General features: G+C 69.4%; 106 protein-coding genes, 1 tRNA gene and 3 pseudogenes (2 of these 110 running past the window's edge). 73 read left to right on the top strand and 37 right to left on the bottom strand.

What is annotated here, in order from left to right; all coding sequences use genetic code 11:
- Positions 1–45: the beginning of a protein-L-isoaspartate O-methyltransferase family protein gene (locus RSP45_RS08795; RefSeq protein WP_415391626.1), read on the bottom strand. Its footprint begins 609 nt before the window's first position; 45 of the gene's 654 nt are visible here — the first part of the coding sequence; it begins with the start codon at positions 43–45; the stop codon falls past the left edge of the window.
- 181 nt (positions 46–226) lie between these two features.
- Between RSP45_RS08795 and mog the strand changes: the two genes are divergently transcribed.
- Entirely contained in the window at positions 227–769 is a 543-nt protein-coding gene (gene mog, locus RSP45_RS08790; protein WP_415391625.1) for a molybdopterin adenylyltransferase, read from the top strand.
- A 76-nt stretch (positions 770–845) separates the two neighbouring features.
- Here mog and rsmD read toward each other — a convergent pair whose 3' ends face one another.
- Positions 846–1403 (bottom strand): 16S rRNA (guanine(966)-N(2))-methyltransferase RsmD, encoded by a 558-nt coding sequence (rsmD, locus tag RSP45_RS08785; protein WP_415394028.1) that lies wholly within the window; start codon positions 1401–1403, stop codon positions 846–848.
- Between the two features lie 88 nt (positions 1404–1491).
- Between rsmD and rfbC the strand changes: the two genes are divergently transcribed.
- The 5 genes from rfbC (at position 1492) to rfbA (ending at position 5784) form a co-directional block, all read left to right on the top strand.
- Positions 1492–2046 (top strand): dTDP-4-dehydrorhamnose 3,5-epimerase, encoded by a 555-nt coding sequence (gene rfbC, locus RSP45_RS08780; protein ID WP_415391624.1) that lies wholly within the window; start codon positions 1492–1494, stop codon positions 2044–2046.
- On the top strand, positions 2043–3080 hold the full coding sequence (gene rfbB, locus RSP45_RS08775; protein ID WP_415391623.1) for a dTDP-glucose 4,6-dehydratase: 1038 nt from the start codon (positions 2043–2045) through the stop codon (positions 3078–3080). Before rfbC ends, rfbB begins: the two co-directional genes overlap by 4 nt.
- A 63-nt stretch (positions 3081–3143) precedes the next feature.
- Positions 3144–4058 (top strand): hypothetical protein, encoded by a 915-nt coding sequence (locus tag RSP45_RS08770; RefSeq protein ID WP_415391622.1) that lies wholly within the window; start codon positions 3144–3146, stop codon positions 4056–4058.
- The gene (gene rfbD / locus RSP45_RS08765) at positions 4055–4906 is read left to right on the top strand and encodes a dTDP-4-dehydrorhamnose reductase (RefSeq protein ID WP_415391621.1); all 852 of its coding nucleotides are present in this window, start codon (positions 4055–4057) and stop codon (positions 4904–4906) included. The genes RSP45_RS08770 and rfbD overlap by 4 nt, the downstream gene beginning before the upstream one ends.
- A complete protein-coding gene (gene rfbA / locus RSP45_RS08760) occupies positions 4903–5784 on the top strand; it encodes a glucose-1-phosphate thymidylyltransferase RfbA (protein ID WP_415391620.1) in 882 nt (293 codons plus the stop codon). The genes rfbD and rfbA overlap by 4 nt, the downstream gene beginning before the upstream one ends.
- 203 nt (positions 5785–5987) lie before the next feature.
- Here rfbA and RSP45_RS08755 read toward each other — a convergent pair whose 3' ends face one another.
- Both RSP45_RS08755 and RSP45_RS08750 read right to left on the bottom strand, forming a co-directional pair.
- Positions 5988–6728 carry a response regulator gene (locus tag RSP45_RS08755; RefSeq protein ID WP_415391619.1) on the bottom strand — a complete coding sequence of 247 codons (741 nt, stop codon included), beginning with the start codon at positions 6726–6728 and terminating at the stop codon, positions 5988–5990.
- Positions 6725–7327: a MarR family winged helix-turn-helix transcriptional regulator gene (locus tag RSP45_RS08750; protein WP_415391618.1), complete on the bottom strand. Its 603-nt coding sequence runs from the start codon at positions 7325–7327 to the stop codon at positions 6725–6727. Before RSP45_RS08750 ends, RSP45_RS08755 begins: the two co-directional genes overlap by 4 nt.
- 147 nt (positions 7328–7474) lie before the next feature.
- Between RSP45_RS08750 and RSP45_RS08745 the strand changes: the two genes are divergently transcribed.
- Both RSP45_RS08745 and RSP45_RS08740 read left to right on the top strand, forming a co-directional pair.
- Positions 7475–8353 carry a branched-chain amino acid aminotransferase gene (locus RSP45_RS08745; RefSeq protein WP_415391617.1) on the top strand — a complete coding sequence of 293 codons (879 nt, stop codon included), beginning with the start codon at positions 7475–7477 and terminating at the stop codon, positions 8351–8353.
- Positions 8354–8472: 119 nt separating this feature from the next.
- Positions 8473–10071, top strand: coding sequence for a peptide chain release factor 3 (locus RSP45_RS08740; RefSeq protein WP_415391616.1), 1599 nt, complete (start codon positions 8473–8475; stop codon positions 10069–10071).
- Between the two features lie 102 nt (positions 10072–10173).
- Here RSP45_RS08740 and RSP45_RS08735 read toward each other — a convergent pair whose 3' ends face one another.
- From RSP45_RS08735 to RSP45_RS08725, 3 genes are all read right to left on the bottom strand, one after another.
- Positions 10174–10632 carry a YbaK/EbsC family protein gene (locus RSP45_RS08735; protein WP_415391615.1) on the bottom strand — a complete coding sequence of 153 codons (459 nt, stop codon included), beginning with the start codon at positions 10630–10632 and terminating at the stop codon, positions 10174–10176.
- 164 nt (positions 10633–10796) lie between these two features.
- On the bottom strand, positions 10797–11222 hold the full coding sequence (locus RSP45_RS08730; protein ID WP_415391614.1) for an OsmC family protein: 426 nt from the start codon (positions 11220–11222) through the stop codon (positions 10797–10799).
- A 580-nt stretch (positions 11223–11802) separates the two neighbouring features.
- Positions 11803–12972: a deoxyguanosinetriphosphate triphosphohydrolase gene (locus RSP45_RS08725; protein ID WP_415391613.1), complete on the bottom strand. Its 1170-nt coding sequence runs from the start codon at positions 12970–12972 to the stop codon at positions 11803–11805.
- A 72-nt stretch (positions 12973–13044) separates the two neighbouring features.
- On the opposite strand from RSP45_RS08725, the gene RSP45_RS08720 reads away from it, so the two are divergent.
- Together RSP45_RS08720 and RSP45_RS08715 are read left to right on the top strand one after the other, a co-directional pair.
- Positions 13045–13368, top strand: coding sequence for a HesB/IscA family protein (locus RSP45_RS08720; RefSeq protein ID WP_415394027.1), 324 nt, complete (start codon positions 13045–13047; stop codon positions 13366–13368).
- 7 nt (positions 13369–13375) lie between these two features.
- Complete coding sequence (locus RSP45_RS08715) at positions 13376–14644, top strand: hemolysin family protein (protein WP_415391612.1); 1269 nt, start codon at positions 13376–13378, stop codon at positions 14642–14644.
- Between the two features lie 67 nt (positions 14645–14711).
- Here RSP45_RS08715 and RSP45_RS08710 read toward each other — a convergent pair whose 3' ends face one another.
- Positions 14712–15218 (bottom strand): DUF421 domain-containing protein, encoded by a 507-nt coding sequence (locus tag RSP45_RS08710; protein ID WP_415391611.1) that lies wholly within the window; start codon positions 15216–15218, stop codon positions 14712–14714.
- Positions 15219–15328: 110 nt separating this feature from the next.
- On the opposite strand from RSP45_RS08710, the gene xth reads away from it, so the two are divergent.
- The 6 genes from xth to glmM all read left to right on the top strand — a co-directional run bounded on the left by xth (position 15329) and on the right by glmM (position 23008).
- Positions 15329–16117: an exodeoxyribonuclease III gene (gene xth / locus RSP45_RS08705; protein ID WP_415391610.1), complete on the top strand. Its 789-nt coding sequence runs from the start codon at positions 15329–15331 to the stop codon at positions 16115–16117.
- Positions 16118–16381: 264 nt separating this feature from the next.
- Positions 16382–18988 (top strand): putative PEP-binding protein, encoded by a 2607-nt coding sequence (locus tag RSP45_RS08700; protein ID WP_415391609.1) that lies wholly within the window; start codon positions 16382–16384, stop codon positions 18986–18988.
- 267 nt (positions 18989–19255) lie between these two features.
- Positions 19256–19720 (top strand): cell wall hydrolase, encoded by a 465-nt coding sequence (locus RSP45_RS08695; RefSeq protein ID WP_327082968.1) that lies wholly within the window; start codon positions 19256–19258, stop codon positions 19718–19720.
- Positions 19721–19795: 75 nt separating this feature from the next.
- Complete coding sequence (locus tag RSP45_RS08690) at positions 19796–20584, top strand: dihydroneopterin aldolase (RefSeq protein WP_415391608.1); 789 nt, start codon at positions 19796–19798, stop codon at positions 20582–20584.
- 79 nt (positions 20585–20663) lie between these two features.
- Positions 20664–21665 carry a dihydropteroate synthase gene (gene folP / locus RSP45_RS08685; protein WP_415391607.1) on the top strand — a complete coding sequence of 334 codons (1002 nt, stop codon included), beginning with the start codon at positions 20664–20666 and terminating at the stop codon, positions 21663–21665.
- The gene (gene glmM, locus RSP45_RS08680) at positions 21662–23008 is read left to right on the top strand and encodes a phosphoglucosamine mutase (RefSeq protein WP_415391606.1); all 1347 of its coding nucleotides are present in this window, start codon (positions 21662–21664) and stop codon (positions 23006–23008) included. Before folP ends, glmM begins: the two co-directional genes overlap by 4 nt.
- Positions 23009–23074: 66 nt before the next feature.
- Here the strand turns inward: glmM and RSP45_RS08675 are convergent, their stop codons facing one another.
- From RSP45_RS08675 to dksA, 3 genes are read right to left on the bottom strand one after another with little or no spacing between them, the layout of a single operon-like run.
- A complete protein-coding gene (locus RSP45_RS08675) occupies positions 23075–24193 on the bottom strand; it encodes an FAD-dependent monooxygenase (RefSeq protein ID WP_415391605.1) in 1119 nt (372 codons plus the stop codon).
- On the bottom strand, positions 24190–24765 hold the full coding sequence (locus RSP45_RS08670) for a DJ-1/PfpI family protein (protein ID WP_415391604.1): 576 nt from the start codon (positions 24763–24765) through the stop codon (positions 24190–24192). The genes RSP45_RS08675 and RSP45_RS08670 overlap by 4 nt, the downstream gene beginning before the upstream one ends.
- 38 nt (positions 24766–24803) lie before the next feature.
- Entirely contained in the window at positions 24804–25226 is a 423-nt protein-coding gene (dksA, locus tag RSP45_RS08665) for an RNA polymerase-binding protein DksA (RefSeq protein ID WP_073067865.1), read from the bottom strand.
- Between the two features lie 184 nt (positions 25227–25410).
- On the opposite strand from dksA, the gene RSP45_RS08660 reads away from it, so the two are divergent.
- From RSP45_RS08660 to RSP45_RS08635, 6 genes are all read left to right on the top strand, one after another.
- Positions 25411–26250: an AAA family ATPase gene (locus RSP45_RS08660; RefSeq protein WP_415391603.1), complete on the top strand. Its 840-nt coding sequence runs from the start codon at positions 25411–25413 to the stop codon at positions 26248–26250.
- Positions 26251–26289: 39 nt separating this feature from the next.
- Positions 26290–27420: a GNAT family N-acetyltransferase gene (locus RSP45_RS08655; RefSeq protein ID WP_415391602.1), complete on the top strand. Its 1131-nt coding sequence runs from the start codon at positions 26290–26292 to the stop codon at positions 27418–27420.
- Between the two features lie 92 nt (positions 27421–27512).
- The gene (locus tag RSP45_RS08650; RefSeq protein WP_415391601.1) at positions 27513–30404 is read left to right on the top strand and encodes a M10 family metallopeptidase C-terminal domain-containing protein; all 2892 of its coding nucleotides are present in this window, start codon (positions 27513–27515) and stop codon (positions 30402–30404) included.
- Positions 30405–30562: 158 nt separating this feature from the next.
- Positions 30563–31462, top strand: coding sequence for an acetylglutamate kinase (gene argB, locus RSP45_RS08645; protein ID WP_073061908.1), 900 nt, complete (start codon positions 30563–30565; stop codon positions 31460–31462).
- An 89-nt stretch (positions 31463–31551) separates the two neighbouring features.
- On the top strand, positions 31552–32067 hold the full coding sequence (locus RSP45_RS08640; protein WP_324329185.1) for a SixA phosphatase family protein: 516 nt from the start codon (positions 31552–31554) through the stop codon (positions 32065–32067).
- Positions 32068–32253: 186 nt separating this feature from the next.
- Positions 32254–32919 (top strand): L,D-transpeptidase family protein, encoded by a 666-nt coding sequence (locus RSP45_RS08635; RefSeq protein ID WP_415391600.1) that lies wholly within the window; start codon positions 32254–32256, stop codon positions 32917–32919.
- On the opposite strand, the gene RSP45_RS08630 is transcribed toward RSP45_RS08635, so the two are convergent.
- Both RSP45_RS08630 and ilvA read right to left on the bottom strand, forming a co-directional pair.
- On the bottom strand, positions 32912–34198 hold the full coding sequence (locus RSP45_RS08630) for a PP2C family protein-serine/threonine phosphatase (RefSeq protein ID WP_415391599.1): 1287 nt from the start codon (positions 34196–34198) through the stop codon (positions 32912–32914). The genes RSP45_RS08635 and RSP45_RS08630 overlap by 8 nt on opposite strands.
- Positions 34199–34318: 120 nt before the next feature.
- Positions 34319–35566 carry a threonine ammonia-lyase IlvA gene (ilvA, locus tag RSP45_RS08625; protein ID WP_415391598.1) on the bottom strand — a complete coding sequence of 416 codons (1248 nt, stop codon included), beginning with the start codon at positions 35564–35566 and terminating at the stop codon, positions 34319–34321.
- 120 nt (positions 35567–35686) lie between these two features.
- Here ilvA and RSP45_RS08620 point away from each other — a divergent pair, with 120 nt between their 5' ends.
- The 9 genes from RSP45_RS08620 to RSP45_RS08580 all read left to right on the top strand — a co-directional run bounded on the left by RSP45_RS08620 (position 35687) and on the right by RSP45_RS08580 (position 43629).
- Positions 35687–36913, top strand: coding sequence for an argininosuccinate synthase (locus tag RSP45_RS08620; protein ID WP_415391597.1), 1227 nt, complete (start codon positions 35687–35689; stop codon positions 36911–36913).
- A gap of 141 nt (positions 36914–37054) precedes the next feature.
- Positions 37055–37618, top strand: coding sequence for a hypothetical protein (locus RSP45_RS08615; RefSeq protein WP_415391596.1), 564 nt, complete (start codon positions 37055–37057; stop codon positions 37616–37618).
- Entirely contained in the window at positions 37615–38148 is a 534-nt protein-coding gene (locus tag RSP45_RS08610; protein ID WP_415391595.1) for a head-tail connector protein, read from the top strand. The genes RSP45_RS08615 and RSP45_RS08610 overlap by 4 nt, the downstream gene beginning before the upstream one ends.
- Positions 38145–38381, top strand: a complete 237-nt coding sequence (locus RSP45_RS08605; protein WP_415391594.1) for a hypothetical protein — start codon at positions 38145–38147, stop codon at positions 38379–38381. Before RSP45_RS08610 ends, RSP45_RS08605 begins: the two co-directional genes overlap by 4 nt.
- A gap of 389 nt (positions 38382–38770) precedes the next feature.
- Entirely contained in the window at positions 38771–40420 is a 1650-nt protein-coding gene (locus RSP45_RS08600) for a terminase large subunit domain-containing protein (protein WP_415394026.1), read from the top strand.
- Positions 40411–40755, top strand: coding sequence for an HNH endonuclease (locus RSP45_RS08595; protein ID WP_415391593.1), 345 nt, complete (start codon positions 40411–40413; stop codon positions 40753–40755). Before RSP45_RS08600 ends, RSP45_RS08595 begins: the two co-directional genes overlap by 10 nt.
- Positions 40756–40763: 8 nt before the next feature.
- Complete coding sequence (locus tag RSP45_RS08590) at positions 40764–41999, top strand: phage major capsid protein (RefSeq protein WP_415391592.1); 1236 nt, start codon at positions 40764–40766, stop codon at positions 41997–41999.
- Positions 41999–42550: an HK97 family phage prohead protease gene (locus RSP45_RS08585; protein ID WP_415391591.1), complete on the top strand. Its 552-nt coding sequence runs from the start codon at positions 41999–42001 to the stop codon at positions 42548–42550. Before RSP45_RS08590 ends, RSP45_RS08585 begins: the two co-directional genes overlap by 1 nt.
- The gene (locus tag RSP45_RS08580) at positions 42550–43629 is read left to right on the top strand and encodes a hypothetical protein (RefSeq protein ID WP_415391590.1); all 1080 of its coding nucleotides are present in this window, start codon (positions 42550–42552) and stop codon (positions 43627–43629) included. Before RSP45_RS08585 ends, RSP45_RS08580 begins: the two co-directional genes overlap by 1 nt.
- Positions 43630–43786: 157 nt before the next feature.
- Here RSP45_RS08580 and RSP45_RS08575 read toward each other — a convergent pair whose 3' ends face one another.
- A complete protein-coding gene (locus RSP45_RS08575; protein WP_415391589.1) occupies positions 43787–44425 on the bottom strand; it encodes a hypothetical protein in 639 nt (212 codons plus the stop codon).
- Between the two features lie 4 nt (positions 44426–44429).
- Complete coding sequence (locus RSP45_RS08570) at positions 44430–44603, bottom strand: transcriptional regulator (protein WP_415394025.1); 174 nt, start codon at positions 44601–44603, stop codon at positions 44430–44432.
- 133 nt (positions 44604–44736) lie between these two features.
- Here RSP45_RS08570 and RSP45_RS08565 point away from each other — a divergent pair, with 133 nt between their 5' ends.
- The 7 genes from RSP45_RS08565 to RSP45_RS08535 all read left to right on the top strand — a co-directional run bounded on the left by RSP45_RS08565 (position 44737) and on the right by RSP45_RS08535 (position 47401).
- Positions 44737–44931: a hypothetical protein gene (locus RSP45_RS08565; RefSeq protein ID WP_415391588.1), complete on the top strand. Its 195-nt coding sequence runs from the start codon at positions 44737–44739 to the stop codon at positions 44929–44931.
- Positions 44928–45113 carry a hypothetical protein gene (locus RSP45_RS08560; protein ID WP_415391587.1) on the top strand — a complete coding sequence of 62 codons (186 nt, stop codon included), beginning with the start codon at positions 44928–44930 and terminating at the stop codon, positions 45111–45113. The genes RSP45_RS08565 and RSP45_RS08560 overlap by 4 nt, the downstream gene beginning before the upstream one ends.
- Complete coding sequence (locus tag RSP45_RS08555; protein WP_415391586.1) at positions 45110–45310, top strand: hypothetical protein; 201 nt, start codon at positions 45110–45112, stop codon at positions 45308–45310. Before RSP45_RS08560 ends, RSP45_RS08555 begins: the two co-directional genes overlap by 4 nt.
- 80 nt (positions 45311–45390) lie before the next feature.
- Positions 45391–45861, top strand: a complete 471-nt coding sequence (locus RSP45_RS08550; protein ID WP_415391585.1) for a hypothetical protein — start codon at positions 45391–45393, stop codon at positions 45859–45861.
- A gap of 156 nt (positions 45862–46017) precedes the next feature.
- A complete protein-coding gene (locus tag RSP45_RS08545; RefSeq protein WP_415391584.1) occupies positions 46018–46215 on the top strand; it encodes a hypothetical protein in 198 nt (65 codons plus the stop codon).
- The gene (locus RSP45_RS08540; RefSeq protein WP_415391583.1) at positions 46212–47237 is read left to right on the top strand and encodes a tyrosine-type recombinase/integrase; all 1026 of its coding nucleotides are present in this window, start codon (positions 46212–46214) and stop codon (positions 47235–47237) included. Before RSP45_RS08545 ends, RSP45_RS08540 begins: the two co-directional genes overlap by 4 nt.
- A 90-nt stretch (positions 47238–47327) precedes the next feature.
- A tRNA-Cys gene (locus tag RSP45_RS08535) sits at positions 47328–47401 on the top strand.
- Between the two features lie 74 nt (positions 47402–47475).
- Here RSP45_RS08535 and RSP45_RS08530 read toward each other — a convergent pair.
- Positions 47476–47598: a hypothetical protein gene (locus RSP45_RS08530; protein ID WP_415391582.1), complete on the bottom strand. Its 123-nt coding sequence runs from the start codon at positions 47596–47598 to the stop codon at positions 47476–47478.
- 259 nt (positions 47599–47857) lie between these two features.
- Here RSP45_RS08530 and tnpB point away from each other — a divergent pair.
- The 4 genes and pseudogenes from tnpB to RSP45_RS08510 all read left to right on the top strand — a co-directional run.
- Positions 47858–48203: pseudogene (gene tnpB, locus RSP45_RS08525) on the top strand (IS66 family insertion sequence element accessory protein TnpB).
- A gap of 134 nt (positions 48204–48337) precedes the next feature.
- Positions 48338–48655, top strand: a pseudogene (locus tag RSP45_RS08520) (IS66 family transposase); the annotation flags it as partial.
- Positions 48656–48785: 130 nt separating this feature from the next.
- On the top strand, positions 48786–49142 hold the full coding sequence (locus RSP45_RS08515; RefSeq protein ID WP_415391581.1) for an IS66 family transposase: 357 nt from the start codon (positions 48786–48788) through the stop codon (positions 49140–49142).
- Positions 49076–49336, top strand: a pseudogene (locus RSP45_RS08510) (transposase domain-containing protein); the annotation flags it as partial. The gene RSP45_RS08515 and the pseudogene RSP45_RS08510, both read left to right, overlap by 67 nt.
- 564 nt (positions 49337–49900) lie before the next feature.
- Here the strand turns inward: RSP45_RS08510 and RSP45_RS08505 are convergent.
- The 7 genes from RSP45_RS08505 to gpmI all read right to left on the bottom strand — a co-directional run bounded on the left by RSP45_RS08505 (position 49901) and on the right by gpmI (position 57720).
- Positions 49901–51175 (bottom strand): lytic murein transglycosylase, encoded by a 1275-nt coding sequence (locus RSP45_RS08505; RefSeq protein WP_415391580.1) that lies wholly within the window; start codon positions 51173–51175, stop codon positions 49901–49903.
- A gap of 216 nt (positions 51176–51391) precedes the next feature.
- The gene (locus tag RSP45_RS08500) at positions 51392–51706 is read right to left on the bottom strand and encodes a hypothetical protein (RefSeq protein WP_415391579.1); all 315 of its coding nucleotides are present in this window, start codon (positions 51704–51706) and stop codon (positions 51392–51394) included.
- 70 nt (positions 51707–51776) lie between these two features.
- Positions 51777–52502, bottom strand: coding sequence for a DUF421 domain-containing protein (locus tag RSP45_RS08495; protein ID WP_415391578.1), 726 nt, complete (start codon positions 52500–52502; stop codon positions 51777–51779).
- Positions 52503–52885: 383 nt separating this feature from the next.
- Entirely contained in the window at positions 52886–53398 is a 513-nt protein-coding gene (locus tag RSP45_RS08490; protein WP_415391577.1) for an RNA pyrophosphohydrolase, read from the bottom strand.
- Positions 53399–53405: 7 nt separating this feature from the next.
- Positions 53406–54884 carry a S41 family peptidase gene (locus tag RSP45_RS08485; protein ID WP_415391576.1) on the bottom strand — a complete coding sequence of 493 codons (1479 nt, stop codon included), beginning with the start codon at positions 54882–54884 and terminating at the stop codon, positions 53406–53408.
- Positions 54881–56200, bottom strand: a complete 1320-nt coding sequence (locus RSP45_RS08480) for a murein hydrolase activator EnvC family protein (RefSeq protein ID WP_415391575.1) — start codon at positions 56198–56200, stop codon at positions 54881–54883. The genes RSP45_RS08485 and RSP45_RS08480 overlap by 4 nt, the downstream gene beginning before the upstream one ends.
- Positions 56197–57720, bottom strand: a complete 1524-nt coding sequence (gene gpmI, locus RSP45_RS08475) for a 2,3-bisphosphoglycerate-independent phosphoglycerate mutase (protein WP_415391574.1) — start codon at positions 57718–57720, stop codon at positions 56197–56199. The genes RSP45_RS08480 and gpmI overlap by 4 nt, the downstream gene beginning before the upstream one ends.
- 263 nt (positions 57721–57983) lie before the next feature.
- On the opposite strand from gpmI, the gene dut reads away from it, so the two are divergent.
- The 7 genes from dut (at position 57984) to RSP45_RS08440 (ending at position 63948) form a co-directional block, all read left to right on the top strand.
- Positions 57984–58490 carry a dUTP diphosphatase gene (dut, locus tag RSP45_RS08470; protein ID WP_415391573.1) on the top strand — a complete coding sequence of 169 codons (507 nt, stop codon included), beginning with the start codon at positions 57984–57986 and terminating at the stop codon, positions 58488–58490.
- A gap of 3 nt (positions 58491–58493) precedes the next feature.
- Entirely contained in the window at positions 58494–59738 is a 1245-nt protein-coding gene (locus RSP45_RS08465; protein ID WP_415391572.1) for a HesA/MoeB/ThiF family protein, read from the top strand.
- Positions 59739–59864: 126 nt separating this feature from the next.
- A complete protein-coding gene (glnH, locus tag RSP45_RS08460; RefSeq protein WP_073061864.1) occupies positions 59865–60605 on the top strand; it encodes a glutamine ABC transporter substrate-binding protein GlnH in 741 nt (246 codons plus the stop codon).
- An 81-nt stretch (positions 60606–60686) separates the two neighbouring features.
- On the top strand, positions 60687–61343 hold the full coding sequence (glnP, locus tag RSP45_RS08455) for a glutamine ABC transporter permease GlnP (RefSeq protein WP_415391571.1): 657 nt from the start codon (positions 60687–60689) through the stop codon (positions 61341–61343).
- 2 nt (positions 61344–61345) lie between these two features.
- Positions 61346–62068 (top strand): glutamine ABC transporter ATP-binding protein GlnQ, encoded by a 723-nt coding sequence (gene glnQ, locus RSP45_RS08450; RefSeq protein ID WP_415394024.1) that lies wholly within the window; start codon positions 61346–61348, stop codon positions 62066–62068.
- Positions 62058–63071 carry a C45 family autoproteolytic acyltransferase/hydolase gene (locus RSP45_RS08445; protein ID WP_415391570.1) on the top strand — a complete coding sequence of 338 codons (1014 nt, stop codon included), beginning with the start codon at positions 62058–62060 and terminating at the stop codon, positions 63069–63071. Before glnQ ends, RSP45_RS08445 begins: the two co-directional genes overlap by 11 nt.
- Positions 63028–63948 carry a MurR/RpiR family transcriptional regulator gene (locus RSP45_RS08440; protein ID WP_415391569.1) on the top strand — a complete coding sequence of 307 codons (921 nt, stop codon included), beginning with the start codon at positions 63028–63030 and terminating at the stop codon, positions 63946–63948. Before RSP45_RS08445 ends, RSP45_RS08440 begins: the two co-directional genes overlap by 44 nt.
- 16 nt (positions 63949–63964) lie before the next feature.
- On the opposite strand, the gene RSP45_RS08435 is transcribed toward RSP45_RS08440, so the two are convergent.
- Genes RSP45_RS08435 through RSP45_RS08425 form a run of 3 tightly spaced genes read right to left on the bottom strand, consistent with a single transcriptional unit; the run spans position 63965 to position 66199 of the window.
- The gene (locus tag RSP45_RS08435; RefSeq protein ID WP_415391568.1) at positions 63965–64141 is read right to left on the bottom strand and encodes a hypothetical protein; all 177 of its coding nucleotides are present in this window, start codon (positions 64139–64141) and stop codon (positions 63965–63967) included.
- Positions 64138–65268: a YeeE/YedE thiosulfate transporter family protein gene (locus RSP45_RS08430; RefSeq protein ID WP_415391567.1), complete on the bottom strand. Its 1131-nt coding sequence runs from the start codon at positions 65266–65268 to the stop codon at positions 64138–64140. Before RSP45_RS08430 ends, RSP45_RS08435 begins: the two co-directional genes overlap by 4 nt.
- Before the next feature lies 1 nt (position 65269).
- Complete coding sequence (locus RSP45_RS08425; RefSeq protein ID WP_415391566.1) at positions 65270–66199, bottom strand: sulfurtransferase; 930 nt, start codon at positions 66197–66199, stop codon at positions 65270–65272.
- Positions 66200–66557: 358 nt separating this feature from the next.
- Between RSP45_RS08425 and RSP45_RS08420 the strand changes: the two genes are divergently transcribed.
- Positions 66558–68210, top strand: coding sequence for an FMN-binding glutamate synthase family protein (locus RSP45_RS08420; protein ID WP_415391565.1), 1653 nt, complete (start codon positions 66558–66560; stop codon positions 68208–68210).
- On the opposite strand, the gene RSP45_RS08415 is transcribed toward RSP45_RS08420, so the two are convergent.
- The 5 genes from RSP45_RS08415 to RSP45_RS08395 all read right to left on the bottom strand — a co-directional run bounded on the left by RSP45_RS08415 (position 68207) and on the right by RSP45_RS08395 (position 72671).
- The gene (locus RSP45_RS08415) at positions 68207–68938 is read right to left on the bottom strand and encodes an ABC transporter permease (RefSeq protein WP_415391564.1); all 732 of its coding nucleotides are present in this window, start codon (positions 68936–68938) and stop codon (positions 68207–68209) included. The two genes, RSP45_RS08420 and RSP45_RS08415, sit on opposite strands and share 4 nt — an antisense overlap.
- A complete protein-coding gene (locus RSP45_RS08410) occupies positions 68935–69930 on the bottom strand; it encodes an ABC transporter ATP-binding protein (protein ID WP_415391563.1) in 996 nt (331 codons plus the stop codon). Before RSP45_RS08410 ends, RSP45_RS08415 begins: the two co-directional genes overlap by 4 nt.
- Positions 69927–71099, bottom strand: coding sequence for an ABC transporter permease (locus RSP45_RS08405; RefSeq protein WP_415391562.1), 1173 nt, complete (start codon positions 71097–71099; stop codon positions 69927–69929). Before RSP45_RS08405 ends, RSP45_RS08410 begins: the two co-directional genes overlap by 4 nt.
- Positions 71100–71109: 10 nt before the next feature.
- Complete coding sequence (locus RSP45_RS08400) at positions 71110–72015, bottom strand: ABC transporter substrate-binding protein (RefSeq protein WP_415391561.1); 906 nt, start codon at positions 72013–72015, stop codon at positions 71110–71112.
- Positions 72016–72131: 116 nt separating this feature from the next.
- Positions 72132–72671, bottom strand: a complete 540-nt coding sequence (locus tag RSP45_RS08395) for a LuxR C-terminal-related transcriptional regulator (RefSeq protein ID WP_073061829.1) — start codon at positions 72669–72671, stop codon at positions 72132–72134.
- A 96-nt stretch (positions 72672–72767) separates the two neighbouring features.
- Between RSP45_RS08395 and RSP45_RS08390 the strand changes: the two genes are divergently transcribed.
- The 6 genes from RSP45_RS08390 (at position 72768) to RSP45_RS08365 (ending at position 79318) form a co-directional block, all read left to right on the top strand.
- Positions 72768–73940 (top strand): thiolase domain-containing protein, encoded by a 1173-nt coding sequence (locus RSP45_RS08390; protein WP_415391560.1) that lies wholly within the window; start codon positions 72768–72770, stop codon positions 73938–73940.
- On the top strand, positions 73940–75463 hold the full coding sequence (locus tag RSP45_RS08385; RefSeq protein WP_415391559.1) for a class I adenylate-forming enzyme family protein: 1524 nt from the start codon (positions 73940–73942) through the stop codon (positions 75461–75463). The genes RSP45_RS08390 and RSP45_RS08385 overlap by 1 nt, the downstream gene beginning before the upstream one ends.
- Positions 75464–75501: 38 nt before the next feature.
- On the top strand, positions 75502–76587 hold the full coding sequence (locus tag RSP45_RS08380) for a C4-dicarboxylate TRAP transporter substrate-binding protein (RefSeq protein WP_415391558.1): 1086 nt from the start codon (positions 75502–75504) through the stop codon (positions 76585–76587).
- 61 nt (positions 76588–76648) lie between these two features.
- On the top strand, positions 76649–77167 hold the full coding sequence (locus RSP45_RS08375) for a TRAP transporter small permease subunit (protein ID WP_415391557.1): 519 nt from the start codon (positions 76649–76651) through the stop codon (positions 77165–77167).
- A 7-nt stretch (positions 77168–77174) separates the two neighbouring features.
- Positions 77175–78485, top strand: coding sequence for a TRAP transporter large permease (locus RSP45_RS08370; protein WP_415391556.1), 1311 nt, complete (start codon positions 77175–77177; stop codon positions 78483–78485).
- Between the two features lie 26 nt (positions 78486–78511).
- Complete coding sequence (locus RSP45_RS08365; protein WP_415391555.1) at positions 78512–79318, top strand: SDR family NAD(P)-dependent oxidoreductase; 807 nt, start codon at positions 78512–78514, stop codon at positions 79316–79318.
- 183 nt (positions 79319–79501) lie between these two features.
- On the opposite strand, the gene RSP45_RS08360 is transcribed toward RSP45_RS08365, so the two are convergent.
- The 3 genes from RSP45_RS08360 to RSP45_RS08350 form a co-directional block, all read right to left on the bottom strand.
- On the bottom strand, positions 79502–80611 hold the full coding sequence (locus RSP45_RS08360) for a hypothetical protein (protein ID WP_415391554.1): 1110 nt from the start codon (positions 80609–80611) through the stop codon (positions 79502–79504).
- Positions 80612–80753: 142 nt separating this feature from the next.
- Positions 80754–82835, bottom strand: coding sequence for a penicillin-binding protein 1C (gene pbpC, locus RSP45_RS08355; RefSeq protein WP_415391553.1), 2082 nt, complete (start codon positions 82833–82835; stop codon positions 80754–80756).
- Between the two features lie 40 nt (positions 82836–82875).
- Positions 82876–88467 (bottom strand): alpha-2-macroglobulin family protein, encoded by a 5592-nt coding sequence (locus RSP45_RS08350; protein ID WP_415391552.1) that lies wholly within the window; start codon positions 88465–88467, stop codon positions 82876–82878.
- Between the two features lie 285 nt (positions 88468–88752).
- On the opposite strand from RSP45_RS08350, the gene RSP45_RS08345 reads away from it, so the two are divergent.
- A complete protein-coding gene (locus RSP45_RS08345; protein ID WP_415391551.1) occupies positions 88753–90768 on the top strand; it encodes a Hint domain-containing protein in 2016 nt (671 codons plus the stop codon).
- A 34-nt stretch (positions 90769–90802) separates the two neighbouring features.
- Here RSP45_RS08345 and RSP45_RS08340 read toward each other — a convergent pair whose 3' ends face one another.
- Positions 90803–91690: a MurR/RpiR family transcriptional regulator gene (locus RSP45_RS08340; RefSeq protein ID WP_415391550.1), complete on the bottom strand. Its 888-nt coding sequence runs from the start codon at positions 91688–91690 to the stop codon at positions 90803–90805.
- A 128-nt stretch (positions 91691–91818) separates the two neighbouring features.
- Between RSP45_RS08340 and RSP45_RS08335 the strand changes: the two genes are divergently transcribed.
- The 6 genes from RSP45_RS08335 to panB all read left to right on the top strand — a co-directional run bounded on the left by RSP45_RS08335 (position 91819) and on the right by panB (position 98544).
- Positions 91819–93159 carry an aspartate aminotransferase family protein gene (locus RSP45_RS08335; protein WP_415391549.1) on the top strand — a complete coding sequence of 447 codons (1341 nt, stop codon included), beginning with the start codon at positions 91819–91821 and terminating at the stop codon, positions 93157–93159.
- A complete protein-coding gene (locus RSP45_RS08330) occupies positions 93156–93932 on the top strand; it encodes a 3-keto-5-aminohexanoate cleavage protein (protein WP_415391548.1) in 777 nt (258 codons plus the stop codon). The genes RSP45_RS08335 and RSP45_RS08330 overlap by 4 nt, the downstream gene beginning before the upstream one ends.
- A 180-nt stretch (positions 93933–94112) precedes the next feature.
- Positions 94113–95165 (top strand): quinolinate synthase NadA, encoded by a 1053-nt coding sequence (nadA, locus tag RSP45_RS08325; protein WP_415391547.1) that lies wholly within the window; start codon positions 94113–94115, stop codon positions 95163–95165.
- Positions 95166–95245: 80 nt separating this feature from the next.
- Positions 95246–96829: an L-aspartate oxidase gene (locus tag RSP45_RS08320; RefSeq protein ID WP_415391546.1), complete on the top strand. Its 1584-nt coding sequence runs from the start codon at positions 95246–95248 to the stop codon at positions 96827–96829.
- Positions 96829–97695, top strand: a complete 867-nt coding sequence (gene nadC, locus RSP45_RS08315) for a carboxylating nicotinate-nucleotide diphosphorylase (RefSeq protein ID WP_415391545.1) — start codon at positions 96829–96831, stop codon at positions 97693–97695. Before RSP45_RS08320 ends, nadC begins: the two co-directional genes overlap by 1 nt.
- A gap of 18 nt (positions 97696–97713) precedes the next feature.
- On the top strand, positions 97714–98544 hold the full coding sequence (panB, locus tag RSP45_RS08310; protein WP_415391544.1) for a 3-methyl-2-oxobutanoate hydroxymethyltransferase: 831 nt from the start codon (positions 97714–97716) through the stop codon (positions 98542–98544).
- 100 nt (positions 98545–98644) lie between these two features.
- Here the strand turns inward: panB and RSP45_RS08305 are convergent, their stop codons facing one another.
- Positions 98645–99889 (bottom strand): phenylacetate--CoA ligase family protein, encoded by a 1245-nt coding sequence (locus RSP45_RS08305; RefSeq protein ID WP_415391543.1) that lies wholly within the window; start codon positions 99887–99889, stop codon positions 98645–98647.
- Between the two features lie 252 nt (positions 99890–100141).
- Between RSP45_RS08305 and RSP45_RS08300 the strand changes: the two genes are divergently transcribed.
- The 10 genes from RSP45_RS08300 to RSP45_RS08255 all read left to right on the top strand — a co-directional run bounded on the left by RSP45_RS08300 (position 100142) and on the right by RSP45_RS08255 (position 110140).
- Positions 100142–101005, top strand: coding sequence for an ABC transporter ATP-binding protein (locus tag RSP45_RS08300; RefSeq protein ID WP_415391542.1), 864 nt, complete (start codon positions 100142–100144; stop codon positions 101003–101005).
- On the top strand, positions 101002–102939 hold the full coding sequence (locus tag RSP45_RS08295) for an AMP-binding protein (protein WP_415391541.1): 1938 nt from the start codon (positions 101002–101004) through the stop codon (positions 102937–102939). Before RSP45_RS08300 ends, RSP45_RS08295 begins: the two co-directional genes overlap by 4 nt.
- 2 nt (positions 102940–102941) lie before the next feature.
- Positions 102942–103829 (top strand): branched-chain amino acid ABC transporter permease, encoded by an 888-nt coding sequence (locus RSP45_RS08290; RefSeq protein WP_415391540.1) that lies wholly within the window; start codon positions 102942–102944, stop codon positions 103827–103829.
- Between the two features lie 3 nt (positions 103830–103832).
- Positions 103833–104906, top strand: a complete 1074-nt coding sequence (locus RSP45_RS08285; protein ID WP_415391539.1) for a branched-chain amino acid ABC transporter permease — start codon at positions 103833–103835, stop codon at positions 104904–104906.
- Positions 104907–104938: 32 nt separating this feature from the next.
- Positions 104939–106210, top strand: coding sequence for an ABC transporter substrate-binding protein (locus tag RSP45_RS08280; RefSeq protein ID WP_415391538.1), 1272 nt, complete (start codon positions 104939–104941; stop codon positions 106208–106210).
- A 59-nt stretch (positions 106211–106269) separates the two neighbouring features.
- Positions 106270–107064 carry an ABC transporter ATP-binding protein gene (locus tag RSP45_RS08275; protein ID WP_415391537.1) on the top strand — a complete coding sequence of 265 codons (795 nt, stop codon included), beginning with the start codon at positions 106270–106272 and terminating at the stop codon, positions 107062–107064.
- Positions 107061–107855: a DUF169 domain-containing protein gene (locus RSP45_RS08270; protein WP_415391536.1), complete on the top strand. Its 795-nt coding sequence runs from the start codon at positions 107061–107063 to the stop codon at positions 107853–107855. The genes RSP45_RS08275 and RSP45_RS08270 overlap by 4 nt, the downstream gene beginning before the upstream one ends.
- Positions 107856–107884: 29 nt before the next feature.
- A complete protein-coding gene (locus tag RSP45_RS08265; RefSeq protein ID WP_415391535.1) occupies positions 107885–108592 on the top strand; it encodes a TetR/AcrR family transcriptional regulator in 708 nt (235 codons plus the stop codon).
- A 109-nt stretch (positions 108593–108701) separates the two neighbouring features.
- Positions 108702–109484 carry an enoyl-CoA hydratase-related protein gene (locus tag RSP45_RS08260; RefSeq protein WP_415391534.1) on the top strand — a complete coding sequence of 261 codons (783 nt, stop codon included), beginning with the start codon at positions 108702–108704 and terminating at the stop codon, positions 109482–109484.
- Positions 109484–110140 (top strand): transglutaminase domain-containing protein, encoded by a 657-nt coding sequence (locus RSP45_RS08255; RefSeq protein WP_415391533.1) that lies wholly within the window; start codon positions 109484–109486, stop codon positions 110138–110140. The genes RSP45_RS08260 and RSP45_RS08255 overlap by 1 nt, the downstream gene beginning before the upstream one ends.
- Here the strand turns inward: RSP45_RS08255 and RSP45_RS08250 are convergent.
- Positions 110130–110950, bottom strand: partial view of an acyl-CoA carboxylase subunit beta gene (locus tag RSP45_RS08250; protein ID WP_415391532.1) — the 3' portion only. 787 nt of this gene lie beyond the right edge of the window; 821 of the gene's 1608 nt are visible here — the last part of the coding sequence; its start codon lies off the right edge, out of view; it ends in the stop codon at positions 110130–110132. The two genes, RSP45_RS08255 and RSP45_RS08250, sit on opposite strands and share 11 nt — an antisense overlap.

The following is a 110950-nucleotide window of genomic DNA, read 5'->3' as shown; positions in this document are numbered from 1 at the left end:
CTGCGTGTCCACCATCATCGTGCGGCGATCCTGGAAATCGGTCATAGGGGCAAAATCCGGCTGTCGGTTCAGGCGCATCAATGCCACGATCGGCCGCCCGGGGCAACGCCGCAACGCCGGGCGGCTTGCGGCATGGCCGCGCGGGGTGCGGGCGAAGGGGCTGCGGCCGTTCCCATCCGGCGCCATTGCAGGCAGGATACGGCTGCAATCGTTTCAGGAGTCCGTCATGACCCAGCGCCAGACCGCCCGCATCGCCGTCGTCACCGTATCCGACCGCGCCAGCCGCGGCGAATACGAGGACCGCAGCGGCCCCGCCGCCGAGGCCTGGCTGCGCGAGGTGGTGATCTCGGACATGCAGGTCACTCGCCATGTCATCCCCGACGGGCGCGAGGGGGTGGCCGCGACCCTGCGCAAGCTTGCCGATGGCGAAGGCGCGGACCTGATCCTGATCTCGGGCGGCACCGGCCCCGCGCCGCGCGACGAGACCCCCGAGGCGCTGGCCGATGTGATCGAGAAGGAGCTGGCCGGCTTCGGCGAGGAAATGCGCCGCGCCAGCCTGGCCGAGGGCGTGCCGACCGCGATCCTGTCGCGCCAGGCCGCCGGCATCCGCGACGCCTGCCTGATGATCCTGCTGCCCGGCAAGCCCGCCGCCATCGCCACCTGCCTGAACGCGGTATTCGCGGCGGTGCCCTATTGCCTGGACCTGATCGGCGCGGCGCGGATCGAGACGGACCCGGCGAAGATCGCGGCGTTCCGCCCGAAGGCGTGAGACCCGGGCACGGCTCGACCGGGGCTCTGCCCCGGACCCCGGGATATTTGGGTGATGAAGAAGAGGGGCGCCCGGATCAGGGTGCGCGCAGCAGCGTGAGCAGCGTGTCGCCGTAACGGCGCTGGTCGATCTGGGTCAGGCCGGGCGGGGGCAGGGGGGTGGTGTCTTCCTCCCACACCACCAGCGCGCCGGGGGCAAGCCAGTTGCCGGCAAGGGCCGAGGCCAGCGCGGCCTCGCCCAGCCGCTGGCCATAGGGGGGGTCGAGGAAGATCAGGTCGTAGCCCGCGCCGCGGTTCGGGCCCAGCTTCGTCGCGTCGCGGCGCCAGATGTCGGTGGCGCCCATGGCGCGGGCTTTTTCGATGTTCTCGCGCAGCAGGGCGCGGGCGGCGGCGCCTTCGTCCACGAAGGCCACGCGGGCGGCGCCGCGCGACAGCGCCTCGAGCCCCAGCGCCCCGGTTCCGGCGAACAGGTCGAGCACGCGCACGCCCTCGAACCCGAAGCCGTGGCTGTTCTGGATCAGGTTGAACATGGATTCGCGCACCCGGTCCGAGGTCGGGCGCAGATGCGCCTCCGGGTCGCCCGCACCCACGTCCGCCAGCTTGAGCCCGCGCAGGCGGCCAGAGACGATTCGCATGGCGGCGGTCCTTTTCTGCATCAGCGCGCGCATGGCTTTCACTTTGGCGCGAGAAATGGCAAGTCGCCGTTAAGAGCAGAGGTGCGAGATGCGTATCGAGGAAAGCGGTCTGCCGGGGGTGCTGGTGCTGACGCCGGTGCGGTTCGGCGATCACCGTGGATTTTTTTCGGAAAGCTGGAACCGGCGGACGCTGGAACAGGCGGGGGTGCATCTGCCCGAGTTCGTGCAGGACAACCATTCGCTGTCGGCGCGGGCGGGCACGTTGCGGGGGCTGCATTACCAGGCGCCGCCACATGCGCAGGGCAAGCTGGTGCGCTGCGGGCGGGGGCGGCTTTACGACGTGGCGGTGGATGCGCGGCGCGGCTCGGCCCATTACGGGCGTTGGATCGGGGTCGAGCTGAGCTTCGAGAACGGGCGGCAGCTGTGGATTCCGCCGGGGTTCCTGCACGGGTTCGTCACCCGCGAGGACGACACCGAGATCGTCTATAAATGCACCGCGCATTATGACGCGGCCTCGGACGGGGCGGTGCGCTGGGATTCGCTGGGGATCGACTGGGGCGTCGAGGCGCCGGTGCTGTCCGACAAGGACGCGGCGGCGCCGGCGTTTGCGGGTTGGCAGTCGCCGTTCGAGGGGACGCCATGAAGATTCTGGTGACGGGGGGCGCGGGGTTCATCGGCTCGGCGGTGGTGCGGCTGGCGGTGGCGCGCGGGCATCAGGTGGTGAACCTGGACGCGCTGACCTATGCGGCCAACCTGGAGAACGTGGCGAGCGTGGCGGAGAGCCCGCTTTACGCCTTCGAGCACGCCGATATCCGCGACCGCGCGGCGCTGGACCGCATCCTGGCCACCCATCGCCCCGATGCGGTGATGCATCTGGCGGCGGAAAGCCATGTGGACCGTTCCATCGACGGGCCCGGCGCCTTCATCGAGACCAACATCACCGGCACCTACAACCTGCTGGAGGCGGTGCGGGAATACTGGCTGCGCGAGGGCCGGCCCGAGGGGTTCCGCTTCCACCATATCTCGACCGACGAGGTGTTCGGCAGCCTCGGCCCGACCGGGCAGTTCACCGAAACCACGCCCTATGACCCGCGCAGCCCCTATTCGGCCAGCAAGGCCGCCAGCGATCATCTGGTGCGGGCGTGGCACGAGACCTACGGGCTGCCGGTGGTGCTGACCAATTGCTCGAACAACTATGGGCCCTATCATTTCCCGGAAAAGCTGGTGCCGGTGGTGATCCTGAATGCGCTGCACGGGCGCGAGATCCCGGTCTATGGCGACGGCGGCAATGTGCGCGACTGGCTGTATGTCGAAGATCACGCCGATGCGCTGCTGCTGTGCCTGGAACGGGGCGCGGTCGGGCGCAGCTACAATATCGGCGGCGAGAACGAGGCCACCAACATTGATCTGGTGCGGATGATCTGCGCGCATCTGGACGCGCTGCGCCCGCAAGCGGCGCCGCATGAGCGGCTGATCCGCTTCGTCGCCGACCGCCCCGGCCACGACCGCCGCTATGCCATCGACCCGACCCGCATCCGCAACGAGCTGGGCTGGCGCCCCTCGGTCACGGTCGAGGAAGGGCTGCGCCGCACCGTCGCCTGGTATCTGGAAAATGTTTCCTGGTGGCAGCCGCTGCTGGACCGCGAGGGCGTGGGTAAGCGGCTGGGGACGGGCTGAGATGCGGGGTCGCATGGGTATTTGCGCCAGCAAGAAGTCCCCTCGCGCCAAGGGGGCGGCGTGATGGCGGGGCGTCCTTCGCTGTTTTTGCATGTGGGGCTGCCGCATTGCGGGTCCTCGGCGCTGCAGGACTGGGCCGCGACCAACCGCGAGCTGATGGCGGCGCAGGGGCTGGTCTGGCCCGAGGTGGACGACTGCGGGCTGATGGCCGGGCGGCACCGCTGGCTGGTCGAGGCGCTGCTGGGCGGCCCGGACCAACGCCTGCCCGAGGTGCTGGCGGGCGCGGGCGGCGACGTGCTGATCTCGGCCGAGGGGCTGACCCTGCATTTCCACGATTTCCCGCGCGAGCGGCTGGAGTGGTTCCGGCAGGCGACCGCGGGCTGGGACGTGCGGCTGATCCTGATGACCCGCGACCTGTCGGGCTGGCAGCGCTCGATGTGGAAGCAGTGCATGATCAACCGCCCCGAGCCGGGGATGGATTTTGCGCTGAGCATCGACATGGCCGATTTCGCCGCCCGGCCGCGGGTGCAGCAGCTGACCGACCTCAGGGCGCTGCGGCGCGAGCTGGTCGCCGGCTATGGCGCGCGCGACCTGATCGAGCTGTCCTCGCTGGACGACTGGATGCCGAAGCTGGCCCGCGCGCTCGAGGTCGATCCGGCCCGCGCCACCATCCCGGCGCGCCGACATGAATCCATCGCCGATTCGGTGGTGCCGGTGGTGCTGGCGATCAATGCGCTGGGCGAGGCGGGCGGGCCGCGCGACGCGCTGCTGGCCCTGATGCAGCAGACGCTGGATACCAGCAACGACACGCTGCGCGAGCTGGCGCGCCAGCAGGGCGGCGCCATTCCGGGCGCGGCGGACAGGCTGGCCACGGCGCTGGCGCAGTTGCAGGCGGGTTGCGCCGGGCAGCCGACCTCGGGCTGGCTGGTGCACGCGATGGCCGAGGAACTGGACCGCAGGACGGCGGGGGCGGCATGAACGGGCTGCTGATCTTTGGCCGCACCGGGCAGGTGGCGACGGAACTGGCGCGGCTGGCCCCCACCGCCCGGCTGGCCGGCCGCGATGAGGTCGACCTGACCCGCCCCGACGCCTGCGCGGCGCTGATCCGCGACGCAGCCCCCGCCGCCGTCATCAACGCCGCCGCCTATACCGCCGTCGACCGCGCCGAAAGCGACGCCGGCACCGCGCGGCTGGTCAATGCCGGGGCCCCGGCCGCCATGGCCGCAGCCTGCGCCGGGCTGGGGATCCCGTTCCTGCATGTCTCGACCGATTACGTCTTCGACGGCGCGGGCGAGGCGCCGCGCGCCGAGGACGCCCCGACCGCCCCGCTGGGGGTCTACGGGCAGACCAAGCTGGAGGGTGAGCGCGCCATCGCCGCCGCCGGCGGGCAATGGGCGGTGCTGCGCACCAGCTGGGTGTTTTCCGCGCATGGCAATAATTTCGTGCGCACCATGCGGCGGCTGGGGGCCGAGCGCGACCGGCTGACCATCGTCGCCGACCAGATCGGCGGCCCCACCCCGGCCGCTGACATCGCCGCCGCGCTGCTGACCATGGCGCAGGCGATGCGCGCCGACCCCTCGCTTGGGGGCATCTACCATTTCGCCGGCGCCCCCGACGTCAGCTGGGCAGGCTTCGCGCGCGAGATCTTCGCCCGCTCGGGGCTGGCGCCCGAGGTTCAGGACATCCCGACCAGCGCATACCCGACGCCGGCGCGGCGGCCGCTGAACTCGCGTCTGGACTGCACGGCGATCGCGCGCGATTTCGGCATCGCGCGTCCCGACTGGCGCAAGGGCCTCGACCGCGTGATCACGGAGCTGAACGCATGACCACCACCACATCCGGGCGCAAGGGCATCATCCTGGCCGGCGGCTCGGGGACGCGGCTTTATCCGATCACCATGGGGGTGTCGAAACAGCTGCTGCCGATCTACGACAAGCCGATGATCTACTACCCGCTGTCGGTGCTGATGCTGACCGGCATCCGCGAGATCGCGATCATCACTACGCCGGACGACCAGACCCAGTTCCAGCGCCTGCTGGGCGACGGCAGCCAATGGGGGCTGCGGCTGGAGTATCTGGTCCAGCCCCGCCCCGAGGGGCTGGCGCAGGCCTATGTCCTGGCCGAGGAGTTCCTGGCCGGTGCGCCCTCGGCCATGGTGCTGGGCGACAATATCTTCTACGGCCACGGGTTGACGCAACTGCTGGCGGTGGCCGATGCGCGGGCGGATGCGACGGTGTTCGGCTATCACGTCGCTGACCCCGAACGCTACGGCGTGGTCGCCTTTGACGCGCGCGACCGGGCGGTGCAGATCATCGAGAAACCCGCGCAGCCGCCCTCGAACTACGCGGTCACCGGGCTCTATTTCCTCGACGCCGACGCGCCGCGCCGCGCGCGCCAGGTGCAGCCCTCGGCCCGCGGCGAGCTGGAGATCACCACCCTGCTGGAAACCTATCTGCACGAGGGCCGGCTGACCGTGGAAAGGATGGGCCGCGGCTATGCCTGGCTCGACACCGGCACCCACGCCAGCCTGCTGGATGCGGGCAATTTCGTGCGCACGCTGGAACAGCGCCAGGGGATGCAATCCGGCTGCCCCGACGAGATCGCCCATCTGCAAGGCTGGATCAGCGACGACGACCTGCGCGCCCGCGCCAGGATGTTCGGCAAGAACGAATATGGAAGGTATCTGGCCGGGCTGCTGGACTAGGCACCGACGCCCGGCCGCTTTCATCTTGCCGGAAATATCCACCGGGCTTCCGAGCGCCCGGAACAGAAGGCGGATCAGAAAACATCCCCCGAGGCTGTTTTCCCGCCGGATGGTCCAGTGGACTGTTTTCAGCGACGACGGCCACGGCAGTGGCTGCGGGGGTGGAAAACCTCCGCTCGCGGCGGCGACGCGATCGCCCCCGCTCAGTCGGGAACCAGCATGTATCCCGCGCCCCGCACCGTCTGCAGGTAACGCGGCTCGCGCGGGTCGGGCTCGATCTTGCGGCGCAGGCGGGTGATCTGCACGTCGATGGCGCGTTCCGAGTTCTCGCCGGCCTCGTCGGGGTCGCGGCCCAGTTCCTCGATCAGGGTGGGGCGGTCCACGGCCTCGCGCGGGGTCTGGGCCAGCCGGCGCATCAGCGCCTGTTCGGTGCCGGTCAGGCGCACCGGGGCGTCGCCCTGCCACAATTCCCCCTTGGCGCTGTCGTAGCGCAGCGGGCCCAGCGACAGGAACTTGGGCCCCTGGCTGGTAACCGAGGGCATCCGCCGCAGGATCGCCGCGATCCGCAGCAGCAGCTCGCGCGGCTCGAAGGGCTTGGCCAGATAGTCGTCGGCCCCCGATTCCAGCCCGGTGATGCGGTCGTCGGTGTCGCCGCGCGCGGTCAGCAGCAGGATCGGGGTGTCGCCCTGCCGGCGCAGGGCGCGGGTCAGCTCCAGCCCGTCCTCGCCCGGCATCATCACGTCCAGCACGATCAGGTCGAACTCGAGCCCCGCCAGCAGCCGGCGGGCCTGTGCGGCGTCGCGGGCGGCGGTGACGAAATAGCCGTGGCGCACCAGAAACCGGCGCAGAAGCGAGCGGATGCGCTCGTCGTCGTCCACGATCAGCAGATGGGCCTCGGGGTGGGCGGGGGCGGCCCCGGCCGCCGCGTCGGAGGGCTGGTTCATTCGGCGGCCTCGGTGCGGCGTTCCGACGCGGGCAGGGGGTCGGGCCCGGCCGTGCGATGCCGGTCGGGGGCGGGTTCGGACAGGGCGTGGAACCGTGCCAGCATCTCGGCGTCCATCATCGCCTCGAGCACCAGCCGGAACCCCTCGACCGCCTGCGGCCCGGCGGCATGATAGGCGGCGCGGACCCGGGCGCGCTGCGCCTGCGACAGCCGGCGTTCCAGCGCCGCGCCCTTGTCGGTCAGGCACAGCTGGCGTTCGCGCCGGTCGCGGCTGCCGATGCGGCTGTCGACCAGCCCGTCCTCGATCAGCGCCCGCAGCACCCGGTTCAGCGACTGCTTGGTCACCCCCAGCACCGCCAGCAGTGCCGTGACCGTCAGCCCCGGCTCCCGGTTGATGAAATGCAGGGTGCGGTGGTGGGCGCGGCCGTAGCCGATCTGGTCCAGGATCAGGTCGGGGTCCGAGGTGAAGGCGCGATAGGCGAAATACATCGCCTCGATCCCGCGCCGGACCTGCTCGTCGCTGGGGGCGGCGACGGGATGGGCGTCCGGGTCCGCGGTGGCGGCCGGGGCGTGGTCGTCAGGCGAACCCTGGTGGTGCATGGATTTTCCCTCTGCTGTCGCGCCAAGGATAGGACAGTGATGTTGACTTTCCAAGAAACAATCTCTAGCGCTGTCCAAGGCGCAACTTTTTGCCTGTGGGCCGGGGTTGTGCGAAACAATCGGAAAAACGGGGGTCCGAAAACCATCATGGCAGGCAGCTACGAAGACCGCGACGGCCGGATCTGGATGGATGGCGAGCTGATCGAGTGGCGTGACGCGCGCGTCCATATCCTTACCCACGCCCTGCATTATGCCAGCGCCGTGTTCGAGGGCGAACGCTGCTACGGCGGCAAGATCTTCAAGTCGCGCGAGCATTCCGAGCGGCTGCGCAAGTCCGGCGAGCTGCTGGACATGGAGATCCCCTATAGCGTCGACCAGATCGAGGCCGCCAAGCAGGAGTTCCTCGAGGCGAATGGTTTCACCGGCAAGGATGCCTATGTCCGGGTGCTGGCCTTCCGCGGCGCCGGGACGGACATGGGGGTTTCCGCGCGCAACAACCCGGTGCGGATGGCGGTGTCGGGCTGGGAATGGGGCAGCTATTACGGCGACGCCAAATGGCAGGGCGCCAAGATCGACATCGCCAAGTGGAAGCGTCCCAGCCCGGAAACCATCCCCGTGGCGGCCAAGGCGGCCGGGCTTTACATGATCTGCACCATGTCCAAGCACGCGGCTGAGGCCAAGGGCTGCTCGGACGCGCTGTTCATGGACTATCGCGGCTATGTGGCCGAGGCGACCGGCGCCAACGTCTTTTTCATCAAGGACGGCGAGGTCCACACCCCGCTGGCCGACGTGTTCCTGAACGGGCTGACCCGGCAGACGGTGATCCAGCGCTGCCGCGACCGTGGGCTGGTTGTGCACGAGCGCCACATCCTGCCCGAAGAGGTCGAGAGCTTCCAGGAATGTTTCCTGACCGGCTCGGCCGCCGAGGTGACCCCGGTCGCCCAGATCGGCAGCGACTGGCATTTCCAGGTCGGCCAGACCACCCGCGACATCGCCAGGGACTACGAAGAGCTGGTGCGGTCGTAAGCGCTGCCGGAGCGGGGGCCAGCCCCCGCGCCCCCGGGAATATTTCCGGACAGAAGACGAGGCCACGCCGTGCCACGGGCGGCATTGCGGGGACGGGGCGGGCGCGTTAAAGCCCGCCCATGCTGGACAATCGCCCCCCCCTGCCGCCCGAAATCGCCCGCCGCCGGACCTTCGCGATCATCGCGCACCCCGACGCCGGCAAGACCACGCTGACCGAAAAGTTCCTGCTGTTCGGCGGCGCCATCCAGATGGCCGGGCAGGTGCGCGCCAAGGGCGAGGCGCGGCGCACGCGGTCCGACTTCATGAAGATGGAGCAGGACCGGGGGATTTCGGTGTCCGCCTCGGCCATGTCCTTCGACTTTCGCGAATACCGCTTCAATCTGGTCGACACCCCCGGCCACAGCGATTTTTCCGAGGATACCTATCGCACCCTGACCGCCGTGGACGCGGCGATCATGGTGATCGACGGCGCCAAGGGCGTGGAAAGCCAGACCCGCAAGCTGTTCGAGGTCTGTCGGATGCGCGACCTGCCGATCCTGACCTTCTGCAACAAGATGGACCGCGACAGCCGCGATACCTTCGAGATCATCGACGAGATCCAGGAGAATCTGGCCATCGACGTGGCGCCGGCCAGCTGGCCGATCGGGTCGGGGCGCGATTTCATCGGCTGCTACGACCTGCTGCACGACCGACTGGAACTGATGGACCGCGCCGACCGCAACCGGGTGGCGGAATCGCTGCGGCTGAGCGGGCTGGACGACCCCAAGCTGGCCGAGCACATCCCCCCCGCGCAGCTGGAAAAGCTGCGCGAGGACATCGAGATGGCGCGCGAGCTGCTGCCTCGTTTCGACCGCAAGTCGTTCCTGGAAGGGCACATGACCCCGATCTGGTTCGGCAGCGCCATCAACAGCTTCGGCGTGCGCGAGCTGATGGAGGGGATCGGCGAGTTCGGCCCGCAGCCGCAGCCGCAATCCGCCGCCGAGCGCCAGGTTTCCCCCGAGGAGGACAAGGTCGCCGGCTTCGTCTTCAAGGTTCAGGCCAACATGGACCCCAAGCACCGCGACCGAGTGGCTTTCGTGCGGATGGCCTCGGGCCATTTCCAGCGCGGGATGAAGCTTTTGCACGTGCGTTCGAAAAAGCCGATGGCGGTGACGAACCCGGTGCTGTTCCTGGCCGCCGACCGCGAACTGGCCGAGGAAGCCTGGGCCGGCGACATCATCGGCATTCCCAACCACGGGCAATTGCGCATCGGCGACGCGCTGACCGAGGGCGAGTCGCTGCGTTTCACCGGCATCCCGTCATTCGCCCCGGAATTGCTGCAGAACGTCCGCGCGGGCGATCCGATGAAGGCCAAGCATCTGGAAAAGGCGCTGATGCAATTCGCCGAGGAAGGCGCGGCCAAGGTATTCCGCCCGATGATCGGTTCGGGCTTCATCGTCGGCGTGGTGGGGGCGCTGCAATTCGACGTGCTCGCCAGCCGGATCGAGCAGGAATACGGCCTGCCCGTGCGATTTGAGCCCTCGCAGTTCACCAGCGCCCGCTGGCTGTCGGGGCCCAGGGAAAAGGTCGAAGGTTTCGCGCAGACCAACAAGCAGCACATGGCCACCGACAACGATGGCGACCTGGTCTATCTGACCCGGCTGCAATGGGACATCGACCGCGTGGCGCGGGATCATCCCGAGCTGAAGCTGACGGCGACGAAAGAGATGATGGTGTGAGGTCTCCGCAATATGTGGAGGTATGTCGCCTATGACGGGGCCTGAGTGTTGGTCTGCTGTCCGACGGTCGAGGGCGCGCGAAGAGCTTGACCGATCATTCGCTTACTGCGTCACATCGACCCATTTTGCCCGGGTGACTTCGGCAAGTCGCTCGGTGCCGATCCGAACGGCGGCGTTCGGTGCACCGGCTGCAGGGAACACCTCCTCGAAGGCTCGGAGAGAGACGTCGCAATACACTTCCAGCGGCCGCGCCAGACCAAAGGGGCAGACGCCCCCCACCGGATGCCCCGTAATCTCCAGGACCTCCGAAGCAGGCAGCATCTTTGCCTTGGTTCCGAACTGATCCTTGTATTTGCGATTGTCGAGCCGCGCATCACCGCGTGTGACGAGCAGGACGACGCGGTCACCCACCCGCAGCGACAACGTCTTGGCGATCTGTCCATCGGTCACGCCAAGCGCATCCGCAGCCTCGCGTACTGTAGCGGTGCTGGCACTATTCTCCAGCACTTCAAGATCGGAGGCGTGTTCGGCAAAGAATGCCTGGACTGATGCAATGCTCATGGACCGACTGCCCGTTCCTGTTGTTTTGCGGGCATTCTTAACCAAGCCGGGGCTCAAAGTTAAGGTATGCCTCTCTGCACTGGGCAATGCGATGGCGAATATCGGCGCTGTCCCGCAACGCGGTCAATGTTGCAGCGCGGCCTCCAAGCCGCGCCGCGTGCAATTCACCCCACCGTCAGATCCATCGTCACATCGGCGTTCAGCAGCTTGCTGACCGGGCAGCCGGTTTTGGCGGTCTCGGCGGCCTGGCGGATCGCTGCCTCGTCGCCGTCGCCCGAGATGCGGGTGGTCAGATGCGCCTTGGTGATGGTGAAGCCGTCGCCGTCCTTTTCGATGGTCACTGCGGACGAGCTTTCGATGCTCGCGTTGCGCACCCCGGCTTTTTCGAGCTGCCCGGACAGGGCCATGCTGAAACAGGCGGCGTGGGCGGCGCCGATCAGTTCCTCGGGGTTGGTGCCCTTGTCGCCCTCGAATCGCATGGAAAATCCGTAGGGCTGCGCCGACAGCGCGCCCGATTCGGTCGAGACCTCGCCCTTGCCGTCCTTGATCCCGCCCTGCCATTTCGCCGAGCCTGTCCTGGTGATCGCCATGGTTGCCTCCTGATGTTGCGCTGGTGCCGAACGCCCGATCCGTGGCGGGGGTTCAATGCGGGACAGGAGAGCGGGGGTGCGGGGGGATTGCAAGCGCACGTGGGGGGTGGCGAGTGCTGCCTTCCCGCTTCAGACTTGTATGTATCGACTGCTGAGCGCAGTTCTCTACCGAATGGCTCCAGTTTCCATCAGGTCGATCCCTCACGCCGCCGGAATGCTATTCGCTTGCGCGAGGTTTGTTTGCGTCGGAGCGCTTGGCACGCCATCTGCCATCTTGGTTTCGTGAGCGTTCCTGGCCTCTTGTTGGTCCGGTTTTCACCTTTGGGCCTTTGGGGCGGCCAGTTGCTTTGACGGGTGCCTTGCTGGATGTCTTGAGCATGTTGAAGATAAGCTTAATCATTTCAGTTTCCTGCATACTCGAGAGAATTTATCTCAAAATCACTATTTAATCAATCTTCCAGAAATTGCTCTTGCGCCGTATTTTTCTGGAGCAAATCGGCTGAAAAGCTGGGGTGACCAATCTGGTCGAACACCGTTAGGACTGCCTGGATTCGACAGGGTCCACCCTCTCGCCGAGGGCTCAACCCCCCGTGCCGCCCAGCCGCTGCCATTCGGCAATCGCGAAGCGGTCGGTCATGCCGGCGACGTAGTCCAGCACCACGCGGGCGCGGGCGGTTCGGTCGGGGGCGGAGAGCGCCTCGAGCCGCCAGTCCTCGGGCATCAGCGTGGGGTCGTCCAGCATGGCGGGGAAGATCACGTTCAGCATTGCGGTCACTTGGGCGCGTTCCTCCATCACCGGGGGGGCGCGGTACATGCGGGTGAACAGGAACTGCCGGATTTCCTTCAACTCGGCGAACAGCGGCTCGGAAAAGCGGATCACCGGGCGGTCCAATGCGCGGATGTCCTCGGCCGAGCGGGGCGCGGTTTCCGCAAGCCGGGCGCGGGCGACGGCGATCACATCCTCGACCATGGTGCCGAAAATGCGCCGCAGCGCCTCGTGTTCGCGGCGCGAGGGGTCGAGGCCGGGGTGCAGCCGGTCCACCCGCGCAAACGCCGGGCCGATCAGCGGCAGCTCCATCAGGTCGGCGGCGGTGAACAGGCCGGATCGCAGCCCGTCGTGCAGGTCGTGGTGGTTATAGGCCACGTCGTCGGCGACGGCCGCCACCTGCGCCTCGGCGCTGGCGTGGGTGGACAGGCGCAGGTCCCAGTCGGCATTCACCTGCGCCAGCGCCCAGGGCCAGGGCGGCGCCACCGGGCCGTTGTGCTTGGCGATGCCTTCCAGCGTTTCCCACGTCAGGTTCAGCCCGTCGAAGCCGGCATAGTGGCGTTCCAGTTTGGTGACGATCCGCAGCGCCTGCGCGTTGTGGTCGAAGCCGCCATAGGGGGCCATCAGCAAGGCCAGCGCGTCCTCGCCGGTATGGCCGAACGGCGGGTGGCCCAGGTCGTGGGCCAGCGCCACCGCCTCGGCCAGGTCGGTGTTCAGCCCCAGCGCGCCGGCGATGGTGCGGGCGACCTGCGCCACCTCGATCGTGTGGGTCAGGCGGGTGCGGAAATAATCGCCGCGATAGGCGTCGCCCTCTTGCTCCACGAACACCTGCGTCTTGTGCTTGAGCCGGCGGAACGCGGAGGAGTGGATGATGCGGTCGCGGTCGCGCTGCCACGGGCTGCGAAAGGTGGACAGTTCCTCGGCATGCAGCCGGCCGAGGCTTTCGGCGGGCTGGCAGGCATAGGGGGCGGGCGCTTGCGTCATGCGGCGGTTTCCTTGCGGCAGGGCGCCTGCGACCCTATAGTCTGGGCAATGTCCACGAAACGGGAACGCCCCATGAACCTGCCCCCCACGGTCACGCCCCGCGCATTCGCGCGCCTGGCCGAGATCAATGCAGGCGGGCCGGGACCGGCGTTGCGTGTCGCGGTGCTGGGCGGCGGCTGTTCCGGTTTCCAGTATGACATCCGCATGGACGAGCCCGCGGCCGACGATCTGGTGCTCGAGGAACAGGGCCAGCGCGTCGTGGTCGACCCGGTGTCGCTGCCGTTCCTGGCCGGCGCCACCATCGACTGGGCGGATGAGCTGATCGGGTCCCGCTTCACCATCGAAAACCCGAACGCCAGCTCGTCCTGCGGCTGCGGCACCTCGTTCTCGATGTGATGCGCTGATGTTTCTGGAAATCCTGCTGATCGTTGCCCTGACCATCGTGAACGGGCTGCTGGCGATGTCGGAACTGGCGGTGGTCTCGGCCCGGCCGGCGCGGCTGGCCAGCATGGCCGAAAAGGGCGACCGTGGCGCGCAGGCGGCGCTGGCGCTGCTGGAACAGCCGGGCAAGTTCCTGTCGGCGGTGCAGATCGGGATCACGCTGGTCGGCGTGCTGCTGGGCGCGGTGTCCGGGGCGACGCTGGGCCTGCGGGCGGGTGCGGCGCTGGCGGCGGCGGGGGTGCCCTACGGTCTGGCGCAGACGCTGGGGGTGTTCCTGGTCGTGGCCGCGATCACCGCGCTGTCGGTGATCATCGGCGAGCTGGTGCCCAAGCAGATCGCCATGTCCAACCCCGAACGGATCGCTGCACGGGTGGCGCCCTCGATGACGCTGCTGGGACGGATCGGGACGCCGCTGGTCTGGCTTCTGGACAATGCCGCCCGGCTGGTGCTGCGGCTGGCCGGCGTGGGCGACAGCTCGGACCGCGCCATCACCGACGAAGAGGTGCGCATGACCATCGCCGAGGCCACCCAGGCCGGCGTGCTGATGGAGGGCGAGCGCGGCATGATCGCGGGAGTGATGCGGGTGGCCGACCGCTCGGCCGCGGCGATGATGACGCCCCGCCGCGATGTCGAGATGATCGACATTTCCGACCCGCCCGAGGTGGTGATGGCCAAGATCCGCGCCGCGCGGTTTTCGCGGCTGCCGGTGACGGACGGCTCGGACGACGACATCCTGGGGGTGGTGGCGCTGCGCGACCTGATCGGGGTGGACGAACCCGACCTGCGCAGCCTGATCCGCGAGGCACCGACCGTGCTGGACGCGGCCGACGCGCTGTCGGTGATCGAGGTGATGCGGGCCACGCCCTCGCGCATGGTGCTGGTCTATGACGAATACGGGCATTTCCAGGGCATCATCACCGCCATGGACCTGCTGGAGGCGATCACCGGCGATTTCGCCGACGCCGAGGGGGATGAGCCCGACATGGTGCGCCGCCCCGACGGGTCCTGGCTGGTCGCCGGCAGCGAAAGCGCCGACGAATTCGCCGGCGAGACCGGGTTCCCGCTGCCCGAGGGCGATTTCAACACCGTGGCCGGGATGGTGCTGGCGATCCTGAACCGGATCCCGCGCACCGGCGACATCTTTTCCCATCAGGGCTGGACGATCGAGGTTGCGGACATGGACGCGATGCGCATCGACCGGCTGATCGTGACCGCGCCGCCGTCTGAATAGGCGCGTGCAGGACCGGGGCTCTGCCCCGACCCGCGATATTTGGGGCAAGATGAAAGAGCCGGGGGGCTTATGCTCTGGAGCTGCTCTCGTCCCCGGCGCCCTGGTCCGATTCCTCGTCCGCGCGGATGACGCTCAGCCGGCCGTCGCTTTCGACATAGGCGCTTTTCACCTGCGCGATGTCGTCGATGCCGTTCAGCCGCAGGTGGCTGCGCAGTTCTTCCGCGGTCAGCAGCTCGCGGCGCAGGTTGCGCGGGATCGCCTGCCCGTCGCGGATGATCTGGATCGGCGCGTGCTCGACCAGCCGCATGAAGCCGGGCGAGGCGAAGCTGAGCCGGTTGGTCAGGTAGTTCAACGCCATCAGCGTGACGATCTGCACCGCCCCGTCCGGCAGGGAATCGAAATCCCCCAGCGAATGCGAGGCGGATTCGGTGACCAGCAGCAGGAACACCAGATCCATCGGCGCCAGCTCGCCCCCGGTGCGCCGCGGCAGGATGCGAAACAGCGCCATGAACAGCACGAACAGCAGCGTGCCGCGCAGGATCAACTCGGAGATCGGGGTCTGCAGCTCGAACATCTTCCGCTCCGTCATGGGCCTGCGGCTCAATCCGCGGCGGGGGCGGCGGTTCCCGCGGCCTGCGCCAGTGCCGCTTGCCCCGGCGCTGGCCGCGCCCTAGGGTCGCCGCCATGAAAATCGCCAGTTTCAACGTCAACGGCATCAAGGCGCGGCTGCATCAGCTGACCGCCTGGCTGGCCGAGGCGCAGCCCGATGTCGCCGTGCTGCAAGAGATCAAGACCGTCGACGAGGGGTTCCCGACCGAGATCGTCGAGGATCTGGGCTGGAAGGTCTGGACCCACGGCCAGAAAAGCTGGAACGGCGTCGCGGTGCTGTCGCGCCTGCCGGTCGAGGAGATCCGCCGCGGCCTGCCCGGCGACGACGGCGACGAACAGGCCCGCTGGATCGAGGCGGTGGTGATGGGCCAGCGCCACGCCGTCACCGTGGCCGGGCTGTATCTGCCCAATGGCAATCCGGCGCCGGGGCCGAAATACGACTACAAGCTGGCCTGGATGGAGCGGATGCGCCTGCGCGCCGCCGAACTGCTGGCGACCGAGGCGCCGGTGGTGATGCTGGGCGACTATAACGTGATCCCCGAGCCGCGCGATGCCGCCCGCCCAGAGAACTGGGTGGATGACGCGCTGTTCCTGCCGCAGTCGCGGGCCGCGTTCCGGCGCATCTTGCATCAGGGCTGGACCGATGCGCTCCGCATCTCTGATCCTCATGGCAGCCGCGGCCCCTTCACCTTCTGGGACTATCAGCGCCAGTCCTGGGAACGCGACAACGGCATCCGCATCGACCACGCGCTGCTGTCGCCGCAGGCCGCCGATCTGATGCGCGGCGCCGGTGTGGACCGCGACCAGCGCAGCCGGGAAAAGCCCAGCGACCACGTGCCGGTGTGGGTCGAGCTTGACGCCTGACTGCGCTGCCCCGAGGGGGGGGGTCCACCCCCGCACCCCCGGAGGGTATTTGTGCCAGAAAGAAACCCCGGGCCCTCTGCCATCTTCCTTGCACAAGTATCCTCGGGCCTGGCGAACGCCCGGGAAACGGTCCGCTGGACCGTTTCCAGTGAGCCAGCGGCAGGGCCCGAACGCGCCGCAGGCGGCGGGGCGGGCAGCCCCCTGCGGCACGGGTGAAGCTTCGCTCTTGCGAGGATAAGCGGCGCGGGCTTAGGGTGCCGGCCCATGGATCAGCCCGCCGAATTGTCGATCGTCGAAATCACCCCCTCGGCCCCCGTCGCGGCCGGGGTGCACGGCTGGCGGGCAAAATGCCTGCAACGGCTGGTCCGCATGGATCTGCCGGTGCCGCGCAGCTTTGCGATTCCCGCCTCGGCCGTGCGCGCCATCGCTGCCGGCCGCCCCCTGCCTGCGGCCGAGCTGGAACGGCTGATCGCCGGGACGCGGGGGCTGGTGGGGGTGCGACCCTCGGCGATGGACCCGGAGTGGGGCGGGCCGGGAACGGTGCTGAATGTCGGCATGAACGCTGCCCGCCACGCCGAGCTGGCGCAATCGCTGGGGGTCGAGGCCGCCGATGCGCTCTATCGCGGCTTTGTGCAGGCCTATGCGATCCATGTGGCGCGGCTGGACCCCGACATGTTCAGCGACCCCGATGCGACGCTGGCCGACACGCTGGACAGTTTCCAGCACGAAACTGACGAGGATTTCCCGCAGGACCCCGCCCGCCAGCTGGTCGAGGTGCTGCGGTCCATGGCCCGCGCGTGGGAGGGGCCGACCGCGCGGCTGCTACGCCAGGCCAAGGGCGCGCCGGCGGATGCGCCGCTGGGGCTGGTGGTGCAGGAAATGGCGTTGGCGCTGGGGCCGGGGGTCACCGGCTCGGGCTCGATCCAGTTCATCGACAGCCTGACCGGCGCGCCGCGCATCACCGGGCGCTTTCGCGGCCAGACCCAGGGCAGCGCCAGGCGCAGCGATGCCGAGACGATCTATCTGACCCGCGACCCCCGCGGCCTGTCGCTCGAGGAAGCGGCGCCGGCGGTGTTCGCCGATCTGGTCCGCTTCGGCGTCGCCGCGCGCGAGCGGCTCAAGGAAGAGATGCAGATCGAGTTCGTCGTCGCCGACGGGCATCTGTCGATCATCGACGCGATCAGGGTGCAGCGGTCGTCGCGCGCGGCAGTGCGCATCGCGGTCGGGCTGGCGCGCGACGGCATCATCCCGCCCGAACAGGCGCTGATGCGGGTGCAGCCGCGGGCGCTGACAGATCTGCTGCACCATCAGGTCGATCCGCGCGCGCCGCGCGACATCGTGACCCGCGGGATGCCCGCCAGCCCCGGCGCCGCCACCGGCCGCATCGCCTTTTCCGCCGCCGCCGCGCAGGCCGCCGCCGCGCGCGGCGAGGCCTGCGTGCTGGTCCGGCGCGAGACCCTGCCCGAGGATATCCGGGGGATGCACGCCTCGGTCGCGGTGCTGACGGAACGCGGCGGCATGTCCAGCCACGCCGCGGTGATCGCGCGCGGGCTGGGGCTGCCCTGCATCGTCGGCGCCTCGGGGATCGCCATCGACCCGCGGGCGCGGGTGATGCGCGCCGGCGACCGGCTGTTCCGCGAGGGCGAGGAGATCACCGTCGACGGCACCTCGGGCGAGGTTCTGGCCGGCGCCGCCGCCATGCTGGAACCGGCGCTGGACGAAAGCTTCAACCAGCTGCTGGACTGGGCGGATGCGGCGCGCAGCATGAAGGTGCGCGGCAATGCCGACACCCCCGAGGACGCCCGAACCGCCCGCATGTTCGGCGCGCAGGGCATCGGGCTGGTGCGCACCGAGCACATGTTCTTTGACGATGAGCGCCTGCCGGCCATGCGCGAGATGATCTTTGCCGATCGGGCCGAGGATCGCCGCCTGTCGCTGGACCGCCTGCTGCCGATGCAGCGCGCCGATTTCACCGCGCTGTTCCGCATCATGGACGGCTATCCGGTCACCATCCGCCTGTTCGACCCGCCGCTGCACGAGTTCCTGCCCCACGACCGCGAGGGGATGCGCGAGCTGGCGGAATCGCTGGACCTGCCGCTGTCGGACGTGGTGCGCAGGGTCGAGGCGCTGGCCGAATACAACCCGATGCTGGGGATGCGCGGGGTGCGGCTGGGCATCACCGTCCCGGAAATCTACGAGATGCAGGCCCGCGCCATCTTCGAGGCCGCCGTCGAGGTCGGCCGCAGCGGCCAGGGCGTGGTCCCCGAGATCATGATCCCGCTGGTCAGCGCCATGCGCGAGGTCGAGCTGGTCCGCCACCGGGTCGAGGGCATCGCCGCCGCCGTCCGCGCCGAGACCCGGACCGAGTTCGACTATCGCCTGGGGGTGATGGTGGAAACTCCGCGCGCCGCGCTGCGGGCGGGCGACATCGCGGAACACTGCGCCTTCCTGTCCTTTGGCACCAACGACCTGACCCAGATGACCTATGGGCTGTCGCGCGATGACGCCGCGCGCTTCATGGGCAGCTATGTGGGGCAGGGGGTCTATGCCGAGGATCCGTTCCACATCCTTGATCGTGAGGGAGTGGGCGAGCTGGTGCTGATCGGCACCGGGCGGGCGCGCGCGCACCGGCCCGGGATCACCGTCGCCATGTGCGGCGAACACGCGGGCAACCCCGAATCCATCGCCTTTTGCCAGCGCGCCGGGCTGGATTACGTCAGCTGCTCGCCCTTCCGGGTGCCGGTGGCGCGGCTGGCCGCCGCGCAAGAGGCGATCCGGCAGCGGCTGGCCGAATCGGTGGGGCCGGAATCGGGGCTCGAATCGGGGACGGGGCCGGACGACTGGTTCGGACCGGGTATGAAGATCCGCTGAACGGGGCCGAAACCTGCCGAAGCGCGGTTTTCCGGTCGGCGGAAATCTGCCCGGAACGCGCGATTCCGGCCCGGTTCCGGCGCTCACGGTTTCTTTGACTGGTGCCGGGCGGGTCTGCGAGCGCATCTCCTGCCTCGCGGATCGGTGCCTGGGCATCCGGGCCGCGAGCAACGGAAAAACGAGACCCTCATGAGCAAGCTGCTGAAAAGGCTGGCGCACGTCGGTGTGTGTGTCGCGCTGGCCCTTCCGGTTCTTCCTGCCGGAGCCATGGCGCAAAAGACCCGCACTGTCACCGGCGGGCCCGAGCGGCTGATCCAGGCAAGGGCCGATGCAGCCATTCCCGGCGCCACCCTGCAATGCCTGACCGAGGCGCTGTATTTCGAGGCGCGGGGTGAACCCGTGTCCGGCCAGCGCGCCGTGGCCGAGGTGATCCTGAACCGCGTCGATCATCCGGCCTTCCCCAATTCGGTCTGCGGCGTGGTCAACCAGCGCGGCCAGTTCAGCTACAAGGGCGGCAGCCTGCGGATGCGCGAACGCGCCGCGGCAATGCGGGCGGAAAAGATCGCGCTCGAGGCGCTGTCGGGCGCGCCGCGCAGCCTGACCGGGGGCGCCACCTATTTCCACACCACCTATGTCAAGCCGTCCTGGGCCAAGCGCTTTACCCGCACCACCCGGATCGGCAGCCATATCTTTTACCGCCGCGGCGGCGGGCAGCGGGTGGCCTCGAACTAAGGTTTTCCCGCGGGGCGGAAGCAACGTCACGGCCCTGCCCTTGCAGCGGGGCCGCGTTCGTTCCAAGGAAGCGGCATGGACCAGCCCGACCGCATCCACCTGCGCGACTACATCGTTTCTGCCGAGATCGGCGCGTTCCAGAGCGAGCGCGGCCAGCAGCAGCGGCTGCGCTTTGCCATCGAGGTGGCGCTGGCGCGGCCGGTGGCGGGCGTGGACGACCACGTGGACCGCATCCTGTCCTATGACGTGCTGACCGGGGCGGTGGCCGACGGGCTGGCCGACCGGCGCTATGACCTGCTGGAGACGCTGGCCGAACGCATCGCCGCGCAGGTGCTGGCGCAGCCGCTGGCGGCCGAGGTGACGGTCAGCATCGAAAAGCTCGACCGGGTGCCGGGGGCGCTGGGGGTGACGCTGACCCGCCGCGCCGGGCGGGTGCAGGCCACGGCCAGCGTAGCGCGCCCGGCGCTGCTGGTCATGGGGCGGCGGGTCGAAAGCCTGCCCGCGGGGGCGCTGGTGGTGATCCCCGCCGCGCCGCTGTTGCCACTGCCGCAGGGCGCCAATGCGCGGCGCATCGCGCTGCTGGCGTTGGACCAGGCCGCCTGGGCGCTGGCGGGTGATCTGGGGCTGACCGTCGCCGACAGCCGCACGGAACTCGACTGGGCGGCCGCGAACGGGATTGCGGTGGTCTGGGCGCCGGCGCGGATGGTGGCGGACAGCGACCTGCCGGCCGAGCCGGCGGCGCTGGCGCTGTGGCTGGCCGAGCGGCTGGACGCGACCGTCATCGACTGGGCGCTGCCTGCGGGCGAAACCCTGCCTGCCGCGGCGGCGGGTTTCCGCATTCCCTCGGCGCTTCTGCCCGGGTGATGCTTGCGGCGCGGGCAATGGGGCGGCAATAGGACCGCAACCGGCCGCCCTGGCCTCTTTCGCAGATGAAGCCCGATCCATGCCCAGCCCCGGACCCGCCCGCGACTATTTCCGTCCCTTGCCCGATCCGCAGGGCCGCTGGCGGCTGGCGGGCGGCTGGGTGCGGTTCTCGGCCTTTGAGCAGCTTTCCCGCGGCGCGCCCCCGCGCATCGTCCCCGAGGCCCCGCCCGAGGTGATCGCCGCCCTGACCGCCCCGCGCTCGCCGGTGGCCGGGCTGGCGATGGACCGCCCGCAGCTGATGGGCATCGTCAACGTGACCCCGGACAGTTTTTCCGACGGCGGGCGCTGGAACGCCGATGGCGGTCTCGCCCATGCGCAGGCGCTGCTGGAGGCGGGCGCGGATCTGCTGGACATCGGCGGGGAATCGACGCGCCCGGGCGCGCGCGCGGTCGAGGTCGCCGACGAGATCGCCCGCACCACCCCCGCGATCGCCGGTTTTGCGGGGCGGGTTCCGGTTTCCGTCGACACCCGCAAAGCTGCGGTGGCGCGCGCCGGAGTCGCGGCCGGGGCGGTGATGGTGAACGATGTCTCCGGCTTCGACTTCGACCCTGCGATGGCCTCGGCAGTGGCCGACACGGGCGCGGCGGTCTGCCTGATGCACGCGCAGGGCGTGCCCGAGACGATGCAGGACGACCCGCGCTATGACGATGTGCTGCTGGATGTCTATGACGCGCTTGCGGCCCGCATCGCCCGGGCCGAGGCCGCGGGCATCCCCCGCCACCGCATCGTGGTCGACCCTGGCATCGGCTTCGGCAAGACCTTGCAGCATAATCTTGAAATCCTGCGCCGGATCTCGCTTTATCATGGGCTTGGCGTGCCGCTGCTGCTGGGCGCCTCGCGCAAGAGCTTCATCGGGACGCTGGGCGGCGGGGTGGGGGCCTCGGGGCGCGATCCGGGCAGCCTGGCGGTGACGCTGGCGGCGGTGGCGCAGGGGGTGCAGATCCATCGGGTCCACGATGTGGCCGGGACCAGGCAGGGGCTGGCGCTGTGGCAGGCGGTAACGGGAACAGGGGAACCATGAGCAGAAAGCTTTTCGGCACCGACGGGGTGCGCGGCCGGGCCAATACCCATCCGATGACCGCCGAGATGGCGCTGCGGCTGGGTGCCGCCGCCGGGCGCTGGTTCCGCCGCGACGGCCGCAACCGCCACCGGGTGGTGATCGGCAAGGACACCCGGCTGTCGGGCTACATGCTGGAAAACGCGCTGACGGCGGGGCTGACCTCGACCGGCATGAACGTGCTGCTGCTGGGGCCGGTGCCGACCCCGGCGGTGGGGTTCCTCACCCGCTCGATGCGGGCGGATCTGGGGATCATGATCTCTGCCAGCCACAACCCGGCCGAGGACAACGGCATCAAGTTCTTCGGCCCCGACGGGTTCAAGCTGTCCGACGAGGCCGAGGCCGAGATCGAGGCGATCCTGGCCGGCGACATCGCCCTGGCGCAGCCCGCCCATATCGGCCGCGCGCGGCGCATCGAGGACGGCCGCGGCCGCTATGTCGAATACGCCAAGACCACATTCCCGGGCGGGCAGCGGCTGGACGGGCTGAAGGTGGTGATCGACTGCGCCAACGGCGCCGCCTATCGCGCCGCCCCCGACGTGCTGTGGGAGCTGGGCGCCGAGGTGATCCCGCTGGGCGTCGAGCCGGACGGGTTCAACATCAACGCCGGCGTGGGCTCGACCCACCCCGAGGCCGCGGCGGCGGCCGTGCGCGAGCATGGCGCGCATCTGGGCATCAGCCTGGACGGCGATGCCGACCGGGTGATGATCGTCGACGAACAGGGGCAGGTGGCGGACGGCGACCAGCTGATGGCGCTGCTGGCCGGGCGTTGGGCCGATGCCGGCCGGCTGCGCGGCGGCGCGCTGGTCGCGACGGTGATGTCGAACCTGGGGCTCGAGCGGTTCCTGACGGGCCGCGGCCTGCGGCTGGAACGCACCGCGGTCGGCGACCGCTATGTGGTCGAGCGGATGCGCGGCGCGGGCTATAACCTTGGCGGCGAGCAGTCGGGCCATATCGTGATGACCGATTACGCCACCACCGGCGACGGGCTGATCGCGGGGCTGCAGGTGCTGGCGGCGCTGGCCGACAGCGGCGCTGCGGCCAGCGAGTTGCTGCGCCAGTTCACTCCGGTTCCGCAGATGCTGAAGAACGTGCGCTATGCCGCCGGTGCCGACCCGCTGTCGGCCGATGCCGTGCGTGCCGAGATCGCGGCCGCCGAGGCGCGGCTGGCGCAATCGGGCCGGGTGCTGATCCGCAAATCCGGCACCGAGCCGCTGATCCGGGTCATGGCCGAGGCCGAGGACGAGGCGGTTCTGCGCGAGGTGGTGGACGGTATCATCGCCGCGGTGGAAAAGGCGGCGGCGTAAGGGGGCTCTGCCCCCGTCGCTGCGCGACTCCCCCGGGATATTTGTGACCGCCCGAACCCTGCGAGGTCAGGCGGTCGGGTCGTGGTCGTAGACCCAGGCGAAACGCTCGAACGCCGTGCGGGGGACAAGGCGGTTCGCCAGCCGCAGGGCCGCGTGGGCGGCGACGCGCTTGGGACCCGAGAGGTGGTAGTTGCGGGCGTTCGCTGTGGCGGCGGCGACGATGCGGATGCAGCGGGGCTGGCGCAGCTGCTGATAGCGGGACAGCGCGCGCGGCTGGTCGGGATCGGCGTCGAGACAGGCGGCGAGGGTCCAGGCATCCTCGATCGCCATGCAGGCCCCTTGCGCAAGGAACGGCAGGGTGGGGTGGGCGGCGTCGCCGAGGATCGCCATGCGCCCGTCCTGCCAGCGCGCCGCGACCTGATGGCGGAACAGGCCCCAGAGGCCGGTCTCGGTCACGCGGTCCAGCCAGCCTTGGACCGGGCCGCCAAACCCCGCAAAGGCGCGGCGCAGGTTGGCGGGGTCGTCGGTCTGCGACCAGTGTTCCTCGGTCCAGTTGTCGCGTTCCAGCACCGCCACCAGATTGCGCTGTCCGAAGCCCAGGGGATAGCTGACCAGATGCCGGCCGTTGCCCATGAAGACGCGGGTCATCGGCTGCTGGTCGTTGTCCGGGATGATCGCGCGCCAGGCGGTCTGGCCGGTGAAGAACGGGGTCTCGGTCCCGTTCAGCGCCCGCCGCACCCGGCTGTGCAGCCCGTCGGCGCCGATCAGCAGCGCCGCTTCCGGCAGCGAGTCGACATGGGTGTTCAGGCGGATCTCGACGCCATGATCGCGGGCGGCGGTGTCCAGCAGCTCGACCAGCCGGGCGCGGTGGATGGTGCGGAAAGACGCCTGCGGGCGCCAGCGGGCAAAGTCGAGATGCAGCACCAGCGCGCCGCGCCGGTCACGCAGTTCGACCCCGTGCGAGGGGTGTGAGGCCGCCTGAAACGCCGCGGTCAGCCCCAGCGCCTCCAGCACCCGCCCGGCATTGGGGCTGACCTGGATGCCCGCGCCGACCTCGCGCCGTGCGCCGGCCCGTTCCAGCACCGTGACGCGCGCCCCGCGGCGGGCCAGCGCCAGCGCCGCGGTCAGCCCGCCGATGCCGCCGCCGATGATGGTCGCCTGTTGCCCCTGCAGCGCCCCGGTCATCGGTGTTCGGCACCGGCCAGGGTGCGGAGCTGCGCCAGCTGCTGCCCGTCAACCCCCGCCGCAGCCAGCACCGCGGCGGCAAAGCTGACCGGGGCGGTGCCGGGGGCGGTGATGATGCCGCCGTCCGCCACCGCCTGCGGCTGGTCGCGGTAATCCGCGGCCCCGGCGTAATCCGGCAGGGACTGGCGCAGGAAATCGAGGCTGTTCGAGGTATGCGCCCGCCCCGCCAGCAGCCCGGCCCGACCCAGCGCCAGCGTTCCGGCGCAAATCCCGGCGACGGTCTGGCCGCGCCCATGCGCCGCCTGCAGCATCGCGGACAGGTCGGGGGCATCGGGACGGGTCCAGCCGTTGCTGCCGCACAGCACGATCACCTCGTCCCCCTGCACCGCGATATCCGGCAGCCCGGTGACCCGCAGCCCGCCCATCGAGGTCACCTCGCCCCCGCCGGGCGTGGCATGGCGCACCGAAACCCCGTAGAAATCACTGCCCACCGCCGAGATCATCGGGGTTTCCCAGTCGGCAAACCCGTCGATCAGCACGATCAGCACCGGCTTTGTCGTCGCTTCGTCCATGGCGTCCTCCCTTTCCCCAGATGGGCCGGAGGCGTGCGTCAGTCGTCGCGGTGCACGCGCTCGCGGCGTTCGTGTTTTTCCTGCGCTTCCAGCGTCATGGTGGCGATCGGCCGGGCGTCCAGCCGCTTGAGGCTGATCGGCTCGCCGGTCATCTCGCAATAGCCGAACTCGCCGGTGTCGATCCGGCGCAGCGCCGCGTCGATCTTGCTGACCAGCTTGCGCTGGCGGTCGCGGGTGCGCAGCTCGATGGCGCGGTCGGTTTCCTCGGATGCGCGGTCGGCGATGTCGGGGACGTTGCGGGCGCTGTCCTGCAGCCCCTCCAGCGTCTCGGCCGACTGGGCCAGCAGTTCCTGTTTCCAGGCCAGCAGCTTGCGGCGGAAATATTCCAGCTGGCGATCGTTCATGAAGGGCTCGTCCTCGGCGGGACGGTATTCATCGGGAAGGAAAGTCTGGCGCTTCATGGGTCCTCCGGCGAGGCCCGGGACAGGTCGCTGCCCGGTCCTTTCGGCGTCCACTTAAAGGATGAGCCGCGGGAAGGAAATAGCCGCCGTCCCCGCGCATGGGGCAACTTGCCGTGCGCCCGCGCCCGGCCTAGTGTCCGCCGGCGCCAGACCGCCCCCGCGCCCGCCGCAGAAGGATCCGCCGATGCAGTTCAGTTCGACCGAAACCTATGTCGCCTCGCCCGATCTGGCGCTGGCGGTGAATGCCGCGGTGACGCTGGAACGGCCGCTGCTGGTCAAGGGCGAGCCCGGCACCGGCAAGACCGAGCTTGCGCGGCAGGTCGCCGCCAGCCTGGGGCTGCCGATCATCGAGTGGAACGTGAAATCCACCACCCGGGCGCAGCAGGGGCTGTATGAATACGACGCCGTCAGCCGCCTGCGCGACAGCCAGCTGAGCGAGGCGCGGGTCCACGACATCGGCAACTATATCCGCAAGGGCAAGCTGTGGCAGGCGTTCGAGGCCGACGCCAAGGTGGTGCTGCTGATCGACGAGATCGACAAGGCCGACATCGAGTTCCCGAACGACCTGCTGCAGGAACTCGACCGGATGGAGTTCCACGTCTACGAGACCGGCGAGACCATCGTGGCCTGCCACCGCCCGGTGGTCATCATCACCTCGAACAACGAGAAAGAGCTGCCGGACGCCTTCCTGCGCCGCTGCTTCTTCCACTACATCCGCTTTCCCGACGCCGAGACGCTCAAGCGGATCGTGGCGGTGCACCACCCCGGCCTCAAGCCACGGCTGCTGGACGAGGCGCTGACCCAGTTCCTGGAGCTGCGCGAGGCGCCGGGGCTGAAGAAGAAACCTTCGACCAGCGAGTTCCTCGACTGGCTCAAGCTGATCCTGGCCGAGGATCTGTCGCCCGAGGACCTCAAGCGCCCGGCCGGAGAGATGCTGCCCAGGCTGCACGGGGCGCTGCTGAAGAACGAACAGGACGTGGCGCTGTTCGAGCGGCTGGCCTTCATGGCGCGGCGGCAGCGCTAGGCGTTTGAACCCGGCCCGCCAGCGCCTATCTTGGGCATCATGGCCGAGCTGAGCGTTTCCGTCCTGCCCCGCATCGATGCGGTGGATGCCGCCCTGTGGGATGACTGCGGGGCGGGGGGCGATCCCTTTACCAGCCATCGTTTCCTGTCGGCGCTGGAAGCCTCGGGGTCCGTGGGCGAGGGGACGGGCTGGCATCCCTCGCATCTGGTGGCGCGGGTGGCCGGTCAGGTGGTGGGGGTGGCGCCGGCCTATCTGAAGACCCACAGCCAGGGCGAATATATCTTCGATCACGGCTGGGCCGAGGCATGGCACCGCGCCGGAGGGCAGTATTACCCCAAGCTGCAATCCGCCGTGCCCTTTACCCCCGCCACCGGCCCGCGGCTGATCGCCCGCGACAGTAGGGTGCAGGCGGCGCTGCTGGCGGCAATGGCGCAGGTGGCGGGGCAGGCGGGGCTGTCCTCGGCCCATGTCACCTTCTGCACGGCAGACGAACGGGCTTTCGGCGAAACGCAGGGCTGGCTGGGGCGGACCACCACGCAATACCACTGGCTGAACGCGGGCTACGGCAGCTACGAGGATTTCCTGGCGGCGCTGTCCAGCCGCAAGCGCAAGGCGCTGCGCAAGGAGCGAGAGCGCGCCAACGCTTTCGGCGGCCGCATCCTGTCCCTGACCGGCGACGACCTGCGCCCGGAACACTGGGACGCGATGTGGGCGTTCTATCAGGACACCGGCGGCCGCAAATGGGGGCGGCCCTATCTGACGCGGGCGTTCTTCGACCTGCTGCACCAGGTGATGCGCGACGACTGCCTGCTGGTGCTGGCCGAACGCGACGGCCGCCCGGTCGCCGGCGCACTGAACCTGATCGGGCAGGAGGCGCTGTTCGGCCGCTATTGGGGCTGCATCGAGGACCACCCTTGCCTGCATTTCGAGCTGTGCTACCATCGCGCCATCGACTTTGCGATCGCGCGGGGGCTGTCGCGGGTCGAGGCCGGGGCGCAGGGCGAACACAAGCTCGCCCGCGGCTACATGCCCGCTGAAACGCACTCGCTGCACTGGATCGCCGATCCGGGGTTCCGCCGAGCGGTCGAGGATTACCTGCACCGCGAAACCCGGCTGGTCGGCGAGGACATGGCCGAGACCGCCGAGTTCGGCCCCTTCCGCCGCGGCTGATTAAAATCCAACGCAAAACCACGGGCGACGGTCACCGCCTGTTAACCGGCGAAGGCGCAGTATCGTCCTGATTTTCCGGGGCGGTGGGTGTCATGGTCAGTTTCCAGCATGTCGCGACGATCACGCAGGGCTATGTCGGCAACATCTCGGACCTGACGCTGGGGCAGGTCGGCGGACAGGTGGTGCTGGTCGGTGCCACCTATGCCGGCGGCGGGGTCTCGATCTGGGGGGTGGACGGCACCGGGCTGCTGCCGCGGCTGCTGGGCGACTATGAATACCACCGCAAGCTGACGCATCTGGGCGACCCGCAGGCGGTGCTGCTCGACCGGCCGGGCGGCGTGTCGCTGCTGGCCGCGGGGCTGAACCAGGCCGCGGGGCAGGTGCATGTGCTGACCGACGCCGGCCGCGGCGGCGCCGACCGCGGCTTTGTCGATTCCGCCCTGCCCGAGGATCTGCTGCACGCGGGCAGCTTCACCACCGCCAGCGGGCTGTCGCTGGTCTATGGCTCGACCCGCGGGCAGGCGGCGGTGACGCTGTGGCAGCAGCTGCCGGACGGGCGGCTGCTGCAGGGCGACAGCACCACCCGCCCCGCCGGCCTGCCGGCGGATGCGCAGATCGACGCGATCCTGCCGCTGCGGGTGGGCGGGCTCGACCTGCTGATCAGCGCCTCGACGCGCGGGAACTTCATCGCCTCGCACCGGGTCCGCCCCGACGGCACGCTGGAACCGGCCGAGCTGTTCGGCGCCGACAACGGCACCGGCTTCAACGGCCCGCGCGATATCGCGGCGGTCGAGGTCGCGGGGCGGCATTATCTGGTGGTCAGCTCGGCGCAAAGCTCGTCGCTGACCACGGTGCGGGTGCTGCCCGACGGCGCGCTGATTCCGGTCGATCACGTCATCGACGAGCTGGCCACGAGGTTCCGCAACGCCACGGTGATGGAAACCGTCACCATTGACGGCCGCGCCTATGTGCTGGCCGGCGGCAGCGACGACGGGCTGAGCCTGTTCACCCTGACCCCCGACGGCCGGCTGATCCACCTGAGCAGCATCGCCGATCAGGCGGAAACCACGCTGCTGGACGTCTCGGCGCTGGCGGTGCGGGCGATCGGCGGCAAGATCGCGGTCTTTGCCGCCTCGCAGGTGGAGCAGGGGGTCAGCCAGTTCGTGATCGACCCCGGCCCCATCGGCCAGACCGTGCAGGTCGGCGCGGGGCTGCATGATGGCACTGCCGGCAACGACCTGATCCAGGGCGGCAACGGCACCACCAGGATCAACGGCCATGACGGCGACGACATCCTGATCGCCGGCAACCGCACGCTGTGGATGTATGGCGGCAACGGCGCCGACACCTTCATCCCGCTGCCGATCGCCGGGCAGGTGATGATCGGCGACTATGAACCCGGCATCGACCGCATCGACCTGTCGATGCTGGGGATGATCCGCTCGGTCCAGCAGCTGCGCTTTCAGCCGCTGGCCGACGGCATCAGCGTGCGCTTTGGCGAGACCATCATCGACATCCACACCCGCAACGGCCAGCGGCTGGACGCCAGCCATTTCACCGATGCGATGTTCTCGCTGACCCATTACCAGCCGCCGGACGTGCGCTCGACCATCCACGGCACCGCTGTCGGGGATGTGCTCACCGCCTCGCGCGGGGGCTCGACCGTCTATGGCTATGGCGGCGACGACACCATCTTTGGCAGCGCGCTGGACGATTTCATCCACGGCGGCATGGGCAGCGACAGCGTGCTGGCCGGGGACGGCAACGATACCGTCTGGGGCGGCGCGGGCAACGACCTGATCCGCGGCGGTGCCGGCGACGACCTGGTGCTGGCGGGCGAGGGCGACGACACCATCTGGGGCGAGGATGGCGACGACCTGATCGGGGCTGAGGGCGGCAACGACCGCATCTATGGCGACGCCGGCAACGACCGTATCAACGGCGGTGCCGGCGACGATTATATCGAGGGCGGGGCGGGCAACGACCGGCTGTTCGGCATGGGCGGCAACGACACCATGATCGGCGGTGCGGGCGACGACCTGCTGCTGGACCTGAACGGCGATAACGTCTTCATCGACTACGAAGGCAACAACATGATGTTCGGCGGCGCCGGCAACGACCGTTTCCACGCCGGCGACGGCGACGACACCATCCGCGGCGGCGCCGGCAACGACTGGATCGAGGCCGGCGGCGGCCGCGACAACATCCTGGGCGCAGCCGGACACGACACCATTTTCGGCGGGGCGGGCGACGACCTGATCCTGGGCGGCCCGGGCCGCGACGTGATCGAGGGCGGCCCGGGCAACGACCTGATCTTTGGCGGCGAGGATGAGGATCTGCTGTATGGCGATGACGGCGACGACTTCATCTATGGCGAGGGCGGCAACGACACCATCCATGGCGGCGCGGGCAACGACACGCTGCGCGGAAACGGTGGTGATGACCTGCTGCTGGGCGGCGCCGGCAACGACCGGCTGTTCGGCGGCACCGGCCACGACACGCTGCAGGGCGGCGACGGCGCCGACCTGATGCTGGGCGAGGGCGGCAACGACGTGCTGGACGGGGGCGATGGCAACGACACCCTGGACGGCGGCTGGAACGACGACCTGCTGCTGGGCGGCGCCGGCAACGACCGCCTGCTGGGCGGCCCGGGCAACGACACGCTGGTGGGCGGCTCCGGCAGCGACCGGATGACCGGCGGCGACGGGGCCGATGTCTTCGTCTTCGAGCCGCCCGATTCGCCCCCGGGGGCCGAGGATGCGATCACCGATTTCACCCCCGGGGTGGACCGGATGCAGTTTGCCGGGTTGGGGCTGGCGCCAATCGGCGGCAACGCGTTTTCCGGCACCGCCGGAGAGCTGCGCTGGTCGCTGCGCGGCGCGCTGACGGTGGTAGAGGCCGATCTGGACGGCGACGGTATCGCCGATCTGTCCATCCTGCTCGAACAGGCTCCGATCCTGTCGGAGGCGGATTTCATCCTGTGACCCCTCGGCCCGGAGGCGGGAAACCCGCCCCTTCGGCAATGCGGACACGCCCCGGCCCGAGTTCGCCGATCCCGGCACGGGCGGTCTGGACCTTGCGGCGCGCATTGCCTAGCGTCGCGCCACCTACAGGGATTCCCTTCCGCATGAGACTGCAGCGCATGGACCGAGACTTCGTCACCACCGCCCGAACCCTGTCCGAGGCGCTGCCCTACATGCAGCGCTATGCCGGCGCGGTCGTCGTCGTGAAATTCGGCGGCAATGCGATGGGCGACGACGAAGCGATGGCCGAATTCGCCCGCGACATCGTGCTGATGAAGCAGGTCGGCATCCACCCGGTGGTGGTCCACGGCGGCGGCCCGATGATCAATGAACTGCTGGGCCGGCTGGGCATCGACAGCCATTTCGTCCGCGGCAAGCGCGTCACCACCAAGGAAACCGTGCAGGTGGTCGAGATGGTGCTGTCCGGCCTGGTCAACAAGCGCATCGTGCAGGCGATCAACGACGCCGGCGGCCGCGCCATCGGGATTTCCGGCAAGGACGACGACCTGATGGTGTGCGAGCCCGACGACCCCGAGCTGGGCTTCGTCGGCCGCCCGGTGGAAATGAACATCCAGATCATCCGCGACCTCTACGCCGCCGGGCTGATCCCGGTGATCGCCCCGGTCGCGACCGGCATGGCCGACAACGAGACCTTCAACGTCAACGGCGACACCGCCGCCGGGGCCATCGCCGGCGCGCTGCAGGCCGACCGTCTGCTGCTGCTGACCGATGTGGCGGGGGTCAAGGACGGCGCGGGGCAGGTGCTGACGCAGATCCACCCCGACCAGGTGCGCGCGATGATCGCCGACGGCACCATCGCCGGCGGCATGATCCCCAAGACCGAAACCGCGCTGGCAGCGCTGGAACAGGGGGTGCGCGCGGTGGTGATCCTGGACGGGCGCGTGCCCCATGCCGCGCTGCTCGAACTGTTCACCGAACAGGGGGCGGGCAGCCTGATCCGCTCGACCGAGCCGCGGATCAAGCCGCACGGGCTGCGCCAGGGCGGAAGCGAACTTTGACGCCGACCCGGTGCGGTGCCGCTTGCGGGCCGCAGCATCGGGTGGCAGTCTGATTTACTGTCGGAACAACCGCAAGGGGACGGATCAGGATGACTTCACCGGGACATTGCCGCCTGATCCTGACCCGTCATGCCAAGTCGGACTGGGACGATCCGTCGGTCCCCGATCACGACCGGCCGCTGAACGCGCGCGGCCGCCGCTCGGCCCGGGCGCTGGGCGACTGGCTGGCCAGCCGCGGCTATGACCCGGAAGAGGTGCTGTGTTCCTCGTCGCGCCGCACCGCCGAGACCTGGGATTGCGCCGCCGACGCGGTGTTCGAGACCCTGCCGGTGCTGCGGATCGAACCGGCGCTGTATCACGCCGACCCCGCCACGATGTTGCGGGTGCTGCAAAGCGCGACGGCGCCGACGGTGATGATGATCGGCCATAATCCCGGCATCGCCGCCTTTGCCGCGATGCTGCCGGCGCAGCCGCCGCTGGACCCGCAGTTCCGCAGCTATCCAACCGCGGCGACGCTGGTGGTGGATTTCCAGGCCGAGGACTGGGCCGAGGTCCAGCCCGGCCAAGGCAGTGTGCGGGATTTCGTGCGGCTGGACGGGCGCTGACCGCCCCTCCGGTCCGGTCCGGCCCGCCGCCTGTGGCCGCGTCACCGCATCGCGCCGGGAATCCGGGCCGATGACAGGGGTTTGAGTTGATCTGCCCGGCGCCCGGACTATCTGCTGGACGCAGGTTTTCGAGCAACGCCCGCCAAGAGCCGGAAGGGCCGGGCAGAAGGCAGAAAGGAAGAATCCATGTCCGCGAACACCCCCCCTGACCCGAGCCGGCGCCGCTTTCTGGCAAGCTCGGTCGCGCTGGGTGCGGCAGGGCTGGCCGGGCCTGTGGCCGCGCAGGCGGTCGACCCGTGGACCGGCCAGATGCTGCGGCGCATCCTTCCGGCTGCGGCCGGGGCGACCCCGGATGCGGGGGTGGTCCAGGTCGATGCGGCGCAGGACAACCGCCGGAACGTCTCGAGCTTTCGGATGCATGACTGGCGGCCGTATTTCTCGACCCTCAAGAACGGCGCGATCCTGGTCGACCTGACCTCGCGCGCGCTCAGCTTCTGGTCCGAGGACGGCAGCGATTTCCGCCTGTTCCCGACCTCGGTGCCGGTCAGCCCCGACCTGACCCGCACCGGCCGCACCGAGATCATCAAGAAGGTCGAGGGCCCCAGCTGGGCGCCCACCCCCGAAATGAAGAAGCGCAATCCCGAATGGCCCGATTTCGTGCCGCCCGGGCCGGACAACCCCATGGGCACCCATGCGCTGTGGCTGAGCTGGCAGTATTACCGCATCCACGGCACCCATGACACCCGCAAGATCGGGCGCAAATCCTCGAACGGCTGCATCGGGCTGTATAACGAGCATATCGTGCAGCTTTACAACCTGACCAAGGTGGGGACGCAGGTCCTGATCATGTGACCCCCTCGGGCGCCGCGTCGCCCGCGCCCGGGTGCGGCAGCAGCGCCGCGCCCGGCAGATGCTCGATCAGCACGGCCGAGCGGTCGTCGGCGCGGTCGCCGCTGGCGAAGCTCGACACCGACCAGGACATCGATTCCAGCAGCGCATTGCCCGACAGCGGCGCGTTCAGCCGCAGGATCGCGCGCAAACCGTCCGAGCCCAGCATCTCGCCCCGCGGCCCGACCGCATCGGTGATCCCGTCCGAGACGATCAGCATCCGGTCGCCGGGGGACAGCGCGACTTCCAGCTCGTCATAGCGGGCGCCGGCGACCACCCCCACCGGCAGCCCGCCGTTGCCGATCTGCTCGATACTGCCGTCGGCGCGCTGGATCACCGGATGCGGGTGGCCGGCCTGCACCAGCCGCACCCGCTGCCGCGCCAGGTCGAGCCGCGCATAAACCATGGTCAGATAGGCGTCGGTCTGCGGCCCATCCAGCATCATGTCGTTCAGCGTGGTGACCAGACCCGAGACAGAGGCGCGCAGGTCGTGGGTCATCGCCTCGATCTGCGCCGCCAGCCGGGCGGTCAGCAGCGCCGCTGCGACCCCGTGCCCCGAGACATCCACCGCGTGGATTCCCACCGCATTGTCATCAAGCTGATGGAATCCCACGAAATCCCCGCCGATCATTCCGGCCGGGCGCATCAGCAGCGTGATGCGGAAGGCGCCGAAGCGGCGCTGGTGCTCGCGGATCATCGCCTGCTGCAGCCGGCGCGCCGCGCGCAGGTCGGCGTTCATCTGCTCCTGCGTCTGGCTCAGCTGCTCCAGCGCCGATTTCAGCTCGCGGTTGGCGGCGGTCAGGTCGTCGTGCATGTCCAGCACCCGCTCGGCCGCGGCGATCCGCGCCAGAAGCTCGGCGTCGGAAACCGGTCGGGTCAGGAATTCATCCGCGCCTGCCTGCAGCGCCTCGGCCACGTCGATGCGATTCGAGCCGGGGCCGAGCAGGATGAAATAACCGTAGCCCTGCCGCCGCAGCGCCCGATGCGCCCGGCAGAGATCCAGCCCCGACAGCCGTTCCAGCATCAGATCTGCCAGAATCAGATCGGGCGCACGCTCGCAGCATATCTCCAGCGCCACCGTCCCGTCGGCAACCTCGAGCACCCGGTAGCCGCTGCGCTTCAGCCGGCTGGACAGCTGCCGCCGTTGGACATGGTCGCCATCGGCCAGCAGCACCAGGCGCGGGCGCGAATCGCGGCCCGGCGTGCGCAGAAAGGTGGAAGGAACCCGATTCGGCAGTTTCATGCGCCCTTGCTAGCAGGCGCTTGTGAACGCCCGGTTAACGCGGCCGTTCACGATTTCCTAAGGATTATGCGGCAATCAGGGCCGGAAAGGAGGACAGCAGATGATTCGCGGTGAATGGGCTCAGATCAGGAACTCGGACAGCACCGGGTCGCCGGTGATGTCGCGCCAGTCGAACCCGGCCGCGGCCAGCCGCTCGGACAGGGCCGACAGGTTGGCGGGGCTGCTGGTCTCGATCCCGATCAGCACCGAGCCGAAGTTGCGCGCCGATTTCTTGAGATATTCGAACCGCGCCACGTCGTCCTCGGGGCCCAGCAGGTTGAGGAACTCGCGCAGCGCCCCCGGCCGCTGCGGCAGGCGCAGGATGAAGTATTTCTTCAGCCCGGCCCAGCGTTGCGCCCGTTCGCGCACCTCGGGCAGGCGCTCGAAGTCGAAGTTCCCGCCCGAGCAGATGCAGACCACCCGCTTGCCCTCCAGCGCGCCCTCGGCGGCCAGGTCGCGCAGCGCGTCCACCGCCAGCGCGCCGGCGGGCTCCAGCACGATGCCCTCGACGTTCAGCAACTCGATCATCGTCGCGCAGACCCGATCCTCGGGCGCGACGATCACGTCGGCCGGGGAAAACCGCGACAATTGTTCGAAAGGAAGATCTCCGATTCGCGCCACCGCGGCGCCGTCCACGAAATTGTCCACCGCCGGCAGCTTGACCGGATGCCCAGCCTCGAGCGCGGCGCGCAGGCTGGCGCCGCCCCCAGGCTCGACGAACACATGCCGCGCCTCGGGGAAGGCGGCGCGGATCAGCGCGGTGACGCCCGCCGCCAGCCCGCCCCCGCCCACCGGCAGGATCACGATGTCCGGGCTGCCCTCGATCTGTTCCAGGATCTCGGCCGCCACCGTCGCCTGGCCCTCGATCACATGAGCATCGTCGAACGGCGACAGGAAGATCGCGCCCTGCTGGACGGTGAAATCCTGCGCGGCCTTGAGGGTCTGGTCGAAGTAATCCCCCGTCAGCACGATCTCGATCGCGCCGCCGCCGAACACCCGGGTCTTGTCGATCTTCTGCTTCGGCGTGGTCACCGGCATGAAGATGGTGCCCTCGGCCCCGAAATGGCGGCAGGCAAAGGCCACGCCCTGCGCATGGTTGCCGGCGCTGGCGCAGACGAAATGCGCCCCCGGCGCCGCCCCGGCCCGGCGCATGGCGTTGAAGGCGCCGCGCAGCTTGTAGCTGCGCACCGGGGTCAGATCTTCGCGCTTGAGCAGGATCTCGGCCCCGTAGCGGGCCGACAGAAAGTCGTTGCGTTGCAGCGGCGTCGGCTCGAACAGCGCGCGCAGCGCCGCACTGGCCTGTTGGACAGGGGTGTTCGGTTCGCTCATGGCCGAGCAATAGGCGCCCCCGCGCCGGATTGCCAGCGCCGCGACATCTACGGCCTCCCCTTGCCGGACCCGGCAAAACCCCATAATCCGCGGGGAAAATCTGGTTGAAAGGGCCCGCTGATGACTGACGCGCCGAAAAAAGTGGTTCTCGCCTATTCGGGTGGGCTGGATACCTCGATCATCCTGAAATGGCTGCAGACCGAATACGGCTGCGAGGTGATCACCTTTACCGCCGACCTGGGCCAGGGCGAAGAGCTGGAGCCTGCGCGCGCCAAGGCCGAGATGCTGGGCATCCGCCCCGAGAACATCCACATCGAGGACCTGCGCGAAGAGTTCGTCCGCGACTATGTGTTCCCGATGTTCCGCGCCAATGCGCTGTATGAGGGGCAGTATCTGCTGGGCACCTCGATCGCGCGGCCGCTGATCTCCAAGCGGCTGGTGGAGCTGGCGCAGAGCCACGGCGCCGATGCGGTCGCCCATGGCGCGACCGGCAAGGGCAACGACCAGGTGCGGTTCGAGCTGTCGGCCTATGCGCTGGACCCCTCGATCAAGGTGATCGCGCCCTGGCGCGAGTGGGACCTAACCTCGCGCACCCGGCTGATCGAGTTCGCCGAGCAGAACCAGATTCCGATCGCCAAGGACAAGCGCGGCGAGGCGCCCTTCAGCGTCGACGCGAACCTGCTGCACACCTCATCCGAAGGCAAGGCGCTGGAAAACCCCGCCGAAGAGGCGCCCGATTATGTCTATCAGCGCACCGTGAACCCCGAGGATGCGCCGGACACCCCCGAATACATCGAGGTCAGCTTTGAGCGCGGCGATGCCGTCGCGATCAACGGCCAGCCGATGTCGCCCGCCACGATCCTGACCGCGCTGAACGACTACGGTCGCAAGCACGGCATCGGCCGGCTGGATTTCGTGGAAAACCGCTTTGTCGGCATGAAATCGCGCGGCATCTACGAGACCCCCGGCGGCACCATCCTGCTGGAGGCGCATCGCGGCATCGAGCAGATCACGCTGGACAGCGGCTCGGGGCATCTCAAGGACAGCCTGATGCCGCGCTATGCCGAGCTGATCTACAACGGCTTCTGGTTCAGCCCGGAACGCGAGATGCTGCAGGCACTGATCGACAAGTCGCAGGAATACGTGTCGGGTACGGTGCGGCTGAAGCTGTACAAGGGCTCGGTCCATTGCGTCGGGCGCTGGTCCGAGATGAGCCTGTATTCCGAGGCGCATGTGACCTTCGAGGACGACGCCGGCGCCTATGACCAGAAGGACGCCGCCGGGTTCATCCGCCTGAACGCCCTGCGCCTGAAGCTGATCGGCAACCGCAACGCGCGGGTGAAATAGGGGGCGCTGCCCCCGGCCCCTTGCAGGGGCCTCCCCGGGATATTTGGTTTCGGCCGATGGGGCGGGGCGCGGTGGCCGACAGGTTGTGGAAACGGATCGCCGCCTCTCCGCCTCCGACTCTCTCTCGCGCGCGCAAAACGGGTGCGCGCGGGCGGGCGTGCGCGGAGGGGTGCGGAACGTCTTGCAGGGCGCGGCGGTTTCGCCTATCTCTCCTCGCACCTTGAGGCGGCGGGTTGGCGGAGAGGTTACGCAGCGGATTGCAAAGACCCGCAGGAACCCAGCCGAAACAATCGCCTAGCCGAAAATGGTTATCAGGGCAAACCGGGCTCGAACCGTGAACCTGATAAATGCGCGTCTAGCGGCAATCTGAACCTGAAAAATGAAATCTTCGGCGCGCTGACGGCTGCGACCGATGCTGACGCCAACGAGGCCCGTTTCCTCGCGGACGCCGGGCGGCTGATCCGGGCTGTGCTCGAATGCGCACCGGAGAACCGCCTGCCGTTGGTCGAGGCGACCTATCATGAATTGCGTGCCGGTGTTCCCGACTTCGCTATTCGTGGTGACGAATGGCTTTGGGCGCGCCGCTGGGCCGAAATCGCCTCGCGCACGGAGCGCAAGGCCTACTGCCTCGCGACGTTCAATACCCTCGCCCCGGAAGATCAGGCCCGCTTCCTTGCGCATGTGAGGCAGGAGGTGGCGGCATGATCGTTCAGCGCCTCGAACGAGCTGCCAGCGGCGCGGTGAGCATCGCGGATGTAAAGCTGCGCGCCCGCCTCGATCACGACGACGACGATTCCGACATCGGGCGCATGTGCATCACCGCCGTGCTTGAATTCGAGGATCGCGCCGAAATCGCCCTGCTCAATCAAGCCGTGCGCGTGACGCTGCCCGAATGGCCGCAGCGCGCCGAGCTGGCATTGCCGATCGGCCCCGTGATCGATGGCGATTCGATTACCCTGATTGTCGGCGGGAACGAGATCGACGCCTTTGCCGTCAGCACCGGCCTGCGGCCTGTTTTGCGGCTGACCGGCCCCCGCCCGCCGGGCGGTGTCCTGATCGAATACATTGCCGGGTTTGGCAATGATGGCGCGGCCATTCCGCAAGACATCATGCACGCCCTGCTCGACCAGGTGGCGACCTATTACGACGCCCGCGGCGCGGCGGCTGGCAAGCTGTTGGCTGTCTCGCCGCACTTCGCCCGGATCGCCGGACGCTATCGCGGGGTGCGGGCATGAGCGCGGCGCAGGCTTACACGGGCGATCCCGAGGTGGACCGGCTGCTGTTCAGCTGGCGGCGGGTGATCGCGCAGGCGGAAGGCTGGTCGCGAGGCTTTGCCTTGTCCATCCAGCGCGACCGCAAGCGCCCGGGCTGGATGCCCAGCCCCAAGCAGTTCGCGGTGATGCAGCGCTTGGTGGCCGAGCTGCCCCAGGAGCTGCCCGACAACGTCGATGTGATCGAGGAGGAGTGAACGGATAAGGCCCGCGGTGCAACGCGGGCCTCGGGCAGACGCGGGCTTTCACGGGTTAGCCGGCGCGTCTGTCTCAAGTGCTACCGGGATACGGGCCACAGCACAAGGGCAGCTATTCCCCGCAAGGGGTCTCTCCACGCCCTAAGGCCCCGCTGCCACCCCCACGGCGGCGAACATGGGAGAGCGGCCTGCGCCGGGGGAAAGGCAGGGCTGACCTAAGCGGCGGGCTCGTCCGAATGGGCAGGTCAAGATCGCGGCGGTCAGGGCGGGAGGCGGGGTTTCATCCTCTGCCGCAGTAACCCGCTTTCTGACCGTCACAACGGGTCTGAACCGATGGGCAGGCCAGGAAGAGAGAGGCAACGGGTGAAGTTGAGAGAGTGGACGGAGACATGAACGCGAGAGTGCAAGGCGCAGACCTGGACCTGTTCGGGAATGGTCCCAATGCCGGCAAAGGGCAAACGCCTGCGGACCGGCGTCAACCTGTTCCTCTCTCACTTCTGGAAAAAATCCGGGGAAAATCGCCGGGGATGCGCGCGATCCAGTTTCTGGGGCTGCTGCGCGTTCCCGAGGGCAAAAAAGCCGGGAAACCGCTGAAACTCGCGAATTTCCAGAGAAATTTTGTGAAGGGGGCCTTTTCCAAAGGGATAACGGTCGGCGTCCTGTCCATCGGGCGCGGCAACGCCAAGACGGCGCTTTCGGCGGGTCTGGCGCTGGCCGAACTGGTGGGGGCGCTGCAAGAGCACCCTCAGCCGAACCGTGAGATCATCTTCGCGGCCCGCAACCGGGACCAGGCGCGCATCGCGTTCAACTTCGTGCTGGGTTACATCGGCGGCCTGCCGGAATCGGACCAGGCGCAATTCACCATCCGGCGCGGCTCCAAGCTGGAAATCGAGTTCGGCGGCAACAGCGGCGGGCTGGCGCGCTGCATCGCCGCTGACGGCAAGTCCATTCTCGGCGGTGCCCCGACGCTGGCGATCATGGACGAGCGTGCCGCCTGGGAGCGCGAGAAGGGCGACAACCTCGAGAACGCCATTCTCTCGGGGCTGGGCAAGCGTGATGGCCGGGCGCTGATCATCTCGACCTCGGCACCCGACGACACCAACACCTTTTCCCGCTGGCTGGATGAGCCGCCGCCCGGCGCTTACGTCCAGGAACATCGCCCGCCGTTCGGTCTGCCGGCCGATGATCTGGAAAGCCTGCTGCTGGCGAACCCCGGCGCGGCCGAGGGTATCGGCTCGACCCCGGACTGGCTGCTGTCGGCGGCAAAGACCGCCATCGCGCGCGGCGGCGCGGCCCTGTCCAGTTTCCGCAATCTGAACCGCAACGAGCGCGTGTCGATCGAGAACCGTTCGGTGCTGGTCACGGTGGACGAATGGCTTTCGGCCGAGGTCGCACCCGATGAACTGCCGCCCCGCGAAGGTGCCTGCATTCTCGGTGTGGATCTGGGCGGTTCGCGGTCCATGTCGGCGGCGGCGTTCTACTGGCCGGAAACCGGACGGCTGGAAGCCCTCGGCACCTTTCCGGCCTTTCCATCGCTGGCGGATCGCGGCGCGGCCGATGCCGTGGCCGGACGCTATGTCGAAATGCACGAGCGCGGCGAACTATCCGTGATGGGCGAGAACACGGTGCCGCCCGGCCCGTGGTTGGCCGAGATCGTGCGCCACCTGGACGGCATCCAGCCCGCCTGCATCGTCGGGGACCGCTTCCGACACGCCGAGTTTGCCGAGGCGATGAACGGCGCAGGCCTCGCCCGTGTCCCGTTCATCTGGCGCGGCTTTGGCTGGAAGGACGGGGCCGAGGATATCGAGCGGTTCCGGCGCGCGCTGTTCGACGGCGAGGTGAAGGTGGCGCCCTCGCTGCTGCTGCGCTTTGCCTTCGCGGATGCCGTGACCCTGATCGACCCGGCCGGCAACGCCAAGCTGGCGAAGGGCCGCGCCCTCGGCCGGATCGACGCGGCAGCGGCGGCGGTGCTGGCGGTGGCGCAGGGAGCACGGATGCGAGCCGCCCCCGTTCGCAAGGCGAGGGCGACATGGCTGTGACCCCCGCCCCGCGCCAGCAATATGCCCGCCATTCCAAGCGCGTCACCTCGACCCGCCGCTGGCAGGTTCTGCGCCACGCGATCCTCGAGCGTGACGGCTGGAAATGCCGCAGCTGCGGGGCGCGCGGCCGGCTGGAAATCGACCACATCAGGCCGGTTCGGACGGCCCCGGATCGCGCCTTTGATCCTGCGAACCTGCAGGCTCTTTGCGGCGCCTGTCACACCCGCAAGACCCGGATCGAATGCGGGCACCCCGCCCCGATCCAAACGCCCGAGCGCAAGGCTTGGGCGCAAGCTGTCGCCGATCTGGCGACGACATCCACCCCGGCAACATGAGGTATCACATGCTGGACTCTGTGAAGATCGCACGGCGGCAAAGCGAAATCCGCCAACAACTGGCCGAACTGGTCGGCAAGACCACCCCGACCGAGGACGAAACCCGGTCCATGGAAACGCTGGATGCAGAATACCGCACCAACGAAACCCGCTATCGGGCCGCGCTGGTGGCCGAGGACCAGGAGCGCCGCGAGGCTGGGGCCGACCTGGAAACCCGCGATGACCGGCAGTTTGCCGAGCTGATCGGGCGGTTCGAACTGCGGCAGGTGGCGCTGTCGCTGGACGAGGGCCGGGCACTGTCGGGTGCGACCGCCGAGGTGGTGGCCGAACTGCGCAACGCCGGGGGGTATCAGGGCATTCCGATCCCCTTTGCGGTGCTGGAAACCCGTGCCGGCGAAACCGTGGCCGAGGACCAGGTGAACCCCAAGGCGATCCGGCCGGTGATCGACCGCATTTTCCCCGGATCGGTCGCCGAGCGCCTGGGCGTTCAGCGCATCAACATCACCCAGGGTGAACTGGCCTTTCCGGTGGCAACCGCGGGCGCGGTGTTCGGCTGGCAGACCACGGAGCTGGGCAATGTTGCTGCGGCCTCGGAATACCGCACGGCCGAACGCAGCCTGAACCCCGATCATACCGGGGGCGCGCAGATGGTGATCAGCCGCAGGGCGCTGAAGCAGGCGGGCGAGGGGCTGGAATCAGCGATCCGGCGCGACCTGAACGCGGTGATCGGCGCGGAACTCGACCGTGTGGTGATCAACGGCAGCGGCGCGGCTGGCGAGCCTCTGGGCATCATCCCCGGCGCGACCGAATACGGCATCGACTCGACGCCGGTTGGTGCTGCTGCGACCTGGGCGGCGTTCCGGGCGCAGATCGTGGCCTTCATGCAGGCCAATGCGATCACCAGTGCCGCCCAAGTCAATCTGGGCTTCGATCCCGCGATCTGGGCCGAGCTGGATGAAGCCCTGATCGCTGGCACCGCCGTTTCCGAATGGGACCGCCTGACCAGGCATGTCGGCACCCCGGCGATCAGCAACGTGATCCCGGCGGAAACCGCGATCATGACCGCCACGGTGCAGGGCATCGCGCCCGGCTATCTCGGTCTCTACGGCGGGGTGGACCTGATCCGCGATCCCTACACCAAGGCAGCATCGGGCCAGCTGGTGCTGACCGGGCTGGTGACCGCGGACTTTACCGTGCCGCGCGGGATGCAGACCCGCATCCTGACCGGCATCGGGGAACCCTGATGCTGTGGGGCGGTCACGCGGGCAGCCTCGAGCTGCGGTCTGACGGCGGGGCAACCCGCCTGACGGCCCGTTTCCCCTATGGGCGGGAAACTGAAATCGCGGCCGGGCGGCACGAGGTGATCGCCCCCCGCGCCTTCCGCGACAGGATCGAGGCGGGAGAAGATATTCACCTGCTGGCCGGTCACGACTTCAACCGGCCACTTGCCAGCAGAAATGCTGGCAACTTGACGCTGGCCGATGGCGACGACGCGCTGGTGATCGAGGCCCGGATCGACGGGGGCACCAGCTGGGCGCGAGATTTCCTTGCCGCCCATGAATCGGGGCTGATCCGGGGCCTGTCGCCCGGTTTCCGCGTTCGCCCCGGCGGCGAGCGCATCGAGCGGCGCGGCGACGGCATCCTGCGCACCATCGCCTCGGCCGAGCTGTTTGAGGTCTCGGCCGTCACTCGGCCCGCCTATCCCGAAGCCCAGATCGAGGCGCGCAACTGGCAGCCTGTGGGCGAGGTCGCGGCGCGTGTCGTGGCGCATCACCTGAACCGATGGAGGCTCTGATGTTCGGCTGGCTCAACCGGCGCAAAACCGCGCCCGTCGAAACCCGCGCTTCCGGTGCAGGCTACACGGCCGCCCTGATGGCGGCGCGCGAGGGCTGGATATCCGGCCATGCCACGGTGGCCGAGCTGACTGCCACGGTTCAGGGCTGCGTCAGCCTATGGGAAGGGGCGTTTGCGCTGGCCGATGTGCAGGGCACCGACCTGCTGGACCGCCAGACCATGGCCCTGATCGGCCGGATGCTGGCGTTGCGGGGCGAGGCGGTCTTCCTGATCCGCGACCGGTTGGTGCCGTTCAGCGACTGGGATATGTCCACCTGCTACGGCATCCCGCGCGCCTATCGCGGCCAGATCAGCGAGATCGGCGGCGGCCGCGCCGAAACCGCGCTGGCGGGCGAGGTGATCCATATCCGCACCGCCAGCGACTTGGCCGCGCCCTGGGCCGGGCGTTCGCCCCTGTCGCGCGTCCCGCTGTCGGCCTCGCTGCTGGCCGAGGTGGAAACCGCCCTGCGCGACGTTTACCGGGACGCGCCTCTTGGCAGCCAGATCGTGCCGGTGCCAGAAGGATCGGCCGACGACATGGCCGAGCTGCGCGCGGCGTTCAAGGGCCGGCGCGGCACCGCGCTGGTGATCGAGGGCGTGGCGCAGGCGACGGCGGCCGGGATGAACCCGAATATCGGCCAGGCCCCCGACCAGCTGTCGCCGGACCTGTCGCGCTCGATGACGGCGGAAAGCCTGGTGGCTGCCCGCGATGCGATCCTGATGGGCTTCGGCGTCCTGCCCGGCCTGATGAACCGCGCCGTGACCGGCCCCGCGGTGCGAGAGGCGCAGCGGCACCTGGCGCAATGGACCTTGCAGCCGCTGGCCGTGCTGCTGGCCGAGGAAGCCAGCGCCAAGCTGGGCGCGAGGATCTTCATCGACCTGATGCGCCCGGTGCAGGCGTTCGATGTCGGCGGCCGCGCCCGCGCCCTGTCCGCCATCGTCAAGGCGCTGGCCGAGGCCAAGGCCGCCGGGCTGTCGGCCGAGGAACTGAACCTCGCCCTGATGAACGTCAACTGGGCCGAAAATGACGGCGCAGCATAGGGGATAGGGCCCGGATGCGCCCTGCGGAGTTCCGCCGCGAAGCATCTGGGATCAGACGGTGAGTGCCCCGGCGTCATGGCCGATCAACCCCGTCAAGGCGCGGTTCCCATGAACTCCGGGAACGCGGCGCAGATCAGCACGGCGCAACCGGGGTTGATCAGGGCCGGGATCGCGCGGGTTCCGGCCCGCTTTTTTTGGACGACACTTGCGATCCCTGAGCGCTTTTGTCGGGGGCCCGGATCACAGAGCAGTCTCTTAGCGCCAGCGCTGAAATGGAACTCGAGAACCGAAGCCGAAAAGTTAGGTCCTGCCGTGGCGCCAAAATGCCTCGGATACGGATTGCCTCATTCAACAGTGCGTCTACATCGTCGATAGCGGCCTGAACGTCTCGCATACTGAGCGGTTCCGCGACATGCATCCATGCCCTGCTGGCATGATCTCGCCAATAATGCTCAACAGATATTTTTCCGTGGATGTCGGCGTGGAAAAATGCTCCGTGTGCAGCTAAGTTGCGGTTTTGAACCCCGGATCTTACGCGGGCCGAAAGGTTGTGCAGGGCGGGGATGAGATAGTATGGCGCCAGCGGGATCGATGCTTTCAGCTCCTTGAGAAGATCTCCGGTTCTGGCTCTTGTTTCCAATGATTTTTCTAATGTGCCTTCCTGAAATCTTAAATCAGGACGCAGGTGGGTAACTATGCCCCATATTGCTAGCTCGAGGTGCGCGCACGACTGCATGTAAATCGCATGTTTGATTAGAAACTGCGCGGGCAGCATCTTTTCGACTAGAGTCACCATGAAGCTATGCTCTTTTTAACCGCACCCCGACCCCACCGCCATTGGCGTCGATGAACTCAACCCCAGCTGCCTCAAGGGCGGCGCGGATGGCTGCGATGGCTGCTTCGCTGGGATACGGACGCCCTGACCCTTCCGCCCGTTTGACCGTCATCGCCGAAACCCCGGAAGCCTCGGCCAACGCCGCTTGAGATAAGCCACACAGCCCACGCGCTGCCCGAAGTTGCGCCGCGAACAAAGATTTCTCTTGATCCAAAATAGAACAATCCTTATGTTCTGTTTAGGAACACTAACCCAGCCAAGGGAGCCTGACAATGCGCCTCAACCCGATTTCCGGGAGCGATCCCGGCTTGCCTCTCGCCAGACTGGCCGAAATCCAAGATTGCCTGACCCTCGCCCTGGACGCCACCGAGCGGCCCCGCGGCTACAGCCAGCCCGAGCGCGAAGCCCGCAGCTACATGCGCAGCGCCCTGCGCCAGGTCGGCAAGCTGATCGAGGTGTCGGCATGACAGCGGCCGTACGGGAAACCGCCCATCAGCTCACAACGCTGGTGCAGGCTGTCGAAGCGATGGTTGCGGCAGATGCTGGCGACCGCATTATCATCGCGCGTCTTTGCGCCCTCGCGGTGGATCACGCCTTGAGCGTGGAAGAAGCCCTTGACAACCAGTTTCAACAGGAGGGGCAGGCATGAGCGACCTTGCCATCATCGATGCCCGCGACGACCTGCACCACGTCACTAACCTGCTGAAAGCGATGCGGTTTATTGCTGACAGCGCTGCGGTGGGGAGCGATCTAGGGGAGGCAATATCCGAGATTGTCGAGGTCGCGCTTTCCTCTCTGGAGGTGGCCGATGGGCGGCTTGCCGATCTAGTGCGAAAGAGCAGGTAGGAAGGCCGGTGTGGCAGCGATAGCCCTCTTGACAAAGGCAAGAGGCTGCGACACCCTCTGGGAAACGCCAAGAGGACGCCATGAACGACTTTCCCAAAACCACCACTTACAAGGCGACCACCGCGCTGGCGTGTGAGATTGCCTTTGTCAACCCGGATCGCTTCAACGAGGCGGTCCATGCGGGCTTCTATCCCTGCGCGCCGAAAACGACGCCGGGGAAAGCCCGCGTTTTTGACGTGAACGATATCATCGCCCTGCGCTTGTATGAACGTTTCCTCGACGCGGGCATGAAGGCCGAGAGCGCCGGGCATAAAGCCTGCGCCATTCGCCAGTTTCTGGAAACCCACCCCGAAGCGGATCAGGTCTATATTGTCAAACCGTCGATGGGGTCGTTGATCTACGTCGAGGAGTTCGACCCGAAAGAGCAGCATGTGCCCTGGGATGGGCCGCATGCGCGAGATGTGCTGTCCGTCGAGGTCTGGAACTTCCACTATCTGCGCGGCCGCATCGTCCACGAGATCGAGCAGGCCGCTAAAGTTGTCGGCGGCTGATCTGACAATCCGGCCAGCGGGGCAACGTCGCCAAACAATCCCCCCGCTGGCCTCCACCTGAAGCCCCATTAAGGAGAATCAGACATGGCAAATCATAGCACCAATCGGGCGTATCGCGTCACCCCGTTCAAACGCATCGGGGAAGGGGGCTGATCCATGACGCGCCCGATCTGGTCCGATGAAAGAACTGCAGCCCGGCTTCTGGACCTGAAGCCGGGGGAGTTCCGCTCGCTGGTGGAGGCCGGGCATCTGCCGCAAGCGTACGAGCTAGCCCCCGGCCTGAGGCGGTGGAATACCGCGGCGCTGGAAAAGATCGCCAGCGGCGATGCGGCGGATGGGAGGATCGGCTGGTGAGAAAAGAAGGCCGTAAGCCCTACGTGTGCGAACCGAAGCCCGGCTTCGTCTACTTTCGGAAGGGTGGCAAATATCTGCATCGCTTCACCGCGCCCGAGGGCACGGCCGAGTTCGATCGCCAGTATTGGGAGGTCAGGACCGGGAAGAAAATGGCGGCGAAGCAATCCTGGGCGGCGGGGATCGAGATCCTCCGCGCCTCGGACAGGTGGGCTGCGAAGTCGGTTCGATATCGGCAGGACCTTGAGCCCGTCCTGGCCTACCTGATCGAGAAGATCGGCAAGCGGGACGTCTCGCGCCTCACGCAAGCTGACATTTACGATGCCATGGACGCGAACAACCACCGCGTCCGGTTTGCCAACTATATCCCGGTGGCAATCAGCATGATCTCCAAGGAGCTGATCCGCCGGCGCTGGCGGACCGACAATCCCGCCAAGGGGATCGAGCGGCTGACCGTCCCGAAGGAGCGCCAGCAGCCGCATCTGCCGTGGCCGGATGCTGCGGTCGAGAAGTGGCGCGCGGAGGCCGGTGAGCTGGAGCAGCTGATCCTCGAGATCGGCGTGGGAAGCGTCCAGCGACCGGGCGACTGGGTGGATTTCACCTGGGGCGACTACAACTCGGAAGGGTCTGGCACCCTGCGCCTGCGCCAGAACAAAACCGGCGTCGAGCTGGTCCTGCCGTGCACCCCGCAGCTCAAGGCGGCACTGGATGCGGCCAAGGCGGCGTTGTCGTTCGCCCCGATGCCGAACCGTCCGATCCTGACGCTCAAGGCCGGGCAGCGGATGGGCTACCGGCGACTGGCCGAGATCATGCTGGCCGAGCGGAAGCGGCTGGGGCTGGAAGCCTACGACCTGCACGCGCTGCGGTATCGCGGCGTCAAGGAACTGGCATGGGCGGGCTGCGACGATGACGAGATCATGTCCTACAGCGGCCACAGCACCAAGGCGATGGTTCAAAAGTATGCCGGTGAAGCCCGGCAGGAAATGCGCGCCAGGCAGGCAGCGGAAAAGCGGTCCCGCTCCTAGAACGGAACGAGACCAGAACAAGAAACTGATAACCGGAGTGATAACCCCCTTGACCCTCGCGACCGAAAACCATAGCAAACGCTGCACGGCGGCGGGTTGGCGGAGAGGTTACGCAGCGGATTGCAAATCCGTGAAGACCGGTTCGATTCCGGTACCCGCCTCCAAATTCTTTCAATGACTTGCGTCATTCCACTATTTCCTCCGTCTCTTGCGTTTACAGTTGCGTTTACAGTTATGTTCACCTTGTAGCCCCTTTCGCGAGCGCGAGCGCGAGCTTGACCAGAATTGCGTCGGTTTCCGCCGGTGATACGCGGGCGTAATGTTCGATCACGGCAGCCGCGTACCGCACCGACCAGCCCATGTGAGCGATCTCCTTCAGCTCCAGGCCGGCGTTCAGCAGGCGGGTGGCCGCCGTCCCGCGGCAGTCTTACAGGTGCAGCGAATAGCCCAGGGCTTCCTCCGTCAGCCCGGCCTTGTCGCGCCAGTAGCACAGCATTTCGTTCGCGTGGCGGCCGGTCAAAGGACCGCCGTTCGCGTTGACCAGGATCAGCAGCGGTCGGCCGGGCCAGGGGCAGCTACGATCCTGAGGCGCTGGCGCGGCTGATCCGAGGACTGTGGGCTTGATCCCGGTCCCGGCCAACACGCGGGTCTGGCTGGCGGCGGGTGTCACCGACATGCGCAAGGGCTTTGCGGCGCTCGCGGCACAGGCCGAGGGCGTGCTGAAGCAGGACCCGTTCGCCGGACATCTGTTCGTGTTCCGGGGGCGCCGTGGCGATCTGGTGAAGGTGATCTGGTGGGATGGTCAAGGCCTGCATGTTCATGAAGCGCCTGGAGCGAGGTCGGTTCGTCTGGCCCTCGGTGAGGGAGGGGAAGGTGGCGTGGTCGCCAGCGCAGTTGTCGATGCTGCTCGAAGGGATCGACTGGCGGGCGCCGGAACGGACGTGGCGGCCTCTGGCGGCGGGATAGTCCGCCAGTTCCCGCAATCATCGATTCCCACAAGAAATACAGTGGAATAAATTGTTCGCCGGCTCACCCAGACCCTGACCCTGCCAGAGGACCCCGAGGAGTTGCGCCGCTTCACTGCGCGGCTTCTGGCCGAGGTGAAGGCCCAGGCGGTCCTGATCGAGAAGCTCCGGCATCAGTTGGCCGGGCACCGCGCATATCGGTTTGGTGTGTCATCCGAGACGGCCGAGCAGTTACAACTGGCCCTCGAGGCCAGCGAGATCGCGGCAGCCGCGATGACGGCGCGGATGAAGCTCCCGGACATCGAGGAGAAGGACAAACCCAAGCGCCGCCCGATCCCGGACCACATTCCCCGGATGGAGGTGGAACTGACCCCCGGTGCCGATGCCTGTGCCGAGTGCGGCGGGCGCCTGCGCCGGATCGGCGAGGACGTCACCGAGGAACTGGAATATGTTCCCGGCCGCTTCATCGTGAACCGCATCGTCCGGCCGCGCTTCACATGCGCCTGCTGCGAACGGTTCCTTCAGGCCCCGCTGCCCTCGCGACCCATCAAGCGCGGTCGCCCCGGGCCGGGCCTCCTGGCCCATGTGCTGGTCAGCAAATACGCTGATCATCTCCCCCCTCTATCGTCAGAGCCGGATCTTCGACCGCGAAGGGCTCGATCTCGACCGATCCACCCTGGCCGACTGGGTCGGCAAGACCACCGCCCTTCTGGAGCCCCTGGCCGATGCCATCGGCCGCCATGTGCTGTCGGCCGAGGCCATCTTTGCGGATGACACGCCCGTCAGCATGCTGGCGCCCGGCACCGGCAAGACCCGGACCGCCCGGCTCTGGACCTATGCGCGCGATGAGCGCCCCTGGGCGGTCCCGCTCCGCGGAAGAACTACCTCTTCGTCGGCTCCGAGGCAGGCGGCAAGGCCGCCGCCATCGCCTACACCCTGATCGAAACCGCCAAGCTCAACGCCGTCGATCCCAACGCCTGGCTCGCCGATACCCTCGCCCGTATCCCCGACTACAAGATCACCAAGGTCGATAACCTGCTGCCCTGGCGCTGGAACAGAGGACGGTCAGGACCGGACGGTTACCTCTTGGCGGCGCCCGGCATCAGCTCGGACGCAGTGCGCGCGCCTGCCTAGGGGGCCTCAGGGGAAGCCCGTGCATAAAGGCAGATGATGGCGGCTGCAGGGTGAACACTCCGGCCCCATCCGCCGCAATTTCCGCAAGCGTCAGGTCCCTATTTAGCAGCCGGATTGCCGCTGTGCCGTGGGCATTCTGCAACTCGGATCGTAGTTCAAGGCCTTTGGAGCCGGTCCGGTCTTGTCCGCTATGGATGCAGAGTCTCGAACACTCTGTGCTCTGTGCTCTGTGCTCTGTGCTCTGTGCTCTGTGCTCTGTGCTCTCCCCCCTGTGCTCGGTCGGCGGGCCGCCGCTTGCGTTGCTTCGGATCAGTAGCCCATCGCGTGATGCGGGTATCAAGGAGCACCCCATTTCGGCGTCACCGCGATCCCCTCCGCTCGCGCTGGCTGCTCCGCGCCCGGAGGTCTCGCCCCTTTGAGGTCTCCTCGAACTGTGATCAGGAGGCTGGGCCAACTCCCTCCGCCACCGTAGCACCGTGCCCAACACCTCCCCCACCGCCCCAACAAACGAAAAAACCCCGGGCCCGCCTGCCGCCCGGGGTTTCGCCGCCGTGCTGCCGGGGCTCAGCGGCCCCGCAGCTGTCCCAGCAGGATCGAGGTCGCGTAGCCGTCGGGCGGGGCGCCGATCGAGCGTTGGAAGGCCGAGATCGCCTCCATCGTGCCGGTGCCGATCTTGCCGTCGATCTCGTCGCGGTAGAAGCCGCGGGCGGTCAGCAGGCGCTGGATCTCGACCCGCTCGGCCTGGGTCAGCGGCCGGTCGGAACGCGGCCAGCTGGCCTTGACGCCGGGGCGGCCGGCGATGGCCTCGGCCAGGTAGCTGACCCCCAGCGCATAGCTGTCGGCGTTGTTGTAGCGCAGGATCGCGCGGAAGTTGTCGAGGATCAGGAACGACGGCCCGTTCGCCCCGGCCGGGCGGATGATCGAGCCGGTGCCCTCGGGCAGCGAGCCGCCGTTGATCGGGCGCACGCCCATCGCCGCCAGCTGCCGGGTGCTGGTCCGCGTGCCCTTGCCGACGGCGGTGAAGCCCGCGGGCAGCACCACCTCGGTCCCCCAGCGCTGGCCGCGCACCCAGCCGTTGCGGGCCAGATAGGCGGCAGTCGAGGCCAGCGAATCGGTCGGGTCGTCGGACCAGATGTCGCGCCGCCCGTCGCCGGTGAAATCCACCGCATAGGACAGATACGAGGTCGGCATGAACTGCGTGTGCCCCATCGCGCCCGCCCAGGAGCCCAGCATGTGCTGCGGGTCGGTGTCGCCGGCCTGGATGATCTTCATCGCCGCGATCAGCTGGTTCTGGAACATCTCGGACCGCCGCCCGTCATAGGCCAGCGTCGCCAGCGCCGGGATGATCTGCATCCGCCCGCGGTTGGCGCCGAAGTTCGATTCCATCCCCCAGACCGCCAGCACGATTTCGCGCGGCACCCCGTAGCGCGCCTCGATCGCGGCCAGGGTGGAGCCGTGACGCGCGGCCATCTGCCGGCCGGTGGCGATGCGTTCCGGCGACACTGCGCTGTCGAGATAGAGCCAGATCGGGCGCGAGAACTCGGACTGGCGGCGGTCGAGGCGGATCACCTCGGGGTTGTAGCGGGCGATCCGCATCGAGCGGTCGTAAGTCGCGGCCGAGACCCCCGAGGAGATGGCGCGCGGGCGGAAATCCTGCACCCAGCGCTGGAAGCTGGCCTCGGTCGCCGGATCGGCGGCGGGGATGGCAGCGGGGGTGACGGATGAGCCCCCGGCCCCGACCGAACCGATGCCCGGCCCCATGCCGATCCCCACCCCGCAAGAACCCAGGATGGTGACTGCGGCGGCGGACAGGGCAAGCCTGCCGATGGAAGATCTCATGTCACTGCCTCGTTTGCTTGTCGTTTTCGTTGGGTGGAGTCTAGCCGCGCGCCCGGGAAACTGGCAACCCGTTCCCCGGGCGGACCGGCCGGCGGCGGCTGATCCTTGCGCAGCGGGGGTCGGGGAAGCGGCGCTGGAGACAGGGGCGCTGCCCCCGTCCCTTTCGGGACTCCCCCGGGATATTTTTGCAAGGAAGAATAAGGGGCGCGGCCCGGGTCAGCTGTCGGGGAACAGCGGTTCGAACTGGGCGACGATGACGCTGTTTTCGGCCAGGGCGCGGTCCATCAGCGCGCGTTCCTCGGCCGGGATCTCGCCCTCTTGCACCAGCCGGTCGGCGATGCTGCCGTAGCCCTGCACCTCGAGCGGGGCGAGATCGGCCTGTTTGAGAACCGCCACGGTCTCGCGCACCGCCTCGTCCTGGTCGGCGCCCGAGGCATAGCAGACCAGCGCCGCGCCGGTCGCGCCCTCGGGCAGGCCGTCGCCGGGCTTGCGGCCGACCTCGATCAGCAGCGTGTAGACCTGATGCGCCATTGCCGTCCCCTTGTGCGGTTCCGTGCGGGGATGCGGCAAAGCCCCGGGCTTGGCAAGGGGCGGTGCCGGTTCAGCGCTGGTCGGCGTCGGCCGGGCGCGGGCAGCTGGCCAGTGTCCAGCCCTGTTCGCGGTGGCAGTCGGCGCAGGCGAGATCCTGCTGCGCCCTGTCCGCCCGGCGCCGCGCGCCGCAGTTCATGCAGCACACACCCTCGCGCCCGGCGAAGTCGGCCAGCGGCGACGGCGGCTCGACCTCCATCGGGGGCACGATCGGCAGGCCGGGGATCGCCTGCGCCCGGCGGAACACCGACAGCCCGCCCCCGGCCTCGAGATAGGCGACCTCGATCTGCCCGAGGTTCGAGATGCCCTGCACCCGCAGCATCGACTTGATCTCGAGCGGGCTGAGGTCGCGCTGCGCCAGCGCGTCGCACAGGATGCGGCTGTCGACCACCACCGGGATGGTGCGCCCGTCGATGATCCGCTTGGCGACGTTGTAGCGCTCGATCAGCGTGTCCAGCAGCTTGTTCAGCCCCACGATCAGGGTGATGACCAGCATGGCGTGGAACAGCGGCACCTCGGGGTAGAAGGTCGCATCGCCCACGGCCGAGCCGAGCGCGATCACCAGCAGCAGGTCCACCATCGACAGCTGCGCGACCGAGCGCCCGCCGATCCAGCGGATCAGCGTCAGCGTATAGGCGTAGATGACGACGGTGCGGAACAGGATTTCGGCATAGAACAGCGCCGGATGATCGCCCAGGAACATCCGTTGCAGGTCGAAGGCAGTGATCGGATCGTCCATGGCTCCATCCCGAAGCGTGCGAGCAGATGTCCGCGCGACATTGGGACAGGCTGCGGGCGCGGGCAAGCGGGGGTTGCGGTGGCGCGGCCGGAGCGGGGGACAGCCCCGCGGCCACTGCCGTGGCCGTCTCGCTGAAAACGGTCCGCTGGACCATCCGGCGGGAAAACAGCCTTGTGGGCTGTTTCCGATCCGCCTCCTGTTCCCGGGTGCTCGGAAGCCCCGGGACATTTGGGGCAAGATGAAAGCGCCGGGGGCCTTGGGATGGGCTGTCGGGCCCGCGAGAAGCGCGCGGCGGTCGGCCTTCTGGCCGTTCTCACGTTATCCGGCGCTCGCGGCTTGCGGGCCCTGATCCGGCCGGGAAGCGCGGCCCGGGTGCGGCAGGGTCAGCGGTCGGCCAGATGCGCGCGGAAGATGTCGAAGATCGTGTCGTAGACCTGGCGCTTGAACGGGACGATGCGGTCGCGGATCTCGGCGGCGGTCATCCAGGCCCAGGCGTCGAACTCGGGGTGGTCGGTGGCGATGTCGATCTGCGCGTCCGAGCCGTTGAAGCGGACGAGGAACCATTTCTGCACCTGCCCCCCGTAGCGCCCGCCCCAGATCCGGCCCAGCAGTTCCGGCGGCAGGTCATAGCGCAGCCAGCCCGGCGTCTCGGCCAGGATCTCGCACAGCTCGGGGGCGATGCCGGTTTCCTCGTGCAGCTCGCGCAGGGCGGCGGCGCGGGGGTCCTCGCCGTCGTCCAGCCCGCCCTGCGGCATCTGCCAGGCGTCCGAGGGGTTGTCGATGCGGTGGCCGGCAAAGACCCGGCCCGCAGCGTCGATCAGCACCACCCCGGCGCAGGGGCGATAGGGCAGGCCGCCGGGGCCCGGGGGCAGGTCGTCGGGCGAGGCGCTGTTCATCGGCTGCTCACTCCTCGGCCGGGGCGTCGTCGGCGGGGCGGTCCACCGGGCGATTGCCGTTGCCGGTCGCGCCTTCGCGGGCGCTTTCGCTGGTCGCGTCCTCGCCGGTGGCGGCCGGGGTGCTGGCCGCGGCCACGTCGCGGCTGGTGAAATCCACCGCCGCCAGCCCCTTGAGGATGTCGACCGCATAGGCCAGCTGGTAATCCTCTTGCCGCAGCTCGGCGGTCTGCTCGGCCTGCCGCGCCTCTTCCTCGATCTGGCGGCGTTCCTCGTCGCTGACCGAATCGTTGTTCAGCGCGCCGCGCAGGTCGCTTTCCGAGGTCGAGAAATTGGAGGCGCTGCGCGGGGATTTCTGCTCTTCGTCCTCGGCCGGGCGGGTGGGCGGCTGCTGGACGATGATGTCGGGGTTGATCCCCAGCGACTGGATCGACCGCCCCGAGGGCGTGTAATACCGCGCCGTGGTCAGCCGGATGGCGCTGTCCGAGGTCACCGGCATCACCGTCTGGACCGAGCCCTTGCCGAAGGATTTCGTGCCCACCACGATGGCGCGGCGGTGGTCCTGCAAGGCGCCGGTGACGATTTCCGAGGCGCTGGCAGAACCGCCGTTGATCAGCACCACCATCGGCTTGCCCTGCGCCAGATCGCCCGGCTCGGCGTTCCAGCGCCCGCTTTCCTCGGGCTTGCGGCCGCGGGTGGACACGATCTCGCCCTTGTCGAGGAAGGCGTCGCTGACCCGGACCGCCTGGTCCAGCAGCCCGCCGGGGTTGTTGCGCAGGTCCAGCACAAAGCCGGTGATCGCGTCGATGCCGCCGGCTTCCTCGACCGCCTTGTCCAGCTCGGACTGCAGCGTGTCATAGGTCTCGTCGTTGAAGGTGGCGACGCGCAGCACCACGGCGTGGCCCTCGATCCTTGTGCGCACCACGGTCAGCTTGATGGTCTCGCGCGTCATCTTGACGTCGAAGGGCTCGGTCTCGCCCTCGCGCAGGATGGTGACGGTGACCTCGGACCCGACCGGGCCGCGCATCTTGTCCACGGCCTCGTCCAGCGACAGCCCCATCACCGATTCGCCGTTCACGTGCGAGATGAAGTCGCCCGGCTTGATCCCCGCCGCGTCCGCGGGGGTGCCGTCCATGGGCGAGATCACCTTGACCAGCCCGTCTTCCTGCCCGACCTCGATCCCCAGCCCGCCGAAGCTGCCGCGGGTCTGGGTCTGCATGTCCTGGTAATCGTTGGCCGACAGGAACGAGGAATGCGGGTCGAGCGAGGTCAGCATCCCGTTGATCGCGGCCTCGATCAGGGTCTTGGCGTCCACGTCCTCGACGTAATCCTGCCGCACCCGCTCGAACACGTTGCCGAACAGGTCCAGCTGTTCGTAGATCGAGGCGTTCCGTTCGGATTCCTGCGCGATCAGCGGCGCGGCCAGCTGGGTCGTCACCAGAATGCCGGCCAGCGCCCCGCCGATCCCGGCCATCAGATATTGCTTCATTCCGTCGTCCTGACCTGCTCTGCCTCTTCCCCGCCGTCGGGCGTGTCCGTGCCCGGGCTCATGACCGGATTCATCACGAACCACTCGGCGGGGTCCAGCGTTTCCTTGCCCTTGCGCAGCTCGACATACAGTTTCTGCGCGTTTTCCGGGCCGCTTCCGCCGGCCGCGGCCTCGACGAAGGCGGCGCCGAACTCGGCCGCGGGGCCTTCCTGTCCGCCCATCAGCCCCATGGGTTCCCCGGCGATCAGCACGTCGCCGGTTTCCCCGAATACCTGCGCCAGCCCCGCCACCACCAGCAGATACCCCCGCGCCGGCTCGACGATCATCACATTGCCGTAATCGAGCAGCGGGCCGCGATAGCGGATGGTCGCGGGCCAGGGGGTGGTGACCAGCGCACCCGGCTGGGTGGCGATGGTCAGCCCGGGGCGGCGGATGCCGTTTTCGTCGGGTTCGTCATGACCGCGCAGCACCCGGCCCAGGGCCGGCAGCGCCAGACTGCCCTGCGCGGCCTCGAAATCGGCCATGGGGGCGCCGATATCCTTTTCCATCGTCACGATGCCGTCGGCGAACGCGTCCAGCGTGTCGGCCGAGGCCAGCAGCGCCGTCAGCTCCTTGGGGTCCTCGCCAAAGCGCACCGGCATGGACGAGCGGTCGGTGACGGCGGACGCCAGCAGCCGCCGCGCCTCCTGCACGTCGGCAAGGCCGCGCGCGAGCGAATCGGCAGCGGCCTGCTCGATGCGGCGCACGGTGGCGATTTCTTCAAGCGAGGCGCCCAGCCGGTCGGCCTCGGCCTGCAGGGCCGGGGTGACCGCGGACAGGATCATCCCCGATTGCGCGGTGCTGGTGGCCCCGGCCGGGTGCAGCAGCATCAGGGTTTCGGGCGATTGCTGCATCGCCACCATCACGCCGACGATGCGGGCCAGGCTTTCGCGCTGCGCCTCGAAATCGGCGCGCAGCTGCGATTCTCGCAGGGCGGCGCGGCGCAGGCTGTCGCGCAGCGCGGCCTGTCCCTGTTCATAGGCGCGGATCACCTCGGTCAGGGCGATCACCTGGTCGTCGGCGGTCAGCGCCTGGTCCAGCTTGCCGATGGCCTCGCGCAGTGATTGCGCGGCGGCGGCGGCGGCGCGGCCGGCGGCCTCGGCCGGGGTTTCCGCCTCGGCGATGTCGGTGGCGTCGCCGCTGATGGTGGTGACGGCGCCCAGCCCGTGCTCGGACACCACGGTCTGCGCCTGCAGCCCCGGACCGGGCAGCGCCAGTCCCGCGGCAGTCAGCAGCGCCAGCGCCAGGGCGGGCAGGGGGGCGGTGCTGCGGCTCATGGCACCAGCAGGCTGCGCCCGGTCATCTCTGGCGGCTGGTCCAGCCCCATCAGCGCCAGCACCGTCGGCGCCACATCGGCCAGCCGCCCGCCGGCGCGCAATGATGCGCCCGCCGGCCCGCCCCAGACGATCATCGGCACCGGGTTGGTGGTGTGGGCGGTGTGCGGCCCGCCGGTGGCGGGGTCGACCATGGTTTCGCAGTTGCCGTGGTCGGCGATGATCACCGCCGCGCCGCCGGCCTGTTCCAGCGCCGCCAGCATCGCGCCCAGCCCCCGGTCCACCGCCTCGCAGGCGCGCACCGCGGCGGGCAGGCTGCCGGTATGGCCCACCATGTCGGGGTTGGCATAGTTCACCACGATCAGGTCGTAGCCCTCGCCGATGGCCTGCACCAGCCGGTCCGTCACCTCGGCCGCTGCCATTTCGGGTGCCAGATCATAGGTCGCGACCTTGGGGCTCGAGGGCATGAAACGGTCCTCGCCCGGCTCGGGCGCTTCCTTGCCGCCGTTCAGGAAGAAGGTGACATGGGGGTATTTCTCGGTCTCGGCCAGCCGGAACTGCCGCAGCCCCTTGCTGGCGACCCAGGCGCCCAGCGTGTTCGGCACCTGCCGCTTGGGATAGGCGGCGGTCATGTATTCGTCGTGCAGCGCCGAATAATCCACCATCCCCAGCACCGCCGCCCACGCCGGCCGCCCTGTCACGTTAAAGGCGTCAAAGCCGGGCTGCGCGACGGCGGCCATGATCTCGCGCGCCCGGTCGGCGCGGAAATTGAGGCAGAAGAACCCGTCCCCATCCGCCGCTCCCGCATAGCCGGGCAGCACGGTGGGCTGGATGAACTCGTCGGTCTCACCCCGGGCATAGGCAGCGGTCACGGCATGGGGGGCGTCCTCGGCCGCCAGCCCCCGGCCACGCACGATGGCGTCCCAGGCGCGCTGCACCCGCTCCCAGCGGTTGTCGCGGTCCATGGCGAAATAGCGCCCGCAGACGCTGCCGATGGCCACGCCCGCGGGCAGGTTCCCGGCCAGCTCGGTGACGAACCCCAGTGCCGATTGCGGCGGCACGTCGCGCCCGTCGGTGATGGCGTGCAGCACCACCTTCACCCCATGCTGCGCCACCGCCCGGCAGGCGGCGACCACATGGGCGATATGGCCGTGCACGCCGCCGTCCGACACCACGCCCATCAGATGCGCTGTGCCCCCGGATGCGTGCAGCCGCGCGATGAAATCGCCGATGCCGGGGTTCTGAAAGAAACTGCCGTCCTCGATCGCCAGGTCGATCTGCCCCAGGTCCATCGCCACCACCCGGCCCGCGCCGATATTGGTGTGCCCGACCTCGGAATTGCCCATCTGCCCCGAGGGCAGCCCCACATCCGGCCCATAGGTGATCAGCGTCGCATGGGGACATTCCGCCCGCAGCCGGTCCATGTTGGGCGTCTGCGCCTGATCGGGGGCGCTGAACTCGGGACGGTCGGAGATCCCCCAGCCATCGAGGATGCAAAGGACAACGGGACGGGGAAAGCGCATGGAAAGCCTCTCGCGGCGGATCGGTGCCGGGTTTCTACGGGCCCCGATCCGCATCGGCAAGGCGCGAGCGCGTGACCGCACGCCCGCGCCGCGCCCTTCGCCCTGCGCCCGCCCCGTCTTTGGTGCAGAAATATCCCGGGGGAGCGGCCGGCACGGGCGCGGGGGCAGCGCCCCCATCTTTCCCGCCCGTCCCGCATCGCCAGCGCGTGACCTTGCCACGGCGATGGCGTAAGCCTCGGGTAAAACTTGCCCGGCCGGACACCATGACCCCCAACCCCACCCCTCTGGTAGAGCTGAAGATTCTCGACCCCCGGCTGCGCGACTGGGGCCTGCCCGCCTATCAGACCCCGATGGCGGCGGCGCTGGACCTGTTCGCCTGTATCGACGCCGAGATGGTGCTGGACCCCGGCGCGCCGGCGCAGCTGATCCCTTCGGGCATCGCGCTGCACATGGCGGATGCGCATCTGGCGGCGCTGGTGCTGCCGCGGTCCGGGCTGGGGCATCGCAAGGGGCTGGTGCTGGGCAATGCCGTCGGGCTGATCGACGCCGATTACACCGATCAGCTGCTGGTCAGCGCCTGGAACCGCAACCCGCCCGGCGGCCCCGCCATTGTGATCCAGCCCGGAGAGCGCATCGCCCAGCTGCTGTTCGTGCCGGTGGTGCGCCCGCAGCTGGCCGAGGTCGCGGCGTTTTCCCGTCCCAGCCAGCGGCAGGGCGGCTTCGGTTCCACCGGCAGCGGCACCAGCACAGATAGCGGCGGGGAGGGCTAGGCGATGGTCTGGACCGTTGTGCTGATCCTGGCGGCGCTGGCGGTGGGCTGGCGCTTTGGCGCGGGCGTGCTGTCCGCGGTGCTGGCGGCGATCTGGGTCGCGGGGCTGGCCGGGCTGTGGCACCGCCATGCCGGCGGGCGGCCCTTCATGCCCTCGGACCTGTGGGTGCCGGCGGTGGGGGTGGCGGCGCTGGTGCTGGGCTATACCGCGGCCCTCGGCCGGCTGCGGCGACGCTCGGCGCCGCTGGCGGGCGAGGGGGGCGGGACGCTGGTCCCGCGTGCCGTGCCCGCGCCCGCCGAGCCTGCCGCCGACGGGTGGGAAGAGGGGCGCTGCACGCTGCTGACCCAGCCCGAGCGCGAGGCCGCGCCCGCCGCCGCGCCGACCGCTGCCGCGCCGCCAGCTGCAGTCGTTGCCCCTGCAACCAGCGTGGCACCCCCTGCCGCCACCCCCGCCGACCCCGATTCCCCGCTGTCGGATGACGAGCTTGACCGCTACGCCCGCCATATCGTCCTGCGCGAACTGGGCGGGCGCGGGCAGCGGCGGCTGCGGCAGGCGCGGGTGCTGGTCGCCGGCGCCGGGGCGCTGGGCTCGCCGGTGCTGCTGTATCTGGCCGCGGCCGGGGTGGGGCGGATCACCGTGGCCGACGACGACACCGTGGGGCTGTCCAACCTGCAACGGCAGGTGATCTTTGCCACCGCCGACGTGGGCCGTCCCAAGGTCGAGGCCGTGGCCGAGGCGCTGGCCCGGCTGAACCCGCATGTGGGGGTGACGCCGCTGTTCCGCCGCATCCGCGAGGATGACGCGGCGCTGGTGGGGGCGCATGACCTGGTGATCGACGGCACCGACAGCTTTGCCTCGCGCCGGGCGATCAACGCCGCTTGCGTGACGGCCGGGGTGCCGCTGCTCGCCGGCTCGATCGCGCAGTGGGAAGGGCAGGTCGCGCTGTATGACCCCGCCCGCGGCGGCCCCTGCCTGAGCTGCCTGTTCCCGCAGCCGCCCGCGCCCGGGCTGGCGCTGTCCTGCGCCGAATCCGGGGTGGTGGGGGCGCTGCCCGGGGTGATCGGCAGCATGCTCGCGCTCGAGGCGATCAAGCAGCTTGCCGGCATCCCCGACAGCGGCGCGGGGGCCGGCCTGCGCGGGCAGATGCTGATTCTCGACGGGCTGTGGGGCGAGACCCGCCGCATCGCCGTCTCTGCTCGCCCCGGTTGCGAAATCTGCGGCGGCGGCGGCGCGCAGCCCGGCGGCTGACGCGGTTTTCCCGGGGAATCTGGGTTTTCCGCGCGGTTTCGCAAAATTAATTGCTTTTTAACCCGGATTGCGCAAATGTTTTTGCATGGCCGGGTGGACACCGCCCGCCGACTGGGAGGAAGTCAGATGAAGAAACTGCTCGCGCTGGCGGCTGCCGCCAGCTTTGCCTTTGGCATCGGGGCCGCGCAGGCCAAGGACCTGATCGTCGCCACCGACACCGCCTTTGTCCCGTTCGAGTTCAAGGAGGGCGACAAATACGTCGGCTTCGACATCGACATGTGGGATGCGATCGCGCAGGACATCGGCGTGTCCTACGAGCTGCGCCCGATGGATTTCGCCGGCATCATCCCGGCGCTGCAGACCGGACAGGTGGACGTGGCGCTGGCCGGGATCACCATCAACGACGAACGCCGCAAGGCCATCGACTTTTCCGACGGCTATTATGACAGCGGCCTGATGCTGATGGTCCCCGCCGACAGCGACATCGCCGGCACCGCCGACCTTGCGGGCAAGAAACTGTCGGTCAAGACCGGCACCTCGGCCTCGGACTATGCCGAAGAGCATTTCAAGGACACCGAGCTGCGCAAGTTCCCCAACATCGACAACGCCTATCTCGAGGTCCGCACCGGCGGCGTCGATGCTGCCATGCACGACACCCCGAACGTGCTCTACTACATCGCCACTGCCGGCAACGGCCAGGTCAAGGCGGTGGGCGAACAGATGATGGCGCATGAATACGGCATCGCCTTCCCCAAGGGCAGCGAGCTGGTGACAAGCGTCAACGAGGCGCTGGCCAAGATGAAGGCGGACGGCCGCTACGACGCGATCTATGAGAAATGGTTCGGCACCAAGCCGCCGACCAGCTGATCGCGTAGGGTGGGGGCGGCGCGCCCGCCCCCAAGGCCCGCCCTCAAAGCCCGTCTCGTGCCGTCCTGAACGGAGGTTCCCTTGGAAATCGACTGGTCTGTCGTCCCCGGCTTTCTGCCGGAGCTTGCCGCGGGCGCCCGCGTCACCATCCTGATCGCGCTGGCGGGGCTGGTGGGGGGCACCATCCTCGGCCTGATCGCCGGGCTGATGCGCGCCTATGGCGGGCGCGTGCTGAACGCCATCGCATTCGTCTATATCGAGCTGATCCGCGGCACCCCGATCGTGGTGCAGGTGATGTTCCTCTACTTCGCCCTGCCGGTGCTGACCGGGCTGCGGGTGGACCCGATGACCGCGGCCATCCTGGCGATCGTGGTCAACGCGGGCGCCTATATCGCGGAAATCGTGCGCGGCGCCTTCCTGTCGATCCCGCGCGGCCTGACCGAGGCCGGGCTGGCCATGGGCCTGCCGCACTGGAAGGTGCTGGCCCATATCGTCGGGCCGCTGGCCTTCCGCCGCCTGATCCCGCCGCTGGGCAACCAGTTCATCGTCAGCCTGAAAGATACCTCGCTGTTCATCGTGATCGGGGTGGGCGAGCTGACCCGGACCGGGCAGGAGATCATGGCTTCGAACTTCCGCGCGGTGGAAATCTGGACTGCGGTGGCCGTCATCTACCTGATCATGACCGGCACCCTGACCGCCATCCTTCGGCTGATCGAAAACCGCATGAGGATCCTGTGAGCATCATCGAGTTTCGCGAGACCTCCAAGCACTTCGGCGATCTCAAGGTGCTGGACCAGGTCGATCTGTCCATCGAGCAGGGCGAGGTGGTGGTGCTGATCGGCCCCTCGGGGTCGGGGAAATCCACGCTCTTGCGCTGCATCAACGGGCTGGAGCAGATCACCGGCGGCGATCTGATCGTGGACGGGATCTCCGTGCGCGAAGGCGGCCGCCAGCTGCGCCGGATCCGGCAAGAGGCCGGGATGGTGTTCCAGCAGTTCAACCTGTTCCCGCAGATGACCGCGCTGCAGAACGTGGCCTTCGGCCCGCGCAAGGTCCGCGGCCTTGGCCGGGCCGAGGCCGAGGCGCAGGCGCTGGAACTGCTGGACAAGGTGGGGCTGAAGGAACGCGCCCATCATGTGCCCTCGGCGCTGTCGGGCGGCCAGCAGCAGCGCGTCGCCATCGCCCGCGCGCTGGCGGTGCGGCCCAAGGTGATGCTGTTCGACGAACCGACCAGCGCCCTGGACCCCGAGCTCAAGCAAGAGGTGCTGACCGTCATGCGCCAGCTGGCGCAAGAGGGCATGACCATGGTCGTGGTCACCCATGAGATGAGCTTTGCCCGCCAGGTCGGCACGCGGCTGATCTTCATGGAGCACGGCAAGATCTCGGTCGACGGCAACCCGGTCGAGGTCATCACCAACCCGCCCAGCGAACGGCTGAAGGATTTTCTGCAACATGTCGAATGAGTCGCCCGAACTGGGCTGGCAAACCCTGTCGGGACCGGCGCGAGAGATCGGGCTGGCCCTGGGACGCGCGGGGCGCGCGGCGGTGCTGCGGCACCTGCCGGGCCATCCGCTGTGGCAGGAGCTGGTCTCGGACCGCCATGCCGCGCGGGTGGCGCGGATGGCGCAGGCGACCCGCGCCCGCTTCCCCGCGATCTGGGCGGAAATCGAGGGGCTGGCCGAGGGGCTGGGCCTGCCGGTGGAACAGGTGTTCGCCTGGAACTGCCGGGGCGATCTGCTGGCCTCGACCCCCGACGGCTGCACCACGGTGCTGGTGCCGGGCGACACGCCCACGCTGGCCCATAACGAGGACGGGCTGCCGTTCTTTCGCGGCGCCTGTTTCATCGCCGAGGTCGCGCCGCAGGGGCAGCCGGGGTTCCGCAGCTTCTGCTATCCCGGCTCGATCCCCGGCCATACCTTTGCCTTTACCGATGCCGGGCTGGTGCAGACGGTCAACAACATCCGCCTGACCGGGGTCGAGGCCGAGATCCCGCGCATGGTGCTGGGCCGGGCGGTGCTGGCGGCGGGGACGCTGGCCGAGGCGCTGGCGATCCTGCAGGACGCACCCTCGGGCGGGTTCCATTTCGGGCTGATGCAGCGCGGCGACGGCCGCATCCTGTCGGTGGAATACGGCGGCGGCGAATGTTCGGTGCGCGAGATCACCGCGCCTGCGCTGCACGCCAACCACGCGCTGCACCTGCCGCGCGGGCTGGCCGGGCAGATCGTGACCGAGTCCTCGCGCGACCGGCAGGCCTGGGGCGACCGGCTGCTGGCCGAGGGCCGCGCGCCGCTGGAGATCCTGCGCGACCGCTCTGGCCCCGGTCTGCCGATCCGGCGCGACGACGCCGATGACCCGGATGAAGAAAACACCCTTGGCACCGCCGTCTTTACCCTGAGCGGCGCGGGCCTCGACTGGAGCATCCATGACCGCGCAGCCGGCCCCCCACGCTATAGCGGCACCGCCTGAGACGCTGGCCGAGCTGCGCGCGCTGGCGCAGGACATCGCGCAGGGCGATGCGCGGGTGGCGCTGGGGGCAAGGGCGCGGGCGACGCTGGCGGGGATGCTGGATCTGGCCGGCGATCCGGCGCTGCTGTCGATCACCCGGCTGGCGGAACGGCTGTCGGTCAGCCCCTCGACGCTGACCCGGCTGGCGCGCTCGCTGGGCTATCCGGGGTTTCCGGCGCTGCAACAGGTGCTGCTGTCGACGTCGCTGCAGGGCACGGGGGCGTTCTATTCGCAGCGCGCCCGGGCGGCACTTGAAGGCGGCGGCTCGCTGGCTGCGGGCGCCGTGCGGCTCTGCCGGGAAAACCAGGACAACATCGGCCGCTTCGCCGACACGCTGGACGAGCCGGCGCTGGCCGCGGCGGTCGGTCTGATCGTGTCCGCCCCCCGCATTGCCGTGCACGGCATCCGCCAGTTCCACGCGGTGGCCTCGTTCCTGGTCTACGGGCTGCGGATGATCCGCTCGGACGTGTCGCTGCTGGATAGCAGCGGGCTGGGCGTGGCCGAGGGGCTGGCGCTGCTGGGGCCGGATGGGCTGCTGATCTCGACCAGCTGCGCGCCCTATTCGGCGCAGGTGGTGGCGGTGGCGGCCGAGGCGCGGCGGATGGGGCTGGCGACTGTCGTGCTGACCGACCGCGCCAATTCGAAACTGGCGACCGGGGCGCGGGCGGCGCTGCTGGTCCCCCATGAGACCAGCTTTCTGTCGAACAGCATCGGTGGTTTCATCGTGGCGGTGGAATGTCTGGTCAACGCCTGCGCTGCCGCCAGCCCCGATACCGCCCGCCGTGCCCTGCACCAGCGCGACCTGATGATCGCGCGGCTGGGGATCGAGCAGCCCTGACGCCGGGCCGTCGGGGCTACGATCCGGGCGTCCCTGCCGGCGCGCCGCAGAACCCGCCCACCGGCGCAGCACCGGACCCCAGCGCCAGCATCGCCGGCGCGTTGTAGGGGTTGGGGGGCGAGGTGCGCAGGTCCAGCGCCAGCATCGCGGCCAGCAGCCCGCAGGCGGCGAACATGATGTGGCGGCGGGTCATCGCTTGCCCTCCATCCCGGCCCAGGGCCGTAGCCGCAGCCCAAGGGCCGAGCCGGCAAACGCTGCCGCGAACCACACCCAGCCGTGCAGGCTGCCGGTGGCGATGCCGGAATACAGCGCGCCCACGTTGCAGCCGAAGGCGAGGCGCGAGGAATAGCCCAGCACAAGCCCCGACAGCGCCGCCGCCACCCAGCCGCGCAAGGGTAGCCGCGGGGCGGGCTGGTCCAGCGAGCCGGCACGGCGGCTGGCGATCCATGCCGCGCCGAGGATCATCCCGATATTGGTCAGCGAGGTATAATCGGTCAGGATGCTGCCCTTGAGCGTCGCGGCATTGACCGGCGTCGCCCAGAAGCCGGAACCCGACAGGTCCGCCCCCAGCGCCGTAGCGCCCTTGGCCGCCCATAGCCCCAGCCCGTAGACCACGCCCCAGGGCTGGCCCGCCACCACCAGGTTGCCGATGGCCAGCCCCGCCAGCAGCACCGCCGCGATCAGGTGGTGGCGCTGGATGCGCCGCGTGCCGGGCGCGGCAAGCGCCATCACCAGCACCGCCACCGCCGCTAGCGCAACCAGCGTCAGCCCCAGCCCGGCGCCGCCCGACAGCACCAGGGGCGGCAGCGCGCCCAGGTCCGTCCACCAGTTCAGGTGGATGCTGCCGAGCAGGCTGCCCACGCAGAACAGCGGCAGCGCCACCAGCGCCACGGCATTGCCCGAGCCCGCGTTCACCAGCGTCCCCGATCCGCAGCCCAGCACGATCTGCATTGCCGCGCCAAAGACGAAGGCGCCGCCGACCATCGCCCAGCCGATCCGGCCCTGCGCGCCGACCAGCTCGTCGGGATAGGTCGCCAGCAGCGGCAGCGCCACCGCCGCCACCAGCGCGATGGACAGCAGTTGCGCCAGAATGCCGCCGGGGTCGCGGCGCTCGATCATCGCGCGCCACGGCCCGGCAAAGCCGAAGCGCAGCCCTTCGAGCACAAGGCCGAAGCCCAGCCCCAGCGCCAGCATCAGTCCGAAGCGGGCGCCCGCGAACAGCGCGGTTCCGGCCAGCCCGGCCAGCAGCAGCAGGGTCAGCGGCAGGGCGCCCAGCCGGCGCCTTGCCTCGGTTGCAGGAATTGCGACGGTGCTGCTCATCTCAGTCCCCGAAGATCTGGCGGGTCAGGTTGCTCAGCAGCGTGGGGGTGTTCTCCATCGGCTGCTTCGCCTGCGACCATTCCACCATCGAGCCGGGGTAAAGCTTCACGTCCTCGATCCCGGCCAGTTCCGACAGCGCGAACCATTCGGTCGCCGCCCAGTGGCCGGTGTTGCAGAAGGCCACGACCTCGCGCCCCGGCGCGGCGTCCAGCCCCAGCGCCTGCCGCAGCGGCCCTGCGTCCAGGTCTGGCGCGATCACCGGGCTGCCGGCCTGAAAGAACCGCCCATGCGGCAGGTTGCGGGCGCCGGGCAGGGTGCCGGGCTTGACGGCCAGGTCGTGCTTGCTGCGCCCGGTAAAGAAATCCTCGGGGCGGGCATCGACCAGCACCGCCTCATGGCTGCCCGCGACGGTCGCCGCCACCGTTTCGGCCGAGGCGAGCCAGCGGTCCGAAAAGCTCAGATCGAGATCCGAGGCCAGCAGGTTGTTGGTCGTGGTCTCGACCGGGAAGCCCGCGGCCGACCACGCCTGCGTGCCGCCGTTCAGGATCGCCAGATCGGTGAAGCCGGTGGATTTCAGGGTCCAGTAGACGCGGGCGGCGGCGCCGAAATCGGTGTCGCTGCGGCCTTCGGGGACGATCACGATGGGCTGGTCCTGTTCCAGCCCGAACTGCTCGAACGCCGCTTCCAGCTTGGCCACGTCCGGCACCGCGCCGGGGTTGTCCGAGGGGCCGCGGAACGTCGCGTAGGGGGTCCAGATCGCCCCCGGCACATGGCCGTCCTCATAGCCGGTGTCGCGGATGTCGAGGATGATCGGCTGCTCTTCCGTCTGGGCGGCCAGCGCCGAAGGGGTCAGCAGCGGCCCGGCGCTTGCGGCGCCTGCCATGCCGCCCAGTGCAACAGCCGCCAGCGTGGCGAAAACGATGCGGGTCATCGGGGCCTCCTTGCCGTTCATGCGCAATGCGCGGCGCGGGGCTTGCCTCTGCGCCGTTTCCGGCGATCTAGGGTAGCGGATGCCCCCCGGCCAGAGCCGGGGGCTGCCCGCGCCCGCCGCGGCCCGTCGCAGCTTTCCCGGCCGCGGCAGGCTGGCGCGACCGCCCGTCCCCCGGTCTGCGGCGCGTCGGTGAAACCGTCCCCGCAACCCGCCGGCAGGGCGACGATATTTCTTATTTCACGCCGTGGGCCGCAGCGGGGGCAGGCGGGCATGGCCGGCCTTGCAACCCTCGGGGCCGGGGACCAAAGTCCCCGCGGGCGGGCCGACGGCCGGCCGGGGAGTGGGGCGGATTCGCGGCATGATACGGAATTACGAACGCTATACGATCTTTGCGCTGATCTTGCTGGCGGCGCTGCTGGCACTGGCGGGGGCGGTGCTGTTCAGCCCCTGGCTGTGGCTGGCGGCGGCGCTGTTCCTGCCGCTGGCGGCGCTGGGGGTGCGCGACCTGATCCAGACACGCCACGCCATCCTGCGCAACTATCCGGTGATCGGCCATATCCGCTTTCTGGCGGAAAACTTCCGCCCCGAGATCCGGCAATACATGTTCGAGGGCGACCAGGACGAGCTGCCCTTCAGCCGGCAGGCCCGGGCGCTGGTCTATCAGCGCGCCAAGGGGGTCGAGGACAAGCGCCCCTTCGGCACCATCGAGAACGTCTATGGCTCGGGCTATTCCTGGCTGACCCACTCGGCCACCCCCGTGCACAACGCCGATTCCGATTTCCGGGTGACCATCGGCGGCAGCGCCTGCCGCCAGCCCTACAGCGCCAGCCTGTACAACATCTCGGCGATGAGCTTCGGCGCGCTGTCGGGCAATGCCATCCTGGCGCTGAACAAGGGCGCGCGGAAGGGCGGCTTTGCCCATGACACCGGCGAGGGCGGGATCAGCCGCTATCACCGGCAGGGCGGCGGCGACCTGATCTTCCAGATCGCCTCGGGGTATTTCGGCTGCCGCAACCCGGACGGCAGCTTCTCGCGCGAGCGTTTTGCGGAACTCTCCGCCGACCCGCAGATCAGGATGATCGAGATCAAGCTGAGCCAGGGCGCCAAGCCCGGCCACGGCGGGATGCTGCCCGCGTCCAAGATCTCGGCCGAGATCGCCGAGGCGCGCGGCATCCCCATGGGGATCGACTGCATCTCTCCGCCCGCGCACAGCACGTTTTCCACCCCCGTCGGGCTGATGGAGTTCGTGGGCGAGCTGCGCGCGCTGTCGCAGGGCAAGCCGGTCGGCTTCAAGCTGTGCATCGGGCACCGGCGCGAGTTTCTCAGCATGATCAAGGCGATGCTCAAGACCGGAATCCTGCCGGATTTCATCGTGATCGACGGGGCCGAGGGCGGCACCGGCGCCGCCCCGGTCGAGTTCGCCAACCGCGTCGGGATGCCGATGCTCGAGGGGCTGACCTTCGTGCATAACGCGCTGCGCGGCGCGGGGCTGCGGGATGAGATCCGGCTGGGCGCTGCGGGCAAGATCATCTCGGCCTATGACATCGCCCGGGCGCTGGCGCTGGGCGCCGACTGGTGCAATTCCGGCCGCGGCTTCATGTTCGCGATCGGCTGCATCCAGGCGCAGGCCTGCCACACCAACAAATGCCCGGTCGGCATCGCCACGCAGGACCCGGTGCGCCAGCGCGCAGTGGACGTGGGCGACAAGAGCGACCGGGTGGCGCGGTTCCACCGCAACACCATGCACGCGCTGGGGGAAATTGCGGGCGCGGCGGGGCTGGCCGATCCCAGCGAATTCATGCCCTATCACTTCATGTTCCGGCAAGCGACCGGGTTTCGCGACGGCAACGAGGTCTATCCCTATCTGCCGCGCGGATTCCTGTTGGCCGATGAGGAAATCCCGGGGCTCGAGGATTGGTACGACCGCTGGGAACGCGCCACGCCCGACAGTTTCGCACCGCCGGAAATCCCCTTCGGCCCCTTCGCCTCGCGCCGCAAGCGCCGGGCCTAGAAGCCGGCACGGCTGCGGGCGGCGCTTTCGGCGGCGCGGAAGCCGGCGTCGATCAGCAGCGCCAGCGTCGCGATCACCGCGCCGCCCTGCACCACAAAGGCTGCGTTCGAGGACAGCAGCCCGGCGATGATCACCTCGCCCAGCGTATGCGCGGCGACGGTGGAACCGATGGCGGCGGTGGACAGCGCGATCACCGCCGACAGCCGCACGCCCGAAAGGATCACCGGCAGCGCCAGCGGCAGCTCGACCCGCCACAGCCGTTGTGCGGGCGTCATGCCCATGCCGCGCGCGGCCTCGACCACCTGCGGCGGCAGGGTGGTCAGCCCGGCAAGGGTGTTTTCAAAGATCGGCAGCAGCCCGTAAAGAAACAGCGCCAGCAGCGTCGGCCAGTCGCCGAACCCCAGCACCGGCACCGCCAGCGCCAGCACCGCCACCGGCGGAAACGTCTGCCCGACCGCGGTCACCATCCGCGCCAGCGGCAGGAAATCGCGCCCGGAATCGCGGGTGACCAGCACCCCCAGCCCGACCGCGATCACCGCCGAGGCCGCAATCGCCCCCGCCACCAGCGCCAGATGCGACACGGTCAGCGACCACAGGCTGGTCTGGGTATAGACCGCGGGCGCCCCGCGCCGGGTCAGCGGCTCGAGCAGCGACGCGAAGCTGTCGGGCGAGATCAGGAATGCCGCCAGCAGCAGTGCCGCCGCGGCCAGTGCAGCGCGGCCGATCATTGCGGCGCCGGCGGCGGTGCGGGCGGGGAAGGGACGCCTGCCTTGACCGATGTTTCGGCGCCGGTTCGGCCTGTTTCCCCGGACGCCGCCTGCCGCAGCGCCGTCAGCGTCACCACCCCGCCGCCAGCGACGGGCAGGGCGTCGCGCCCGCTCCACAGGCATTGCGCCAGCGCGTCGCGCAGGGATGTCTCGGGCGCGAGCGGCGGCCCCTCGGCGCTGCCGGGCTGCGCGAGATCGGCGACCTGCGACAGCGACAGCAGGTGGAACGGCCGTGCCTGTTCCCCCGCCAGCGCCTGCACCAGCGGGGATGCGGGGCGGGTCAGGATGTCACGCGCGGGGGCGCATTGCAGCAGCCTGCCGTCGTCCATCACCGCGATGCGGTGGGCAAGGAACATCGCCTCGGTCATGTCGTGGGTGACCAGCAGCAGCGTGGTGCCCAGCTCGCGCTGGATGCGGCGCAGGTCCTGCTGCGCCTGCGCCCGGATCACCGGGTCGAGCGCGCCGAAGGGCTCATCCATCAGCAACAGCTCCGGGCGGGCGGCCAAGGCGCGGGCGACGCCGACACGCTGCTGCTGGCCGCCCGACAGCTCCTGCGGGCGGCGGTCGCGGAACTCCTCGGGCGGCAGCTGGAACAGGTCCAGCAACTCGTCCACCCGCGCGTCGATGCGGGCGCGGTCCCAGCCCAGCAGCCGCGGCACGGTGGCGATGTTCTGCGCGACGCTGCGGTGGGGGAACAGCCCGTGGCCCTGGATCGCATAGCCGATCCGCCGCCGCAGCTGGTGGGGCGGCAGGGTGGCGGTGTCGGTGCCGCCGATGCGCACCCGGCCGGAGCTCGGCTCCACCAGCCGGTTGATCATCCGCAAAAGCGTGGTCTTGCCCGAGCCCGAGGTGCCGACCAGCGCCACGATCTCGCCCTGCTGGACGGTCAGGGACACGTCGTCGACGACGGCGCGGGGGCCATAGCGGCGGGTCAGATGCTTGATCTCGATCATGCGGGGGCGGTCCTTTCCAATGGTGCGCCACCGGCCTGCGCGGTCAGCAGCCCCAGCGCGACGCCGGCGACCAGCGCCAGCGCGATGGTCGGCAGCGCCCCCAGCAGCACCAGGTCCATGGCGGTCTGGTTCAGCCCCTGAAACACGAAGGCGCCAAAGCCGCCGCCGCCGATCAGCCCGGCGATCACCGTCAGCCCGATGTTCTGCACCAGCACGATGCGCACCGCCGCCAGCAGCACCGGCAGTGCCAGCGGCAGCTCCACCCGCCACAGGCGCTGCGCGCGGGTCATGCCCAGCCCGGCGGCGGCCTCGGCCACGGGCGCGGGGACCGAGGCCAGCCCCACCGCCATGTTCGACACCACCGGCAGCAGCGAATACAGAAACAGCGCCACCAGCGCCGGAAAGGCGCCGATGCCCGCCACACCCGCCGCCGCTGCGCCCGGCACCGTCGCGGCGATCCAGCCGAACAGCGGTATCATGATGCCGAACATCGCCAGCGAGGGCACAGTCTGCACTGCGTTCAGCGCCCCCAGCACTGCGCCGCGCAGCCGCGGCACCTGATGGACCAGCACCCCAAGCGGCAGCCCCGCCGCCAGCGCCAGCCCCAGTGAGCCGAAGGCCAGCAGCAGATGCCGCCCGGCCTCGCGCCAGAACACGTCCTGCCGCGACTGGTATTCCCGCATCACCGAGATGTCGCCCAGCACGCCCGAGGACAGCACCGCCGCCCCCGCCAGCACCGTGCCCAGCAGCAGGCCCCAGCGCCACGCTAAGGGCGGCGCCAGCCGCGCCAGCGCATCGGCGGCGGCCAGCGCAAACGCCAGCAGCAGCAGCCAGAACCCGGCGGCAGGCGACACCCGCGCCAGCGGCGCCTCGGGGGCGATCAGCGCAGTTGCGGCCCAGCCGAGCGCCAGTACCGAAAGCAGCGCGCCCGTCAGCCCCAGCGCCAGCCCCGCCCGTGCCGGCAGCCGCGCGGGCAGCAGTGCCAGCAGCGCAGCCCCCAGCAGCACGGCCAGCGCCCAGCCCGGCCACCCCAGCGCCGCGGGCAGCGACAGCGGCTCTCCCGGCACGATGCGGTTGGGGCGCAGCTGCACCAGCGGCAGCGCCAGCCCCGCCAGCCCGATCAGGGCGAACAGCAACCCCTGCCGGCTGATCCGAGGGGCCGCGCTCACCGAAACGCCGTCACTCGATCAGCCCCTGCCGGGTCAGCCAGTCCTGCGCCACGGCCCCCGCCGGCTCGCCCCCCACCTGGATGCGGGCGTTGAGCTCCTGCAGCGTTTCCAGGTCGAGCTGCCGGAAGATCGGGTCCAGTACCTCGGGGATCTGCGGATATTCCTGCAACACCTCGGCGCGCACCAGCGGCGCGGGCTGATAATAGGGCTGCACGGACTTGTCGTCCTCCATCACCACCAGCCCCGCCGGCTCGATGCCGCCGTCGGTGCCATAGACCATCGCCGCATTCACCCCCGAGGTCTGCTGCGCCGCCGCCGCGATGGTCGCGGCCGTGTCGCCGCCGGCCAGCTGGACCAGCTGTTCGGGCGCCAGCGTGAAGCCGTAGGCCGACTGGAACGCCGGCAGCGCCGCGGGCGAGGTCACGAATTCCGTCGAGGCCGCCAGCTTGACCGCGCCGCCCCCCGCCACATGGCGGCCGAAATCGGACATGCTGGCCAGCCCCTCGGCCTCGGCCAGGTCGCGGCGCAGCGCGATGGCCCAGGTGTTGTTGGCGGGCGCGGCCTCCAGCCAGACGATGCCCTGCGGTGCGTCCAGTTCTGCCGCGCGGGCGCGCGACTGCGCCGCGTCCTTCCACACCGGGCTGTCGGCCTCGTTGTGGAAGAAGGCGGCGTTGCCGGTATATTCGGGGTAAAGGTCGATCTGCCCCGACAGGATCGCGTCGCGCACGATGGGGGTGCCGCCCAGCTGCAGGCGGTTTTCGACCGGCAGCCCCGCATTCTGCAGCGCCAGCAGGATGACGTTGCCAAGCAGCGCGCCCTCGGTGTCGATCTTGGATGACAGCACGATGTCGCGCGCCGCCGCGGGGGCGGCCAGCCCCGTCAGCACGGCAAGCGCGATTGCGGTGATCCTGCGCATGGGTATTCCTCCGTCGGGTCCGGTGGTCCGGGTCAGTATGGGGCAGCGCGGGCGGCACGGGAACCTTGTCCGCGCGCCCGGCACGGATTTTCCCAACGCTGCCGCCGCGTCCCGGTTCAGCTGAGCGTCACCTTGGACACCAGATCGGCGGTGTTGCGGGCGTTGACCTTGCGCATGACGGCGGCGCGGTGGGCCTCGACCGTGCGGTGGGAAATGCCCAGCAGCTGCCCGATTTCCTTGCAGCTGCGCCCGTTCACGATGTGGTTGGCGATCTCGCGCTCGCGCTGGGTCAGGCGGTCCACCCGGCTGCGGGCGCCTGCGGATTCCACGAACACCCAGGCGATCAGCGCGAACGGGTCATGCGGGGTCAGGGTCCGGCCATGGGCGTGGACCATGAAGATTTCCCCGTCGCGCCGCTGCATGAAGCGCTGGTCCTCGTGGTCGGCGTGGCTGCGCAGCCAGGCCTCGGCCCGCGCGCCGATCGCCTCGTAATCGCTGATCGTGGGATAGAGCATCCGCACCGAGCGGTCCTGCATCGCCTCGCGCCCATAGCCGAACATTGCCATGAAGGCGTCGTTGAACTCGACCATCACGCGGTGGCTGGTCAGCAGCAGCGCCACCGGGGCGGCGAGAAAGGCTTGCTCGATATACGACATGGCTCTGGCCCCGCTACGTAGTCCACTAGGTAGTACTACGAATAGATGCAGCCCCCCGCCAGCGGCATGATCGCCCCCCATGGAGGAGCGGACAGCATGACGCAGAACATCTTTATCACCGGCAGCGGGCATACGCGCTTTGGCCGGCTGGCCGACAATCTGGAAACCCTGATCGTCGATGCCGCGCGCGAGGCGATGGCGGATGCGGGCGTGGGCGGGGCCGATGTCGATGCCGTGTTCCTGGGGCATTTCAATTCCGGGCTGGTGCCGGACGGGTTCGCGTCCTCGCTGGTGCATCAGGCTGATCCGGGGCTGCGCTACAAGCCGGCGACGCGCTGTGAAAACGCCTGCGCCTCGGGGGCGGCGGCGATCTTTGCGGGGATGAACGCAATCCTTGCCGGCAAGGCCGACACCGTGCTGGTGGTGGGCGCGGAAAAGATGACCTCGAACTCGACCGAGGACGTGACGCGGGCGCTGGCCGGCGCCAGCTATCAGAACGACCCGGCCGAAGCCGCGCTGAGCTTTCCGCAGCTGTTCGGCATCGCCGCGCAGCAGTATCGCGACCGCTACGGCGACCCGCTGCCGGCGATGGCGCGGATCGCGTCCAAGAACCACGGCAACGCCATGGCGAACCCGCTGGCCCAGATGCACCGCCCGATGAGCGTCGAGGATTGCGCGACCGTGTCCGAGCGCAACCCCGAGATCGCGCCGCCGCTGCGGCTGACCGATTGTTCGCTGATCACCGACGGCGCCGCGGCCATCGTGCTGCAATCGGCCCGCGCCGCCGCGGATGCCTCGCGGCGGGTGCGCTTTGCCGGCACCGCCCATGTCAGCGACATCATGCCGATGTCCAAGCGCGACTTCCTGTCCTTCGACGGCCCGCGCCGGGCCATTTCGGCGGCCTATGCCGAGGCCGGGATCACCGTTTCCGATCTGGATTTCGCCGAGGTCCACGACTGCTTCACCATCGCCGAGCTGCTGATCTATGAGGCGATGGGCCTGGCCCCTGCCGGTCAGGGCGCACGGGCGCTGGACGAAGGCATCGTGTTCGCGGACGGCCGCACCCCGGTGAACCTGTCGGGCGGGCTCAAGGCCAAGGGCCACCCGGTCGGCGCCACCGGCGTATCCATGCATGCGCTGGCCTTCCGCCAGCTGACCGGGCAGGCGGGCGACATGCAGCGCAAGGGCGCGGAACACGGGCTGGTGTTCAACATGGGCGGCGCGGCGGTGGCCAACTTCGCCTCGGTCCTTGCGGCGGATCGCGCCTGATGAACATCGCGCACTGGCTTTACCAGACCGCGCGGGCGCGCCCCCGGGCCGCCGCCGTCAAGCTGGGCCCGACGCTGGTCTGCGACTATGCCACGCTGGCGCGCCGCGCGCAGGCGCTGTCGCGGCAGCTGGGCGCGCGCGGCGTGGGTGCGGGCGACCGGGTGGCGCTGTTCGCGGCGAACTGCCCGGAGTATCTGGAAATCATCCACGCCTGCTGGTGGCTTGGCGCCACGGTGGTGCCGATCAACTACAAGCTGCACCCGCGCGAGGCCGCCTGGATCATCGAGGATTGCGGCGCGCGGCTGGTGCTGACCCGTGCGGGCGAGATGAACGGCGCTGGCCTGCTGCCCGCGGGTTGCGAGGAAATCGCCATCGACTCGGAGCTCTATCGCCACGCGGCGGCACCGGGGGACGACCTGTCCGCCCCGCCGGCGCTGGAGGCGGGGGCGGTCGCGTGGCTGTTCTACACCTCGGGGACCACCGGCCGGCCCAAGGGGGTAATGCTGTCCCACGGCAACCTGCTGGCGATGGCGATGGCCTATACGATGGACGTGGACCACATCGCCCCCGGCGACCACAGTCTTTACGCGGCGCCCATGTCGCATGGCGCCGGGCTTTACGCGCTGCCCTTCATCCGGGCGGGCGCGGCGCATGTGATCCCGGCTTCGGGCGGCTTCGATCCGGCAGAGATCATCGCGCTGGCCGGCGAGCTGGGCGGGCTGTGCTTCTTTGCGGCGCCGACGATGATCAAGCGGCTGGTGACGGCGGCCAAGGGCTCGGGCTATCGGGGCGAGGGGATACGCACCATCGTTTATGGCGGCGGCCCGATGTACGGCGCCGACATCGACGAGGCGCTGGCCCAGTTCGGCCCGCGCTTCGTCCAGATCTACGGGCAGGGCGAGACGCCGATGACCATCACCGCGCTGCCGCGCGATCTGGTGGCCGATGACAGCCACCCCGACTGGCGCGCCCGCCGCGATTCCGTGGGTTTCGCGCAGGCCCCCGTCGAGGTCAGGATCCTTGGCGACGACGGCGCGCCCCTGCCCGCGGGCGAAACCGGAGAGATCGCCGTCCGCGGCGCCACCGTCATGCTGGGCTACTGGAACCGCCCCGAAGCCACCGCGGAAACCATCGTCGACGGCTGGCTGCGCACCGGCGACCTGGGGCGGCTGGATGCGGACGGGTTCCTGACGCTGACCGACCGCTCCAAGGACGTGATCATCTCGGGCGGGACCAACATCTATCCGCGCGAGGTCGAAGAGGCGCTGCTGCTGCACCCCTCGGTCCACGAGGTGTCGGTGATCGGCACCCCGGACCCCGAATGGGGCGAAACCGTCGTGGCCTTTATCGTGGCCGCGCCGGGCACGGCCTGCGACCAGCCGACGCTGGACGGCTGGTGCCGCAGCCATATCGCCGCCTTCAAGCGCCCCAAGCGCTATGTCTTCACCGACGCCCTGCCCAAGAACAGCTACGGCAAGGTGCTCAAGACCGAGCTGCGCCAGCAGCTTGCCCCGGGGCGGTAAGCGCCCGGGGACCATGTAATCGAAAGGGAGGAAACCACATGAAACGTCGCGAATTCATCGCCGCCGGTGCCGGTCTTGCCGCCAGCGGGCTGCTTATGTCGCGCGGGCGTCCGGCATTCGCCGCCACCTCGCTGAAGTTCGACAGCTATGTGTCGGAAACCGCCGGGCCGTCGTGGATCGACCGCTGGTTCCTGGAAGAGCTGGAAAAGCGCACCAACGGCGAGGTCTCGATCCGCAGCTACTGGTCAGGCAGCCTCAACAAGGTGGGCGAGCATCTGGCCGCGGTCCGCGACGGCACCTCGGAAATCACCCTGATCTCGCCCGGCTATTACCAGGCCGAGGTGCCGGTGACCCGCGGGCTGGAATGGTATTTCCGCATGAACCGTTCCGACGCGCTGCAGCTGGTGTGCCGCGATGTCTACGAACAGTTCCAGCCGCTGCGCGATGAATGGGAACAGCGCCACCGCTCGCACATGCTGTACTGGACGACCTGGAACTATGCGCCGCTGGTCATGCGCGAGCCGATCACCTCGCTGGAACAGATCAAGGGCAAGCGCATCCGCGGCTACGGCGTCGCCACCGACGTGATCGAGCGGCTGGGCGGCATCCCGGTGCCGATGACCGCCCCCGAGGTCTATCAGTCGCTGGAACGCGGCGTGCTGGACGGGGTCTACGGCTTCGACTTCATCACGGCGGTCGCCTATAAGCTGCACGAGGTCGCGCCGCATTTCTACGACATCGGCGACGGGCCGCATGGCCCCGCGGCGGTGGTGATGAACAAGCGCGTCCATGACGGGCTGTCCGAGGACGTGCGCAACGTCATGGCCGATCTGGCCGACGAGCTTTACGCCGGCAAGTTCGCCGAGCTCTATAACGACGCGTTGGCGAAATACGTGGAAACCGCCAAGGCCGAGGGCGTGCAGTTCGCCACCTTCCCGGAAGAAGAGCTGGCGGCCGCCCGCGCCAAGGTCCAGCCGGCCGAGGTTCAGGCCTGGATCGACGAGGTTGCCACCCCCGCGGGCATCGACGGGGCCGAGATGCAGCGCCTGATCGACGAGGCGATCGCGAAGCACGATCCGAACGGCAAGATGCTGCGCCCCTCCGAAATCGCCGCGGGCGCCTGAGCGCGGATAGCGGCGGCGGCCCTGACCGGGGCCGCCGCCCTGCAACCGCAAAGGAGACGAGATGGATATCCTCAATGCCACCGTCCGCCGTGTTTCAGACGTGCTGGGCTGGGTCGCCATGGTCTTCATGGCCATCCTGATGTTCGGGGTCACGGCGGATGTCGCCGCCCGCGCCATCTATGGCCAAAGCGTGCCGGGCCTGTTCGAGATGTCCGAGCTGAGCATGGTCATGGTCGTGTTCCTCGGGCTGGGCTGGACCCTGCGCGACGACGCCCATATCCGCGTGACGATGCTGACCGACCGGCTGGCGCCGCGGCCGCGGCGGCTGGCCGGGGGGCTGGCGTGGCTGTGCGCGGCGCTGGTGTTCCTGCTGCTGGCCTGGCCCTCGACGCAAGAGGCCGCCTATTCCTTTTCGATCCGGGAGTTCCGGTGGGGCGTCGTGCAGATCCCGATCTGGTGGACCAAGATCGCGCTGGCCGCCGGGCTGTGGTTCGCTGCGGTTCAGGCCGTAGTCAAGGCGGTGCTGGTCGCGACCGACCGCGATCTGCCCGAATCCCATCCCGCCCCCGCAGAATACTGAGGCACCCATGGACCCGATTATTGCGGCCTCGGTCGCCGTTGCGCTGATCTTCGTCCTGCTGGCCCTGGGCACCCCGGTGTTCGCGGCGCTGGCCCTGTCCGGCGCGGCCGGAATCGTCATGGTCGAGAACCTGGCGTTCCTGCTGAACCGGCTGAAATCCTTCAGCTACTCGACCACCGCGACCTCGACCCTGACGGTCATTCCGCTGTTCATCCTGATGGGGGCCTTCGCCCATCATGCCCAGATCGGGCGGCGGCTGTTCGAGGTCGCGAACAGATGGGTCGGGCACATGCCGGGCGGGCTGGCCATGGCCGGGATCCTGACCAGCGCCGGTTTCGCGGCGACCTCGGGGTCGTCGGTGGCGACGGCGGCCACCGTGGGCTCGGTCGCGCTGCCGGAAATGCGGCGCGCGGGCTATGATCCGGCGCTGGCTGCGGGCAGCGTCGCCGCGGGGGGCGTGCTGGGGGTGCTGATCCCGCCCAGCGTGCTGCTGATCTTTTACGCCGCCCTGACCGAGGTGTCCGCCGGCAAGATGCTGGTCGCGGGTTTCGTGCCCGGCATCCTGACCACCATCGTGTTCATGCTGGGGATCCGGGTGATCGCCGGGCGGATGATGCCGCGCGCCACGCTGGCGCCGCGGTCCGGCTGGGCCGAGCGGCTGTCGGCCACCACCCGCGCCTGGCAGGTGGTGGTGCTGTTCCTGGTGGTGCTGGGCGGCATCTACCTGGGGCTGATGACGCCGACCGAGGCCGCCGCCGTGGGCGCGGTCGCCGCGCTGCTTATGCTGCTGGCAGAACTGCGGCTGGGGGTGATGCCGGCCATCGTGGAAAGCTTTCGCTCGACCATCACCACCACGGTGATGATCCTGTTCACCATGCTGGGTGCGGGCATCTTCAGCTATTTCCTGACGCTGGTGCAGCTGCCCCAGCAGATTGCCGGGGCCATCGGCGAATCCGGCATCCCGCCGCATGCGGTCGTGGCGCTGCTGCTGCTGGCCTATATCCCGCTGGGGATGTTCCTCGACGCGTTCTCGATGATGGTCATCACCCTGCCGATCATGTTCCCGACCGTGCAGCACCTGGGGTTCGATCCGATCTGGTTCGGCATCCTCTGCGTCAAGATGTGCGAGATCGGGCTGATGACGCCGCCAGTGGGGCTGAACTGCTTCGTCATCGCCGGGATTGACCGCCAGACCCCGCTGACGCAGGTGTTCCGCGGTGCCATGTGGTTCGTCCTGATGGAGATGGTCACCGTCACGCTGCTGTTCGCCTTTCCGCAGATCACCACCTTCCTGCCCGACATGATGCTGGGCAGATGATGCTGAAATACGAAGGGAAGGCCGCGATGAACGGACGTGTGCAGGACAGGACCGCGCTGGTGATGGGCGCGGGGTCGATCGGGCCGGGCTGGGGCAATGGCAAGGCCATCGCCGTGACCCTGGCGCGGCAGGGCGCGCGGGTGATGTGCGTGGACCGCGACCCCGCCGCGGCCGAGGAAACCGCCGCGCTGATCGCGGCCGAGGGTGGCACCGCGGTGGCCCATGTTGCCGACGCCACCAGCTCGGATCAGGTGGCAGCTGTCCGCGACGCCTGCGTGGACCGGTTCGGCAGCATCGACATCCTGGTGAACAACATCGGCATCGCCCCGGTGGGCGGCGTGGTCGAGCTGTCGGTCGAGGACTGGGACCGCGCCTTCGACATCAACCTCAAGACCTGCTTCCTGGGAATGAAATACGTCATTCCGCAGATGCTGCAGCAGGGGCGGGGGGCCATCGTCAACATCTCGTCGGTGGCGTCGCTGCGCTGGTCGGGGGTGGCCTATGCGGGGTATTATTCCACCAAGGCGGCGATGAACCACCTGACCCGCACCACCGCGGTGGAATATGCTGCCCGCGGCATCCGCATCAATGCGGTGCTGCCGGGGCTGATGCGCACGCCGATGGTGGAAAACTCGGGTGCACTGGCGCAGGACTATGGCTCCGGCGACATCGAAGCGATGTGGCGCAAGCGCGATGCGCAGGTGCCGATGGGGCACATGGGCGACGCCTGGGACGTGGCGAACGCGACGCTGTTCCTGGCTTCGGACGAGGCGCGCTATATCACGGGGATCGAGCTGGTCGTCGATGGCGGCATTACTCTGAAGTTCGCCTGACGCCCCGCGCGCGACCCGCTGCCCTGTCGGGGAACGGCGGAGGTGATGTCATACACGTTGCCACCTGAACGACACCGCATCAATGAAGCCACCGGCGCCTGTCAGCTGTTCCAATGCGCCGAGATCTGCGCCGGCGAAGTCGCGGAACTGCCGGAAATGGCGAAGACGGGCGCAGTCCCCCCTTTACCTCAGCCAGCGGTCCAGCCAGGCGATGATCGCGGGGGCGACGCCGGTCTGGAACGCCTCGCCTCCGAACAGCGCCAGGTGGTTGCAGCCCTCGATCCGCAGCGCCAGGTGGCGCTCGGCGGGCAGCCGGGGGCACAGCGCATGGGCGGCGGCGGTCTGGCCGGGGGCGATGATGCGGTCCTCGATCCCTTCGATTGTTAGCAGCGCGCAGTCGCGGATCGCGCCGGGGTCCACCGTGATCCCGTCATGGATCAGCCCGCCGGTGACCAGCGCCCGGCGGCGGAACACCGCGTCGATGTTTTCCAGGAAATGCCGCGCATCGACGTCGACCATGATGCTGCACAGGTCCGACAGCGGCACCTGCCGGTCGATTTCTCCCATGTCGGGAAACGGCGTCCAGCTGAGCCAGCCGGGCATGAAGGCGCGGCGGAATCGTGCCGTGGCATGGACCGATTCCTGCGTGTCGGCAGAATAGACCAGCCGCCCCACCCCCGGATAGCCGTGGCGCACCGGGGTGATCGCCAGGCTTTGCAGGTGATAGGGGCGCGAGCCCGCCAGATGCCGCGACAGGCTGGTCGGGTTCGCCCTCGGGTCGATCGGGCTGCCCAGCAGCGCCAGCGCCGCCGGGGCGGCCGGATCGCCCTGCGCCGCCATCACCGCGGCGGCGGCCAGCGAGGGCGCGCCGGACTGGCACAGCGCCACCAGCCCCGCCCCCGGCCCCGCCGCACGCAGCGCCCCGATGATCGCGGCGATATTGGCGTCCAGCCCGAAACTGCCTTCGCGCAGGGGGATGAAGCGGGGGTTGATCCAGTCCGGCACCAGCACCCGGTACCGGGGCAGCAGCGCCAGGACCGTCTCGCGCATGATCCGGGACACGACGCCGGACAGCGGCGGCGGCAGCACCACGGTGCCGCGCGCCTCGCGCCCGGGGCAGTCGAACTCAAGCAGCACATGAAAGGCCGAGACTGCCAGTTCCCGCTCGCGCACCTCCAGCGCGGGATCGGCGGTCCGGGAAATCTCGAACCCCACCCGCGCCACATACCGCCCGTGGCGGCCGGCCGGGATGGCCGGGCCGGTGGATGAAAACGATGTGCGGGATTCCCCCATGACGGCCTCCGATGCAGGCGGACAGGCGACTTCGCCCCAGTCTAACCCATTTCCCGGCCGGGGGCGGCAGTTTCTTCTTTCTGGTCCAAATACCCTCTTTCGACAGCGCCGCCGGGAACCAACGCCGGGGCAGGGGCGGGGTTCATTCAGCCGGCGGCAGCGCGCGGAACCCGGCGCGGGCGGATCGTCCCTCGGCGTCGATGACGGCCAGCGCGGAAAAACCCGGCTCGGCGGGCAGCTCGGCCACCGGCAGCGGCTGCCCGACCGCGACCGGCGCCCCGTTCAGCAGCCAGCTGTAGGGGGGCGTGCCGCCGCGGGCGCGCACGGTCAGCGCGGGGCCAGAGAGTTCCACCACCGCGCCGTCGGGGGGGAACTGCACGCTCAGCGCCTCGGGGGGGCGCTGGCCGGGACCGGGGGCCTGCAGGGCGCCGCGGGGGGCAAAGCGGCGCAGCGGCCGCGGCAGCGCTGCGTTGGGGACCGTCAGCGCCGAAGGGGGCGGCGGCGGCAGCGGCACTGCCCGCGGCCCCAGCGCGTCGAACAGATCAAACAGCACCGGCGCCGCGTATTCACCGCCAAAGGCGCCCGGCACCGGGGTGCCGTCGGGCCGGCCCATCCAGACGCCGGCGACGAAACCGCCGTCGAACCCCACCGCCAGCGCATCGCGGTGCCCGTAGCTGGTCCCGGTCTTGTAGGCGACGCGGCCGGCGGCGCGCCCGCCGGGGGGCGCGATCCCGGCCAGCACATGGGCCACCTGCCACGCCGCCGCCCGCCCGAACACCGGCGCCGCTGCAGCCTCGGCCCCCGCCCCCGGCCGGTCGTGCAGCCGCAGCGCCCGGCCGCCGCGGGCCAGCGCGCCGTAGCCCTGCACCAGGTCGCGCAGGCTGACGCCGGCACCGCCCAGCACCACCGCCAGCCCCGGCTGGTCGCCCTGCTGCGACAGCGCCATCCCCGCCTGCCGCAGGCTGGCCGTGATCCGCGCGGGCCCCAGCGCCTCGGCCAGCCGCACCACCGGGATGTTCAGCGATTCCACCAGCGCCTGCCGCACCGTCACCGTGCCGCGAAACCGGTTGTCGAAGTTCTGCGGCTGCCAGCGGCCAAAGGCGGCGGGGCGGTCCTCGATCAGCGTCTCGGGGTGGATCAGCCCCTCGTCCATCCCCAGCGCATAGACCAGCGGCTTCAGCGTCGAGCCGGGCGAGCGCAGCGCCCGCGTCATGTCCACGAACCCGCTGGATGCGTTGTCGGCGAATTGCGCCGCCCCCACCTCGGCCAGGATCTCGCCGCTGCGGTGGTCGGCCAGCAGGATCGCGGCCGAGACCTGCGCCGCCTGTCCCGCCACGGCGCGGGCGGCCAGCCGTTCGGCGGCGGCTTGCAGGCGGGCGTCGATGGTGGTCTCGATCCGCGGCGCGCCGGGGTTTTCGCGACGCAGCCGGTCGGCCAGCAGCGCGGCGCGGGCCGGAAAGGCGCGGCGGCGGTCGGGCAGGGGGGCGGCGCGGGCGGTGGCGGCGGCCTCGGCGTCGAGGATCCCCAGCGCCTGCGCGCGGTCGATGACCCGGTTGCGGGCGGCCAGCGCTGCCGGGCGGGCCGCGGGCAGGTCGGGGCGGCGCGATTCCGGCGCCTGCGGCAGCGCCACCAGCAGCGCCGATTCCGCGGGGGTCAGCCGGCGCGGTTCCTTGCCGAACCACATCAGGCTGGCGGCGCGCACCCCTTCGGTATTGCCGCCATAGGGCGCCAGCCGCAGATAGAGGTCGAGGATACGCTCCTTGCCCAGCCGCCGTTCCAGCGCCAGCGCCACCCGCGCCTGCCGCAGCTTGGCGCGCCAGTCGCCGGTGGGGCCGCGTTCCAGCAGCCGCGCGGTCTGCATCGACAGCGTCGAGGCGCCCGAGACCACCCGCCCGTGCCGCAGCGTCTGCCATGCGGCGCGCAGGATCGCGCGGCGGTCCACGCCGTCGTGGCTGTAGAAGCGCCGGTCCTCCCACCCGACCAGCATCGACAGGAAACGCGGGTCCACCCCGGATTGCGGGGGCGCCAGCCGCCACAGCCCGTTTCCAACCGGAAAGGCGCGCAGCAGGGTGCCGTCGCGGGCCAGCACCTCGGTCCCGACCGGGACGGTCAGGGCGGGCAGCTCGGTCGCGTCGATCCAGCGGTCCCAGGCCGCGCGCGCCCGGTCGGCGCCATGGGCCAGCAGCCCGGCCGCCAGCGCCAGCGCCAGCAGCCGCCGCCCCATGCGGCGGTCCAGCGGCGGCTGCCCCGGCGGCTGACCCGCGTCAGGGCGTGATCGAGGTGCGGCCACTGTCGGTCCAGCCCCGGCGATCCGGGCGATACATGTCCGAGACCACCGCCGCCGGATGCGCGAACTCGCCCGCCGTCACCGCCCGCAGCCGGTAGGCCAGTCGGATCGGCTGGTCGCCATTGCTGGTGACGGCGGCGGCGAAACGGTCCTGCCGGAACTCGACCATGTCGGTCCAGTCGGTCAGTTCCAGCCAGTCGAGCCCGGTGAGTTCGCCCTGCGAGATCAGGTTGGGGTTGTCGATCTCGAACCCCGCGGGCAGCGGGTCGGTCAGGATCAGCCGCCCGCCCGCGGCGTCGAACGGCCGGATCTCGATCACCGCCACCAGCCGCGTTCCCAGCGCGACCTGCGCGGGGTCGGCGGGTTCCCCGTCCGGGGTGTAATAGCTGCGGGTGACGGCGAAGGCGGTGCCGCCGGCCTGCAACGGCTCGACCGGCACCGCGGTGGCGCTGAGCGTGACCGGCAGCGCCGCCGCGCCGTCGTTGCGCAGCGTGGTGGCGGGGACCGCGCCGGCGTCGCCCAGATCGGCGGTGGGGGTCGACAGCGCCGCGCCGTTCAGCGCCAGCCCGCCGCCCGCGCCCGGGCCGGTGGACAGCGCCTGCCCGGCCAGCACGATCCACGCGGCCTCTTGCGTGGACAGCCAGCCGCCGCGCGCGTCCAGTCCGGCCGAGATTGCGGCCACCGTCCCTTCGCGGTCCACCGCCTGGCTGCCGGATTCGGCGGCCAGCGCCAGCATCGCGGCGCGGTCGCGCAGGATGGTGCCATAATCGCCGCGGAACCCGGTGCTGGGCTCCTTGCCCTCGGTGGCGAGCGCCTGCGCCCGGCGGAACATCATGTCCGCGCGGCTCTGGTCGCCGACTGCCGCCAGCGCCGCGCCCAGCTGGGCGCTCGCCATGGGGGTGGCGAACCCCTCGGCCCCGGTGTCGGCGTAATAGCGCAGGTCGCTGACCACCGCGGCGCGTTCGCGCGCCAGCACATAGGCGGCATAGGCCGTGGCCGCGTTTTCGTCGGCATCGGCATATTGCGGGTCGGCGGCGGCGTTCAGCCCGTTCTGCAGGGCCGCCAGCGCATTGCGGAACGCCTGGTCGGGGACCGCGAACCCCGCCTCGCGGGCGCGGGACAGGAAGTCGGCGATATAGGCGTCCAGCCAGCGGTCGCCGGAGTCCGCGCTCCACAGGCCGAAACCGCCCTCGGGCGTCTGGCGGGTGAGGATCTGGGCGATGGCCTTGTCCACCGCTTGACGGTCGCCCGTGCGCCGGGGCGCGCCCTCGGGGGCCAAGCTCTGCGCATGGATCAGCGGGATCGCGGCCGAGGCGAGCTGTTCGCTGCACCCGTAGGCCCAGTTCGACAGCTGCGCGATCGCCGCCGGCACGTCCAGCGCGGCAAAGGCGCCGCTGGACAGCATCAGCCGCCCGGTGCCGGGGCGGAAATCGCCCAGGGAGGACAGGTCGAGCGCCTGTTCCTGCCCCGGCGCCAGCGTCAGCCGCAGGGCACGGGTCACGGGCGGGTCCAGCCGCTCGACCGGGATCGACAGATCCTTGGTGACCTGGCGGCCGTCGGGCAGTTCCGCGGTCAGTCGCAGCTGCGCCAGCCCCTGCTCGTCGGGGGCCGACAGCGACAGCGGCAGGGTCACGGACTGGCCCTCGGCTAGCGCGGTTTCAGCCGCGATGCCGGTGGTCAGCGCCACGGCATCCTCGGCCTCGGCGATGTTTTCCAGCGCCAGCCGCACGGTGCCGGCGGGGCCGGTGGCGTGAGTCAGGCGCAGCTCGGCCTGCGCCCGGTCGCCGGGGGCGAGGAAGGCGGGGACGGTCGCCACCATCACCACCGGGTCGCGCACCAGCATGGTTGTGTCGGCCTGCCCCAGCGCGGTGTCCGTCCACGCCAGCGCCATCACCCGCACCTCGCCGTTGAAATCGGGCAGCGGCACCTCGACCGTGGCGCGGCCCTGGTCGTCCAGCGTCAGCGGGCCGGAAAACCACGCCATCAGCTTTTCCGTGGGCGGAGGCGCCTGCGTCTGCGCGGCGCCCGCATCGCCACCCGTGCGCAGCGCCCCGTCGGCCGCGCCCGAGGGCAGGATCAGCCGCCCGTAAAGATCGCGCAGCCCCACGCCCAGCCGGCGCTGGCCGAAGTAATGGTCGGTGGCCGAGGGCGGTTGATAGCCGGTCAGGTTCAGGATGCCCTGATCGACGGCCCAGATGGTGGCGTGGACGCTCTGCCCCGGCTGCGCGCCCTCGACCGCCAGCGTCACCTGCGCCGCGCCGCGCGGGTCGGTGGATTCGGGTGCGGTCAGCGTGGCGGACAGCACCCGGTCGCCGGGATCGACGGCGGCCGGGGCGATCCCCAGCGCCCGCACCGGCGCGTGGCCGGCCTGCGCGTCCAGCGGCCTTATGGCGCTGGCGGCGACATAGACGCCAGCGTCCCAGTCGTCGGTCACCGGCAGCTCGACCGTGTTGCGCCCGGCCGTGACCGGCACCGATTGCAGCGAGATCAGCCGGTTCGACATGACCGAGACCAGCGCCACCCCGTCGGCCGCAGCCTCCATCGTCAGGGTGGCGGTGTCGCCGGGGCGGTAAGCGGGGCGGTCCAGCGTCACCCGCAGCCGGTCGGGGGTATCGCTGCCCGAGGACGCCGCCCCCCAGCCCGCGTCGAAGGTGATCGAGCTTTCGGCGCCGTCCGCCGCGGTCACCACCAGTTCGTAGCTGCCCCAGTCCACCGGCACCGCCAGCGGCGCGGGGCCGTCGGCAATCAGCGCCAGTTGGCCCGAGGAGATGCGGCTGCGGCGGGTGACCGGCTCCCAGCTCCAATCGCCGTCCAGTGCGAACCACTGGTAATCGGTCTGCACCCGGTTCAGCACCCAGTCCACCGTCGCGGCGGCAGGCTGCAGGTCGGCCCCCAGCGCGACGATGCGGAACCCGGCGTCCGAGCCCTCGGCCACGCTGCCGCCCTCGAAATCGGGGCGCAGGCCGATGGCGGTGCGGGCGGGGGCGACGGTGCGGGTCACGCGGCGCTCGACCGGGCGGCCGGCGCCTTCGCGCACCGACATCGCCAGCGTCGCCTGCCACGGGCGGGCGGCGGCCTGCAGGGCGGGCGGCAGCTCGGCGCTGGCGGCGAAATGCCCGGCGGCGTCGGTCTGCCCCGAGGGCATCGCCACCACATCCGGGTCCGAGGCATCGTCGTGACGACCGAACACATAGCCGTCCCACCCCGGCAGGGTGCTGGCGGGGGTCAGGCGCAGCTCGCCGTCTACCGGCAGATCGGACGCGGGCGCGCCGAACAGCCAGCGCGCGTCGAATGCGACCTGAACCGGGGCGGCGGCGGGCAGCGTGCCCTCGGGCAGGGGCAGGTCAAAGTCGATGCGCTCGGGGCGGAAATCCTCGACCAGCAGCCGGGCCGAGGCCAGCGCCGGGCCGTCCTCTTCCACCCGCAGGTCGATGCGCCAGGCGCCGCGCGGGGCGTTGCCGGGGATCGGGAAATTCAGCACCGCGCCGCCCGCGCCCGCCGGCTGCGGCACCAGCCGCGCGTGTTCGACACCATCGGGGCGGATCACGCGGGCGTTCAGCGGCAGGGCGTCGAGCGCCTGCGCGCGGCCGTCGCGGGCCAGGATCGTTGCATGGGCAACCTCTCCGGCGCGATAGGCGCCGCGGTCCAGCGCCAGGAACAGGTCGATCGGCGGGGCAGGGGGCGCGCCCTCGACCCCGCGGTCGGACAGGTCGAACTCGGGGTCGATCAGCGACAGGAAGGCCAGGTCGGTGATCCGCTCACCATCGCTCGCCGTCGCGGTCACGATGCCGGGGGCAGAGGCACCGGTGCCGCGCACCAGCCCGGCGTCGAAATGCGCGATCCCGTCCCCGTCCGTCACCGCCCGGCCCAGCACCGCGTTCCCGCGCGAGACCAGCTGCAGTTCCACCCCCGCGCGTGCGCTCGCGTCGCCCAGACCCCGCACCGCCACGGTCAGCCCGTCCGCGCCCTGAAACGCGCTGAGCCCCAGATCCGAGATCATGAACCATTGCGTGGCGCGCGGGCTGCGGTCGGTCGACTGCCCCGGCACGGTCGCGTTCAGCACATAGACGCCGGGCGCAAGCGTCAGCCCCGCCTGCCGCAGGTCGATGCGCGAGGCGACCTCGGCGTTCAGCGGATGCTCGCCACCGCCCTCGGGCGGGGCCACGTCCAGCCGGCCGCGCCAGATCTCGTCGCCGATCCGGTCCTCGAACCGGCCGATCTGCCAGTCCTCCAGCGGTGCGGCGAACAGGTTGTCGCGCAGCGCCGCGACAAGGTTGCGGTCCGACATGCGATAGAGCACCAGCTCGGCCGCGCCGGTGTTGACGGTGTTCAGGGTCAGCCCCTGATCGCCGGTCGCGGGCAGCACATAGGCGCGGCCGGAGAACCGCACCAAGGGCGCGCGGTCGCGGACATAGACCGACTGTTCCACGGTGCGGCGCAGCGTGTCGCCGTTTTCGGCCGGCAGCCCGGCGCGCAGGGCAAAGCGCAGCGCCTGCCCGCGCGGAGCGCCGGTGATGCAGATTTCATACCCCTGCGCCTCGACCCCCAGCGCCGGGTCGGGCAGCTGCACAAAGGGCCGCATGTCCACGCCCGAGGCCACGGGTTCGGAAAACCCGACGCAGACGCGGGGTTCCGGGCCGTCGCTGTCGGCGCGGCTGTCGGCGACGCGGAAGCCGTGGCGGGCCTCGAGCTCTTCCAGACGGGCGGCAAGCTCGGGGTTGCCGGGCTCGGCCGCCGCCGCCTGCCGGATCGCGGCCAGTGCGTCGCGGCCGCGTCCGCTTTCCTCGGCCAGCCGCGACCACAGCTGCAGCATCGCGCTGCCGGGGCCGGGGTCGCGCAGCCAGGAGTTGAGCGCCGCCAGCGCCGCCTGCCGCCGCATCCGGTCGTCGCGGGGGCCGTCGGGGGCGCCCGCGGCCTCGTCCAGCGCCGCGGCCAGCGCCGCCCAGTCCGGCGCCGCATCGGTCAGCGCGGCCAGCGCGCCCAGCCAGTGCACCCGGTCCTCGGGCGTCGTCGCGTCCTGCGCGTGCTGGCGCAGCCCCGCGGCATCGCTGCCGTCGCCCGGCCAGTTGACCGAGAGGCGCCGCGCCTGTTCGGCCAGCTCGCGCCGGTCGCCGTCGCTGACCCAGCCCGAGGCCGCCAGCCGCGCCGCGGCAAGGGTGATCCCCTCGGGCGCGGTCTCTGTCACGATCCCGGAATGGGCGCCGACATAGGGCGCCCCCGCCCCGGCGCCGGTTTTGAGGAAACAGGCCCGCGCCCGTGCGTTCCAGGTCAGGGCACGGCAGGCGTCGGTCGCGAGACAGGCCGCGACGCAGGCGTCCTGCCCCAGCTGGCGGATCATCGACAGGTCGTTGCCCGGCAGGTCGAGATCGCTTTGCAGCACCACCCGGGCCTGGGGCACCACATCCTCGGGGCGGGTCTGGGCCTGCGCCGCGGGTGCCAGCGCCAGCAGCGCCAGTGCGATCCCGAATGCTGCCCGCGCCGCGCGCCGCCCCTGCCGTTCCACCTGCGCCATGATCATCCCCCGGTTGTGATCCGCGCGGCGCCCGCCGCTGTCCCGCCATCCTGCCACAAGTGAAATCCCCGCGCCAATCGGTGGTTTCAGGATGTTTGTCTAGCAACAGATCATTCGCATCATTCTGATTAACCCAGATTTAATTTTCAGATTGACGGTATCTTTTGTTCGTGGGCATGGTGGCGGCAAGGGTATGTCCCATCGATTCGCCGTCTGACGCCGGTTGCAGTCTGTATCCAGAATGTCCCTCGACCTGCGGTTCCGGCGGGCGATGCAGCCTGTTCTCGTCAGCCCGTGTCGCAGGACCTCTGCCCATCGTTCTTGGGGCCGAGGAGTTTTCAGATGGCTGTGAATACCTATACCGTGCTTTATCTCGGCAAGCTGTCGGATATGGACACGAACGAGAGAAACGACACCGCTGAAAATGCAAATGGAGTGCTGGGCGGCAAGAGCTTCGGCACCAGCGGCGATCCGCTGTTCGCCAACAGCATGCAACTGACGCTGCATGATGTCGGGGGCGGTAGTGGCGTCCAGTTCGACCACGACAACACGTCGGATTATCTGACCTACAAGCTGAACGGGGTCGACTACACGTTCAAGGCGGACTCGGCGGTCATCGTCTCGAACGTCGAGGTCGTGCAGCGGCTGGATGACGGTTCGACGCGGACCATCACCGCTTCGGTCCGCATCGTGCAGGATACCAGCGGCAACATGTTCGTCATGCCGCCGCTGGCACAGGGTGCGGGCAGCAGCGAGAAGGCGCTGACCGAGCATCTGATCGTCAGCATGAAGCTGCCGACCAACACCGGCGGCTGGTCTCCCAAGGACTACTATAACGAGGGACCGTTTACCGGAATCTCGAATGACCGCGTCCCCCTGCCGTTCCGCGACGGCTATGTCGACGGCACCGATGGCAATGACCGGATCGATGCGAATTATGTCGACAAGGACGGCGACCGCGTGGATCGCGGCGATGCGATCCTGCCCGGCCATACCGGCAACATGGACCATATCCGCGCCGGGCGCGGCAATGACACCATCTATGCCGGCGCCGGTGACGATACCGTCGAGGGCGGCGAGGGCAACGACGTCATCCATGGCGAGGCGGGCAACGACAAGCTGTATGGCGATGCCGGCAACGACCTGATCCATGGCGGCGAGGGCGACGACAGCCTCTATGGCGGCGACGGCAACGACACGCTGCGGGGCGATGGCGGCAACGACCTGCTGGAGGGCGGGGCCGGGAACGACCAGCTTCACGGCGGAAAGGGCGACGACACCCTGCGCGGGGGGGACGGCGACGACCGGCTGTTCGGCGATGAGGGCAACGACAGGCTGGATGGTGGCAAGGGCAACGATTCGCTGGATGGCGGGGCCGGGGCCGACACGCTGACCGGGGGCGAGGGGTTCGATACCTTCGTCGGCGGCAGCGGCGACCTGATCACCGATTTCAATGCCGGGATCGACCCTGCGGCCTATGACGACGGCAACGATGCCAACAACGATGTCGTGGACCTGTCGGGCTACTACAACCACGACAACCTCGCCATCATCAACGCGCAGCGCGAGGCCGCGGGCGAACCGCCCTACCGCACCCCGCTGCAGTGGATGCGCGCTGACCAGGCGGATGGGGTCCTGAACGACATCAACTCTGCCAACGGTTTCGGGCAGGATTTCACCCTGACCATCCAGAACGGCGGCGCGGCGGTGGGTGGCGAGGCGCTGACCCATGAGACCACGCGGGTGGTCTGCTTCGGCGCCGACGCGCTGATCGAGACCGACCGCGGCCCGGACCCGGCCGGCAGGCTGGCGGTGGGCGATCTGGTGCACACCCGCGACGCCGGGCTGCAACCGATCCGCTGGATCGGCAGCAGCCGCCTGAGTGCCGCGCAGCTGGCCGCGAACCCGCGGCTGCGCCCGATCCGCATCCGCGCGGGCGCGCTGGGGGACGGGCTGCCCTCGACCGATCTGGTGGTGTCGCCGCAGCACCGGGTGCTGGTGCGTTCGCGCATCGCGCAGAAGATGTTCGGCACAGATGAGGTCCTGGTCGCCGCCAAGCAGCTGTGCCAGCTGGACGGGATCGACATTGCCGAGGATCTGGACAGCGTGACCTATGTCCACTTCCTGTTCGACGACCACCAGATCGTGTTCTCGAACGGTGCGGAAACGGAATCGCTGTTCACCGGCGACGTGGCGCTGAACTCGGTCGGCCCGGCGGCGCTGGAGGAGATCCTGACGCTGTTCCCGGAACTGCGCACGGGCGCGGTGCCGGCGCCCGCGCGGGTGCTGGCATCGGGGCGGATGGGGCGCAAGATGGCGACAAGGCACCTGCAGAACCAACGCGCGCTGGTCAGCTGACCGGCCTGCGATGGGCCCGGCCCGGCCGGGTCCATCACCCACGCGACGGGATATAACCGCCGAAATCACGGACCCGAGCTTCATGCTCGGCCACCCGCCGCGCCGCCTCGGGTGAACGAGAGGCCATCACCGCCAGCAGCGCCTCCAACGCCGACAGCGCCGCGGTCAGCGAGGGCATGATATGCGGCCCGTCCATCGGCAGGAACAGCGCCTCGGCCGCGCCGCGGGCGATGGGCGAGGATGGCCTGTCGGTCAGGGCGATGAAGGGCACGCCGCGGTCGCGGGCGATGTCGCAGGCCAGCACCACCTCGGACGAATAATGCTCATAGGCGATGGCGACGACCACATCGTTGGCAGTGGCGGTGGCCATCTGGTCGACCAGCATCCCCGGCAGCGACGGCGGCGGGCTGAAATTGCCAAAGGCGATGCCGCCCAGATAGGCGAAGTGGTGGGCGATGCCGAAGCAGCTGCGCGCGCCGACCGTATGGATGCATCGCGCCGTCAGCAAACGCGAGGCACAGCGGTCCAGCACCTCGACCGCCTGCGGCTGGTAAAGCGTGGCGATATTGTCCAGATCGGCGCGCGCGGCGAGATCCCACAGCGCGGCACCGGGGTGCTGGCGCAGCCCGCGGGTCCGCTCGGCATAGATGTCGGCGGTGCTGCGCAGGTCGAGCCGCAGCGATTCGCGCAGCTCGCCATAGCCGCCGAACCCCAGCGCCTGCGCCAGCCGCATCACCGTGTTCGGACTGGCCCCCGCCGCATCGGCCAGCTGCCGCACCGAGCTGAAGGCGACCAGCGGCAGATTATCCTGCAACCACAAGGCCAGCTGCCGCAGCGCCGGCGGCGCAGTCAGCGCGATTTCGGCCAGTTGCTGGCGAATCTGCGCGGTGGCGGTGGCCTGCGCCTGGGGTATGTGTGTCATGCTGGACCTTGCTTGGCGGCTGCCCGGATGCGGTGATAATACATCCGTAATATGAAATGACAAAGCTGGTTCGTTTGTGTTATCGCTCTCTCATCCGGCGATGCCGCCGGTCTGGGCAGGACAGGCACATGACAGGACATATCTTCGGTCGCTCGACCCGAATCTCGCCGCCCGTCGCGGTGGCGGGGGATGGCTGCTATCTGATCGACGCGGACGGCAAGCGCTATCTGGACGGCTCTGGCGGCGCGGCGGTGTCGTGCCTCGGCCATTCCAACCAGCGCCTGCGTCAGGCGCTGCACGCGCAGCTGGACCGGCTGGCCTATGCGCATACCGGCTTCTTCACCTCGGAACCGGCCGAGACGCTTGCCGACCGGCTGATCGCGAAAGCGCCCGAGGGGCTCGAGCGGGTGTATCTGGTCTCTGGCGGGTCCGAGGCGGTCGAGGCCGCGATCAAGCTGGCGCGGCAGTATTTCGTGGAAATCGGCCAGAGCCAGCGCCACCGGGTGATCGCGCGGCGGCAAAGCTATCACGGCAACACCCTGGGCGCGCTGGCCGCGGGCGGCAACGAATGGCGGCGGGTGCAGTTCGGCCCGCTGCTGGTGGAAACCAGCCATATCGCCCCCTGCTACGAATACCGCGACCGGCAAGAGGGCGAGAGCCTTGAGGCCTATGGCCAGCGCGTCGCCGACGAGCTGGAAACCGAGTTGCAGCGGCTGGGGCCGGAAACCGTCATGGCCTTTATCTGCGAACCGGTGGTCGGCGCGACCTCGGGCGCGGTGCCGGCGGTGCCGGGCTATCTGAAGCGGATCCGCGAGATCTGCGACCGCCACGGCGTGCTGCTGATCTTTGACGAGGTGATGTGCGGCATGGGCCGCACCGGCCATCTGTTCGCCTGCGACGAGGACGGGGTGGCGCCCGACATGCTGACCATCGCCAAGGGGCTGGGCGCGGGCTATCAGCCCATCGGGGCGCTGCTGGTCTCGGGCGCGATCTTTGACGCCATCGCGCAGGGCAGCGGCTTCTTCCAGCACGGCCACACCTATATGGGCCACCCCATGGCCGCCGCCGCCGCCAATGCAGTGCTGACGGAAATCGAAGAGCGCGACCTGCTGGCCGCCGTGCGGCGGCAGGGCGAGCTGCTGGACCGCAGCCTGCGCGAGCGGCTGGGCCAGCATCCCCATGTCGGTGACATCCGCGGCCGCGGGCTGTTCCGCGGGGTCGAGCTGGTCGAGGATCGCGGCACCAGGCGCCCCTTCGATCCCGCGCTGCGGCTGCACGCGCGCATCAAGGCGCTGGCGTTCGACGCCGGGCTGATCTGCTATCCGATGGGCGGCACCATCGACGGGCGGCTGGGGGACCACGTGCTGCTGGCGCCGCCCTTCTTCATCTCGGATGCCGAGATCGCCGAGCTGGTCGACAAGCTCGCCGGCGCCATCGACGGCGCCATCGCCGGGGCGCAGGCGGCATGACCGCGCTGCCCCGTATCATGCTGGCCCCCAACGGGGCGCGGCTGACCACCGCCGACCATCCCGCGCTGCCGGTCACCATCCCGCAGGTGGTGCAGGCGGCGCTGGACGCGCAGGCGGCGGGTGCGGACGGGCTGCACGCCCATGTCCGCGACGCCGAACAGCGCCATGTGCTGGACGCCGGGCTTTATGCCGAGCTGCTGGCGGAACTGGCCGCGAAAGCGCCCGGGCTATACGTGCAGGTCACGACCGAGGCCGTGGGCCGCTATGCCCCGGCCGAGCAGCGGGCGCTGGTGGAAACCCTGCGCCCCGCCGCCGTTTCCATCGCGCTGCGCGAAATCATGGCGGGGGGAGAGGACGATCTGAACCGCCGCTTCTTTGCCGGCTGCGCCGAGGCGGGCTGCCATGTGCAGCATATCCTTTACGATGCCGCCGACATCCGCAGGCTGGGGGATCTGGTCGCCTCGGGCGTGATCCCGCGCGAGGGGCTGGCGGCGCTGATCGTGCTGGGCCGCTATGCCGAGGGGCAGCGATCCACGCCCGCTGACCTGCGGGACCCGGCGCAGCTGCTGCTGGAGCTGCTGCCCGGCGTGGACTGGGCGGTCTGTGCCTTTGGCCCGGTCGAGACCGACTGCCTAATTGCGGCGCGGCGGCTGGGGGGCAAGGCCCGCATCGGGTTCGAAAACAACCGCCTGAACCGCGACGGCCGCCCCGCCAGCGACAATGCCGAGCGCGTGGCAGAGCTGGTGACCGAACTGGCGCGGCTGGGGCTGTAGCGCCGCACGGGGCCAAGGACCGGGCTTTCGGGCCCGGCCCGGCCCATCCCCGCGGGTCGCCACGATTTTTTGGTCACTTTCCCGTTGCAGCAGCGCCCGCGGCTGACTACGTTCCCGGGCCATGGCCGATTTGCTGCGATGCGGCAAGACGCACCACGCATATGGACCGGAGGAGGCCAAGTGCTGGATGTGACAGCGATGCGCGACGAGCTGCGCGCCCATTACGACCTTGCCCCGTCGATGGAGCTGGCCCGGGCGATGGCCGATACCCATGCGCGGATGGACCGGGTCGTCACCATGCTCGACTGGGCGGTCCACGCCCCCTATGTCGCCGCGATCAACCGGCTGAAGCGCGAACGCAACGCGGTGGTGCTGGCGCATAACTACATGCCGCCGCAGATCTATCACGGCATTGCCGATTTCGTCGGCGACAGCCTGCAGCTGGCGATCCGCGCGACCGAGGTCGAGGCGCAGGTGATCGTGCAATGCGGCGTGCATTTCATGGCCGAGACCTCCAAGATCCTCAATCCGGCGAAAACCGTGCTGATGCCCGACATGGACGCCGGCTGCTCGCTGGCCGAAAGCATCACCGCCGAAGGCATTGCTCAGATGCGCTCGCAATACCCTGGCGCGCCGGTGGTCAGCTACGTCAACACCACCGCCGAGGTGAAGGCGGCCTCGGACATCTGCTGCACCTCGGCCAATGCCGCGCAGATCGTGGCGGCGATGGACAGCGACACCGTCATCATGACGCCCGACAAATGGCTGGCGCAGAACGTGGCCAAGCAGGTGCCGCAGAAGCGCGTGGTCTGGTGGGACGGCGCCTGCATCGTGCACGAGCAGTTCACCCCGCAGGACCTGCGCGATTTCCGCAGCTGGCACCCGGGGCTGAAGATCATCGCCCACCCGGAATGCCCGCCCGCCGTGGTGGCCGAAGCGGATTTTTCCGGCTCGACCAGCGGCATCCAGGCCTGGGTGGAACGCGAGCGCCCGGAACAGGTGATGCTGGTGACGGAATGCTCGATGGCCGCGAACATCTCGGATTCGCTGCCCGAGGTCGAGTTCCTGGGGCCGTGCAACATGTGCCCCTATATGCAGATGATTACCCTGGAAAAGGTGCTGTGGTCGCTGCACACCATGACCGGCGCGGTCGAGGTCGACCCGGCGGTGGCCGAGCCCGCGCGCCGCGCGGTGCAGCGGATGATCGACCTGTCGCGGCAGCTGGCGGCCTGAGGCGGATGCAGCGGGTAGTAGGCGGCGAGCGTCGGGCATTTGGCGCTGCCGGAGCGGGGGTTTCACACCCCCGCGCCCCCGTGGGATATTTGCATGATGAAGAACAGGCCTCGGAGCTGGAGACCGGCCGCGTCGTCATCGTGGGCGCGGGGCTGGCGGCGCTGACGGCGGCGCTGCGGCTGGCGCCGCGGCCGGTGCTGATGATCTCGCCCGAGGCGCTGGGCAGCGGCGCCAGTTCCGCCTGGGCGCAGGGCGGCATCGCCGCGGCGATGGACCCGGCGGATGCGCCGGAAAACCATGCCGCCGACACCATCCGCGCCGGGGCCGGGCTGGTCGACGCCGCGGTGGCGGATTTCGTGACCGCGCAGGCGCCGGGGCAGATCCGCGCCCTGACCGGGATCGGCGCGCCCTTCGACCGCACGGCGGAGGGCGGCTATGTGCTGTCGCGCGAGGCGGCGCACGGGTTTGCCCGGGTGGTGCGGGTGCGCGGCGATCAGGCGGGGGCCGAGATCACCCGCACGCTGATCGCAGCGGTGCGGGAGGCGCCCTCGGTCCAGGTTCTGGAGGGGATGATCGCCACCGGGCTGGCCGTCGAGGGGGGGCGCGTCACCGGGGTGCGGCTGATGGCGGCGGGGGGCTCGGCGCCCGTGCTGCTGCGCGCGCCGGCGGTGCTGCTGGCGGCGGGCGGCGCGGCGGGTCTCTATGCGCGCACCACCAACCCTGCGCGCATCTGCGGGCAGGCGCTGGGGATGGCGGCGCGGGCGGGGGCGGTGGTCGCGGATGCCGAGTTCGTGCAGTTCCACCCCACCGCCATCGACTGCGCCGAGGACCCCGCGCCGCTGGCGACCGAGGCGCTGCGGGGTGAGGGCGCGTGGCTGGTCAACCGGCTGGGCGAACGCTTCATGCCGGGGCTGCATCCGGACGCCGAGCTGGCGCCCCGCGACGTGGTGGCGCGTGCGATCTACGCGCAGACGCAGGCGGGGCTGCGCCCGGCGCTGGATACGCGCAGGGCGCTGGGGGCGCGCATCCTGACCGATTTCCCCGCCGTGGCCGGCGCCTGCCGCCGCAACGGGATCGACCCGCTACGCGATCCGATCCCGGTGGTGGCGGCGGCGCATTACCACATGGGCGGCATCGCCTGCGACCGGCAGGGGCGCAGCTCGCTGCCCGGGCTGTGGGTAGCCGGAGAGGCGGCCTCGACCGGGCTGCACGGGGCGAACCGGCTGGCCTCGAACGGGCTGCTGGAAGCCGTGGTGTTCGGGACGGCTGCGGCGGATTCCATCGCTGCGGCGGTGCCCTTGCCGCAGAATGCCCCGCCGGTGGAACTGCCGACCAAGGGCGCCGGCGAACTGCCCGACCCGCAGCTGGTCGCCCGGCTGCGCGCTGCGATGACAGCGGGCGCGGGGGTGATCCGCGATGCCGAGGGGCTGGCCCGCACCCTGCGCGAGATTGCCGCCGTGGAATCCGCGCAGCCCGGTTGCGAGCCGCTGTTGAACATGACCGCCACCGCCACGCTGATCGCCGCCGCGGCGCTGGCCCGGCGCGAAAGCCGTGGCGCGCATTGCCGCCGCGATTTTCCCGACACCGATGGCGCCACCGGCCGCCGCAGCCGCATGACGCTGGCCGAGGCGCTGGCCCTGCGCCCCCAGCCCGAGGAGAGATGATGACCACCGACCAACCCGCCCGGATGCCGCCCCTGCCCGACATGGTGATCGAGCCGCTGGTCCGCGCCGCGCTGGCCGAGGATCTGGGCACCTATGGCGACATCACCACCCGCACGGTGATCCCCGCCGGCACGCGCTATCAGGCCCGGATCCGGGCGCGCGAGGCCGGGGTGGCCTCGGGGATGCAGCTGGCGGCGATTGCGTTCCGGCTGATCGACCCCGACCTGCGGCTGCGGGTTCTGATCCCCGACGGCAGCGCTTTTGCCCAGGGCGACGTGCTGGCCGAGATCGAGGGCGAGGCGGCCTCGATCCTGTCGGCCGAGCGGGTGGCGCTGAACTTTGCCGGGCGGCTGTCGGGGATCGCGACCCAGACCGCGGCTTTCGTCGCCGAAACCCGGGGCACCAGCACCCGGATCACCTGCACCCGCAAGACCACCCCCGGGCTGCGAATCGTGGAAAAACAGGCGGTGCTGCATGGCGGCGGCTTCAACCACCGCTTCAGCCTGTCCGACGCGATTCTGATCAAGGACAACCACATCGCCGCGGCGGGCGGGATCCGCGCGGTGCTGCGGGCGGTCAAGGCCCGCGCCTCGCACATGATCCGCACCGAGATCGAGGTCGACCGGCTTGACCAGCTGGCCGAAGTGCTGGACGAAGGCGGCGCCGATGTCGTGCTGCTGGACAACATGAGCACGCCCATGCTGCGCGATGCCGTCGCCATGGCCTCGGGGCGCATCGTGCTGGAAGCCTCGGGGACCATGCGGCTGGACCGCATCGCCGAGGTGGCCGCGACCGGGGTCGACTATATCTCGGTCGGCGCGCTGACCCACTCCAGCCGGACGCTGGATCTTGGCCTTGATTTCTGACTGTTGGAGGAAAGTGACATGAGTGCCACGCCCGACCGCAAGCCCCGCCTGACCCCCGCCGACATCCGCGCCCGCAAGGGGGCCGAGCCGGTGGTCTGCCTGACCGCCTATACCACCCCGGTGGCTCAACTGGTCGACCGCCACTGCGACCTGGTGCTGGTCGGCGACAGCGTCGGAATGGTGCTGCACGGGCTGGAGTCGACGCTGGGCGTCACCATGGAGATGATGATCCTGCACGGGCAGGCGGTGGGGCGCGGGCTGAAGCACGCCTGCATGGTGGTGGACCTGCCCTTCGGCAGTTTCGAGGAAAGCCCCGAACAGGCGTTCCGCAATGCAGCAAGGCTGATGGCCGAAACCGGCTGCCAGGCCGTCAAGCTGGAAGGCGGCCGCCATATCGCCGACACCGTGCGCTTCCTGGTCGCCCGCGGCATCCCGGTGATGGCCCATGTCGGGCTGACCCCGCAGTCGGTCAACGCGCTGGGCGGCTACAAGGTGCAGGGCCGCGGCGCCGAGGGCGAGCAGGTGCTGGCCGACGCCAAGGCCGTGGCCGATGCCGGCGCCTTTGCGGTGGTGCTGGAAAAACTGCCCGCCGAGCTGGGGGCCCGGATCAGTCGCGAGATCGCGGTGCCGACCATCGGCATCGGCGCGGGCCCCGATTGCGACGGGCAGGTGCTGGTCATCGACGACATGCTGGGCATGTTCACCGCCTTCCGCCCCAAGTTCGTCAAGCGCTACGCCGAGCTGGGGCATGACGCGGACAAGGCGATCGAGGCCTACGCCGCCGAGGTCCGCACCCGCAGCTTCCCCGGCCCGGAACACTCATTCGCCGCCGAGGTGAAGAAGGGCTGAATTGGGGGGGCTCGCTGAAGCCGAGGACAGGTTGCGCCTCGGCCCCGGCCAGCACCTCGGGGCGCCACCAACACCGGTTGGGCCTCTCCGGTCGCCCCGCTCACGTCGGCTTCGGGCGGCGGTCGAGGATGGGTTGTGCCTCGGCGCCGGCCAGCGTCTCGGGGGTGACCCAGCGCAATTCGCAGCCCAGCCGCGTGACGTCACGCACCCGGGCCAGCAGCAGCGTGCCCAGCTGGTCCGAGGGCGTGGCGGCGATTTCCAGGGTCAGCCGGTCGCGCTCGGCCGTGCGGTCGATGACGAAGCGGGCCGGTGGGCTGGCGGGCAGGTCGGGGGGCAGGGCGGCCAGGACCTCGGCCAGCATGGCGGGGCGCAGGAACATCCCCTTGACCTTGACCGCATCATCGGCGCGGCCCAGCCAGCCGCGCAGGCGGCGGTTGCTGTGGCCGCTGGCGGCCTGGCCCGGTACGAACCCGGACAGATCGCCGGTGCCGAAGCGGATCAGCGGATAGTCCGGCCGCAGCGGGGTCACCACCAGCTCGCCCACCTCGCCCTCGGGCAGCGGTTCGCCGGAACCGGGGGCGACGATCTCGGCCCACAGTGATTCGGCCAGCACCATGCCGTCGTGCGAATCGGTCTCATAGGCGATGATGCCCAGCTCGGCGGTGCCGTATTGCTCGAACACCGCGATGCCGCGATCGGCCAAACCGGCGCGCAGGCTGGCGGGCAGCGCCGCGGCCGACAGCAGCGCCGCTTGGAACGGTTGCGGCTGGCCCGCGGCCGCGGCGGCCTCGACCAGGATGTTCAGGTGATCGGGGGTGCCGACATAGACGCGCGGCGCATAGGCGGCCATCGCCTGCAGGATCGGCCCGGTATTGCCGCCGCCGGCCGGGATCACCGCCGCGCCCAGGCTGCGCGCCGCATCGTCGAACATCAGCCCGGCCGGGGTCAGGTGATAGCCGAAGCAGTTCAGCACCACGTCGCCCGCCCGGACGCCGGCCGCGCGCATCGCCTGCACCGCGCCGCCGTCTACCACGCCGCCCGGCTCGCAGATCGGGCCGGGGGACAGGAACAGCCGCCCGAACGCCCCCGTGGCCCGGGCGGTGATCCCGCCAAAGGGCGGCAGCGCCGCCTGCATCGCCGGAAGATCGCCCTTGCGCAGGATCGGCATCGCGGCCAGCATCGACTCGGTGACCGGACCCGCGCCGGGGTCGGGCAGGCGCGCGGCCCAGAACGGCACCTGCCGCGCCGCGCGGATCGTGTCGCCCAGCGCCGCCAGCCCGGCGCGGCGCCGGTCCTCGGGCAAGCGGAATTCCTGTGGCGGCGGGATGGGCGCGGAACGCGTCATCTACGGTCCTTTCTGCTTGCATGGACGCAGGACCCCCGTGTCCATGCCCCGTTCATGAAGTGGTTTCATCTGTCCGTCCCGCACAATGAATCGCCAATGACCCTGCGTCGCAAGCAGAATTTTTCGCGATTTCTGCCCCGCTGAAAATGGGTGCTTGACATGAGTAAATGAACTGACCTTTCATAGCAGGGCAACCACGAACTTCAGGGGAGGGAGAGCGTGGCCGGAACCAATTTTCAGACCGCGGGGCCCGTGACGACACCGGCCGCCGCCTCGGCAGGGGCGCGGCCGGTCATCCTGCGCTGCACCGGGATCGAACGGTCCTTCGGCGGCCTCAAGGCGCTGAAGGGCGTCGACGTCGAGGTGCGCGAGGGCGAGATCTTCGGCCTGGTCGGGCCCAACGGCTCGGGCAAGACCACCATGGTCAACGTGATGACCGGATTCTATCCGCCGAACGCCGGTCGGGTCGAGCTGTTCGGCCGCGACATCACCGGCACCGCGCCGCATCGGGTGGCGAAACAGGGCGTCGCCCGCACCTTCCAGAACCTTGCGCTGTTCAAGGGGATGAGCGTGCTGGACAACATCCTGGTCGGGCGCCACACCCATATGCACCCGTCCTCGCTGGCGACGCTGTTCTATTGGGTCTGGGCGCAGCGCGAAGAGCTGGCCCATCGCCGCGTGGTCGAGGAAATCATCGACTTCATGCAGCTGCAGGATATCCGCGACGAACCCGTCGACGTGATCCCGATGGGGCTGCAAAAGCGGGTGGAACTGGCCCGCGCGCTGGTGGCCGAGCCGCGGTTCCTGATCCTCGACGAGCCGATGGCTGGGATGAACCAGGAGGAAAAGGAATATATCGCCCGCTTCATCCTTGATGCACGCGACGAACGCGGCGTGACCATCCTGCTGATCGAGCATCACATGGACGTGGTGACGGCGCTGTGCGACCGGGTGGCGGTGCTGTCCTATGGCGAGGTCATCGCCGAGGGCGAGCCGCACGCCACCATCGCCGACCCGGCGGTGGTCACCGCCTATCTGGGCGCCCGCGCCGCCGCCCGCCACGCCGGGATCGCCGTGCAGCAGCAGGCAGGTCAGCACACGGGGGCAGGGGCATGAGCATCCAGGGCAAGATCACCGGCTGGCCCGTCACCGACAGCGGGGCCCCCGCCACGCTGGTCGCGGCACTGGCCGCCAATGCCGCGCAGCCGGGCAGCCGCCCGGGGTTCCGCGAACGCGACTTCGGCATCTGGCGGGAATGGAGCTGGCCGCAGGTGCTGGACGAGGTGCTTTCCATCGCCGCCGGGCTGGAAACGCTGGGGCTTGGCCCCGGCCGCGCGCTGACCGTGGTCGGCGACAACCGCGCCGCGATCTATTTCACCATGCTGGCGGCGAATGCGCTGCGGGCCTTCCCTTCGCCGGTCTATCCCGATGTGCCGGTGGACGAGTTCAAGACCTTCGTGCGCTTCGGTGAACCCGACATCGCGCTGGCCGAGGATCAGGAACAGGTCGACAAGCTGCTGGACCTGCGCGGCCGCATCGGCCGCCCCTCGACCATCATCTACGACGACCCGCGCGGGCTGGCCGGCTATGCCGAGCCGGGGCTGATCGCGCTGTCCGAGGTCGCCGCCCGCGGGCGCGCGCGGCTGGCGGCGGAGCCGGGGCTGGCCGCCGATCTGGTGGCGCGGGCGCGGCCCGACGATCCGGCGGTGCTGCTGTATTCCTCGGGAACCACGGGCACGCCCAAGGGCATTCCGCTGCTGCATTCCAACATCGTCGGCGGCATCGCCAACGCCGAGGCCGGCGGCTATTTCCAGCGCGGAGAGACGCTGTTCGCCTATCTGCCCACGGCGTGGGTGGGGGATTTCGTCTTTACGCTGGGCGCGGGCGTGCTGTTGCAGGCCACGATCAACATTCCCGAACGGGCGGAAACCGCGCTGCATGATTTGCGCGAGGTCGCGCCGACGTTTTATCTGGCGGCGCCGCGGGCGTGGGATGCGATGCTGACCCGGATTCAGGTCGGCATGGCCGATTCCACCCCGCTGAAACGCCGGCTTTACGACTGGTTCATCCCCCGCGCCATCGAGCTGGAGCGCAAGCGGCTGAAGGGCTATCGCCCCAACGCGCTGGAACTGCTGCGCGAGGCGGTGGGCGGGTTCGTGATGTACGGGCCGCTCAAGGATTACCTGGGCCTGTCGCGGGCCGAGCGGGCCTTTACCGGCGGCGAGGCGATGGGCGAGGACACGTTCCTGTTCTTCCGCGCGCTCGGCATCAGGCTCAAGCAGTTCTACGGCCAGACCGAGACCTGCGCGCTGTCGGCCGCGCAGGTCGAGGGCAGCGTGCGCATCGACACGGTGGGCCGCGCCATGCCGGGGGTCGAGGTGCGCATCGACGATAGCGGAGAGATCCTGATCCGCTCGGCCTCGGTGTTCCACGGCTATGCCGACAACCCCGAGGCCACGGCCGAGGCGCTGACCCCGGACGGGTTCCTGCGCACGGGCGACGCCGGCCATATCCAGGACAGCGGCGATCTGGTGGTGCTGGGCCGGGTCAGCGAACTGGTGGAAACCGCGCAGGGGCAGCGTTTCATCCCCACCTTCATCGAGAACCGGCTGAAATTCTCGCCCTATATCCGCAACGTCGCCATTCTTGGCGCCGGGCGGGACGAGCTGACCGCCATCGTCTGCATCGACTACGAGGCGGCAGGGCACTGGGCGGAACAGCGCTCGATTTCCTATTCCTCTTACGCCGAGCTGTCGCAAAGGCCCGAGATGCTGGAGCTGATCGCGGGCGAGATCGCGCGGATGAACGAATTGCAGCCCGACGGGCTGAAGATCCGCCGCTTCGTCAACCTGCACAAGGATTTCGACGCCGACGACGGCGAGATCACCCGCACCCGCAAGCTGCGCCGCAATGTGATCGAACAGACCTATGCGCCGCTGGTCGCCGCGCTTTACGACGGGTCGGACGAGGTCATCTTCGACGCGAAAATCACCTATGAGGACGGGCGCGAGGGCACGCTGCGCCGCAACCTCGTGATCCGGAGGGTCTGAAGATGGACATGATCCTGCTGCTGGAACTGGCCCTGAACGGCGTGTTCGTCGGGCTGATGTATGCGCTGCTGTCCGCGGGCATCGTGCTGATCTACAAGACCTCGGGCATCGCCAACCTGGCCCAGGGCGCGCTGGCGATGATGGGGGCCTATACGGTCGTGGTGCTGGCCAACAGTTTCGGCCTGTCGATGTGGGTGGCGATCCCGCTGGCGCTGGCGGTGATGTTCGCCTTCGGCGTCGCGCTGGAACGGGTGGCGCTGCGGCGGATGATCGGGCAGCCGGTGATCATGGTCATCATGCTGACCATCGGGCTGGAGATCTTCCTGCGCGGCGTCATCCCGGGCTTTTTCGGCGCGGCGGTCAAGCGGCTGGACCTGGGCATCTCGAACGCGCCGATCTTTATGGGCGACCTGCTGCTGAACCGCGCCATCCTGATCGGGGGAGGGGTGTCGCTCGGGCTGATCCTGCTGTCGATCCTGTTCTTCAATTCCCGCTTCGGCATCATCATGCGCGCGGTCAGCGACAACCAGACCGCCAGCTGGTCGGTGGGCATCCGGGTGGAACGCGCCATTGCGGTGGCCTGGGGGCTGTCGGCCTGCATGGCGACCACCTCGGGCGTGCTTTGGGGCGCAACGCAAGGGGTGGACTGGTCGCTGTCGCTGCTGCTGATCAAGGCGCTGGCCATCGCCATTCTGGGCGGGCTGGATTCCATCGTCGGGGTGCTGATCGCGGGGATCATCGTCGGGCTGGCCGAAAGCCTGGCCACCGGCATCCTCGATCCCATCGTCGGCGGAGGCACCCGCGATGTCGTCGCCTCGGTCATCATCCTGCTCACACTGCTGTTCCGCCCGCACGGGCTGTTCGGCCGCGAACATATCGAGAGGGTCTGAGCGATGATCTACAGACGCGCCGGCATCAGCTTCACCCGCTATCAGGACGAGCGGCAGCTGTGGAAACTGCCGACCGACCGCTGGGCGGTGATCGTGATCTTTGCCCTGCTGCTGGTGGCGCCGTTCCTGGTCGACCGGCTGTTCGTGGTGGGCTATCTGCTGCCGCTGATTATCTGGTCGATGGCCGCGATGGGGCTGAACCTGCTGATGGGCGGCGCCGGGCAGATCCACCTGGGCTATGGCGCGGTGATCGGGATCGGCGCCTATGCCTCGGTCCACGCCATGCGGGCCGGGCTGCCGTTCGAGCTGGCGATGATCATGGGGGGGCTCGCCTCGGCCGCGATCGGGGTGGTGTTCGGCGCCGCCGCCTTGCGGGTCAAGGGGCTGTATCTGGCGATGGCGACGCTGGCGATGCAGTATATCGTCGATTTCGTCATCGTGCAGGTGCCGGCGATTTCCGGCGGCACTCAGGCAGCGCTGTCGGTGCCGCGCACCAGCTTTCTGGGCATCGCCATCCAGGGCGACCGCGCGCCCTATTACGTGGCGCTGGCGCTGTGCGCGGTGCTGACCCTGTTCATGCTGAACGTCAAGCGCACCTCGTTCGGGCGGGCGCTGGCGGCGGTGCGGGAAAAGGACTACGCGGCCTCGATCATCGGGGTGGACCCGTTCCGCTACAAGCTGCTGGCGTTCTGGGTGTCCTCGTTCATCGGGGGCATGACCGGGGCGGTGCTGGCGGTCTGCTACTATCGCACCATCTCGCCCGACCAGTTCCATCTGGACCTGTCGATCCAGCTGGTCGCCATGGTGATCGTCGGGGGGCTCGGCTCGGTGCTGGGCGGGTTCCTGGGGGTGGGGCTGATCCTGTTCGCGCCCATCGTGCTGAACCAGCTGATCGGGCTGGCCGCCGACCAGTTCGGCGTCGCCATCCCCACCGACCTGCGCGCCCATCTGCCGCTGATGCTTTATGGCGGGCTGATCATGGGGTTCCTGTTGCTGGAACCGCTGGGGCTGGCGAAAATCTACAGCAATATCCGCAATTACCTGCTGGTCTGGCCGTTCCGCCACGCCCGGCAGTGACAAGACGACAAAAACTGGGGAGGAAAAACCAGATGAGCCTGACACGTCGGAATATCCTGACCGGAGCGGCGGCCGCCGCGCTGGCCTCGCAACTGCCCTTGCGGGTGGCGCTGGCGCAGGGCGGCGACAAGGTGGTGCGCATCGCGATGCCGATGGACTTCACCAAGGTCTACACCTTCGTGACCGCCGAATATAACCAGGGCCAGCGCGACTACATCACCATGATGAACCAGCGCGGCGGCATCGGCGGCTATACCATCGCCGTCGACATCAGCGACCACGCCAACGACCAGCCCCGCGCCATCGAGGCGTATGAGCGCGCCAAGTCGCAGGGCGCGGTGCTGGTCGATCCGCTGTCCACCCCGGTCGCGCGGGCGCTGACCCCGCGGGCGCTGGAGGACAAGATCAACATGGTGACGGCGTTCTCCGGGCGCTCGGACGCGGCGGACGGGACGGTGTTCCCCTATGTGTTCCCGCTGTCGCCGAACTACTGGACCCAGGCCGGGCTGCTGATCGAGTATTTCAAGCAGCAGGACGGCGGCACGCTGGACGGCAAGACCATCTGCTTCGTCCATATCGACACGCCCTTCGGCAAGGAGCCGCTGCCGGTGCTGGAAGCGCTGGCCGCCAAGGAAGGCTTCAAGCTGCAGGCCTTCCCCTACACCCCGCCGGGCAACGACCAGTCGGCGATCTGGCCGCAGGTGCGCCGCGCGCGTCCCGACTGGACGATGTTCTGGGGGGCGGGCGTCGGCCAGACCGTGGCGCTGACCGAGGCCGCGCGCAACGGGCTGGACATGAACCGGGTGTCCAGCAGCGTCTGGCTGTCGGAATCCGACATGGATGTGGTGGGGCGCGACCAGACCGTCGGCGTGCTCAAGTTCGAGCCCTGCGTCTCGGGGCGCGAGCCCAAGGTGATCCAGGAAATCCTGGCCGAGGTGGTCAACGCCGGCAAGGGCGCGGGCCCCGAGGACAAGGTCGGCACCGCCTATTACAACTATGGCGTGATGCTGGCCGCGCTGATGCTGGAAGGCGTGCGCCGCGCCGCCGAGATCGCCCCCGACGGGCCGGTCAGCGGCGAATGGCTGAACGCCGGGCTGAACTCGATCACCGAGTTCACCGCCGAGGGGCTGATCCCGCCCACCACCATCACCCCCGAGGACCATCAGGGCGGCGGCATGGGCCGGATCGCGCGCTGGAACGGCGAGGCGTTCGAGCCGATGACCGACTGGTTCAGCGCCAACCAGGACGTGGTGTGGGAAGAGGTGCGCAAGTATTCCTCGGAATTCGCCAAGACCGGGCAGTGATGCCGCGCCCCTGTCCCGCCTGTTGCGGGGCGGGGGCGTCAACATGAAGGGATGACCGCATGGCCCTGCTATCCGTCAACAGTGTCGAGGTCGTGTACGACCAGGTGTCGCTGGCCGTCAAAGGCGCCTCGCTCGAGGTGCCGCAGGCCGGGCTGGTCGCGCTGCTGGGCGCCAATGGCGCGGGCAAGAGCACCATCCTGAAATCCATCAGCGGCCTGCTGGCCCCCGAGCGCGGCGCCGTCACCCGCGGCACCATTACCTTCGAGGGCGAGGATATCCTGGCGCTGGACCCGCCCAGCCGGGTGCGCCGCGGCATCGTCCACGTGCTGGAAGGCCGCAAGGTGTTCGAGCATCTGACGCCGCTGGAAAACCTGCTGGCCGCGACCACGATGTATTCCGACCGGGCCAAGATTGACGAAATGGCCGAACAGATGTTCGAACTGTTCCCTCGGCTCAAGACCCGCGCCAAGGCCAAGGCGGGGTATCTGTCGGGCGGCGAGCAGCAGATGCTGGCCATCGCCCGTGCGCTGATGACGCGGCCGAAGCTGCTGATGATGGACGAACCCAGCCTCGGCCTCGCGCCGCTGCTGGTGGACGAGATCTTCGACATCATCACCCGCATCAACCGCGAAGAAGGGGTGGCGGTGCTGCTGGTCGAACAGAATGCCGTGGCGGCGCTGGACGTGGTGAGCCACGCCTATCTGATCGAACAGGGCCGCATCGTGATGAGCGGCCCGGCCGCGGTGCTGCGCGAAAACCCCGACATCAAGGAAGCCTATCTGGGCAGCGGCGCCGTCGCCGTCGACTACCACGCGGTCAAGCATTACCGCCGGCGCAAGCGGTGGCTGGCATGATCGCTGCACCTGAAACCATCGCCCAAGCCCTCGACGCGCGCGAGATCGCGGCGGCGCTGGAGCGGCTGCTGAAACTGCGCAGCCTGCCCTTTGGGATGAAGCTGTTTGCCGACCGCGCCGAGATGCAGGTGATTCCCCGCATCCGCCGCCCGCAGCATATCCACACGCTGGACCAGATCGTCGCGCAGGCGGCGCGGCTGGGCTGGACCGTGGGCGTTACCTCCGAGGATCTGGCCGGCGCGCAATGCCGCGCCGTGGTGGGGCTGGGCAACGCCAAGACCCCCGACTGGGCCGCCGGCAACCGCATGGACGGGGTGTGGTTCCAGGACCAGCCCGGCGCCGCCGCCCATCAGGCCGCCATGCATTGCGTGCCGGACGGGCAATATGACGCGCTGGTGGTCTCGCCCCTGGCCTCGGGGCGGCTGGACCCGCCCGACATCGCGCTGTTCTATGCCACCCCCGGCGCGATGATGTATTTCATCAACGGCCTGCAATGGCAGGGCTACAAGCGCTTCGACTGGTCGGTGGTGGGCGAAAGCTCCTGCGCGGACAGCTGGGGCAGGGCGCTGGTCAAGCGCGAGCCCTCGCTCTCGATCCCCTGTTTCGCCGAGCGCCGTTATGGCGGGGTGCTGGACGACGAGATGCTGATGGCCGCACCGCTCGAGGACATGGCCCGCGCCGTCCTGGGGATGGAGGCGCTGTCGAAGAACGGTTTCCGCTATCCCTTCCCGCAATACGGTATCCAGCAGGATGTGCGCGCCGGTCTGGGCTTCAGCTACGGCAACGGGTAAGCCCGCATCCGTCCAGTGGGGTGATCGTCATGGCGCAGCGCGCAACCAAACGTCAGGTGAACCGGCTGCCGCCCGAGCAGCGCATCGCCGACATCATGCGGTCGGCGCGCGAGGTGTTCACCGAAAAGGGCTATTCCGAATCGCTGATCTCGGACATCGCCGAACGCGCCGGGGTGGTTGAGGGCACGATCTACCGCTTTTTCGAGAACAAGCGCGACCTGCTGCAGCGCGTGGCCGAAGCCTGGTATGTCGAAATGATGGAGGCGTCCGAGCCCGGCTTCGGCGCGGTGCAGGGCGAATGGAACCGCATCCACTATGTCGTCTATAGCCATCTTGAGGCGTTGCAGCGCGACCCCGGGCTGGCGCGGCTGGTGTTCCACGAGCTGCGCCCCGACCCGCATTACCGCTCGACCCGCCTGTTCGAGCTGAACCGGGCCTATACCCGCCGCATCGCCGACATCGTGCGCGAGGGGGCGGCGCGTGGGGTGTTCCGCGCCGATGTGTCGCCCTCGCTGGTGCGCGACATGGTTTATGGAGCCATCGAGCATCGCACCTGGGCGTTCCTGCGCAACGAGGGCGCCTTTGACCTTGAAGCCACGGCGCGCGAGATCACCAACATCGTCTATGGGGGGCTGCTGCCCCGTGCCCCCGGGGGGGCGCCGCGCGACGAGATCCTGGCGCGGCTGGACCTGCTGACCGAGCGGGTGGATGCGGTGGCGCGGCAGCTGGGCAGCTGAGCTGAGCCGCGTTTTTCCAGCGCCACGCCGTGCCGCTGTTCGCGGTTGAACAGGCCGGCATATTCGGGTTTCATCGGCAGTGAACGACATTCATCAGCGGGGCAGGGACATGGACAGCGCAACCGGTTGGGAAGACGTGCGGCTGGAGCTTTCGGGCGGCGTCGCCCGCATCACCCTGTGCCGCGCCGCCAAGCGCAACGCCATGCGCAACCGCTCGGCCGACGAGCTGCTGGCGGCGCTGCGCGCGGCCGAGGCCGGCGGCGCAAGCGCGGTGCTGCTGACCGGCGAGGGGGCGGCCTTCGGCGCCGGCTATGATCTTTCGACGCTGGACCCGGACAGCGTGCCGGATCTGGCGCAGGTGCTGGACGACCATTTCAACCCGCTGATCCGCGCCCTGCGGGAATCGCCGCTGCCGATCGTCGCGGCGGTGAACGGGGCCTGCGCGGGCGCCTCGGTCGGGGTGGCGCTGGCGGCGGATATCGTGATTGCCGGCCGCTCGGCGTTCTTCTATGAGCCGTTCGTCGGCATCGCGCTGGTGCCGGATGCGGGCAACACCCTGTTCCTGCCGCGGATGGCCGGGCGCATCCGCGCCTCGGCCGCGATGCTGCTGGGCGACCGCATCCCGGCGGAGGAGGCTGAGCGCTGGGGGCTGGTCTGGCGCGTGGTCGAGGATGACGCGCTGCTGCCCGAGGCCGAGGCGATCTGCGCCCGTCTGGCCGAACGCCCCGCCGCGGCGCTGGCGATGACCAAGCGGCTGATCGCGCGCGCCGCCGACCCCGACCTCGACGTCATGCTGGACATGGAGCGCGACCTGCAGGGCGAGGCCGGGCGCGGCCCGGAAATGCGCGCGGCCATCGACGCCTTCTTCGCGTCGCGCAAGGGGGCGCGCTGATGGCCGACCCCAGTCTGGTGCCGACCCGCTTCATCGACAGCGACCATCCCGACATCACCGCCTTTGCCGCGCGCCATGCGGGCGACGGCGATGCGCGGTCCCGGGCGGTGGCGCTGGCCGCGGCGGTGCGCGACGCGGTGCCCTATAGCGTCTACGCCTTCGGGATCGAGCCGGAGATGCTGACCGCATCAAAGGTGCTGCGGGCCGAGAAATCCTTTTGCGTGCCCAAGGCGGTGCTGCTGGCAGCGGTGGCGCGCGCGGCGGGGATCCCGTCGCGGATCGGGTTTGCGGATGTGCGCAACCACCTGGCCCCGGCGCGGTTCGAGCAGCTGATGGACACGCCCGATTTCCGCTGGCACGCCTATACGGCGCTGCAGATCGACGGGCGCTGGCTCAAGGCCACCCCGGCCTTTGACGCGGCCCTGTGCGCCCGCAACGGGGTCGAGCCGCTGTCGTTCGACGGTACGCAGGATTCGATCTTCCAGCCCTATGACGCGCAGGGCCGCCGCGCGATGGAGTATCTGCAGTTCCACGGCGAGTTCGACGACCTGCCTTACGCACGGTTTTCGGCGGAAATGCAGCGCATCTATCCGCGGCTGCTGGCGACGCTGGCGGCCGAGCGGCAGGCCCGCGCCGCCGAGACGCCTAGAACCTGAACACGCCAAAGCCCGGTTCGGCCAGCGGCGCGTTCAGCGCCGCTGAAATCGCGATGCCCAGCGCGTTGCGGGTGTCCGCCGGGTCGATGATCCCGTCGTCCCAGATTTCCGAGGTCGCGTGCCAGGCCGACAGCTGGTCCTCATACGCCTGCCTTGTTTCCTGCCACAGCGCCTTGATTTCCGCCTCGTCCACGGTGCCGCCGTTGCGGCGCATCTGGTTGGCCTTGACCTCGGCCAGCGTGTTGGCGGCCTGGTCGCCGCCCATCACCCCGATCTGGTGGTTGGGCCAGGTGAACATGAAGCGACCGTCAAACGCGCGCCCGCACATGCCGTAATTCCCCGCCCCGAACGAGCCGTTGCACATCACGGTGAACTTGGGGACATGCGAACAGCTGAGCGCCATGATCATCTTGGCGCCGTCCTTGGTGATGCCGCGGCGCTCGTATTCCTGCCCGATCATGTAGCCGGTGATGTTCTGCAGGAACACCAGCGGCGTGTTGTTCTGGTTGCACAGCTCGATGAAATGCCCGCCCTTGAGGCTCGAGTCGTTGAACAGCACCCCGTTGTTGGCCAGAATCCCGACCTTGAACCCCCAGATATTGGCGAATCCGCAGACCAGCGTCTGCCCATAGTTCGGCTGGTATTCGTGAAAGCGCGAGCCGTCGACGATGCGGGCGATGACCTCGCGCATGTCGAAGGATTTCTTGATGTCGTCGGGGATGATCCCGTAAAGCTCGGCCGGGTCATAGGCCGGGGGCTCGGGCGTTTCCTGCTGCGCCGGCCATTTCCGGGGGCGGTCCCATTGCGCCA

This window comes from Paracoccus sp. SJTW-4 (genome assembly GCF_047716885.1).
Taxonomy (GTDB): Bacteria; Pseudomonadota; Alphaproteobacteria; order Rhodobacterales; family Rhodobacteraceae; genus Paracoccus; species Paracoccus solventivorans.
Note: the sequence above shows the minus strand (reverse complement) of the source record. Positions and strands in the feature narration are given on the sequence as shown.

Bases quoted from the DNA above. Each gene is read 5' to 3' on its own strand.
- RSP45_RS08445 (WP_415391570.1), top strand. From the start codon at position 62,058: ATGTCGAATGAGTCGCCCGAACTGGGCTGGCAAACCCTGTCGGGACCG.
- RSP45_RS08505 (WP_415391580.1), bottom strand. From the start codon at position 51,175: ATGAGATCTTCCATCGGCAGGCTTGCCCTGTCCGCCGCCGCAGTCACC.
- RSP45_RS08565 (WP_415391588.1), top strand. From the start codon at position 44,737: ATGCGCCTCAACCCGATTTCCGGGAGCGATCCCGGCTTGCCTCTCGCC.
- pbpC (WP_415391553.1), bottom strand. From the start codon at position 82,835: ATGGGGCGGCGGCTGCTGGCGCTGGCGCTGGCGGCCGGGCTGCTGGCC.
- RSP45_RS08435 (WP_415391568.1), bottom strand. From the start codon at position 64,141: ATGACCCGCCGCCACATCATGTTCGCCGCCTGCGGGCTGCTGGCCGCG.
- RSP45_RS08590 (WP_415391592.1), top strand. From the start codon at position 40,764: ATGCTGGACTCTGTGAAGATCGCACGGCGGCAAAGCGAAATCCGCCAA.
- RSP45_RS08675 (WP_415391605.1), bottom strand. From the start codon at position 24,193: ATGACCGGGGCGCTGCAGGGGCAACAGGCGACCATCATCGGCGGCGGC.
- RSP45_RS08630 (WP_415391599.1), bottom strand. From the start codon at position 34,198: ATGAAACTGCCGAATCGGGTTCCTTCCACCTTTCTGCGCACGCCGGGC.
- RSP45_RS08290 (WP_415391540.1), top strand. From the start codon at position 102,942: ATGGACATGATCCTGCTGCTGGAACTGGCCCTGAACGGCGTGTTCGTC.
- RSP45_RS08480 (WP_415391575.1), bottom strand. From the start codon at position 56,200: ATGAGCCGCAGCACCGCCCCCCTGCCCGCCCTGGCGCTGGCGCTGCTG.
- RSP45_RS08690 (WP_415391608.1), top strand. From the start codon at position 19,796: ATGGACCAGCCCGACCGCATCCACCTGCGCGACTACATCGTTTCTGCC.
- RSP45_RS08585 (WP_415391591.1), top strand. From the start codon at position 41,999: ATGCTGTGGGGCGGTCACGCGGGCAGCCTCGAGCTGCGGTCTGACGGC.
- RSP45_RS08285 (WP_415391539.1), top strand. From the start codon at position 103,833: ATGATCTACAGACGCGCCGGCATCAGCTTCACCCGCTATCAGGACGAG.
- RSP45_RS08560 (WP_415391587.1), top strand. From the start codon at position 44,928: ATGACAGCGGCCGTACGGGAAACCGCCCATCAGCTCACAACGCTGGTG.
- RSP45_RS08620 (WP_415391597.1), top strand. From the start codon at position 35,687: ATGACTGACGCGCCGAAAAAAGTGGTTCTCGCCTATTCGGGTGGGCTG.
- RSP45_RS08365 (WP_415391555.1), top strand. From the start codon at position 78,512: ATGAACGGACGTGTGCAGGACAGGACCGCGCTGGTGATGGGCGCGGGG.
- RSP45_RS08390 (WP_415391560.1), top strand. From the start codon at position 72,768: ATGACGCAGAACATCTTTATCACCGGCAGCGGGCATACGCGCTTTGGC.
- RSP45_RS08385 (WP_415391559.1), top strand. From the start codon at position 73,940: ATGAACATCGCGCACTGGCTTTACCAGACCGCGCGGGCGCGCCCCCGG.
- RSP45_RS08420 (WP_415391565.1), top strand. From the start codon at position 66,558: ATGATACGGAATTACGAACGCTATACGATCTTTGCGCTGATCTTGCTG.
- RSP45_RS08330 (WP_415391548.1), top strand. From the start codon at position 93,156: ATGACCGCGCTGCCCCGTATCATGCTGGCCCCCAACGGGGCGCGGCTG.
- nadC (WP_415391545.1), top strand. From the start codon at position 96,829: ATGACCACCGACCAACCCGCCCGGATGCCGCCCCTGCCCGACATGGTG.
- RSP45_RS08580 (WP_415391590.1), top strand. From the start codon at position 42,550: ATGTTCGGCTGGCTCAACCGGCGCAAAACCGCGCCCGTCGAAACCCGC.
- mog (WP_415391625.1), top strand. From the start codon at position 227: ATGACCCAGCGCCAGACCGCCCGCATCGCCGTCGTCACCGTATCCGAC.
- panB (WP_415391544.1), top strand. From the start codon at position 97,714: ATGAGTGCCACGCCCGACCGCAAGCCCCGCCTGACCCCCGCCGACATC.
- RSP45_RS08660 (WP_415391603.1), top strand. From the start codon at position 25,411: ATGCAGTTCAGTTCGACCGAAACCTATGTCGCCTCGCCCGATCTGGCG.
- RSP45_RS08595 (WP_415391593.1), top strand. From the start codon at position 40,411: ATGGCTGTGACCCCCGCCCCGCGCCAGCAATATGCCCGCCATTCCAAG.
- RSP45_RS08425 (WP_415391566.1), bottom strand. From the start codon at position 66,199: ATGACCCGCATCGTTTTCGCCACGCTGGCGGCTGTTGCACTGGGCGGC.
- RSP45_RS08600 (WP_415394026.1), top strand. From the start codon at position 38,771: ATGAACGCGAGAGTGCAAGGCGCAGACCTGGACCTGTTCGGGAATGGT.
- dksA (WP_073067865.1), bottom strand. From the start codon at position 25,226: ATGAAGCGCCAGACTTTCCTTCCCGATGAATACCGTCCCGCCGAGGAC.
- ilvA (WP_415391598.1), bottom strand. From the start codon at position 35,566: ATGAGCGAACCGAACACCCCTGTCCAACAGGCCAGTGCGGCGCTGCGC.
- RSP45_RS08270 (WP_415391536.1), top strand. From the start codon at position 107,061: ATGATCGCTGCACCTGAAACCATCGCCCAAGCCCTCGACGCGCGCGAG.
- RSP45_RS08575 (WP_415391589.1), bottom strand. From the start codon at position 44,425: ATGGTGACTCTAGTCGAAAAGATGCTGCCCGCGCAGTTTCTAATCAAA.
- RSP45_RS08550 (WP_415391585.1), top strand. From the start codon at position 45,391: ATGAACGACTTTCCCAAAACCACCACTTACAAGGCGACCACCGCGCTG.
- rfbC (WP_415391624.1), top strand. From the start codon at position 1,492: ATGCGTATCGAGGAAAGCGGTCTGCCGGGGGTGCTGGTGCTGACGCCG.
- glnH (WP_073061864.1), top strand. From the start codon at position 59,865: ATGAAGAAACTGCTCGCGCTGGCGGCTGCCGCCAGCTTTGCCTTTGGC.
- glmM (WP_415391606.1), top strand. From the start codon at position 21,662: ATGAGCAGAAAGCTTTTCGGCACCGACGGGGTGCGCGGCCGGGCCAAT.
- RSP45_RS08610 (WP_415391595.1), top strand. From the start codon at position 37,615: ATGATCGTTCAGCGCCTCGAACGAGCTGCCAGCGGCGCGGTGAGCATC.
- dut (WP_415391573.1), top strand. From the start codon at position 57,984: ATGACCCCCAACCCCACCCCTCTGGTAGAGCTGAAGATTCTCGACCCC.
- RSP45_RS08465 (WP_415391572.1), top strand. From the start codon at position 58,494: ATGGTCTGGACCGTTGTGCTGATCCTGGCGGCGCTGGCGGTGGGCTGG.
- RSP45_RS08545 (WP_415391584.1), top strand. From the start codon at position 46,018: ATGACGCGCCCGATCTGGTCCGATGAAAGAACTGCAGCCCGGCTTCTG.
- RSP45_RS08490 (WP_415391577.1), bottom strand. From the start codon at position 53,398: ATGAACAGCGCCTCGCCCGACGACCTGCCCCCGGGCCCCGGCGGCCTG.
- RSP45_RS08740 (WP_415391616.1), top strand. From the start codon at position 8,473: ATGCTGGACAATCGCCCCCCCCTGCCGCCCGAAATCGCCCGCCGCCGG.
- RSP45_RS08710 (WP_415391611.1), bottom strand. From the start codon at position 15,218: ATGTTCGAGCTGCAGACCCCGATCTCCGAGTTGATCCTGCGCGGCACG.
- RSP45_RS08395 (WP_073061829.1), bottom strand. From the start codon at position 72,671: ATGTCGTATATCGAGCAAGCCTTTCTCGCCGCCCCGGTGGCGCTGCTG.
- RSP45_RS08605 (WP_415391594.1), top strand. From the start codon at position 38,145: ATGAGCGCGGCGCAGGCTTACACGGGCGATCCCGAGGTGGACCGGCTG.
- RSP45_RS08720 (WP_415394027.1), top strand. From the start codon at position 13,045: ATGAACCTGCCCCCCACGGTCACGCCCCGCGCATTCGCGCGCCTGGCC.
- RSP45_RS08735 (WP_415391615.1), bottom strand. From the start codon at position 10,632: ATGAGCATTGCATCAGTCCAGGCATTCTTTGCCGAACACGCCTCCGAT.
- RSP45_RS08495 (WP_415391578.1), bottom strand. From the start codon at position 52,502: ATGGACGATCCGATCACTGCCTTCGACCTGCAACGGATGTTCCTGGGC.
- RSP45_RS08650 (WP_415391601.1), top strand. From the start codon at position 27,513: ATGGTCAGTTTCCAGCATGTCGCGACGATCACGCAGGGCTATGTCGGC.
- RSP45_RS08370 (WP_415391556.1), top strand. From the start codon at position 77,175: ATGGACCCGATTATTGCGGCCTCGGTCGCCGTTGCGCTGATCTTCGTC.
- RSP45_RS08715 (WP_415391612.1), top strand. From the start codon at position 13,376: ATGTTTCTGGAAATCCTGCTGATCGTTGCCCTGACCATCGTGAACGGG.
- RSP45_RS08485 (WP_415391576.1), bottom strand. From the start codon at position 54,884: ATGAAGCAATATCTGATGGCCGGGATCGGCGGGGCGCTGGCCGGCATT.
- RSP45_RS08430 (WP_415391567.1), bottom strand. From the start codon at position 65,268: ATGAGCAGCACCGTCGCAATTCCTGCAACCGAGGCAAGGCGCCGGCTG.
- RSP45_RS08345 (WP_415391551.1), top strand. From the start codon at position 88,753: ATGGCTGTGAATACCTATACCGTGCTTTATCTCGGCAAGCTGTCGGAT.
- RSP45_RS08515 (WP_415391581.1), top strand. From the start codon at position 48,786: ATGTGCTGGTCAGCAAATACGCTGATCATCTCCCCCCTCTATCGTCAG.
- rsmD (WP_415394028.1), bottom strand. From the start codon at position 1,403: ATGCGAATCGTCTCTGGCCGCCTGCGCGGGCTCAAGCTGGCGGACGTG.
- RSP45_RS08415 (WP_415391564.1), bottom strand. From the start codon at position 68,938: ATGATCGGCCGCGCTGCACTGGCCGCGGCGGCACTGCTGCTGGCGGCA.
- RSP45_RS08335 (WP_415391549.1), top strand. From the start codon at position 91,819: ATGACAGGACATATCTTCGGTCGCTCGACCCGAATCTCGCCGCCCGTC.
- RSP45_RS08500 (WP_415391579.1), bottom strand. From the start codon at position 51,706: ATGGCGCATCAGGTCTACACGCTGCTGATCGAGGTCGGCCGCAAGCCC.
- RSP45_RS08360 (WP_415391554.1), bottom strand. From the start codon at position 80,611: ATGGGGGAATCCCGCACATCGTTTTCATCCACCGGCCCGGCCATCCCG.
- RSP45_RS08410 (WP_415391563.1), bottom strand. From the start codon at position 69,930: ATGATCGAGATCAAGCATCTGACCCGCCGCTATGGCCCCCGCGCCGTC.
- RSP45_RS08530 (WP_415391582.1), bottom strand. From the start codon at position 47,598: ATGGGCTGGTCGGTGCGGTACGCGGCTGCCGTGATCGAACATTACGCC.
- RSP45_RS08295 (WP_415391541.1), top strand. From the start codon at position 101,002: ATGAGCATCCAGGGCAAGATCACCGGCTGGCCCGTCACCGACAGCGGG.
- RSP45_RS08725 (WP_415391613.1), bottom strand. From the start codon at position 12,972: ATGACGCAAGCGCCCGCCCCCTATGCCTGCCAGCCCGCCGAAAGCCTC.
- RSP45_RS08440 (WP_415391569.1), top strand. From the start codon at position 63,028: ATGACCGCGCAGCCGGCCCCCCACGCTATAGCGGCACCGCCTGAGACG.
- RSP45_RS08635 (WP_415391600.1), top strand. From the start codon at position 32,254: ATGTCCGCGAACACCCCCCCTGACCCGAGCCGGCGCCGCTTTCTGGCA.
- RSP45_RS08255 (WP_415391533.1), top strand. From the start codon at position 109,484: ATGGCCGACCCCAGTCTGGTGCCGACCCGCTTCATCGACAGCGACCAT.
- RSP45_RS08380 (WP_415391558.1), top strand. From the start codon at position 75,502: ATGAAACGTCGCGAATTCATCGCCGCCGGTGCCGGTCTTGCCGCCAGC.
- RSP45_RS08755 (WP_415391619.1), bottom strand. From the start codon at position 6,728: ATGAACCAGCCCTCCGACGCGGCGGCCGGGGCCGCCCCCGCCCACCCC.
- xth (WP_415391610.1), top strand. From the start codon at position 15,329: ATGAAAATCGCCAGTTTCAACGTCAACGGCATCAAGGCGCGGCTGCAT.
- RSP45_RS08695 (WP_327082968.1), top strand. From the start codon at position 19,256: ATGGCGCAAAAGACCCGCACTGTCACCGGCGGGCCCGAGCGGCTGATC.
- RSP45_RS08745 (WP_415391617.1), top strand. From the start codon at position 7,475: ATGGCAGGCAGCTACGAAGACCGCGACGGCCGGATCTGGATGGATGGC.
- rfbD (WP_415391621.1), top strand. From the start codon at position 4,055: ATGAACGGGCTGCTGATCTTTGGCCGCACCGGGCAGGTGGCGACGGAA.
- RSP45_RS08400 (WP_415391561.1), bottom strand. From the start codon at position 72,015: ATGCGCAGGATCACCGCAATCGCGCTTGCCGTGCTGACGGGGCTGGCC.
- argB (WP_073061908.1), top strand. From the start codon at position 30,563: ATGGACCGAGACTTCGTCACCACCGCCCGAACCCTGTCCGAGGCGCTG.
- RSP45_RS08670 (WP_415391604.1), bottom strand. From the start codon at position 24,765: ATGGACGAAGCGACGACAAAGCCGGTGCTGATCGTGCTGATCGACGGG.
- RSP45_RS08280 (WP_415391538.1), top strand. From the start codon at position 104,939: ATGAGCCTGACACGTCGGAATATCCTGACCGGAGCGGCGGCCGCCGCG.
- RSP45_RS08305 (WP_415391543.1), bottom strand. From the start codon at position 99,889: ATGACGCGTTCCGCGCCCATCCCGCCGCCACAGGAATTCCGCTTGCCC.
- rfbB (WP_415391623.1), top strand. From the start codon at position 2,043: ATGAAGATTCTGGTGACGGGGGGCGCGGGGTTCATCGGCTCGGCGGTG.
- RSP45_RS08770 (WP_415391622.1), top strand. From the start codon at position 3,144: ATGGCGGGGCGTCCTTCGCTGTTTTTGCATGTGGGGCTGCCGCATTGC.
- RSP45_RS08640 (WP_324329185.1), top strand. From the start codon at position 31,552: ATGACTTCACCGGGACATTGCCGCCTGATCCTGACCCGTCATGCCAAG.
- RSP45_RS08275 (WP_415391537.1), top strand. From the start codon at position 106,270: ATGGCCCTGCTATCCGTCAACAGTGTCGAGGTCGTGTACGACCAGGTG.
- RSP45_RS08700 (WP_415391609.1), top strand. From the start codon at position 16,382: ATGGATCAGCCCGCCGAATTGTCGATCGTCGAAATCACCCCCTCGGCC.
- folP (WP_415391607.1), top strand. From the start codon at position 20,664: ATGCCCAGCCCCGGACCCGCCCGCGACTATTTCCGTCCCTTGCCCGAT.
- RSP45_RS08555 (WP_415391586.1), top strand. From the start codon at position 45,110: ATGAGCGACCTTGCCATCATCGATGCCCGCGACGACCTGCACCACGTC.
- RSP45_RS08655 (WP_415391602.1), top strand. From the start codon at position 26,290: ATGGCCGAGCTGAGCGTTTCCGTCCTGCCCCGCATCGATGCGGTGGAT.
- RSP45_RS08730 (WP_415391614.1), bottom strand. From the start codon at position 11,222: ATGGCGATCACCAGGACAGGCTCGGCGAAATGGCAGGGCGGGATCAAG.
- RSP45_RS08375 (WP_415391557.1), top strand. From the start codon at position 76,649: ATGGATATCCTCAATGCCACCGTCCGCCGTGTTTCAGACGTGCTGGGC.
- RSP45_RS08340 (WP_415391550.1), bottom strand. From the start codon at position 91,690: ATGACACACATACCCCAGGCGCAGGCCACCGCCACCGCGCAGATTCGC.
- rfbA (WP_415391620.1), top strand. From the start codon at position 4,903: ATGACCACCACCACATCCGGGCGCAAGGGCATCATCCTGGCCGGCGGC.
- RSP45_RS08750 (WP_415391618.1), bottom strand. From the start codon at position 7,327: ATGCACCACCAGGGTTCGCCTGACGACCACGCCCCGGCCGCCACCGCG.
- RSP45_RS08260 (WP_415391534.1), top strand. From the start codon at position 108,702: ATGGACAGCGCAACCGGTTGGGAAGACGTGCGGCTGGAGCTTTCGGGC.
- gpmI (WP_415391574.1), bottom strand. From the start codon at position 57,720: ATGCGCTTTCCCCGTCCCGTTGTCCTTTGCATCCTCGATGGCTGGGGG.
- RSP45_RS08265 (WP_415391535.1), top strand. From the start codon at position 107,885: ATGGCGCAGCGCGCAACCAAACGTCAGGTGAACCGGCTGCCGCCCGAG.